The sequence below is a fragment of the Sinorhizobium chiapasense genome (genome assembly GCF_045277575.1).
Taxonomy (GTDB): Bacteria; Pseudomonadota; Alphaproteobacteria; order Rhizobiales; family Rhizobiaceae; genus Ensifer; species Ensifer chiapasense_A.
Window position 1 is genome coordinate 1,543,228 of the sequence record NZ_CP144206.1, and the last position, 113,846, is coordinate 1,657,073.

Annotated in this window: 104 protein-coding genes and 1 pseudogene (2 of these 105 only partly in view); 36 read left to right on the forward strand and 69 right to left on the reverse strand. The window is 61.5% G+C overall.

Annotated elements, in window-relative coordinates; translation table 11 throughout:
• From QM996_RS25915 to QM996_RS25940, 6 genes are all read right to left on the reverse strand, one after another.
• Window positions 1-377: the 5' portion of an aspartate/glutamate racemase family protein gene (locus tag QM996_RS25915; protein WP_334198676.1), read on the reverse strand. It extends 346 nt beyond the left edge of the window; only the first 377 of its 723 coding nucleotides appear in the window; it begins with the start codon at window positions 375-377; the stop codon falls past the left edge of the window.
• A complete protein-coding gene (locus QM996_RS25920; protein ID WP_334196779.1) occupies window positions 377-1,033 on the reverse strand; it encodes a flavin reductase family protein in 657 nt (218 codons plus the stop codon). The genes QM996_RS25915 and QM996_RS25920 overlap by 1 nt, the downstream gene beginning before the upstream one ends.
• Before the next feature lie 35 nt (window positions 1,034-1,068).
• Window positions 1,069-1,263 (reverse strand): hypothetical protein, encoded by a 195-nt coding sequence (locus QM996_RS25925; protein WP_334196780.1) that lies wholly within the window; start codon window positions 1,261-1,263, stop codon window positions 1,069-1,071.
• A 357-nt stretch (window positions 1,264-1,620) separates the two neighbouring features.
• Window positions 1,621-2,337, reverse strand: a complete 717-nt coding sequence (locus QM996_RS25930; RefSeq protein WP_500270394.1) for a GntR family transcriptional regulator — start codon at window positions 2,335-2,337, stop codon at window positions 1,621-1,623.
• Window positions 2,338-2,373: 36 nt separating this feature from the next.
• Window positions 2,374-3,570, reverse strand: a complete 1,197-nt coding sequence (locus QM996_RS25935; protein ID WP_334196782.1) for an amidohydrolase — start codon at window positions 3,568-3,570, stop codon at window positions 2,374-2,376.
• A gap of 27 nt (window positions 3,571-3,597) precedes the next feature.
• Window positions 3,598-5,100: an amidohydrolase family protein gene (locus tag QM996_RS25940; protein WP_500270395.1), complete on the reverse strand. Its 1,503-nt coding sequence runs from the start codon at window positions 5,098-5,100 to the stop codon at window positions 3,598-3,600.
• 39 nt (window positions 5,101-5,139) lie between these two features.
• On the opposite strand from QM996_RS25940, the gene QM996_RS25945 reads away from it, so the two are divergent.
• The 6 genes from QM996_RS25945 to QM996_RS25970 all read left to right on the forward strand — a co-directional run bounded on the left by QM996_RS25945 (window position 5,140) and on the right by QM996_RS25970 (window position 12,733).
• A complete protein-coding gene (locus QM996_RS25945) occupies window positions 5,140-6,714 on the forward strand; it encodes an ABC transporter substrate-binding protein (RefSeq protein ID WP_334196784.1) in 1,575 nt (524 codons plus the stop codon).
• Between the two features lie 162 nt (window positions 6,715-6,876).
• Window positions 6,877-7,842 (forward strand): ABC transporter permease, encoded by a 966-nt coding sequence (locus tag QM996_RS25950; RefSeq protein WP_334196785.1) that lies wholly within the window; start codon window positions 6,877-6,879, stop codon window positions 7,840-7,842.
• A complete protein-coding gene (locus QM996_RS25955) occupies window positions 7,842-8,738 on the forward strand; it encodes an ABC transporter permease (protein WP_334196786.1) in 897 nt (298 codons plus the stop codon). The genes QM996_RS25950 and QM996_RS25955 overlap by 1 nt, the downstream gene beginning before the upstream one ends.
• Window position 8,739: 1 nt before the next feature.
• Window positions 8,740-10,452: a dipeptide ABC transporter ATP-binding protein gene (locus tag QM996_RS25960; protein ID WP_334196787.1), complete on the forward strand. Its 1,713-nt coding sequence runs from the start codon at window positions 8,740-8,742 to the stop codon at window positions 10,450-10,452.
• 218 nt (window positions 10,453-10,670) lie between these two features.
• The gene (locus QM996_RS25965) at window positions 10,671-11,867 is read left to right on the forward strand and encodes a cyanate transporter (protein WP_334196788.1); all 1,197 of its coding nucleotides are present in this window, start codon (window positions 10,671-10,673) and stop codon (window positions 11,865-11,867) included.
• A gap of 161 nt (window positions 11,868-12,028) precedes the next feature.
• The gene (locus tag QM996_RS25970) at window positions 12,029-12,733 is read left to right on the forward strand and encodes a GntR family transcriptional regulator (RefSeq protein WP_334196789.1); all 705 of its coding nucleotides are present in this window, start codon (window positions 12,029-12,031) and stop codon (window positions 12,731-12,733) included.
• Window positions 12,734-12,918: 185 nt separating this feature from the next.
• Here QM996_RS25970 and QM996_RS25975 read toward each other — a convergent pair whose 3' ends face one another.
• From QM996_RS25975 to QM996_RS25985, 3 genes are all read right to left on the reverse strand, one after another.
• The gene (locus QM996_RS25975; RefSeq protein WP_500270510.1) at window positions 12,919-14,304 is read right to left on the reverse strand and encodes an amidohydrolase family protein; all 1,386 of its coding nucleotides are present in this window, start codon (window positions 14,302-14,304) and stop codon (window positions 12,919-12,921) included.
• A 168-nt stretch (window positions 14,305-14,472) separates the two neighbouring features.
• Window positions 14,473-15,333 (reverse strand): LysR family transcriptional regulator, encoded by an 861-nt coding sequence (locus QM996_RS25980; RefSeq protein ID WP_334196791.1) that lies wholly within the window; start codon window positions 15,331-15,333, stop codon window positions 14,473-14,475.
• 54 nt (window positions 15,334-15,387) lie between these two features.
• Window positions 15,388-15,786, reverse strand: a complete 399-nt coding sequence (locus QM996_RS25985; protein ID WP_334196792.1) for a hypothetical protein — start codon at window positions 15,784-15,786, stop codon at window positions 15,388-15,390.
• On the opposite strand from QM996_RS25985, the gene QM996_RS25990 reads away from it, so the two are divergent.
• Window positions 15,779-17,098, forward strand: a complete 1,320-nt coding sequence (locus QM996_RS25990; protein ID WP_334196793.1) for an MFS transporter — start codon at window positions 15,779-15,781, stop codon at window positions 17,096-17,098. The genes QM996_RS25985 and QM996_RS25990 overlap by 8 nt on opposite strands.
• A gap of 47 nt (window positions 17,099-17,145) precedes the next feature.
• On the opposite strand, the gene QM996_RS25995 is transcribed toward QM996_RS25990, so the two are convergent.
• The 7 genes from QM996_RS25995 to QM996_RS26025 form a co-directional block, all read right to left on the reverse strand.
• Window positions 17,146-17,850, reverse strand: coding sequence for a gamma-glutamyl-gamma-aminobutyrate hydrolase family protein (locus QM996_RS25995; RefSeq protein WP_500270396.1), 705 nt, complete (start codon window positions 17,848-17,850; stop codon window positions 17,146-17,148).
• 123 nt (window positions 17,851-17,973) lie between these two features.
• Window positions 17,974-18,936: an ABC transporter ATP-binding protein gene (locus QM996_RS26000; RefSeq protein WP_334196795.1), complete on the reverse strand. Its 963-nt coding sequence runs from the start codon at window positions 18,934-18,936 to the stop codon at window positions 17,974-17,976.
• Window positions 18,933-19,844 carry an ABC transporter ATP-binding protein gene (locus QM996_RS26005; protein WP_334196796.1) on the reverse strand — a complete coding sequence of 304 codons (912 nt, stop codon included), beginning with the start codon at window positions 19,842-19,844 and terminating at the stop codon, window positions 18,933-18,935. Before QM996_RS26005 ends, QM996_RS26000 begins: the two co-directional genes overlap by 4 nt.
• A complete protein-coding gene (locus QM996_RS26010; protein ID WP_334196797.1) occupies window positions 19,841-20,662 on the reverse strand; it encodes an ABC transporter permease in 822 nt (273 codons plus the stop codon). Before QM996_RS26010 ends, QM996_RS26005 begins: the two co-directional genes overlap by 4 nt.
• A 5-nt stretch (window positions 20,663-20,667) precedes the next feature.
• The gene (locus QM996_RS26015) at window positions 20,668-21,603 is read right to left on the reverse strand and encodes an ABC transporter permease (RefSeq protein WP_334196798.1); all 936 of its coding nucleotides are present in this window, start codon (window positions 21,601-21,603) and stop codon (window positions 20,668-20,670) included.
• Between the two features lie 84 nt (window positions 21,604-21,687).
• The gene (locus QM996_RS26020; protein ID WP_334196799.1) at window positions 21,688-23,280 is read right to left on the reverse strand and encodes an ABC transporter substrate-binding protein; all 1,593 of its coding nucleotides are present in this window, start codon (window positions 23,278-23,280) and stop codon (window positions 21,688-21,690) included.
• A gap of 55 nt (window positions 23,281-23,335) precedes the next feature.
• Window positions 23,336-24,961, reverse strand: a complete 1,626-nt coding sequence (locus QM996_RS26025; protein WP_334196800.1) for an amidohydrolase — start codon at window positions 24,959-24,961, stop codon at window positions 23,336-23,338.
• Window positions 24,962-25,163: 202 nt separating this feature from the next.
• Between QM996_RS26025 and QM996_RS26030 the strand changes: the two genes are divergently transcribed.
• Complete coding sequence (locus tag QM996_RS26030; protein ID WP_334196801.1) at window positions 25,164-26,105, forward strand: LysR family transcriptional regulator; 942 nt, start codon at window positions 25,164-25,166, stop codon at window positions 26,103-26,105.
• Here the strand turns inward: QM996_RS26030 and QM996_RS26035 are convergent, their stop codons facing one another.
• A complete protein-coding gene (locus tag QM996_RS26035) occupies window positions 26,106-26,906 on the reverse strand; it encodes a M55 family metallopeptidase (protein ID WP_334196802.1) in 801 nt (266 codons plus the stop codon). It lies immediately after the preceding gene.
• 694 nt (window positions 26,907-27,600) lie between these two features.
• On the opposite strand from QM996_RS26035, the gene QM996_RS26040 reads away from it, so the two are divergent.
• A complete protein-coding gene (locus QM996_RS26040; RefSeq protein ID WP_334196803.1) occupies window positions 27,601-27,870 on the forward strand; it encodes a hypothetical protein in 270 nt (89 codons plus the stop codon).
• 196 nt (window positions 27,871-28,066) lie between these two features.
• On the opposite strand, the gene QM996_RS26045 is transcribed toward QM996_RS26040, so the two are convergent.
• The 6 genes from QM996_RS26045 to QM996_RS26070 form a co-directional block, all read right to left on the reverse strand.
• Window positions 28,067-29,086, reverse strand: a complete 1,020-nt coding sequence (locus QM996_RS26045) for a sulfate/molybdate ABC transporter ATP-binding protein (RefSeq protein WP_334196804.1) — start codon at window positions 29,084-29,086, stop codon at window positions 28,067-28,069.
• Window positions 29,083-29,898 (reverse strand): sulfate ABC transporter permease subunit CysW, encoded by an 816-nt coding sequence (gene cysW, locus QM996_RS26050; RefSeq protein WP_334198677.1) that lies wholly within the window; start codon window positions 29,896-29,898, stop codon window positions 29,083-29,085. The genes QM996_RS26045 and cysW overlap by 4 nt, the downstream gene beginning before the upstream one ends.
• A gap of 62 nt (window positions 29,899-29,960) precedes the next feature.
• On the reverse strand, window positions 29,961-30,782 hold the full coding sequence (gene cysT / locus QM996_RS26055) for a sulfate ABC transporter permease subunit CysT (RefSeq protein WP_334196805.1): 822 nt from the start codon (window positions 30,780-30,782) through the stop codon (window positions 29,961-29,963).
• A gap of 78 nt (window positions 30,783-30,860) precedes the next feature.
• Window positions 30,861-31,847, reverse strand: a complete 987-nt coding sequence (cysP, locus tag QM996_RS26060; protein WP_334196806.1) for a thiosulfate ABC transporter substrate-binding protein CysP — start codon at window positions 31,845-31,847, stop codon at window positions 30,861-30,863.
• 86 nt (window positions 31,848-31,933) lie between these two features.
• Complete coding sequence (locus tag QM996_RS26065; RefSeq protein ID WP_334196807.1) at window positions 31,934-33,148, reverse strand: septal ring lytic transglycosylase RlpA family protein; 1,215 nt, start codon at window positions 33,146-33,148, stop codon at window positions 31,934-31,936.
• A gap of 556 nt (window positions 33,149-33,704) precedes the next feature.
• Window positions 33,705-35,822, reverse strand: a complete 2,118-nt coding sequence (locus QM996_RS26070) for a carboxy terminal-processing peptidase (protein WP_334196808.1) — start codon at window positions 35,820-35,822, stop codon at window positions 33,705-33,707.
• 434 nt (window positions 35,823-36,256) lie between these two features.
• On the opposite strand from QM996_RS26070, the gene QM996_RS26075 reads away from it, so the two are divergent.
• On the forward strand, window positions 36,257-38,362 hold the full coding sequence (locus QM996_RS26075; RefSeq protein WP_334196809.1) for an oxidoreductase: 2,106 nt from the start codon (window positions 36,257-36,259) through the stop codon (window positions 38,360-38,362).
• Window positions 38,363-38,618: 256 nt separating this feature from the next.
• Here QM996_RS26075 and QM996_RS26080 read toward each other — a convergent pair whose 3' ends face one another.
• Window positions 38,619-38,921, reverse strand: a complete 303-nt coding sequence (locus QM996_RS26080) for an alkylphosphonate utilization protein (RefSeq protein ID WP_173515036.1) — start codon at window positions 38,919-38,921, stop codon at window positions 38,619-38,621.
• Window positions 38,922-39,194: 273 nt separating this feature from the next.
• On the opposite strand from QM996_RS26080, the gene QM996_RS26085 reads away from it, so the two are divergent.
• The gene (locus tag QM996_RS26085; protein WP_334196810.1) at window positions 39,195-40,574 is read left to right on the forward strand and encodes an enoyl ACP reductase FabMG family protein; all 1,380 of its coding nucleotides are present in this window, start codon (window positions 39,195-39,197) and stop codon (window positions 40,572-40,574) included.
• Window positions 40,575-40,885: 311 nt separating this feature from the next.
• On the forward strand, window positions 40,886-41,116 hold the full coding sequence (locus tag QM996_RS26090; protein WP_334196811.1) for a hypothetical protein: 231 nt from the start codon (window positions 40,886-40,888) through the stop codon (window positions 41,114-41,116).
• Window positions 41,117-41,466: 350 nt separating this feature from the next.
• Here the strand turns inward: QM996_RS26090 and QM996_RS26095 are convergent, their stop codons facing one another.
• A complete protein-coding gene (locus QM996_RS26095) occupies window positions 41,467-42,027 on the reverse strand; it encodes a TetR/AcrR family transcriptional regulator (RefSeq protein ID WP_334196812.1) in 561 nt (186 codons plus the stop codon).
• Between the two features lie 3 nt (window positions 42,028-42,030).
• Window positions 42,031-42,375, reverse strand: a complete 345-nt coding sequence (locus tag QM996_RS26100) for a DMT family transporter (protein ID WP_334196813.1) — start codon at window positions 42,373-42,375, stop codon at window positions 42,031-42,033.
• Window positions 42,376-42,493: 118 nt separating this feature from the next.
• On the opposite strand from QM996_RS26100, the pseudogene QM996_RS26105 reads away from it, so the two are divergent.
• Window positions 42,494-42,698 (forward strand): annotated as a pseudogene (locus QM996_RS26105) (Lrp/AsnC ligand binding domain-containing protein); the annotation flags it as partial.
• 40 nt (window positions 42,699-42,738) lie between these two features.
• Here the strand turns inward: QM996_RS26105 and QM996_RS26110 are convergent.
• On the reverse strand, window positions 42,739-43,383 hold the full coding sequence (locus tag QM996_RS26110) for a glutathione S-transferase family protein (protein ID WP_334196814.1): 645 nt from the start codon (window positions 43,381-43,383) through the stop codon (window positions 42,739-42,741).
• 107 nt (window positions 43,384-43,490) lie between these two features.
• Here QM996_RS26110 and QM996_RS26115 point away from each other — a divergent pair, with 107 nt between their 5' ends.
• A complete protein-coding gene (locus QM996_RS26115) occupies window positions 43,491-43,841 on the forward strand; it encodes a DUF982 domain-containing protein (protein WP_500270397.1) in 351 nt (116 codons plus the stop codon).
• Window positions 43,842-44,029: 188 nt separating this feature from the next.
• On the opposite strand, the gene QM996_RS26120 is transcribed toward QM996_RS26115, so the two are convergent.
• From QM996_RS26120 to QM996_RS26145, 6 genes are all read right to left on the reverse strand, one after another.
• Window positions 44,030-45,076 carry an ABC transporter ATP-binding protein gene (locus QM996_RS26120; RefSeq protein ID WP_334196816.1) on the reverse strand — a complete coding sequence of 349 codons (1,047 nt, stop codon included), beginning with the start codon at window positions 45,074-45,076 and terminating at the stop codon, window positions 44,030-44,032.
• Between the two features lie 13 nt (window positions 45,077-45,089).
• Window positions 45,090-46,796, reverse strand: coding sequence for a GH32 C-terminal domain-containing protein (locus QM996_RS26125; RefSeq protein WP_334196817.1), 1,707 nt, complete (start codon window positions 46,794-46,796; stop codon window positions 45,090-45,092).
• 2 nt (window positions 46,797-46,798) lie between these two features.
• Window positions 46,799-47,692, reverse strand: a complete 894-nt coding sequence (locus tag QM996_RS26130; RefSeq protein WP_173515028.1) for a carbohydrate ABC transporter permease — start codon at window positions 47,690-47,692, stop codon at window positions 46,799-46,801.
• Window positions 47,685-48,617, reverse strand: coding sequence for a carbohydrate ABC transporter permease (locus QM996_RS26135; RefSeq protein ID WP_334196818.1), 933 nt, complete (start codon window positions 48,615-48,617; stop codon window positions 47,685-47,687). The genes QM996_RS26130 and QM996_RS26135 overlap by 8 nt, the downstream gene beginning before the upstream one ends.
• Before the next feature lie 73 nt (window positions 48,618-48,690).
• On the reverse strand, window positions 48,691-49,983 hold the full coding sequence (locus QM996_RS26140) for an ABC transporter substrate-binding protein (protein ID WP_334198678.1): 1,293 nt from the start codon (window positions 49,981-49,983) through the stop codon (window positions 48,691-48,693).
• 52 nt (window positions 49,984-50,035) lie between these two features.
• Window positions 50,036-51,034, reverse strand: coding sequence for a LacI family DNA-binding transcriptional regulator (locus QM996_RS26145; protein WP_334196819.1), 999 nt, complete (start codon window positions 51,032-51,034; stop codon window positions 50,036-50,038).
• Between the two features lie 564 nt (window positions 51,035-51,598).
• Here QM996_RS26145 and nuoH point away from each other — a divergent pair.
• From nuoH to QM996_RS26160, 3 genes are all read left to right on the forward strand, one after another.
• Window positions 51,599-52,585 carry an NADH-quinone oxidoreductase subunit NuoH gene (nuoH, locus tag QM996_RS26150; RefSeq protein WP_173515025.1) on the forward strand — a complete coding sequence of 329 codons (987 nt, stop codon included), beginning with the start codon at window positions 51,599-51,601 and terminating at the stop codon, window positions 52,583-52,585.
• Between the two features lie 132 nt (window positions 52,586-52,717).
• The gene (locus tag QM996_RS26155; protein WP_334196820.1) at window positions 52,718-53,284 is read left to right on the forward strand and encodes an NADH-quinone oxidoreductase subunit I; all 567 of its coding nucleotides are present in this window, start codon (window positions 52,718-52,720) and stop codon (window positions 53,282-53,284) included.
• Window positions 53,285-53,326: 42 nt separating this feature from the next.
• The gene (locus QM996_RS26160; protein WP_334196821.1) at window positions 53,327-53,767 is read left to right on the forward strand and encodes a CBS domain-containing protein; all 441 of its coding nucleotides are present in this window, start codon (window positions 53,327-53,329) and stop codon (window positions 53,765-53,767) included.
• A gap of 60 nt (window positions 53,768-53,827) precedes the next feature.
• On the opposite strand, the gene nuoG is transcribed toward QM996_RS26160, so the two are convergent.
• The 16 genes from nuoG to QM996_RS26240 all read right to left on the reverse strand — a co-directional run bounded on the left by nuoG (window position 53,828) and on the right by QM996_RS26240 (window position 70,350).
• Window positions 53,828-56,401: an NADH-quinone oxidoreductase subunit NuoG gene (nuoG, locus tag QM996_RS26165; protein WP_334196822.1), complete on the reverse strand. Its 2,574-nt coding sequence runs from the start codon at window positions 56,399-56,401 to the stop codon at window positions 53,828-53,830.
• Between the two features lie 31 nt (window positions 56,402-56,432).
• The gene (gene nuoF / locus QM996_RS26170) at window positions 56,433-57,698 is read right to left on the reverse strand and encodes an NADH-quinone oxidoreductase subunit NuoF (RefSeq protein ID WP_334196823.1); all 1,266 of its coding nucleotides are present in this window, start codon (window positions 57,696-57,698) and stop codon (window positions 56,433-56,435) included.
• Window positions 57,699-57,702: 4 nt separating this feature from the next.
• A complete protein-coding gene (gene nuoE / locus QM996_RS26175; RefSeq protein ID WP_334196824.1) occupies window positions 57,703-58,215 on the reverse strand; it encodes an NADH-quinone oxidoreductase subunit NuoE in 513 nt (170 codons plus the stop codon).
• Between the two features lie 16 nt (window positions 58,216-58,231).
• A complete protein-coding gene (gene nuoD, locus QM996_RS26180; protein ID WP_334196825.1) occupies window positions 58,232-59,446 on the reverse strand; it encodes an NADH dehydrogenase (quinone) subunit D in 1,215 nt (404 codons plus the stop codon).
• Between the two features lie 91 nt (window positions 59,447-59,537).
• The gene (locus tag QM996_RS26185) at window positions 59,538-60,074 is read right to left on the reverse strand and encodes an NADH-quinone oxidoreductase subunit C (protein WP_334196826.1); all 537 of its coding nucleotides are present in this window, start codon (window positions 60,072-60,074) and stop codon (window positions 59,538-59,540) included.
• Window positions 60,071-60,574 carry an NADH-quinone oxidoreductase subunit NuoB gene (nuoB, locus tag QM996_RS26190; RefSeq protein ID WP_173515017.1) on the reverse strand — a complete coding sequence of 168 codons (504 nt, stop codon included), beginning with the start codon at window positions 60,572-60,574 and terminating at the stop codon, window positions 60,071-60,073. Before nuoB ends, QM996_RS26185 begins: the two co-directional genes overlap by 4 nt.
• On the reverse strand, window positions 60,562-60,927 hold the full coding sequence (locus QM996_RS26195; protein WP_173515016.1) for an NADH-quinone oxidoreductase subunit A: 366 nt from the start codon (window positions 60,925-60,927) through the stop codon (window positions 60,562-60,564). The genes nuoB and QM996_RS26195 overlap by 13 nt, the downstream gene beginning before the upstream one ends.
• 155 nt (window positions 60,928-61,082) lie before the next feature.
• A complete protein-coding gene (locus QM996_RS26200; protein WP_334196827.1) occupies window positions 61,083-62,519 on the reverse strand; it encodes an NADH-quinone oxidoreductase subunit N in 1,437 nt (478 codons plus the stop codon).
• A complete protein-coding gene (locus tag QM996_RS26205) occupies window positions 62,516-63,991 on the reverse strand; it encodes a complex I subunit 4 family protein (protein WP_334196828.1) in 1,476 nt (491 codons plus the stop codon). The genes QM996_RS26200 and QM996_RS26205 overlap by 4 nt, the downstream gene beginning before the upstream one ends.
• A gap of 9 nt (window positions 63,992-64,000) precedes the next feature.
• Entirely contained in the window at window positions 64,001-65,761 is a 1,761-nt protein-coding gene (locus QM996_RS26210) for a Na(+)/H(+) antiporter subunit D (RefSeq protein ID WP_334196829.1), read from the reverse strand.
• Window positions 65,754-66,008 carry a hypothetical protein gene (locus QM996_RS26215; RefSeq protein ID WP_334196830.1) on the reverse strand — a complete coding sequence of 85 codons (255 nt, stop codon included), beginning with the start codon at window positions 66,006-66,008 and terminating at the stop codon, window positions 65,754-65,756. The genes QM996_RS26210 and QM996_RS26215 overlap by 8 nt, the downstream gene beginning before the upstream one ends.
• The gene (locus tag QM996_RS26220) at window positions 66,005-67,468 is read right to left on the reverse strand and encodes a monovalent cation/H+ antiporter subunit D family protein (RefSeq protein WP_334196831.1); all 1,464 of its coding nucleotides are present in this window, start codon (window positions 67,466-67,468) and stop codon (window positions 66,005-66,007) included. Before QM996_RS26220 ends, QM996_RS26215 begins: the two co-directional genes overlap by 4 nt.
• A 4-nt stretch (window positions 67,469-67,472) precedes the next feature.
• Window positions 67,473-67,775, reverse strand: coding sequence for an NADH-quinone oxidoreductase subunit NuoK (gene nuoK, locus QM996_RS26225; protein WP_077965613.1), 303 nt, complete (start codon window positions 67,773-67,775; stop codon window positions 67,473-67,475).
• A complete protein-coding gene (locus QM996_RS26230) occupies window positions 67,775-68,275 on the reverse strand; it encodes an NADH-quinone oxidoreductase subunit J (RefSeq protein ID WP_334196832.1) in 501 nt (166 codons plus the stop codon). Before QM996_RS26230 ends, nuoK begins: the two co-directional genes overlap by 1 nt.
• Before the next feature lie 262 nt (window positions 68,276-68,537).
• Entirely contained in the window at window positions 68,538-69,533 is a 996-nt protein-coding gene (locus tag QM996_RS26235; protein WP_334196833.1) for an ABC transporter permease, read from the reverse strand.
• Window positions 69,534-69,579: 46 nt separating this feature from the next.
• A complete protein-coding gene (locus QM996_RS26240; protein ID WP_173515008.1) occupies window positions 69,580-70,350 on the reverse strand; it encodes an ATP-binding cassette domain-containing protein in 771 nt (256 codons plus the stop codon).
• Between the two features lie 171 nt (window positions 70,351-70,521).
• Here QM996_RS26240 and QM996_RS26245 point away from each other — a divergent pair, with 171 nt between their 5' ends.
• The 5 genes from QM996_RS26245 (at window position 70,522) to QM996_RS26265 (ending at window position 74,813) form a co-directional block, all read left to right on the forward strand.
• Window positions 70,522-71,502 (forward strand): NAD-dependent epimerase/dehydratase family protein, encoded by a 981-nt coding sequence (locus QM996_RS26245; RefSeq protein ID WP_334196834.1) that lies wholly within the window; start codon window positions 70,522-70,524, stop codon window positions 71,500-71,502.
• 47 nt (window positions 71,503-71,549) lie between these two features.
• Window positions 71,550-72,542: a sugar-binding protein gene (locus tag QM996_RS26250; protein ID WP_334196835.1), complete on the forward strand. Its 993-nt coding sequence runs from the start codon at window positions 71,550-71,552 to the stop codon at window positions 72,540-72,542.
• 184 nt (window positions 72,543-72,726) lie between these two features.
• Complete coding sequence (locus QM996_RS26255) at window positions 72,727-73,623, forward strand: NAD-dependent epimerase/dehydratase family protein (protein ID WP_334196836.1); 897 nt, start codon at window positions 72,727-72,729, stop codon at window positions 73,621-73,623.
• A 51-nt stretch (window positions 73,624-73,674) separates the two neighbouring features.
• Window positions 73,675-74,457, forward strand: a complete 783-nt coding sequence (locus QM996_RS26260) for a FadR/GntR family transcriptional regulator (protein ID WP_334196837.1) — start codon at window positions 73,675-73,677, stop codon at window positions 74,455-74,457.
• 140 nt (window positions 74,458-74,597) lie between these two features.
• Entirely contained in the window at window positions 74,598-74,813 is a 216-nt protein-coding gene (locus QM996_RS26265) for a hypothetical protein (RefSeq protein ID WP_334196838.1), read from the forward strand.
• Between the two features lie 221 nt (window positions 74,814-75,034).
• Here the strand turns inward: QM996_RS26265 and QM996_RS26270 are convergent, their stop codons facing one another.
• From QM996_RS26270 to oiaX, 4 genes are all read right to left on the reverse strand, one after another.
• Window positions 75,035-75,460, reverse strand: a complete 426-nt coding sequence (locus QM996_RS26270; protein WP_334196839.1) for a DUF4168 domain-containing protein — start codon at window positions 75,458-75,460, stop codon at window positions 75,035-75,037.
• Window positions 75,461-75,849: 389 nt separating this feature from the next.
• The gene (locus tag QM996_RS26275) at window positions 75,850-78,228 is read right to left on the reverse strand and encodes an OmpA family protein (protein ID WP_334196840.1); all 2,379 of its coding nucleotides are present in this window, start codon (window positions 78,226-78,228) and stop codon (window positions 75,850-75,852) included.
• A gap of 442 nt (window positions 78,229-78,670) precedes the next feature.
• Complete coding sequence (locus QM996_RS26280; protein ID WP_334196841.1) at window positions 78,671-79,972, reverse strand: four-carbon acid sugar kinase family protein; 1,302 nt, start codon at window positions 79,970-79,972, stop codon at window positions 78,671-78,673.
• A gap of 3 nt (window positions 79,973-79,975) precedes the next feature.
• Window positions 79,976-81,232: a 3-oxo-isoapionate-4-phosphate decarboxylase OiaX gene (gene oiaX, locus QM996_RS26285; RefSeq protein WP_334196842.1), complete on the reverse strand. Its 1,257-nt coding sequence runs from the start codon at window positions 81,230-81,232 to the stop codon at window positions 79,976-79,978.
• A gap of 137 nt (window positions 81,233-81,369) precedes the next feature.
• Here oiaX and QM996_RS26290 point away from each other — a divergent pair, with 137 nt between their 5' ends.
• A complete protein-coding gene (locus tag QM996_RS26290; RefSeq protein WP_334196843.1) occupies window positions 81,370-82,086 on the forward strand; it encodes a transcriptional regulator NanR in 717 nt (238 codons plus the stop codon).
• 3 nt (window positions 82,087-82,089) lie between these two features.
• Here the strand turns inward: QM996_RS26290 and apnL are convergent, their stop codons facing one another.
• The 8 genes from apnL to QM996_RS26330 all read right to left on the reverse strand — a co-directional run bounded on the left by apnL (window position 82,090) and on the right by QM996_RS26330 (window position 91,485).
• The gene (gene apnL, locus QM996_RS26295) at window positions 82,090-83,955 is read right to left on the reverse strand and encodes a D-apionate lactonase (RefSeq protein ID WP_334196844.1); all 1,866 of its coding nucleotides are present in this window, start codon (window positions 83,953-83,955) and stop codon (window positions 82,090-82,092) included.
• Window positions 83,952-84,986 carry a Gfo/Idh/MocA family protein gene (locus QM996_RS26300; protein WP_334196845.1) on the reverse strand — a complete coding sequence of 345 codons (1,035 nt, stop codon included), beginning with the start codon at window positions 84,984-84,986 and terminating at the stop codon, window positions 83,952-83,954. Before QM996_RS26300 ends, apnL begins: the two co-directional genes overlap by 4 nt.
• Window positions 84,987-84,988: 2 nt before the next feature.
• Window positions 84,989-86,053, reverse strand: a complete 1,065-nt coding sequence (locus QM996_RS26305) for an ABC transporter permease (protein WP_334198679.1) — start codon at window positions 86,051-86,053, stop codon at window positions 84,989-84,991.
• The gene (locus QM996_RS26310) at window positions 86,053-87,594 is read right to left on the reverse strand and encodes a sugar ABC transporter ATP-binding protein (protein ID WP_334196846.1); all 1,542 of its coding nucleotides are present in this window, start codon (window positions 87,592-87,594) and stop codon (window positions 86,053-86,055) included. The genes QM996_RS26305 and QM996_RS26310 overlap by 1 nt, the downstream gene beginning before the upstream one ends.
• The gene (locus QM996_RS26315) at window positions 87,591-88,235 is read right to left on the reverse strand and encodes a DUF2291 family protein (protein ID WP_334196847.1); all 645 of its coding nucleotides are present in this window, start codon (window positions 88,233-88,235) and stop codon (window positions 87,591-87,593) included. Before QM996_RS26315 ends, QM996_RS26310 begins: the two co-directional genes overlap by 4 nt.
• A gap of 63 nt (window positions 88,236-88,298) precedes the next feature.
• Window positions 88,299-89,240, reverse strand: a complete 942-nt coding sequence (locus QM996_RS26320) for a D-ribose ABC transporter substrate-binding protein (protein WP_334196848.1) — start codon at window positions 89,238-89,240, stop codon at window positions 88,299-88,301.
• A gap of 122 nt (window positions 89,241-89,362) precedes the next feature.
• On the reverse strand, window positions 89,363-90,190 hold the full coding sequence (locus tag QM996_RS26325) for a phosphogluconate dehydrogenase C-terminal domain-containing protein (RefSeq protein WP_334196849.1): 828 nt from the start codon (window positions 90,188-90,190) through the stop codon (window positions 89,363-89,365).
• Window positions 90,191-90,573: 383 nt separating this feature from the next.
• Entirely contained in the window at window positions 90,574-91,485 is a 912-nt protein-coding gene (locus tag QM996_RS26330; RefSeq protein ID WP_334196850.1) for a LysR substrate-binding domain-containing protein, read from the reverse strand.
• Window positions 91,486-91,607: 122 nt separating this feature from the next.
• Between QM996_RS26330 and QM996_RS26335 the strand changes: the two genes are divergently transcribed.
• Together QM996_RS26335 and QM996_RS26340 are read left to right on the forward strand one after the other, a co-directional pair.
• A complete protein-coding gene (locus tag QM996_RS26335) occupies window positions 91,608-92,861 on the forward strand; it encodes an aromatic ring-hydroxylating oxygenase subunit alpha (protein WP_334196851.1) in 1,254 nt (417 codons plus the stop codon).
• Window positions 92,851-93,936, forward strand: coding sequence for an FAD-binding oxidoreductase (locus QM996_RS26340; protein WP_334196852.1), 1,086 nt, complete (start codon window positions 92,851-92,853; stop codon window positions 93,934-93,936). The genes QM996_RS26335 and QM996_RS26340 overlap by 11 nt, the downstream gene beginning before the upstream one ends.
• A 303-nt stretch (window positions 93,937-94,239) precedes the next feature.
• Here QM996_RS26340 and QM996_RS26345 read toward each other — a convergent pair whose 3' ends face one another.
• The 5 genes from QM996_RS26345 to QM996_RS26365 form a co-directional block, all read right to left on the reverse strand.
• Window positions 94,240-95,367, reverse strand: coding sequence for an S-(hydroxymethyl)glutathione dehydrogenase/class III alcohol dehydrogenase (locus QM996_RS26345; protein WP_334196853.1), 1,128 nt, complete (start codon window positions 95,365-95,367; stop codon window positions 94,240-94,242).
• A 91-nt stretch (window positions 95,368-95,458) separates the two neighbouring features.
• Window positions 95,459-96,388, reverse strand: coding sequence for an electron transfer flavoprotein subunit alpha/FixB family protein (locus tag QM996_RS26350; RefSeq protein WP_334196854.1), 930 nt, complete (start codon window positions 96,386-96,388; stop codon window positions 95,459-95,461).
• A gap of 24 nt (window positions 96,389-96,412) precedes the next feature.
• Window positions 96,413-97,162 carry an electron transfer flavoprotein subunit beta/FixA family protein gene (locus tag QM996_RS26355; RefSeq protein WP_334196855.1) on the reverse strand — a complete coding sequence of 250 codons (750 nt, stop codon included), beginning with the start codon at window positions 97,160-97,162 and terminating at the stop codon, window positions 96,413-96,415.
• 45 nt (window positions 97,163-97,207) lie between these two features.
• Window positions 97,208-97,813, reverse strand: coding sequence for a dimethylsulfonioproprionate lyase family protein (locus QM996_RS26360; protein ID WP_334196856.1), 606 nt, complete (start codon window positions 97,811-97,813; stop codon window positions 97,208-97,210).
• Between the two features lie 2 nt (window positions 97,814-97,815).
• A complete protein-coding gene (locus QM996_RS26365; RefSeq protein WP_334196857.1) occupies window positions 97,816-99,852 on the reverse strand; it encodes an oxidoreductase in 2,037 nt (678 codons plus the stop codon).
• Window positions 99,853-100,000: 148 nt separating this feature from the next.
• On the opposite strand from QM996_RS26365, the gene QM996_RS26370 reads away from it, so the two are divergent.
• From QM996_RS26370 to QM996_RS26400, 7 genes are all read left to right on the forward strand, one after another.
• Window positions 100,001-100,630 (forward strand): TetR/AcrR family transcriptional regulator, encoded by a 630-nt coding sequence (locus QM996_RS26370; protein ID WP_334196858.1) that lies wholly within the window; start codon window positions 100,001-100,003, stop codon window positions 100,628-100,630.
• Between the two features lie 7 nt (window positions 100,631-100,637).
• Complete coding sequence (locus tag QM996_RS26375) at window positions 100,638-101,438, forward strand: pyrroline-5-carboxylate reductase family protein (protein ID WP_334196859.1); 801 nt, start codon at window positions 100,638-100,640, stop codon at window positions 101,436-101,438.
• A 66-nt stretch (window positions 101,439-101,504) separates the two neighbouring features.
• Window positions 101,505-102,506 carry an ABC transporter substrate-binding protein gene (locus tag QM996_RS26380; RefSeq protein ID WP_104663742.1) on the forward strand — a complete coding sequence of 334 codons (1,002 nt, stop codon included), beginning with the start codon at window positions 101,505-101,507 and terminating at the stop codon, window positions 102,504-102,506.
• A 100-nt stretch (window positions 102,507-102,606) separates the two neighbouring features.
• Window positions 102,607-103,494: an ABC transporter permease gene (locus QM996_RS26385; RefSeq protein WP_334196860.1), complete on the forward strand. Its 888-nt coding sequence runs from the start codon at window positions 102,607-102,609 to the stop codon at window positions 103,492-103,494.
• Window positions 103,487-104,566: a quaternary amine ABC transporter ATP-binding protein gene (locus QM996_RS26390; RefSeq protein WP_334196861.1), complete on the forward strand. Its 1,080-nt coding sequence runs from the start codon at window positions 103,487-103,489 to the stop codon at window positions 104,564-104,566. Before QM996_RS26385 ends, QM996_RS26390 begins: the two co-directional genes overlap by 8 nt.
• A gap of 120 nt (window positions 104,567-104,686) precedes the next feature.
• A complete protein-coding gene (locus tag QM996_RS26395) occupies window positions 104,687-106,672 on the forward strand; it encodes an oxidoreductase (RefSeq protein ID WP_334196862.1) in 1,986 nt (661 codons plus the stop codon).
• Between the two features lies 1 nt (window position 106,673).
• Window positions 106,674-107,672, forward strand: coding sequence for an Ldh family oxidoreductase (locus QM996_RS26400; protein ID WP_334196863.1), 999 nt, complete (start codon window positions 106,674-106,676; stop codon window positions 107,670-107,672).
• A 266-nt stretch (window positions 107,673-107,938) separates the two neighbouring features.
• Here QM996_RS26400 and QM996_RS26405 read toward each other — a convergent pair whose 3' ends face one another.
• The gene (locus tag QM996_RS26405) at window positions 107,939-108,547 is read right to left on the reverse strand and encodes a TetR/AcrR family transcriptional regulator (protein WP_334196864.1); all 609 of its coding nucleotides are present in this window, start codon (window positions 108,545-108,547) and stop codon (window positions 107,939-107,941) included.
• A gap of 100 nt (window positions 108,548-108,647) precedes the next feature.
• Between QM996_RS26405 and QM996_RS26410 the strand changes: the two genes are divergently transcribed.
• Window positions 108,648-109,370: an NIPSNAP family protein gene (locus QM996_RS26410; RefSeq protein ID WP_500270398.1), complete on the forward strand. Its 723-nt coding sequence runs from the start codon at window positions 108,648-108,650 to the stop codon at window positions 109,368-109,370.
• Between the two features lie 126 nt (window positions 109,371-109,496).
• Here QM996_RS26410 and QM996_RS26415 read toward each other — a convergent pair whose 3' ends face one another.
• Window positions 109,497-110,402, reverse strand: a complete 906-nt coding sequence (locus QM996_RS26415) for a LysR family transcriptional regulator (RefSeq protein WP_334196866.1) — start codon at window positions 110,400-110,402, stop codon at window positions 109,497-109,499.
• Window positions 110,403-110,513: 111 nt separating this feature from the next.
• Between QM996_RS26415 and QM996_RS26420 the strand changes: the two genes are divergently transcribed.
• Genes QM996_RS26420 through QM996_RS26430 form a run of 3 tightly spaced genes read left to right on the forward strand, consistent with a single transcriptional unit; the run spans window position 110,514 to window position 112,890 of the window.
• Window positions 110,514-111,365: an SDR family oxidoreductase gene (locus QM996_RS26420; protein WP_334196867.1), complete on the forward strand. Its 852-nt coding sequence runs from the start codon at window positions 110,514-110,516 to the stop codon at window positions 111,363-111,365.
• A 37-nt stretch (window positions 111,366-111,402) separates the two neighbouring features.
• On the forward strand, window positions 111,403-112,419 hold the full coding sequence (locus tag QM996_RS26425) for a zinc-dependent alcohol dehydrogenase family protein (RefSeq protein ID WP_334196868.1): 1,017 nt from the start codon (window positions 111,403-111,405) through the stop codon (window positions 112,417-112,419).
• A gap of 18 nt (window positions 112,420-112,437) precedes the next feature.
• Complete coding sequence (locus tag QM996_RS26430) at window positions 112,438-112,890, forward strand: (R)-mandelonitrile lyase (protein WP_500270399.1); 453 nt, start codon at window positions 112,438-112,440, stop codon at window positions 112,888-112,890.
• Window positions 112,891-113,055: 165 nt separating this feature from the next.
• Here QM996_RS26430 and QM996_RS26435 read toward each other — a convergent pair whose 3' ends face one another.
• Window positions 113,056-113,846: the 3' portion of a LysR family transcriptional regulator gene (locus QM996_RS26435; protein ID WP_334196869.1), read on the reverse strand. Its footprint extends 97 nt past the window's final position; the window shows 791 of its 888 coding nt (coding positions 98-888); the start codon falls outside the window, past its right edge — the gene reads right to left on this strand; its stop codon occupies window positions 113,056-113,058.

A 113,846-nucleotide genomic window follows, 5' to 3' on the forward strand; every position in this document is an offset into this window, starting at 1 on the left:
TCTTCGATCACCGGCACCGACCTCGGCAATGTGGTGATCACCGCGAAGCGGGTTGCCACCGTCATGGCGACCTGCACCGCCGCCTGGCAGATGCCGATGACCGGGCCGGTGGCCACTTCGCGCGCGGCCGCAAGACCCGGATCATCGAAGCAGGCGATCACATGCGCCGACGCACCTCGCTTCTCCGCCGCGCGGATCGCCGCCAGCATCGCCGGGACGGCCCTTGCCTCATCCGAATAGCCTTCAATCGAAGCGGGTGTGCCCATTGCAGTTTCGGCATCGATGACGAAACCCTCCAATCGCACAGCCTCGGCCGCACGTACGATCTGATCGGTCATGGACGCTGTCGAGTTGGGATTGATGACGTGTATGCGGATCATCGAGTGGCCCTTTCCGGCCTGGGGTTCACTTGTGCATGCTCGAGGGGCAACAGCTCCTCCGGCTTTTTGAGCTCGAACTGTCGATCTGAGGTGATGTAGTTGTCGGCGTGCAGCCGAGCGATCGGCTGATAGGTCTCGGGATTCGCATACCGCCCCTGCGCATCAAGGCACCGGTCCTGGATATGCATGTGCACGACTTTGCCGATGACCAGCACGCGCTTGTGATAATCGAGGATCTGCTCGACCCTGCATTCGAAGCTGCAGGGACTTTCGGCGATGCGGGCGACATCAATCTGGTCGCACGCTATCGGCGTCAGGCGGGCGAAATCGAGCTCATCGACTTCTGAGGCGAAATTAACGCCACAGACGATCATCGCATCGGCGAGCGCCATATCGACCATGTTGACGACGAACTCGCCGGTTCGGCGGATGTTCGCGACGGTGTCCTTCTCATCGCCATTGCCACGGTTCTGGATCCCGAGCACGACCAATGGCGGTTCGTGGGAGAACACGTTGAAGAAGCTCATGGGCGCTGCGTTGTTGTGTCCGGCTGGCGATCGCGTGCCAACAAGCGCGATGGGGCGCGGGCCGATGAAGTTGGTCAGCAGCCGATAGCGATCGGGAGGCGGAAGCGTGGTGAAATCTATGTTCATGTCCGGATCTCCTGCTTGCTAGTTCAAAGAATTCTTCACGGCAGCGCGTCAACAGCACGCACCCCACCGTCGACCACATTGGGGAACGGCGTCGCACGGCAAAGCGCGACCAAGAGCATTGATCGCTCGAGCGCGCAGACACGGCCGGCATCGGCATGTATCTTTCGGCAGGAACGATCGATTTTCAGGAAAGCATCGCCGGCCCTCCGGCCGGCGGGTACGTTGTGCATGCTGCCCTCCCCGACAGTGCCAATCGCCGATACAAAGAGCTATATTGCATCCATTATTATGTCAATCTCGTATCCCATTATTGCATACAATTAGGTGCAAAGAAGGGAAAGAAATGGCCATCTTCTGCACGAAAAACAAACCGTCACCGGAAAGCGGCCAGAACTATATGCAAAAAAATCAGTCCGTTACGACAATCAAGTGACATCTGGAGACACATAGAGCGGGAAACCGCACCGGCTCTCCTTCCACCGAGACACGGGCTGCCTATTCCAATCTACCCACCTCAAAGAATTGCATACGATACGCGCGAGTATCGTACCCCCCTGACTCCAGCAGCGAGCCAGAGGCGTTAGGGCCTAAAGACCTTCTTCTTTTGCGTAAGCGGCAAGGAGGTGAGCCAGGTCGTCTTCACCTTTGCTTTTCAGCAGGGCTCGGACCGTTATGGCCTCGATGTGATGCCCCATCAACTCACGTGCTTTCTCGCGATCATTCCGCGCGAGGGCAGCAATCAGGGTGCGATGCTCGGATACGGCGCAATCGGAAGAATGCGGGCGTCCGTAGAGTGACAGTATCATAGACGAGCGCGAGACAAGTTCCGTGACGTATCGTGATAGAATCGCGTTCTCCGTCAGCCTTGCGAGCAGGACGTGAAACTCGCCGGCGAGTTGAATCGAGGTCGAAGGATCGCTGACCCTTGCCTTGTCCTCGGCATCGAGATGCGCCTCAAGCGCCTCGATCTTCGGCGGCGTCAGCCTGCCGATCAGGCTGTCAACAACCAACGTCTCCAGCGCTTGCCGCACTGCAAAAATGTTGTGTCCGTCCTCGACACTGGGATGGCTGACGCAGGCGCCCCTGTTCGGACGCAATTCGATCAACCCCTCACCGTTCAGGCGGGCGAGCGCCTGCCGGACAATCGTACGACTGACGCCGAGCCGTTCGCCGATCGAATCCTCCGGAAGCTTCGTTCCCGCAGCGAATGCCTGATCGAGGATGGCGCGCTTCAGGATGCGATAGACCACGTCCGACTTGGGGACCGAGGGGTTTTGATTGCCGGCGCTGGGTTTGGGCATCATGACGAACCTGAAAACGACGAGGCGCGGATCATGCGATCATTCGATGGTCGGCAAGTCACCAGCCAGTTCGCCGCCATTCACGACCACGCGGCCGCGCCGGATGACGGTGCGCCTTTGCGGCGTCAGGGCGACGGCTTCCGCCAGCGTGCGCGCCGGTACCAGCACCAGATCAGCGAAACAACCTTCGGAGAGCCCATAGCCGCCAAGCCCGATGCCTTCAGCGCCACCGAAAGTGCAGATACGGGCGACATCGTCGAGATCGGCATCGTTGGCCATGCCGTTGCGTTGCGCCAGGTACTTCGCCCGCTCCAGCATGTCGCCGTTCCCGTAGGGCTCCCAGGTTCCCTGAATGCCGTCGGAACCGGAGGCTACAATGAGACCGCTCCGGCGCATCAATCTTAGCGGCAATGCGGGCGTCGACGGACTCCCTACGGTCATCACTGCGATACGTTCCGCAGCCAGCCGGTCAATTAGCGCCGTTTGCCGGGACGTGTCGAGCGTGCCGAGACAATAGGCATGACTAACCATGACCCGCCCTTGCAACGACAAGGCGCGGGTACGCTCGACGATGAGTTCCAGGCAAAATGCTCCGAGGTCGCCAGGTTCGTGCAGGTGGATGTCGACCGGTTTTCCATGACGATCTGCAAGGGCGAAGATGGCATCGAGATGACGCACCGGATCGCGCTCGATGGAGGCAGGGTCGATACCGCCAACAATGTCGGCACCGGCCTTCAAGGCCGCATCCATCAACTCGAGCGTACCCGCGCGCGGCAGCATGCCACTCTGCGGAAAGGCTACGATCTGCACGTCGACCAGATCGCGCAGTGCCTCGCGCGTTTCGAGCACGCCTTCGATATTGGCAATGCCGATCTCGGTGTCGACGTCGACATGGCTGCGAATGCTCAATACGCCGAAGGCCAGCGTCTGCATGATCTGGCGGGCAGACTGCCGGCGGGCGTCGATGCCAAGTGCGCGCTTGGCGTTGCGATCGGCCAAGATCCGGTCATTGCGGTTCGGGCCAACCCGATTTTCGAACCAGTCCATGCCGATGAGCGTCTTGTCGAGATGCGTATGGGCCTCGACAAACCCCGGCAGCGCGATATGTCCGTCCGCGTCGATCTCGACCGCAGCATGGACGCGGTCTGCCGCGACGAAGCGGCCGTCACGGATGAAAAGGTCCTCTAACGGCCCGCCGAAGGGCCGGGCATTGCGGATGATTAGGTCTGCAGTCACCTTGATATCCTCCCTTGTCCCCAGTGCTTAGGTACGATCGCTTAGCCCGGCGCGAGCCATGGCGAGATGAAAGGCACGCAAGGCGCGATCCATTATTGCGCCTTCGTCCTGGGCCACGAGGCGCCGCCCGCGCATCAGAATGCGTCCACCGACAATGGTCGTATCCACGTCCGCCCCGTTCGCGAACCGCGCGAGGCGTTGCACCGGATCGTGCGGCGGCCAGAGATGCGGCTGACGCATGTTCATGAGCAGGATATCAGCGCGCTTGCCGGCCTCGAGCGAGCCGAGTTCATCCTCCATCATCAGGGCGCGTGCACCCTCGATCGTTGCCATCTCCAGCAGCCGCTGGGGCGGCAACACGGCGTCGTCTGCGAAATGACGCGCGTGGTAACGATGCGCCTGGAACAGGTTGCGAAACATGTCGAAGGGCCGATCGGGTGCCGCAGCATCGGTACCGAGCGACACCGTTATGCCATCCTCCATCAATTCCGGCGCCGGGCAGCGGCCATAGACCGACATCAATGCACTGGGATTGTGTGCAACCTTGGCACCCGTCCGCTTGAGGACGGCACGATCGGCCTCGGTGAGGTCTATGCAATGCGCAAGGAGCGATCGCTCGTCGAAGAGGCCGAGACGCGCATCATTGGCGGCAATGGATCCGTCGCGATGGCCGTCCTGGACCAGGAGGCCGCTTCTCTCACGTGCCCGATCACGGACCTTGCATGCGATCCTGTATACCGTTTCATCCCGCAGTTCCTGCTCGTCGAAAACGGGCAGTGAAAAGACGACCTGCAGGCGGTCGTCGCGCCCAGCCCAGGCGTCGACCAATTCCGTGGCCACGTCAATTTGCCGGTCTGGGGAGACGACGATGTCGTCGTGCGATGTCGACGTATAGTGGCGATACACATGCCTTTGCCCCGGCCGGTTCGGCCCCACCGCCAGAAACTCCCGCACGCCCATAGCAGCAACCGAGGCAAGGTGGGCCTCCGCCGCCTCCGGCGCCTCGCTGCGCATGATATCCGGGCCGCCGCCGAACAGCAGCGCCGCGGTCGTCGTGCCGCACTTGATCCTCTCGGCCGCCGACAGCGCCGCCTCCGCCGCCCAGAATTCAGGATCGGTCGCGGTTGCGTAGATGCGGCCGGTCACGGACATCCAATCCTCGGCCTCAGTGCCAAGCCCCTTGGTCAGCATATGTCCGGCATGGGCGTGCGTATCGATCAATCCGGGCATCGCGACCATGCCGGCGGCTTCGATGCGCTCGGCCTGCCGTTCTCCGGTGAAGTCTTCCTCACCTATGGCGGCGATGCGCCCATTGTCGACCAGAATATGGCCGCGCTCGATGATGCGCCGGTCCGGGTCCATCGTGATGATCGTGGCATTTTCAATCAGTAGTGCGTTCGTCATGGCAGGTTCCCTCTCCGGCTGCTGGGTTTGGCGTTCTTTTTTGACAAAGCGGCGCCAAAACGACCTTCCCCATCTTGATCTTGTTCGCAGCAGATGTACACTATTTATGGGAGCATTCGTATCCAATATCAAAGACAATATGTATACGTTAAACGGGAGAAACCAGTGAAGACCTCTATAAAGACCCTCTTGGCAGGGCTCGCCCTGCTGGCGCCGCTGTCTGCGCCCGCATTTGCCGAAACGCTGCGCTGGGCCTCATCCGGCGATGTCATTTCCTACGACCCGAACGCCCAGGTCGACAGCTTCACCCAGAGCGTTCATCACATGGTTTTCGATCCGCTGGTGCGTCGTAACAAGGATCTGAAGCTGGAGCCGGCGCTCGCTACGTCCTGGGAGGTCATCGAGCCCAAGCGCTGGCGCTTCAAACTGCGCCAGGGCGTGAAATTTCATGAAGGCCAGCCCTTCAACGCCGACGATGTCGTGGCGACGATCCAGCGCCAGATCGACCCCGGAGCGCGCAACCGCGAGAACCTTTCCACCGTCGTCGGTGTCGAGAAGGTGGACGACTATACCGTCGACCTTATCCTGCGTGGCCCTTACCCGCTGCTCCTCAACGATCTTGCCGCCATCTACATCATGAGCAAGCCCTGGATGGAGGAGCATGACGCACTGAAGCCGGGCAATGCGTCCACCGGCGTCGTCACCTATGCCAGCAACCATGCCAACGGCACGGGCGCATTCAAGCTGAAGAGCTACGAGCCGGACTCGCGCTCGGTCTTCGAAGTGAACAAGGAGTGGTGGGACAAGCCGCAGCATAATCTGGACGAGGTCGAATTCCGTCCGATCGCCTCCGATGCAACCCGCGTCGCGGCGTTGATGTCGGGCGAAGTCGACATGATTGCTCCGGTTCCGCTGCAGGACATCGACCGCATTGCGGCCACCGATGGTCTGAAGGTTGTCGAAAACCCGTCGCTTCGCACGATCTTCTTCGTATTCAGCTACCGGCCGGAACTGCATGCAACTCCAGGCCAACCCAACCCGCTGCGCGATGTGCGCGTGCGCCAGGCATTGTGGCAAGCGATCGACACCAACACGATCCAGAAGCGCCTGATGCGCGGCAAGTCCCGTACAGCCGGTATGCTGGTCGCACCGGCGGTGACCGGTTACGATGAGGACATCGATGTGCCTCTGCCTTACGATGTCGCCAAGGCCAAGGCGCTGCTCGCCGAGGCCGGCTATCCGGATGGCTTCAAGACCGGGCTCGCCTGCCCCAACGACCGCTATATCGCCGACGAACAGATCTGCCTTGCGGTCGCTTCCATGTGGGCGCAGATCGGTGTCCAGGCCAACGTGAGTGTCGAGAGCAAGACGACCTATTTCCCACGTACCGACAAGGGGGAGTTCGACATCTACCTTCTCGGCTGGGCCTCGCTGCCGCCGATGGATGGCTTTAGCCCACTGCAAGCGCTCCTGGCGACGAATGACGGCACCTTCGGCGGCAGCAATGCCGATGGGCTTTCCAATCCCGAGATCGACAAGCTGGCCTATGCCGCTTCGGTGGAACTCGACGAAACCAAGCGCATCGAGGATCTGAAGCAGGCCTTCCGCATCACGCATGATCAGGTCCTCTACCTGCCGCTGCACCAACAGCCGGTCGCCTGGGCGATGAGCAGCAAGGTCGACATGCCGCAGTTCCCAGACGAGTACGTGCGTCCGTGGTTCGCTCAGATAAAGAAGTAGTCGGGATTCTCCCAAGGCCAGTCCTGGCGGGCGAAAGCAAGCCGGGACTGGCCCACAAACCGGGTCAACCCCTCCACGACCGGCGACGGCACGGAGGATACGGGAGCGCACAACCCGGTGGCCGCCCCTTTGGGCAGGATCGCTCCCGGTAAGGACTATCCGATGATCAGACTCCTTTCAGTCAGGCTGCTTCAGGCCATCCTCGTGATGGTCGCGGTGACCGCCATCGCCTTCGTCATGTTTCGCTTCGTCGGCGATCCGGTCGCCTCTATGGTGCGCGAAGGCGCGACCCAGGCTGAGAAGGACGCAGTGCGCGTCGCCCTCGGCCTCGATAAGCCGGTCCTGGCTCAGTTCGCCAATTTCCTGGGCCAGGTGGTGACCGGCGATCTCGGCACGAGCTACCGCTACCAGCAGCCCGTGACGAGCCTATTGCTCAGCCGCCTTCCTGCCACCCTGGAACTGGTGATCGTTGCCACCGTGCTGGCACTGTCGCTCGGCATTCCGCTTGGGGTGCTCTGCGCGCTCAAGCCGCACGCATTTTTCTCGCGGCTGACCCAGTCTGCGACACTCGTCGGCATTTCCATGCCGACCTTCGTCACCGGCCTGCTGCTGATCCTGATTTTCGCGGTAAACCTGCGGTGGCTGCCATCCTCCGGACGCGGAGATCTCGTCGATATCGGGCTCTGGCAGACCGGCTTCCTCTCGCTTTCAGGCCTGAAGTCATTGATCCTGCCGTCGATCACGCTGGCCTTGTTCCAGCTCACGCTGATCATGCGGTTGGTGCGCTCGGAGATGATCGACGTTTTGTCGTCGGATTACATCCGCTTCGCCTTCGCGCGCGGCCTGCCGCGAACCTATATCTATGGCCGGCTTGCGCTGCGCAACGCATTGATGCCGGTCGTCACGGTCACAGGACTGCAGATCGGCCAGCTCATCGCCTTCGCGATCGTCACCGAGACGGTGTTCCAATGGCCGGGCATGGGCCTGCTGTTCACCAACGCCGTCGGCTATCCTGACGTGCCGGTGCTGGCTGCCTACCTTCTCTTCGTGGGCTTCCTCTTCGTCATGATCAACATGATCGTCGACATTCTCTACACCTTCATCGATCCGCGACTGAGGACACGATAATGGCTACGCAATCCCTGATGCGCCGGCTTCCGCCGGTTTCCGTTGTCATCGCCAGCCTGGTGCTCGCCATCATGCTGATCCTCGTCATCTTCGCGCCGCTGATTGCGCCGATGGACCCACGCGACGTCGCCTCCTACTCGCTGATGGACATGGAAATTCCGCCAGTGTTCATGGAGGGCGGCGATTCCCGCTTCCTGCTCGGCACGGACAACCAGGGACGCGACCTCGTCTCCGTCATCCTGTTCGGGCTGAGGATTTCCGTGGTCATCGGCCTCGGCGCCGTGGTCTTTGCCGCCATGCTTGGCGTCGTGCTCGGCCTCATTGCCGGCTTCTTCGGCGGCATGGTCGATGGCATCGTGATGCGCGTCGCCGATATCTTCGTCAGCTTCCCGACCATCCTCGTTGCACTGCTCATCAGCGGCATCGCCCGCGCACAGCTTAGCGCCGATGCCATGCTTGCCTGGGCGCCGCTGGTGCTGATCTTCTCCATCGCCATCAACGAATGGGTCCAATATGCGCGAACCGTGCGGGCCTCGACCATGGTGGAGATCGCGCGGGACTATGTACGCGCCGCCAAGGTCATCGGCCTGCCGTCGCCCCGCATCATGGCCCGCCACATCCTGCCGAACATCATGAGTTCGGTGATGGTCATCGCCACGATCAACCTCGCCGGCGCAATCCTGACGGAAGCGACACTCTCCTTCCTCGGTGCGGGCATGCCGCCGACCTATCCTTCGCTCGGCACGCTGATCCGCATCGGCAACCAGTTCCTGTTCTCCGGTCTCTGGTGGATCGCGGTGATGCCCGCGGCGGTGCTGGTCATCCTCGTGCTGGCCGTTAACGTGATCGGCGACTATCTGCGCGACCACTTCAACCCGAAACTGATGGCGAGATGAGATGACCGAAACAACGCGCCCCGTTCTCGACATTCGCAAGCTCCGTGTCGAGTATCCGTTGGCCAACGGCAACACGCTGACGGCCGTCAAAGATATCGATCTGACGATCCGTCCTGGAGAGATCCACGCCCTCGTCGGTGAATCCGGCGCCGGCAAGACCACTGTCGGTAACGCGCTGATGGGCCTGCTGCAGGCCCCCGGCAAGATCGCCGCCGGCTCGATCACCATCGCCGGCAAGGAGATCAACCTGCGTACCGGCCGTACCGAAGGCATTGTGCCCGGGCGCGATGTCGGCGCAATCTTCCAGGACCCGATGACGAGCCTCAACCCGCTCTTCACCGTGGAAAGCCAGCTTTGCGAAGGCATGCTTACCCATCTGAAGCTTTCCTCCCGGGAGGCGAAGGCCCGCGCGCTGGAATTGATGAAGGCCGTCGGCATCCCGGAACCCGAGCGCAGGCTCGGCAGCTATCCGCACCAGCTTTCCGGCGGTCAGCGCCAGCGCGTGGTCATCGCCACGGCACTCGCCTGCAATCCGCAGCTGATCGTTGCCGACGAGCCGACGACCGCGCTCGACGTCTCGGTGCAGGCGCAGATCCTCAAGCTCATTCGTGACCTTGCCGACGAGCGGGGCGTCGGCGTTCTGCTCGTCACGCACAACATGGGCGTTGTCGCCGAGATCGCCGACCGCGTCACCATCATGCAAAACGGTGCGGTCGTGGAAAGCGGCTCGACGCGCGAGGTGCTGACGGCACCGAAGGCACCTTACGCCCGCACGCTGATCGCCGCCGTGCCGCCAATCGATACGCGCCTCGATCGCCTGCCAGTGCCGAGCGAAGAAACGCAGGTGACCCTCGACGCGCGCGCCTCGGTGCGCCGCAAGAGTGCGAAGAGCGAGACAGGCAGCCGCGACGAAGTGGTGCTCTCCGTGCGCGACCTTGCCGTGGAATACGGCGGGCGCGGATTGCTTCGCAAGGCCTCGGTGTTCAAGGCCGTCAGGGGCGTTTCATTCGATGTTCGGCGCGGCGAGATTTTCGGACTCGTCGGTGAATCCGGCTGCGGCAAGACGACCGTTGCCAACACCATCGCGGGCCTTGTCACGCAGAGTGCAGGTTCCATCGATTTTCAGGGCACGGCGCTCGGCGGCCGCCGTGAGAAATCGGTTCGGCAGTCCCTGCAAATGGTCTTTCAGGATCCCTATTCGGCACTCAATCCGCGCCTGCGGATCAACGCCGCCATTGCAGAGCCAATCCTGTTCTACAAGCTGGCCGCCAACGCGCAGGAAGCCCGGCAGGATGCCAGGACCCTGCTTGAAGCGGTCGGCCTTCCTGCCGACGCGGGCGCGCGCTTTGCGCACGCCTTCTCCGGCGGCCAGCGCCAGCGCATCGCCATTGCCCGCGCGCTCGGACCGCGCCCGTCGCTACTCATTTGCGACGAGCCGACCTCGGCGCTTGACGTCTCGGTGCAGGCGCAGCTCCTCAACCTGCTGAAGGATCTGCGCGACCTTGCCGGCCTCTCCATGCTGTTCATCAGCCATGACCTCGCCGTGATCCGTCAGATGTGCGACCGCATTGCTGTGATGAAGGCCGGGCAGATCGTCGAGCTCTCGGATACCGAAACCCTCTTCACCGCGCCAAAACACGAGTATACGCGCGAGCTCCTCCGCCTTGCTCCGTCCGTCGAGCGCATCATGGGACGTGAGCTGGCTTCGGCCTAAGCCCGGAGGACAAAAGACCGATACTCCCTTCCTGCGCTTCGCCGCCCAAAACCGGCGCGGTCGGGGACCTGTCGCCAGCATTCTCATTCGCCCGCCGCTACCGCGGCTTGCGCCGGCCCGCTTTTGCGTATTGCGCATTCGCCAACGATTGACACGCCAGGGCGCAACTACCCCTTCGGGCCACAAAACAAGAAGAAGACGTAAGGAAATACCCAATCATGCCCAATTCATCAAAGCCCACGACGGGCCGTCAATGGATGCTGCTCATTCTCGTCGTGCTCGTCGCCGTCAACCTGCGGCCATTTCTCACCGCTCCGGGGCCCGTGCTGTCCGAGATCGTCGCCGATACCGGCATGGGATATGGCGGCCTGGCCCTGCTGACATTGTTGCCGATGATGTTGATGGGTGTGGGCGCCTTCGTGTCTCCTTCTGTGCAGGCCTTGATCGGCACGCGGCGCGGCATTCTCATCGCCCTGTTTGTGCTGGCGGCCGGCTCCCTGCTCCGCCTCGTCGCTCCGGGCGGCGCAGCATTGGTGATGACGGCTGCCCTTTGCGGCGCCGGCGTCGCTTTCATCCAGGCGGCTTTCCCCGGCATCATCAAGGCGGAGTTTCCCCGGAGCATACCGGTGGTCACCGGGCTCTATTCCGCGGTTCTGATGGGTGGCGGAGCGTTGGGCGCGCGGCTGACACCATTCCTCGTCAATCACGGTTCCGGCTGGCGTCCGGCCCTTGCCTGGCTCGCAGCGCCAGCGTTCGTTGCTCTCGGCGCCGCATGGCTGATCCTGTCGGACTCGCGAAGCGATCGCCCGGACAAGGCGCTCACCGGCCGGCTGCTCCGCCGGCCTCGAACCTGGACACTTATTCTCGCCTTCGGCCTGGTCAATGCCGGCTACTCTTCCGCCGTCGCCTGGCTCGCCTCCTATTACCAGTCCCTTGGCTGGAGCAGCGGAGATAGCGGCAATCTCGTGGCGCTGATGGCGATCTGTCAGGCGGCGGCGGCCCTCGCCCTACCGATTTTGGCTCGCCGCAGCATCGATCGCCGCGCGTTTCTGCGCTTGACGCTGGCGATGCAGGCGATCGGTTTTGCCGGCCTTGCGTTCCTGCCCCAGGCAGTACCCGCGATCTGGGTTGGCCTGTGCGGCGCCGGCCTTGGTAGCAGCTTCTCGTTGGCAATCGTCACCGCCCTCGATCACCTGCCGCGGCCGGAAGAGGCCGGCGTGCTGGTGGCATTGATGCAGGGCGGTGGTTTCCTGATCGCGTCTCTCGGCCCGTTTGCCACGGCATTTCTGCACGATGTCAGTGGCACCTTCGCCGCTGGCTGGACGCTGCACCTTGCCTGCGTCGTCGGCGTGTTCTTTCTCTACATGCGCCTCAACCCATCGCGCTACGCGCAGGCCATGCAGTCACCCATCTGAGCGACGTCTTGCTCTCCGCGCCCGGGCAGTCGACTAGACTTTCCGGGCGGCGACTCTTGCCGTTCCGCGGATACTGGTTGCGGATGAGACCAATTCACTAGACATCTCGCCGTTTTGTATGCAATTCGAAGAGATAATTGCGACGGCTCGGAGTGACCAGTATGGCAAAGAAAGAGAACGAAACGGGCGGTGGCCGCGCTCAGGCCGTTCATCGCGTCCTGAAACGGGCAATCCTTGATCAGGCGCTGTCTCCAGGATCGAAGCTGCCGGAAGACTCGATCGGCGAAAGGCTGGGGGTCAGCAGAACCCTGGTGCGCGAGGCGCTGGTTCGTCTAAGCGAGGAAGGGCTGGTGGAGCTCAGGCCGAACAGGGGAGCGGTGGTTGCGCGGCCAACGCTTGAGGAAGGGCGCAATCTGTTCCTTACCCGAATGGCGCTCGAACGCCTGGTGGTGGAGACGCTTTCCGGGAAGTTGACGCAAGAGCAAATCGACATTCTCTCGTCTCATATTGAAGCCGAGGAAGCCGCGAAGAAGGAGCGCGCTCAATCGATCCGCCTGGCGGGCGAATTCCACACGCTCCTTGCTCAGATGACGAACAACGCCAGCCTCATTCGCTACGTGAACGAACTGGTCGCCCGCAGTTCCCTGATCCTTGCACTCTATGGCCGGCCGCATTCTTCGGAATGCGCCGTATCGGAGCACCAGGAGCTTCTGGACAAATTGATCGCCGGCAAGACCGACGAGGCGGCGGCCCTCATGGCACATCACCTCGACTCGGTGACGACCCGTGCACTGCTTCCGACCGACGGGGACAGAAACATCAAGGAGGTGCTCTCCGCCTACGCTGTGGCGGAGGGCCTTGCCTAGACGAAACGCGGCGCTCCCGGAGGATATCCGGATCCGGGAGCCTTGTGCGGTAGTCGGCGCGCGAGCCTTTCCTTGGACATCCGCGCCATCGGTCCCTGGCCCACTTCGTCATTCGGCAAGAGGCAGACGCTGCCCGGTTTCATGATGACGGACGGCGAAGTGGTCACAGGGAAACCGGAGCTTTATCAGGCCTCGCCGACCCCGCCCGACACCAGGCGCCCCTTATGGAAGGTCGCGGTCCTGGCAGGCACGCGGGCCACCGCCTCTGCCGAGCAGCTTGCCCCGACAAGCGTGAAGGAGGCCTCCTCGCCGACATTTGGCCAGGCCCGCTTGCCCTCGTTGTCGAGGGGCAGGATGCCGCCAGTGGCGATCGACATGGACCGCGAGAGGCGGAATTCGTCCGACCCACGATAAAGCTGCGCGTAGAGATACGCCTTTTCCAACATGTCCCCGCTGCCGAATGGCGACCAGTGGTCGATGACGCTATCGGTTCCGGTCATGACGAAGACCCCCTTCTGGGACAGCTGCGGCAAAGGCATCATCAGCGCTCCGATCGGCACCGTCGAGGCAATCGAGATCTTCTGTTCCGCCAGGCGCGAGGCTGTCTCCTCCAGGGCCTCCGGAGCAAGTGTGGTCAATGCGAAGGCGTGGCTGATCGTGACTTTTCCGCGCAGAGCGGGATTCTTCTCAACGGTATCGATCATGTAATTGACCGCAGCAACACCAGCAGGGCTCGTTTCGTGCAGATGAATGTCCACCCCTTTGCCGTTGTCCAGCGCGATCTGGAACATCGCGTCGAGTGATTTTTCCATGGCCCCGTCGACATTCGTCGGGTCCAGGCCGCCGACATACTGAACGCCCATCTGCATCGCTTCGCGCATCAGGCCGTCGACCTTGGAGTGAAGCAGACCGTGCTGGGGGAAGGCGACGATCTCGCACACGAAATCGTCACGATGGTTCTCCAAGGCCTGCTGCAGGTGCTCAAGGCTCTTGAGGCCGCTAACCGGGTCGATGTTGCAATGGCTGCGCGCGACGGTTGTTCCCTTGGACTGCAAGAGGGCGATCAGCCCCTCGGCCCGCTCTCGCGATGTCGGCAGCAACTGAGGAAGCAGCTTTTCCTCGAGCGCGATCATATCCATGATGGTTTTGCCCTGACGCGGGCGCGGCGCCTGCCAAGGGCCGCCATAGAACGTCTTGTCCAGGTGGATGTGCATATCGCGCATCGCCGGCAACAGAAGCTGGCCGTGAGCCTGATACTGCGGCACACCTTCGGGCAAGGTCGCCTTTTCCGGATGCAAGGCGACGATCGCGCCGTCCTTGATCTCCAACGCGTAGAGCGCAGTCCGCGTGGCGACGACGATATCGCCGTCGCGCTCAAACCCCTCCTCCAACCGCACGCCGGTCAAAACGTAGTGGCGATCCGCGAGCGTCTTGGTATTCGTCTCGACGGCACCGTCACCGGCGCTGGCCGATGCCTCGCGAACCGCTCCGCCTGCAAAGCCAGCGACAGCGCAAGCGGTGGTGAGCGTCCCGGTCCGGCTGAGAAAGGTCCTGCGGCTTTGCGGTAGCATCTGTTCCAACATCATTGCCTCATCATGGATAGTGTTAGGGCCGGCAATTTACCGAACGGCGTCACGGCATGGCAGCGACATTTGCCAATGCTGGCTATTCGATTTGCCAATGCATGCGGCCAGCTTCGTAGTGATCGCAAATGACAAGAGGGGAGAGACGCCTTCCGTCTAAGACCGCCTCAGGCCACAATACTCGATAAGGCGCTCCGCCAGCGCGAGCGTGGCGGCACTGGCGTTGTCGCGATAAAAGAGAGCCAGCTCAAAGTCATCGACAGGCGGCATGCGCTCGGCAGCACCCAGCACGCGATGGGTAGGCAGCCTGCAGCTGGCAGGCAACAGGCTGACGCCAAGACCGGCAGCGGAAGCGGCGGCGAGGGCCGCGAGACTGGCGCTGCTGTAACTAATGCGCCAGCGTATACCGAGACTGTCGAGCGCCTGGCACAGTTCCTCGCGATAGAGGCCGTTGAGCGGAAACACTGCCAGCGGCACCGGCAATTGTTCGATTGCCGGACGCACGACGCTGTCCAACCACAGCAGGGGTTCGGGTCTGGCGGCGCGCGGCAATTGCTTGCGGCGCTGCTTGACGAGGATGAGATCGAGCTCTCCCTCCCGGTAGGCAAGTTGCAGATCCGCGCTCAGGCCGCTGGTGACATCCAATCGCAAGTGTGGGTGCTGGCTATTGAACGACGCCAGCAAGTCGACCGTCGGCACCGTGAAATCTTCAGGCATTCCCAACCGGAGCACGCCGTCACGCCAGGGACCAGCCAAGGCATCATGCGCCTCTTCGTTCAAGGCGATGATGCGCCGTGCATAGCTCAGCAACTTGACGCCCTCTTCCGTCAGTTGCACCAGATGCGATGAGCGCTCGAAAAGCGCTTTCCCGAGCATTTCCTCCAGCCGGCGAATTTGCTGGCTGACTGTCGACTGGGAAAGGTTTACTCGCTCGGCAGCGCGGGTGAAGCTGTTGCTTTCGCAAATGGCGACAAAGCTGAGCAACAGCTGGGGATTGAACATGGGATAACGGTTCATTCGTCCCCCGAAGGCGCTGGAGCCGGTTGCTGGGCGAGGATGAAGGCTCTTCAGTCAATCGCCGCGCCGTGCGATTCCCAGGCAATCCAGATCACGCGTAACACCAAGATTGAATGCATTGAATTTATTATCTTGTATACAATCTGCATGCAAAGGAAAAAGTTCAGCTTTCACCGCGAAACGATGGCCACGCTCCATCAGAGCCCACCCGAGAAGCTTCGAAACGGGTCCCGTTCCATTCGCTAACGCAATGGTTTCCATCGGTTTTCTTAATTTCCGAACAGTCAAGAACCTCCCTATAGACGAGGCAATATCGCGCTCTTCGGTCGCGAATTGCGCAATGCGGCAGCGGCGAACATCGCATTGGCACCCAGACGCCGCAACGAGCAACTGCCCCTCGACGAAGAGATTTGGCCCGAGGCGAACGGCTGCCTGGAAAGGTGCGATGGACATGCAAGAACTCGAACGCGCAGTGCGTTGCGACACTATCCCAAGCGAGCCCTCCTCCTCATGCGCATCTCACGCCGGTTTCCTGGCCAGGATCGCGTCGTCTCTTCTCCTTTATCCAGGATATCGACGGCTCTGGATATCCAATCTCTTCTTCTTCGCAGGCGTGTGGACGCAGACGCTCGTGCTCGGCTGGCTGGTGTTTGACACCACCCGTTCGGAGTTTTCCGTCGCCCTGTTCACGGCGGCAAGACTGGGACCGATGATGCTCGGCCCTCTCGCGGGCGTGGTCTCGGACCGCTTCGACCGGCCCAGGCTGCTATTGGCCGCATCCGGCTGGGCCTTTACGGTGCTCAGCGCGATTGCGCTTCTCGTCGCGCTGGACAAGATATCCTTCTGGGGCCTGGTCTTTGGTGGCTTCTGCATTGGCCTGGCGCAATCCCCTTCCCAGCCGGCACGTTTCGCGCTGGTCGCCGATCTCGTCGATCGCGAGAGGCTCAGCAACGCGAATGCTCTGAACTCGCTTGTCCTCAGCATGACGCAGATGATCGGGCCGGCGCTTGGGGGAACGATGATCGTCGCCTTCGGCGCTGCATCGGCACTCGCCATCTCGGCAGGCTGGTACCTCGTTTCGTTCATAGCGCTCTGGCCGATGCGGAACCTGAAGAGCAGGCGTCAACCCGTTCGAGAAGAAGACCTCGTGAGCCTTGTGAGCCTTGTGGCGGCAGGCTTTCGTACTATTTCCGAGAACGTTCTCCTCAGGTCTGTCTTGGGGGTCACGTTCCTGGCCAATATCCTGTTGTGGCCGATCTACCAGGGCTTCATGCCCGTTATCGCCAAGGAGCATCTGGGTCTGACGCCAACGGGGCTGGGCTGGCTCCTCGCATGCGCGGGCACCGGCAGTCTGGCCGGCGCTCTCGTTATCGCCAGTCTCGGAGACTTCCGCTACAAGGGCGGCCTCTTCCTGATTGGTACGGCGATCTGGGGCGGTCTCTGGGCGACCTTCGCCTTGTCGTCGTCGATGCCTCTTTCGTTTGTTCTCATGGGGCTCATCGGATTGTCGGCGTCGCCGTTCGGTGTCCTGCAGACCACGCTCATGCTGATGATGACAGAACCGCACGTGCAGGGGCGCGTGATGGGCATTCAGGAATTGACCATTGGCGTGATGCCGGTCTCGAGCCTGGTGCTTGGCGCAGCGGCAGAAATCGTCGGCATCGCCAATGTGGCACTGATCAGCGGCACGCTGTTGGCCGTATCACTCACGCTCTTGGCTCTGCGCGTCCCGGAACTGCTACGCTATAGCGGCCATAACAGCTGAACGTGCGAACGGGCGCTGCCTTCGCGATCGGATTTGGATTATCCCGCTCAACGGGATCGACGGCTTGCGGCTTCCACGAATGCGTCAAATGCGCGGGCGCCCGGATGGCTTTCGGCATCCAGCAATTCCGGGTGCCATTGAAGGCCCATGGCAAAAGACTGCGCGCCGATCTCGATCGCCTCGACGACTCCATCCGGTGCTCGAGCCGTCACCTTTACGTTGCTGGATACCTCCACAATGGCCTCTCGATGAAACGTGTTTACGGCGAACGTTTCGGCGCCGAAAATATCGGCCATTCTCGTGCCGGCGACGACGCGCACCTCATGTGACACATTTCCCTGGTCGTGAATGAGGGCTTCCGGCCACGAAGAATGGACATCCGAAACCATCCGGCAGCCGTTGAGGCATCCAAGCATTTGCATGCCATTGCAGATGCCCAGCACAGGCTTGTCACGCGCAAGAAACCCTTCCATCAATGCCATATCGACGGCAAGACGATCCGAGGGCGGGTACTGGGATTGGTCCCCTTCGACGTACCAATCCTTCGGAAAGTTGATACGGCCGCCGACGCTCAGGAACCCGTCGAACTCCTCGATGACCTGGCCGACCATGTCAGGGATGTACGGAACACCGAAGGCGAAGGCGCCCGCGCGGCGGAGCGCAGAGAAGTAATTCTTCGAAGTATCATAGCGTCCGCCCCCTGAGCTGGTGTTTTCGTCCATGATCACGGCGATCTTCGGCATGCGGTTCATTGGTTCATCCTGAATTCTGGAAGTTCTACGCATATTTATCCCATCCGGATCACGCGGATAATCGTTTTTAGACCGACGCCGCCTCTACCTTCGAACGGGAGTTTACCGACCGCACTCCACTGGCTAGGCCAAAGCCATCCGGACCCTATGGTTCCCGGCGATTTCGATCAATTCGGATCGTGCGGGGGCCGTAAAGACATCCGGCGCGGTGCTGCCGTCGGAAACGAAGCGGCGGCCGGCAAGCTGCGGCATGGCGGCAAAACGCTCCTGCTTTGCCGCTGGGCTCAGCGCCGCATCCGGATCGGGAATGGCGGCGATCAACCGCTGCGTATAGGGATGGGTGGGGGCTTCAAAAATCTCGCGCCAACCGCCCTCTTCCACGATTTCGCCGAAATACATGACCAGCACCCGGTCGCTCATATGCTCGACCACGCTGAGGTCGTGGCTGATCATCAGATAGGAGAGACCGAGCTTTTCCTGAAGGTCGAGCAGGAGGTTGATGATCTGCGCGCGGATCGACACATCGAGGGCAGAGACCGGCTCGTCGAGCACGACGATCTCAGGTTCGAGGATCAGCGCGCGGGCAATGCCGATGCGTTGGCGCTGGCCGCCGGAGAATTCGTGCGGATAGCGCCCCGCCTGTTCAGGCGTCAAACCAACATTCTTCAGCATCGCCTCGATGCGGCCCTCGATTTCCGAGGTGGCGGTAATGCCGTGCAGGCGCAGCGGCGCGGCCAGCGAACTGCGCACGGACTGGCGTGGGTTGAGCGAGGCATAGGGATCCTGGAACACCATCTGCACCGCCTTTGCCCTCTCCATCCGGCCCGGGGCGCCGGGGCCGGAGAGCGGCTGACCGCGATAGCGGATCATGCCTGCGGTCGGTTCCTGAAGGCCGAGGATGGATAGCGCTGTCGTCGATTTGCCGCAGCCCGATTCGCCGACGATCGACAGGCATTCGCCCTTGGCGAGTTCGAAGCTGATGCCGTTGACGGCGTGAAGCGTGCGCCACCCGGCGCCGAGCAGGCCGCCGCCGGAAATGGGGAACCGAACGTGCAGATCGTCCACCTGCAGCAGCGGGGCGGTCATGGCTGGCTCCCTTCGAGTTCGCGCGGCGCGATGAAGCGGCTCTCGGTCAGCTTCGAGCGATCGGCGATGATGCTGTCGATGTCGACGAGCCGCTGCCGCCCGTGTTCGCTGCGGCTACCAAGGCGCGGCAGGGCGCCGAGCAGGCCGCGGGTATATTCATGCCGCGGACTTTCGAAGAGCGCCCGCGTCTCGTTCTCTTCGACGAGGCAGCCCGAATACATCACACCGACGCGCTGGCAGATGCTGGCGATGACGCCGAGATCGTGGCTGATGAAGAGGACAGCCGTGCCACGCGCCGCGCAGAGCTCCTTGATGAGGCGCAGCACCTCGGCCTGGACGGTGACGTCGAGCGCCGTCGTCGGCTCGTCGGCGATGAGCAGATCCGGGCTGCAGGCGAGCGCCATGGCGATCATCACGCGCTGGCGCAAGCCGCCGGACATCTGATGCGGATAGTTCTTCGAGCGGCGATCGGGGTTCGGCACGCGAACATTCCCGAGCGCCTCGACGGCGAGCTTCTCAGCTTCCGCCCAGCTTTTCCCCTGGTGCAGCACGAACATTTCGGCGATCTGCCGGCCCACGGTCGAAAGCGGATTCAGCGCGGTCATCGGCTCCTGGAAGATCATGGCGATGCGGTTGCCGCGCAGGCGCCGCATCTCGCGCTTCGGCAGCGCCAGCAGGTTCTGCCCCTTGAACACTATCTCGCCGCCGGAAACAGCGAGCGGCCTTTTCAAGAGGCCCATGACGGCGAGCGATGTGACCGATTTTCCGGAGCCGGATTCGCCGACGAGACCATAGGCTTCGCCGGGCATGATCTGGAAGGAGACGCCCTTGAGCAGCGGGTGGTGGGCGGAGCGGCCGAGCGAAACGCCGAGGCGCAGATCCCTGATGTCGAGAAGCGGCGTGGTCATGGCTTGCGCGTCCTCATATGCGGGTCGAGGCTGTCGCGCAGGCCGTCGCCGAGTAGGTTGAAGCCGAGTACCGAGAGGAAGATGGCAAGGCCGGGGAAGAGTGCTGCCCAGGGTGCGAGCTGGATGAGTTGGCGTGCATCGGTCAGCATCGAGCCCCAGCTCGGAAACGGCGGCTGGATGCCCAGTCCGAGGAAGGAGAGTGCGGCTTCTGACAGCACCGCCGACCCCATGCCGAGCGTCGCCATGACGAGGATCGGTCCCATCATATTGGGTAGAATCTGCGTGAACATGATGCGCAAGTCGCCATAGCCGAGCGTCTGGGCCGCCTGCACGTAGCCCTGCGATTTCAATGACAGCGTCGAGGACCGGGCGATACGGCAGGTCCAGCTCCAGTTGGTGAGGCCGAGCGCGATCAGGAGAGACGGCAGGCCAGGACCAAGCACGGCCATCACGGCGAGCGCGAAGATCAACGAGGGGATGGCAAGCATGACGTTGGTCATCCCGTTCACAAGGTCGTCCCACCAGCCCCCCCAATAACCGGCTGTCATGCCGAGTGTGACGCCGATGATGGAATTGATTACCTGCGAAACGATGCCGACGGTCAGCGAGATCTGCGCGCCGTAGAGGATGCGAGTATAGACGTCGCGTCCCTGCCCGTCCGTACCGAACCAGAAGGTGGCGTCCGGCGGTAGTTCGGAATTCATCAGGTCCGCATCGAGCACCGGGTCGAAGGGTGCGATCCAATGGGCAAGGATACCGGCGAGGATGACCAGCGCTGTCAGCATCGCACCGAGCCAAAAATTGAAGCCGAGGCGCACGCCAGTCACTCCTGCTTGATGCGCGGATCGATCGCGGCATAGACCAGATCGACGGCGGTATTGATGATCAGGAACCAAAGCACGATGACGAGGATCGTGCCCTGCACCACGGGAATATCGCGGATCGCCACGCTATCGACCAGGAGCGAGCCGATGCCGGGCCAGGCGAAGAGCTTTTCGATGACGACGGCTTGCCCGATCAGCGAGCCGAACTGTAGGCCGACCGTCGTGACGATCAGCACCAGCGCATTGCGGGCCACGTGCCAGCGCACCACCTTCACCTCGCTCATGCCCTTGGAATGGGCGGTGCGGATGAAATCGGCGTTCAGTACGTCGAGCACGCCCGCCCGGGTGGTTCGTGCAAGCAGCGCCAGCGGCGTGACGCCGAGTGTCACGGCAGGCAGGATGAGGTTCTGCAACGAGCCGTCGCCATAGCCGAAACTGGGCAGCCAGTTCAGTTGCAGGGCGAAGAGATACATCATCAACAGGCCGAGCCAGAATTGCGGCATGGAGAGCCCCGAGACCGCGCCGACCATCGTCACCGTATCGAGGATCGAACCGGGCCTAAGCGCGGCGAGAAAGCCGAGCGGCACACCGACGACAATGGCAAAGACCATGGCGGCGACCGCAAGCTGCAGCGAGGCGCCCATGCGGTCGTTGATGAGGTCGCTGACGGGCTGGCGCGTGCGGAAACTGGTGCCGAGGTCGAACTGCGCCAGATCCGTGACATAGGTCACGAAGCGCTCCACGAGCGGCTTGTTCAGCCCGAATTCTTCGTTGAGGCGAGCAATCATTTGCGGATCGGCAGCGCGCTTGCCATCCGCAAAGAGGCTGGCCGCGAAGGTGCCGGGGACGACGGAGAAGATGACGAAGATAAGGAGCGCCACCACGACGATCGTCGGGACGACCTGCAGGATGCGGCGCAGGGTAAAACGAAGCATGAGCGGTTCCATTTTGGCCACCCGGACGGGTGCGACAACTGATGTGCGGGGCGGCCGAAGCCACCCCCCCGAACCTCTCAGGCCTTACTTGCGCCCATCCGGCGCCGTTTCGTCGATCCAAACCTCGTCGTAGGGCTGGACCGCCAGTTCGGTTGCGTTCGGAACAAGGCCGTGGATCCACGGCTGGTAGGCCATGACCGCCTTGTTGTAGTTGAAGAACCAGACCGGCGCGTCGTCCTGCACGATGTTGTTGGCCTGGCGCAGCAGGTCGTTCTGCTTGGCCGGGTCGCGTTCCTGCTGCGCCGCCTCATAGAGCTTGTCGAAGTCCGGGCTCGCATAGCTCGCGTAGTTGCAGGCCGACTGCGGCGTCTTGGAGTAGTAGCACCGCAGCGCGTTCAGCGGATCGGGACCGGAGAGGTTCGACCAGATAAAGGCCTGGAAGTTGTTCGACGTCACGGCGTCGCCGAGCGCGGAGCTTTCGACGGGTTTCGGCTTTACGGTGATGCCCACCTTTTTCAGCATCGGCAGGATAGCTTCAACGATCGGCACGCCCCAGCTTTCATTCGGGCTTGCCGTCACTTCGAACTCGAAGCCGTCGGCATAGCCGGCTTCTGTCAGGAGGGCCTTCGCCTTTTCCGGATCAAAAGCATAGGGCACCTTGTCCTTGTCGAATGCGGGCGAGGAAATCGGCAGCCAACCGGAGGCGGGGTATGCCTTGTTCTTCACGAGACGTTCGATGATCAGCGGCGCGTTGATCGCGTGGTTGATCGCCTGACGTACCCGCTTGTCCTTGAACGGTTCGAAGGCGGGGTTGAAGCCGATATTGCGCGTATAGACCTCGGCGACTTCGAGCAGGTGATTCTTCAAGGCATCGTCGCCCTGATAGGCCTGGTACTGGGTGGGCCCGAGGATGGAGACGTCGATTTCCTTGTTGCGGAATGCGACGTCGCGGGCGGCGTCTTCGGCCATCAACACGATATTGATGCGGTCGAGGTAGGGCTTGCCCTCTTCGTAATACTTGTCGAACTTCTCGACGACGACCTGCGAACCCGGCACATGCTCCTTGAAGACAAAGGCGCCGAGGCCGACGGGGGTCTTGGCGAAGCTCGATTCATCCTCGACATTCGACGGATAGATCACCGTCGTGTTCTGCATCAGCGGGAAGCCGGGATTGATCGGTCCGGTATAGGTGATTTCCAGCGTGTGGTCATCGATCTTCTTGAGGCCGGAGATATCCTCAGCCTTGCCGGCGATGTATTCTTCCGCTCCCTTGATGACGGCAATGTAGCTGGCGCCCGGGAAGGCATTCTTCGGATTGGCGATGCGCTTGTAGCTGTAGATGATGTCGTCGGCCGTCAGCGGCTTGCCGTTGTGGAAGACGGCATTGTCGCGCAGGTGATAGGTGTGCACCGTGCCGTCTGCAGAGACGTCTTCCGAGCTTGCCAATTCCAGCACCGGCTTGTTCTGGATCGAGTCCCAGCTGTAGAGCGCGCGGTGGATCGCCTGGGTGATGAATTCTTCCTGCGTGTTCGGGCTTGCCTGCACGTCGAGCGTGGCAAAGCTCGAGCCATAGGGTGCGGTGAAGACGAGCGTGCCGCCATGGCGCTCGCCGGCGGCCAGCGCCCCGGTAGCCACGCCCAGGCTGAGCATTGCGGCCAGTGTCAATCTTTTCAGCATGCTGTTCTCCCTCTCGTGCCGTTTTCGGCTTTGCGTCGATCAGTCCGGCAGGCCGTCAGCGCGCGTCATGCACGACGCGGCCTGCAAGCAGGGTCATCAGGCAGCGCGTGCCTGAGAGGATGGTGTCCGCCGGCGCCCCCAGCAGGTCGTTGTCGAAGACTGCGATGTCGGCCCATTGGCCCGGGACCAGCCGGCCCTTCACGCCTTCGGCCTTTTGCGAATAGGCGCCGTATTCCGTATAGGCCTGCAAGGCCTCCTCGCGGGTGAGCTTCTCCGCCTCCACCATCACGGTACCCTTGCCAGTTTCGCGCGTGATCATGGCGTGCAGGTTCGGGAAGGGATCGGGCGAGCAGACCGGGGAATCCGAGCCGGTTGAGGGCTTCAGGCCCATGCGCATCCAGGTGCCGATCTGGTAAGAAGCCTTGCCGCGCTCTTCGCCAAGCACGGAGACGTAGCTGTCGCCGAAGTCGTGGATGAAGGCCATTTGCGGAGCGGGAAGGATGCCGGCAGCCTTCATGCGCTGATCTTGCTCGGGCGTCGAGAAGCCGCAATGCTCGATGCGATGACGCCGGTCCGGATCGGGATTGGCGGCAAGCGCCCTTTCATAGGCGGTGACAAGCTGCTCGATGGCGCCGTCACCGATGGCGTGGCAGGCCATCTGATAGCCCCGGTCGTGGCAGGATTTGACGATCGCCTCGACGTCGGCGTCCGGCAGCATCTGTACGCCGATATTGTCGGGCTCACCCAGATAGGGTTTCGTCATCCAGGCGGTGCGCCCGCCGGCTGAACCATCGAGAAAGATCTTCACAGCACCAACGCGCAGCATGTCGTCGCCCGCGCCTGAAATGAGCCCTGCACGCCAACAGTCCTCTACGATCGAGACACCGGGATCGCCGAGCAGCGTCAACCAGACACGCACTGGCAGGCGGCCGGAAAGCTTGGCCATCTCATAGGCCTGAATTTCGGCAAAACCGGCGAGTTGGCCGACCGCCGCATCCATGCAGCTGGTGATGCCGAGCGAGAGAAGATAGCGGCCTGCCCGCTCGATGCCGTCGATCAACTCCTCCGTCGTCACCTCGGGCATGGCGGCCTTGATGAGGTTCTGCGCGTTTTCGGCGAGGAAGCCATTGAGACGTCCGTCAGTGGTGCCAATCACGCCGCCCTCCGGTACCGGCGTCGCCTCGGTAACATCGGCCAGCCTCAGTGCCAGCGAATTCGCAATGGCGACATGGCCGCAGGCGCGGGTCAGCAGCACGGGATGATCCGGCACTGCGCGGTCGAGCTCCTCGCGGGTCGGATGTCGGCCGACATCGAGCTTGACCTGATCATAGCCGCGCGCTCGTACCCAGCCGCCCTTCGGCGTGGCAGCAGCGCGTTCGGCAAGCTTCTCCAGCAAGACGGCAAGCGTCGGCGCGCAGGCGGGCGTCGCTTCGACCCAACCCATAGTGATGCCGGTGGAGATGAGGTGCAGGTGGTTGTCGATGAGGCCGGGGCTGGCGAAACGGCCTTCGAGGTCGATGACCTCGGTGTGCGGCCCCTTGAGGCTCAGCATATCAGCGTCGCTGCCGGTCGCCAGGACCTTGCCTTGCCAGATGGCAAGAGCCTCGCTGATCCCCTCCTCCCTGCCCCGCCAGATTCGGCCATTGCGCAGAATAAGATCAGCGTGAAGCTGGAAGGCCATTAACAATCTCCCTTTTGTTATCAGCCTGATTTCGTAGCCTCCGCCGCCGTGAAATCAGAGCTGTTTGCCTTGGGCACAAGGTGAAAGGTTTGATTGGGTTTGGCCAATTCGCTTTTAGCAAAAGCCGATGCAAGATCGGCATAGCGATTTCATTCCAACAACTTATGATGCGCTACAACTCTAACGCACGACGGAGACGGGCATGGAGATCAAGTGGCTGGAAGACTTCGTGACGCTCGCCGATACGTGGAGTTTTTCGCGCGCTGCGGAATTGCGCAACGTGACTCAGCCGGCCTTCAGCCGCCGCATCAAACAGCTCGAGGCTTGGCTCGGCGCAACGCTGATCAGCAGGGCCACCATGCCGGCGGAACTGACGCCGGCAGGTCGCAATTTCCTCCCTATCGCGCAGGAGGCAATCCGAACCTTTTACGCGGCGCGTGAGTCGCTACGGCCGTCTCACGAAGAAGGCCTCGTCCGCTTCGCCGCGCTCCATACGCTAACGGTAACGATCTTCCCGCGCTGGCTCAAACTCCTGGAAAGAGCCGGCGGCGCCTTCAGCACCTCGCTGATGCCGGACCGCGGCGGTATCGAAGCCAATCTCGACGCCCTTATCGGCGACGAGGCGGATTTCTTCCTGACCTACGCCCATTCGGAGGTGCCGTTCCATCTCGACCGCGGACAATTCTCGTCGCTGACGATCGCGCATGACCGGCTGATCCCGCTTGCCGCCGCAAACGTTTCCATGGCCGGGAGCACACAGCCAGGACTGCATATTCTCGACCGCGCCGTCGCGCAGCCGCGGCTCGCCATTCCTTATCTGAGCTACGGATTCAACTCGTTTTTCGGTGTCGCCCTGTCGCGCCTCATGCTCCGCCGCCCGCCCTTCCGGCGCCGCACGATGCACGAGAACACGATCAGCGCCGGGCTGATGAACATGGCGGTAACGGGTGCGGGCGTCTGCTGGCTACCGGAGAGCCTCGCGCGCGATGTGATCGAGACCGGGGGCCTTGTGCCTGCGTCTGCGGATACGGGTTGGAATCTCGACCTCGAAATACGTCTCTACCGTCACGCCGCGACACGCAGCCGCAGGGTCGAAGACCTCTGGCAAACGGCAAAGCTGCTGCTGGAACGCGAGCCCGTCTGATCAGGCTTTCAGGAAGACGAGTGCGCGCAGGATTTCCGTAAAATCCGCGTGCTTGAAGGCGACTGCGCGGGGGCCGTGTGCATAGGCACCGGGATACCATCCGGCACGATAGGCATCCGTCGGATTGTTGAACTCGATCACCACCTCGTAGCGCTCGGCCCTATTGGGCAGGACCTGCGCGAAATCACCGGAAAGCGCCTCCGCTGCGCCTTCGCGGATGAGTCGGCGCGACCAGGCCGGAGAGATCGAGGTCGCGGAACGACCTTTGCCCTCCAGCGTTTCCACCGCTTTCAGCCCCGGCACCATCGCCCGCGCCTCAGAACAAATGCCCGCATCGCCGGCAAGGAAGACCGACGGCACGCCGTAGCCGGCCGCACAGAGCGCGTTGACGGTGAACTCGGAGGCGACCTCGCCATTGAGGAGCAGGCGCGAGATGCGCATGGTGGAGGTATGGGCGAGCGGATTGTCCTCGCTGCCGGCCTTGGAGTGATAGCCCGTATAGATCGCCGCGGCGAAGCCGGCATCGAGGCCGAACATCATGGCATCGGGATGACCGGACCAGCCGCGCACGATGCGGACGTAGTCCGGCAGGCGGTCGAGAATGAGGTTGCGGCCGCTGTCATGGGCGTCTTTCACCACCACTTCGGTTACGCCGGCGGCGCGCGCACCTTCGCAGGCAGCAACCACCTCGGCGGTCATCAGGGCGCGGAATTCGGCCCAGTCGGCGTGGGTGCGCTCGGCCTCGTCCCAATGCGCGATGCCGGCAGTGCCTTCGATGTCGGCGGAAATGAAGACCTTCATGGGTGCGTTCTCCTTCAGTCAATCGGCAAGAGCAAGGTCGACGCGACCGTTTCGAGTCGGCGTCTCAGGGGCCACGCAGAGCGCGGTCAAAACCGGCGTGGTCTCGGGGGCCGCGCGGGAGGCCAAGTCGATTTGGGTCACCGGAGAGGCGCTTCTGGCTGGCCATCGTGTCGTTGGCACGGGACATTGGTACAACTTGCCTCCACTGACCAATTCAATTTGGGCAGAACTCCATGCAAAAATCGCCTAAGTCATTATATTTCAATTACTATCTGCGCACTCCGGAGATAGGCATCCATGCTCGGTCGACAGACGGTCGGACTCTCGCCGACACCGCCTTCGTCTGTCACCGGCGGCAGCAAGCCTCGCCCGCGGCATTCGCACCAGAAACATCGATCACAGAGCGCGTGATCTCCGAGGCCCGGAGGCCTGCGCCACAGGGGTTGCCCTCGCCCCATAGCGGCCCACTGGATCTAAGATCCGGATGCTGGGTGTCCCGGTCGTCCCTCGACAACGCGACCATCGACGGCCAACACTTCCCCTCGCGCTTGACTCGGCCCGCCCATCGTCGGGAACCCGTTCTCGTCTTGCAGCGTTTCCTGTTTCTCCGGTGCTTTCACGCGCCGGACGGCGGGAGAAGACCTGGATCAGGTACCAAAAGGACCACAGGTCAGAGCAAAGGACATGGGACGATATGGGTTTGGTACAACTCGGCCGGGCTCGCCTTGCGCTGGTGCTTCCACGGCATCGCGAACTTCTGCGCGTCACAAAGAACCGTGAACTCAACGATCTGTTCGAGGCCTATGCCCGCGAGTCGATGGCACTCGACAATCTTTTGCGGGAACTGCCACGCCGCGAGAAGCAAGTATCGCAGCATCAGCAAACCTGTCTGGATCTGCAGGCCGAAGTGGTAGCGCTGCTGACGCGGCTGACAGAGCAGCCGCTCAAGCCGGGAGCTCTGTAACTGCCTCGATAGTCCCGGACGTGCCGAAAAATACCGCTCGGCACAACGTCCCCCATCCGCGCCCGCCCTCTATCAGGGGTGCCGGTTACGTTGCCCAATCGCGATCAGCAGCCGGAACCGGATATCCATCACGCAGTTGCCGTCGCCAAAGTGCTGCATGCAGGCTCGAACCGTCAGAATCGTGCAATCTCAGCGTCTAGGCGGCAAAGACCTTGGCACGGCGCAGCGTAACGAAACCATTGTCGCCGGATGTCACGGCGCGTTCCGGTTCCAGGTCGAGTTCCAGATGCACGCCCTCCTGGGTGGTCGCAATCACCCGGCGACCGCCCGGCCGGTCCATGACCCGACTGATCGTGGCCGCGATGCCTGCCCCTTGCGGCGCCCAGTCAAGGTCACCCGGGCGGGCGTAGAGTTCAGCCTTGCCATCTGCCAGACCCGCCGCGTCGATCACCGCGCCGTCGGCATAGGCCTTGCCGTCGCGCACGTCGGCGGCGAGCATGTTGGCATCGCCCAGAAATTTCATGACAAATGCCGACTTGGGGTCGCGGCAGACCGCCTGCGGCGTTCCCTGTTGGACGATCTGGCCATCCTTCAAGATCACGACGCGATCGGCGAGGTCGAGAGCCTCTTCCTGGTCATGGGTGACGAAAAGCGTCGTGATGCCGAGCGTGGTGTGGATCTCGCGCAGCCAACGGCGAAGCTCGCGCCGGACGTTGGCGTCAAGCGCGCCAAAAGGTTCATCGAGGAGAAGAACTTTTGGATCGACCGCGAGCGCACGGGCAAGCGCCACACGTTGACGCTGTCCTCCGGAGATCTGCGCCGGAAACCGGTCACCCAGCCCTTCGAGGCGTACCAGCCGCAAGAGCTCCGTCACCCGCGCATGGATCGCGGCCTTCTCGCGTTTCACCTTCGACACGTCCATGCCGAAGGCAATGTTTTCCGCAACGGTCATATGTGGGAAAAGCGCATAATGCTGGAACACGAAGCCCACGCCGCGGTCGCGCACCGGGATGTCGGTCGCATCCTGATCGCCGAAATAGATGTGGCCGCTATCGGCGAATTCGAGGCCTGCAACCATGCGCAGGATGGTCGTCTTGCCGGAACCGGAGGGCCCGAGCAGCGCAACGAGTTCGCCGCTTTCGACCTCCAGGGAGACGTCCTTGACGGCGCGAAAGGTTTCGAAAATCTTGACGACGTGATCAAGGCGGATCTTCATGATGCTTTCTCCGCAGGATTGACTGCCGGACGGACACGGCCCGCCCCACGGCGCTCCAGCGCCACCTTGGCAATGATGGTGAAGACGGCGATCAGCGCCAGAATGGACGCGGACGCGAAGGCGCCGGCCGCCTGGTAGTCGTGGTAGAGCAGCTCGATATGAAGCGGCAGCGTGTTGGTTTGGCCGCGGATATTCCCCGAAACGACCGACACCGCGCCGAACTCGCCCATGACGCGAGCATTGCAAAGGACGACGCCATAAAGCAGCGCCCATTTGATGTTTGGCAAAGTAACGGAGAAGAAGGTGCGCCAGCCGGATGCCCCGAGCGAAGTCGCGGCCTCTTCGAGATCTCTGCCCTGGGCCTGCATGAGCGGAATGAGTTCGCGAGCGACGAACGGCGCTGTGACGAACATCGAGGCCAGGATGATGCCGGGAACGGCGAAAAGGATCTTGATGCCGTGCGCGTCGAGCGTCGGGCCAAATATGCCTTGCAGCCCGTAGACGAAGAGGTAGGCGACACCCGCAACAATCGGCGAGACCGAGAACGGGATTTCGATGACGACCAGTAGGAAGGCTTTGCCGCGGAAGTCGAATTTGGTGATGGCCCAGGCCGCGGCGATACCGAAGGCGGTATTGACCGGAACGGCAACGAGCGCGGCGAGCACGGTCAGCATGATCGCGTGCCGGGTGTCGGGATGAAGGATCGTGTCGCGATAAACCTGCCACCCCTTGGCAAAGGCTTCGACGCCAATGATCAAGAGGGGTGCGAGGATGAGGAAGGCACCGACGACAAGGACGATGCCGATCAGCATACGACGGAAGCATGGTCCGTCGCCGACGCGTGGCGGGGTGCGGCCGGTTCTTTTTCTCACGGTCAGGTCCTCAGCGTGTAGCGCAGCGCTCTTGCCTGCAGCCAATTCGTGACGCCGAGCATCAAGAAGGCTGCAAACAACAGGACGGAGGCGATCGCGGCAGCGGCCTGATAGTCGTATTCCTCCAGCCGAATGAAGATCAGCAGGGCGGTAATTTCGGTCGACATCGGCTGGTTGCCGGCGATGAAGATGATCGCACCGAATTCGCCGAGGCAACGGGCGAAGGAGAGCGACACGCCCGCCAGAAGCGCTGGCGTGAGGAGCGGTAGAATGACCTTGCGGAAGATCGCCCAATCCGAGCCGCCAAGCGACTGGGCCGCCTCTTCCAGCGACGGGTCGAGATCTTCTAGTACCGGCTGCACCGTGCGCACGATGAAGGGAAGCGATGTGAAGCACATTGCGATCATGATGCCGAGCGGAGTGTAGGCAACCTTGATGCCGAAGTTGCCGAGGATCGAGCCGAAAAAGCCGTTCGTCGTGAAAAGAGCCGTCAGCGAAATCCCGGCGACTGCGGTGGGCAACGCAAACGGCAGATCGACCATCGCGTCAACGATACGCCTTCCTGGAAAGCGATAACGCACCAGAGCCCAGGCGAGCGCCAGGCCAAAAAAGAGATTGAAGACGGTCGCGGCAAGCGCGGCGAGCACTGTGACGCGATAGCTCGCGAGAGCCCGCGACGACGAGACGATCTGCCAGTAGTCGGTAGGGCCGAGGCTCGCCGCCTTGAACACGAGTGCTGCCAGCGGCAGGACGACGATCAAGCTCACATAGAGCAGCGTCACACCCAGCGACAGGTGTAATCCGGGCAGGACATTGCGTCTCAAACGGTCATTTCCTTGTCACGGTGAAACCCGGCAAACGGTTCGTCTGCCGGGCTGGCTGAAGGCGAAATCGAGTGGCGCTTAGCGGCTGCCGTAGAGCTTGTCCAGAACGCCGCCGGAGGCGAAGTGTTCGGTCTGGATCTTGCTCCATCCGCCAAAGACGTCGTCGACGTTCACCAGGCGGATTGCCGGAAACTGATCCTTGAACGCGCCGGCCACCTTCTCGTTGCGGACGCGGTGGCCGAATTCAGCGGCAATGCGCTGGCCTTCTTCGGTGTAGAGGAAATCGAGATAGGTCTTGGACAGGGCTTCGGTGCCGTGCTTCTCAGCGACCTTTTCGACGACGGCGACGGGGAATTCGGCGAGCAGGCTAACCGATGGGATGACGCTCTCGACCTTGTCGGCACCGTACTGCTTGACGATGCTGCGGGTCTCGGCCTCAAACGTGATCAAGACATCGCCGGTCTCGCGTTCGACAAAGGTCGTCGTGGAGGCGCGGCCGCCTGTGTCGAAGACCGGGACGTTGTCGAAGATCTTGGTGATGTAGGCCTCGATCTTCTCTTCGTCGCCCTCGTAGGCCTCCTTGGCCCAGGCGTAAGCGGCGAGATAGGTGTAGCGGGCGTTGCCGGAAGTCTTCGGATTGGGGAAGACGGCATGAACATCGTCACGCGCCAGATCGCTCCAGTCCTTGATATTCTTCGGATTGCCGGTACGCACCAGGAATGACGGGAAAGAATAGAACGGCGAGGCATTGTTCGGGAAAGCCTTGACCCAGTCCTTGGCCACGAACCCGTTCTTGGCCAGGAACTCGATGTCGGTGGTCTGGTTGAAGGTAACGACGTCGGCCTCAAGACCTTCGAGGATCGAGCGGGCCTGCTTCGAGGTGCCCGCGTGCGACTGGTCGATTGTCACGCCCGGATGCTGCTTGATGAACGCCTCGTTCTCGGCAACGAAAAGCTCTCGCGAAACGTCGTAGGAGGCGTTGAGGAGCTTCGTGGGCTCCTCGGCCAGCGCAGGAGTCACGAAGTGCGCGGCAAGAGTAGCGCCGAGAATGAGGAGGCGTTTCATGCAATTCTCCGGTGTTGTTTTCTCTGAGAACCTATCGGCATGCGTGTTGCAGGGCGAGGGACCGAGCACCTTGGTTGTGCAACGCCTTAGAAATTCCGTCTAGTTTTCGCCACAATCCGCAGAGTTTTTTGCCTCCTGGCCTTGTACGGGTCTGCGCGGACACGTCGTTGGGCTGGCCGCATACGCCGAACCCGTCCACATGCACCGCGTCCTTTTGTGCGCCTGGAAAGACGCGCGGCGCTTCGTGAACATGATGGCTTCCCTCGCCAGCGGTAGCCGCTGAGCGGGTGCTTTCTGGAAATCACGCCGACCAGGCGCTCGTTGCGATTGCCCGCCGGCAGCGGGAGAACCCCGCACTTGTCGCGCACAGCGTGACTGCTCTCCTCCTTGTCCAGGCAATATTTGACATCAAACGTCACCACATCGCGAACCCTTGCGGCGCCGCTCGCCGGGCGCTCAAAGCTCACGTGGCCGATCTCGACGAACATCACGAATTGCGCGGATGTCTGGAACGCAGATACGACGTCGATTCCTGCCCCGTAGGAGGGGCTCAGCCTATTGCCGACGAGGTCTGTCTTTGCAGACCAGAGCGATCGGCTATACCTCTGCAAATGGTCGCCCGCAGACTTCATCGAGGCCACCATCACACCAGTTCCGTTCGGGAGGTTGCGATGAATGTCGGGGAAGTGATCGCGCTTTCTGACGTAGGAGGCCATGAGGTAGGGCGCATCATGTCCGTCCAAGCGGGCGCGGCCCATATACTGTACCCGAACCGGGGCGGTGCCACGGTGTTTCAGGTCCAGCATCTCCGCTGCCCTCCTGGAAACGTCGATGATACGGCCCTGATGAAACGGACCGCGATCGTTGACGCGCAGGATGAGCGAAGAACCGTTGTCGAGATTCGTCACCCGCACATAGCTGGGCAAGGGAAGGGTTGGGTGCGCCGCGGAAAGGTGACCCGGGTTATAAACCTCACCGTTTGCGGTCAAGCGCCCACGAAAGGCCGAGCCGTACCAGGAGGCGACTCCATTCTTATCGTAGGTTGGATCTTCCTTCGGAAAATAGCGAGTGCCTTTCATCCGATAGGGCTTGCCGATAGTGTAGCGACCACCGCCCTTGCGAAGGTGCTTGCTGCGGGTGGCTCGTGGGCTCACCTCCACGCTGTCAATCTTCTCGGAATATCCTTTGATGTGGTAGCCGTCCGGGGCTTGTGTGACGGTACAGGTGGCGCAGCAGGCGCAGACCATTACGATCGCCAGGCATCGCGCGCCTTTGACGGCCTTACCGACATCGATAACCATCTTTCCTACGCTGGCGACGGCCTTTCGCGCATCCGCGAGATTTCTCGACACGAAGGTTCATGCTGATTACACGCTCGAAGCTAGATCGAGCGACAGACTGAAAGGCAGCCGAAGCATGCGTCGACGCATTGCCGAATCCGGGAGCGCGCCATTGATTCGCTCCATCCGTGATACAGTCGCCAAATCGGGTCTGATGGCGAAGGTTCCATTGGGACGCACGAATTTTGCGCCGTCCTTTTGCCTGATGGCTGCCGGGAATGCCAGCCTCGGATTCGACTGCACCTTCACCCGACCGCAAAAGGCGGCTGCCAAGGCGTGAGACTGGTTCGCCGCTGACGGGATTGGTACGTTTCACCTGCAACCGCTTGTAAGAAACAGGCTTGGGCCTCTGACGGGGCGGCCGGTCCCCCCGCTTTTGACGATCGTTCGCGCAGAAGACACCCGCAGATTTCGCGAAGGCGGCGCACATCTCGCCGCCTTGAAATGCTCCAGGCTGTGACAAAGAGCGAAGACACGATCGCAAGCCGAGCATTGTTTCGGTGCAGGCCGGGTCTGACTATTTCCCGTCTGCATTTCCCGATTGTTTGGTGGCTGCCTTCAGCCTTCCTTCCTGCAAGTCCGCCTCATCGGCAAGAATGGCGGCAGCCTCGTCCAGCAAGACATCCTTTGCGTTCTTGCGGGCATTCTCGATGGCAAGCTCAGCACTCAGGCTGCGCTCGTTTGCATTCAGGCCATCGTCTTCGCCAGCATCGTCGCCATCGCTTGCTTGCGCGCGAGACTTGAACCGATTTTCTCGAGCGGTCATTTCTTTACGGCGTTCAGCTTCGTTGAGGGAAATAGTCCCTTTCTCGCGTTGCGCCTTCATGTCCGCAATGTCTTTCAACAGGCGTTGGAAGTCCGGATTGCTCTCAACCCGTGCGTCATGGCGGCTTTGCAGTTTCGGAAGCAGCGTCGCTACACTGTCTGCGGGCGCATATTTCGCGGGCTTGATCTGCGTCCACGGCAAAGCATTGTCGTAGCTAGTCTCGCCAAAGCGTGTCGGATCAGAAAGTCCCGGCAAATTGATGTCAGGCGTCACACCGCGCAACTGCGTCGTACCGCCATCGATCCGGAAAAACTGGGCAATCGTCACTTTCAGCTGGCCGAATTCGGGTTTGCTGTTGCGTACCAGCTGGTCGAGGTCCACGACGGTTTGAACGGTGCCCTTGCCGAAACTGGGTTCGCCTATGATCACGCCTCGGCCGTAATCCTGGATGGCCGCGGCAAAAATCTCCGAAGCCGACGCCGACCCGCGGTTGATCAGGATACCCACAGGACCTGTCCAGACGGGCGCCGGAAAGTCCGCACTTGTTACCGCGACCTTTCCGTCGCTGCCGCGCTGCTGAACGACCGGCCCCTTGCCGATGAACAGACCGGTCAATTCGATCGCCTCGTCCAGTGAGCCGCCGCCATTGTTGCGCACGTCGATAAGAACGCTGTCGACTTTTTCCTGCTTCAGTTCGTCGAGAAGCTTTCCGACATCGCGGCTTGCGCTTCTAAAGTTCTTGTCACCTTTGCGCCGGGCTTCAAAATCCTCGTAGAATGCCGGCAGAGTGATCACCCCGATCTTGCGCGTGGTTTCGCCCACTTTCACAGACAACACCCGCTTCTGGGCCGCCTGCTTTTCGAGGCTGATTTTGTCACGCACCAGGGTCACCACGCGATGGGTGGCATCTGCTCCGGCATCCGCCGGCAGGATGTCCAAGCGTACGACGGATCCTTTTTTCCCGCGTATCATTTGCACGACTTCATCAAGGCGCGTGCCCACCACTTCTTTTATCGGTCCATCCTTGCCCTGGCCAACGCCGGTAATGCGGTCTCCGACCGCAAGCTTGCCGGACAATTGCGCCGGCCCGCCGGGCACGAGCTCGCGGATGGTCGTGTAATCGTCGCGTTCCTGCAGAACTGCACCGATGCCGACCAGCGAAAGCTTCATGGCTATATTGAAATCGGCCGAAGCGGCGGCGCCGAAATAGTCCGTGTGCGGGTCGACCGACGTTGTGTAGGCGTTCATGAACGACTGGAAGACGTCATCGCTCTTATACTTGTAGGCACGCTCGAGCGCGTTTGTGTATCGTTTGGCGAGCGTCTCGCGAATAGCCGCATCGTTCTTGCCGCCCAGTTTCAACCGCAACCAGTCGCTTTTTACGCGTTTGCGCCAAAGCTCGTTGCTCTCGGCTTCCGATTGTGGCCAAGGCGCGTTGTCGCGCATCACGGAATAGCTCTCCTGCGCGCTGAAATCGAAGTCCTGCTTAAGCAAGTCACGCGCGTAGCTCATGCGGTCGACAACGCGCTTCCCATAGGCGTTGAAGATCTCAAACGGGATCGACAGATCTTTCTGCTTGATAGCGTCGTCGATCTCGCTGCGCTCAGACATGAACCTGTCGATGTCCGCTTGCAGGAAGAGCACGCGGTCCGGATCGAGTGATTTGATGAACCGGTCCATAATCGTGGCCGACAAGGCGTCGTCGAGCGCAACCGGCTTGTAGCTGAAACGCGTTAGAAATTTTGCACTCAGTTGGGCAGCTTGTGCCTGTTGCTTAACCGGCTCCAAAACGGGCGGAGGGGCAACTTCGGCATAGGCGGACTGCACGAGTGCAAGAAATGCACCAAGGAAGACGTGTGATATGCGCATTCAGCGTTGACCCAATTCTTAAATGCCGAGTGTCGATGCCAATCTAGGTGAAACAATTATGGTTTTTTGGCAACCGGGTGGATCATAAGCGGCAGCGAGCGTTCGACCCGCGCCCGCGCAAACGCGCCATTAAGCCCAACATCGCAACCGAAATTCGACATCAGAAAAGCGCGGTTTCCTGCTGTCGCACGCAGACCAGGACGATTGCGACAGTTCCTTCGCCCGCGAGACAGGCTGCATGCCGTCCCGGCCACGAAGCGCGCCGCCAGTGAGGGGATCATGACGAAGCGAAATGACATCAAAACAATTTGCCATTGAAGAAACTATACAATTGTATAGCAATGATCTTGCGAGGCGGCCGCGCCCGGTTAATCTGGGCTCGCCACGCTTTGCGGCTGGCCGCCGAAAACAAATTCTTATTCATGGTAGTGACGATGTCCCGAGACCCCCGCTTCGACATTCTCTTTGAATCCGTCAAGATCGGCCCCGTCACGGCGCGCAACCGCTTCTACCAGGTGCCGCACTGTTCCGGCATGGGCTACCGGTATCCGAACGCAGAGGCGCAACTGCGCGGTATGAAGGCCGAGGGTGGCTGGGCGGTCGTCTCTACCCAGGAGGCGGAAATCCATCCAACTTCGGACCTGACACCGGCCAACGAGGCGCGCCTTTGGGACGAGGGCGACCTGGCCGCACTCTCCGCAGTCACCGAGCGCATCCATCACCACGGAAGCTTAGCGGCCATCCAGCTCGTGCATAACGGTTTGCATGTCGCCAACCGTTTCAGCCGGATGATCCCGCTTGCCCCGTCGCATGCCATCACAGACAGCCTCGACCCCGTCCAGGCGCGCGCCATGGATAAGACCGATATTGCAGACATGCGCCGCTGGTATCGCAACGCCGCATTGCGTGCCAAGAGAGCCGGTTTCGACATCATCTATGTCTATGCCGGTCACGACATGAGCGTGCTGCAGCACTTTCTGTCGCGCCGCCATAACCAGCGCAGTGACGAGTATGGCGGCTCCTTCGAAAACCGGCTGCGGCTGTTCCGCGAGATTATGGAGGATACGCGCGAAGCGGTCGGCGATGCCTGTGCGCTCGCCGTGCGCCTCGCAGTCGACGAGCTGATGGGGCCTTCCGGCATCACCAGCGAAGGAGAAGGCAAGGACATCATCTCGGCGCTCGCCGATCTTCCCGACCTCTGGGACGTCAACCTTTCCGACTGGTCCAACGACAGCCAGACCGCCCGCTTCTCTGAGGAAGGTTATCAGGAACCCTATATCCGCTTCGTCAAATCCGTCACGACCAGGCCGGTGGTCGGCGTCGGGCGCTATACCTCGCCGGACAGCATGGTGCGGGTGATCCGCCAGGGCATTCTCGACTTCATCGGTGCGGCACGGCCGTCGATCGCCGATCCTTATCTGCCGAAGAAGATCGAGGAGGGACGCATCGACGATATCCGCGAATGCATCGGCTGCAATATCTGCGCATCCGGCGACAACACCAACGTGCCGATGCGCTGCACGCAGAATCCGACGATCGGCGAAGAGTGGCGCAAGGGCTGGCACCCGGAAATCATAGCACCATCAAAGGCGCCCGAGCCGGCGCTCATCATCGGTGGCGGCCCGGCCGGCCTCGAAGCGGCGCGTGCTCTTGCCCAGCGCGGCGTCGATGTCGTGCTCGCGGAAGGAAGCGGAGAATGGGGTGGTCGGGTCGCGCGAGAATGTCGCTTGCCAGGGCTTGCGACCTGCGGCCGTGTGCGCGACTGGCGCGTCGGTCAGCTAAGCACGCAGGTGAATGCCCAACTCTACCTGCACAGCCCGTTGAGCGCAGACGACGTTCTGCAATACGGCATGCCTCACGTCGCGATTGCGACCGGCGCGCGCTGGCGATGCGACGGTGTCGGCCGCACGCACCGGCAGCCCCTCGACTTCCTTTCGCAGGGCGCTCTCGTTTCGCCCGATGCCCTTCTTGTCGACGGCGCCGCGGCCGTGTCCGCCGACGGTCCGGTCGTAATCTTCGATGACGATAGCTTCTACATGGGCAGTGTGCTTGCTGAGCTGCTGGCCAGGGCTGGCCGAACCGTAACCTTCGTGACGCCCGAATCTCAGGTATCGCCGTGGAGCAAGAACACGCTCGAGCAGGGACGCGTGCAAAGGCGCCTCATCGAGCTCGGCGTGGACATCATCCCCGCCATGGCGCTTGCCGGCCGCACGAAGGATCGGCTCGAGCTCTCCTGCATCTATAGCGCAAAGACGCGACAGATCGACTGCGGCACACTCGTTCCGGTCACGGCACGGCTACCCGATGAAACCTTGTGGCATGAGCTGAAAGCGCGGGAAGCGGAATGGGCCGATGCCGGCATCAAGACCGTTGTCCGGCTAGGCGACTGCCTGGCACCCGGCCTCATCGCTGCCGCCGTCTATTCGGGCCACGAATATGCCCGAACCTATCAGGAGCACGTCGACAGGGACACGGTCCCCTTCCGGCGCGAAGACGTTGCGACCCTTCACGGCAGACCTGGCGAGATTGGGAGCCGCTAGGCCAAGATAGGGCTTCATTCCGTCCAAGGACAGAGGAACTGGGCGCTGGCGACGAGCCGCCCTGCGGTCCGCCCATCCAGTTCGAGAGTGAGAATTCCATCCTGCCGGTCGATGTCCAGATCGCCAATCCAAACGACCATGTCGCGGCGCTCGCACGACGAGCGCCGCCATTCGGCAGCCGACTGGAAGCAGCCGGCCGGTTATAGCAAAAGCGGCGGCGCCGTCACGGGACAGCAAAACGCCGAAAGGCCGTCACTCAGCGCTTGCGGACGAACTCGGTACGCAGCACCAGGCCCTTGATCGTATCGTGGCGGCAGTCGACCTCTTCCGGGTTGTCCGTGAGCCGGATCGACTTGATGACCGTTCCCTGCTTGAGCGTCTGGCCGGCGCCCTTGACCTTCAGGTCCTTGATCAGGACGACGGAGTCACCGTCTGCGAGAACGTTGCCCGATGCATCGCGTACCTCCGCGGCCTTTGCCTTTTCTGCAGCGATTTCGGAGGCGGGCCGCCACTCGCCTGTTGCCTCGTCATACACGTAGTCGTCGTTCTGATCGCTCATTTCTTCCCTGCATCATATCGAATTGCGCCGTGCCCCTTGGTCGAGCAAGCAGCTCCACTGGAGCGGCCGATGAGTGCCTCTACATCGAATGCAGCGCCGAGGCAAATTTCGGCTGAGTTGGCGTTCAGATACCGAGAAGCTCTTCCGCGACTTCACGTTTTGAAATGAACGGTCATTTAAAATGACTTCCTATTGCGGGCCATTGTGGTCATGTGACGATCAAAGTTCGTCTGAGCCACCGCTCGACGACCAACGGACCGAAGAGCTGACCGCATGGAAAACCCGATCGCATTGAACCGCCTTGCCGAAAACAACGTCTTTCGCAAAGGAGATGTTTTCGTCCTCTTCGGTGAACTGTTCGGTCGCGGATACGCGACTGGCTTGCTCGACCAAGCCCGGCGGGTTGGAATGGAGATCGTGGGGATCACGGTCGGACGGCGCGACGAGAACAATGCGCTGCGCCCTCTTAACGCCGAGGAACTCTCTGCCGCCGAAGGCCGACTGGGCGGCAAGATCATCAACATACCCCTGATGGCCGGCTTCGACCTCGACGCTCCGGCAGGCGGCCCTACTGCGACCGATCTCCTCGCGAACATGACGCTGGAGAGCTGGCAAGAAGACAGGCTCGATTGGGACTACATCGAACAGTGCCGCAATATCGCCACCGAGCGGTTCACGAATTCGCTCAAACAGGTCATGGCCGTCCTCGACGGCATGATTGCCGACGGCCGCAACGTCTTTTTCGCCCATACGATGGCCGGAGGCATCCCGAAAGCGAAGGTCTTCCTGGTCATTGCCAATCGAATCTACAAGGGTCGCGGTGCCCGCCACATGTCGTCGCGAGCCCTGCTCGACAGCGACATGGGCAAGCTCATCCTCCAGAATTTTGACGAAGTCTCCGCGATCACCTTCCGGCATCTCATCGACTTCAGTACGGCGATCCGGGAGCGCATCGAGGCATCAGGCGGCCAGGTCCGCTATACGGCCTATGGCTACCACGGAACGGCAGTCCTGATTGACGGGAGCTACCGTTGGCAGACCTATACCAACTACACGCAAGGCTATGCCAAGATGCGGCTCGAAGGCATCGCGCAGGAAGCCTGGGCGGCAGGCATCAAGGCAACCGTCTACAACTGCCCCGAGATCCGGACCAATTCGTCCGACGTCTTCACCGGCATTGAGCTTCCCCTGATACCGCTGCTGCTTGCGTTGAAGAAGGAGAACGGCGGCCAATGGGCAGAATACCAGTGGCAGGCCTGCCAGCAGCTTCTCGCAGACGGCTTCACGATGAAGGATGTGTTCCAGAAGATTACCGATATGCAGGCCAACGAGGTCATGCATCCGTTTTACGACTTCTCGGCATGGCCCATGGCGAACAGTCAGGCGCAGTCCGACCTGACCATCGGCACGTCCAACGAGATCACACAGATGCATCGCGACAGCAAGGTGATGATCAGCGACCACCTGAGTGCTCTCGTGGTGGAGGCGACGGGGCAGCTGATTTTCGGCGCGTCTTCAGAACCGTCCGGTCCCGTCCAGTGGCTCAATCACGATATCGTGGCGCGCCGGCTGAACGCTTCCCACCTGCAATGGGAGCCTTCGGCTCCGTCGAATGCGCAAGAGGCGAAGGATACTCAGGTCGAGATGGCCTAACACCTTCCCAGCCTAGATCGGACGCCGATATTTTTCAGCGGGCTTCAAAGGCCCGAGAGGATTGCGCTTATTCCGGCAGACTTCGCCTGAGCCCTGCGCTCAAGATCGGTATGATCCAGTTCGGTCAGGATGCTGAACACGATGGTTGTCCCTGAACGCCGGGGACGACTTCTCCATCGATTGCGGCGGACGTTACATGGATTGCACCGGCAAGGCGCATGATCCCTCCGCGCTACTTCAGAATGATTAAAGACCAGCCTCCTCTACCTGATGTAGAATCAGGGTCTTCTAAAATATTGGAGGAGTGCACTATGCCGAAGAGTACCCTGTGCGTCTTAACGGCGCTGACCCTCTCAACATGTGCCATTGCCCATGCGGAAACGAGTGCTGTGCAGATTACCGGCCACAAATTCAAAAGCGCGGAGAACTGCGAGCGCCAGGCGCCTGTCGGCAAGTTCGATCAAAAATGCGACATCCCGGCTGCCGGATGGCGTGGAGCCGAGGGCATTTGGCTCCCAAATGTTTCCCAAGGTGCCGGGTAAACAAGCGCCAAATCACAGCGTCATCAAGCGCGTATAGAAGGCTCGATAAACGCGGCTTTGCGATGAGCTTTGGCGGTTCACTCAGCCCTTCACTTTGGTACTCCGCGGTGTCCGAACTGGCGGCTGGCGGTTGGGATCGCTGAAGAGGCGGCGTTCACCAAGCCGCAGTTCCCGCCCAGGGCGCTTCAACGCAAATCGCTGGGGACCGTCGGCGGCTCCAGCAACTTTAACCCTACGCCGCCGGCGCGCACCTGCACGGTTTGGGAGCAGCCGAGGCATCGAGACAGACGCGGACTAACGCCGGAGCTGTGGATCTGCAGCTTCGATCTGATCCCGGAACTCCCGTGAGATCAGCGGGGCTTGACGGTCAGCGACAGCAAGTGCTCCCTCAGCGCATCGAGCTCGAGCCCGCCGGCTTTTGAATCGGCGGTCACGTAGGAGAGCCATGCCCCGTCGGCCGCCAGCCGGACCACGTGAAGTGTTAGGTCGTCATCCGTCGCTCTGTGCCGCTCCAATCTTTCGCCGAACCATTCGCCCCATCGGCGGCGCAGCACCGAATCGCCTATCACCGCCACGAACAGGGTCGACCATGGGGTTTCGAAGCCAAATGCCTTCCCGACAAACACAGATTTCACATAGGCGCGCGTAAAGCTTCCGTAAGGGACCGGATCCTCCGCGAGGGACGAATCTATTTCCGCGTCGAGTTTCTCAAGTAGCGCGTCGACCATGCCGTCCAGCAGCGCTTGTTTCGACGGGAAATGGTGGAACAGCCCTCCCTTAGTGACCCCGGCACTATCGGCGACGGCCTGCACCGTGACGCCGGAAATTCCCTGATCCGCGGCGATCTTCGCAGCGCATTCGAGCAAGGCACGCTGCACCTGTTCCGGCTGCTTCTTTCGACTGTAGCTCATCGCCTAGTGCACCGCCGTCTGCGAGAACAGGTTGATCACGAAAACGCCAGAGACGATCAAGGCGATACCGACGATCGCGGCGAAATCGAGAGCCTGCCTGAATATCACATAGCTGACTGTCGCCGTCAGGATGATGCCTGCCCCGCCCCAGATGGCGTAAGCAATGCTCAGCGGGATTGCCTTGATCGCGTGGGTCAGGGAATAGAACGACCCCGCGTAGAGCGCCACCATCGCAAGTGTCGGCCACAGGCGCGTGAACTGGACGGACTTCTGCAAGAATACAGATCCTGCGACTTCCAAGATGATTGCGAGCCCCAAAGCCGCATAGGCGAAGACGGCGGAGTTCATGGCTTGCCCCTTTTCTAACCCGACGACGACAAACATACCGCGCGGTCGGTATCTTTGCAAGAGGTGTTCTTTGCCGGCCATCCTTGAGACCTATCTCGGCAAACCGGAGATCGATCACAAGTTCGAGCGGGCGATCCAGGCTATTCCCCTGCCCGTCTGGTGTTGGTCGGTCGGCGGCGGCGTCGACGTTCTGAAGATGGTTACCGCCGACATCGACGCCCACTCAGCGCTTGATCGACACGCCTATTGACAGCGAAGTATCGCACGCCGACATCGTTACCGAGACCGCCTGGGAGCCGGTGGCGCCGCATCAATGTTGGTGACCGAAGGGCCTGGGGGCACCCTTTCAGCGCGATTGCTGACTTAAATCGTGTCGAAGTTGCGCGCCCATAGTTCGCGCAGGTCGGAATCCGCGTCGACACGCAGCGCTATACTGAGCAGCTTTGGGCAGTTTGCCGCCAGCCAGTCACGTCCCGGTCGCCAGCGCGTCATTGCCGCGATCCAGATGTCAAGCGCCGAGAACGGCTCTCCGAGCGCCCAAGGCGCAGCTGCAATCTCGTCCTCCCACTGCCGCCACAGGTCCATGCGACGTCCGAGCACTCGGCCGCGCAGCTCGTCAGGCATGCTCGGAGCCCAGCGTTCCGGGTAGTCAGCGTAGGTGAACGTCCCATACAGGGCAGTCACGAGCCAGATCAGACGACGGAGAAAGACAGGGCGAAGTGGGTCCCCTACCGCTGGTGCAAGTCCGGCTTCCGGATAGGTCTCCGCAAGATGAAGTAGTATGGCCGCGCTCTCCGTCATTACCGTGCCATCGGGAAGGACGAGCACCGGCACCTGTGCGAGCGGGTTGACGGCGAGAAGACGGTCCCGCGCTGGTCCGGGCTTATCGAACCCGGTGACGTCCTCGAGCGCATAGGGCAGCCGCGCGCGCACCAGCACCGCTTCGACAAGAACGGAGCCCCAGCCCGGAACGCCGTAGAGGCGGTAATGTGCTTGCGTATCGGCCATCGTCATTTTCCTCACGGCGCAAGGTGCCATTTTGATCGCCACCCCGCAAGGTTGTGCCAGAAAATGCTCGCGCTTCAGAAGGCCTCAAACATCGGCGCACGCCAGGGTTGAGATCAGAAGCGGTCGCGATCGAACTGCTGATCCTCTCCGCGTGGCCAAGGAACAAATTTCCAGGCCAGGCGTTCTGCGCCGAACCGGAGGTCACGCAAATGCAAGCTATGATTTGGGACCACCCCGTCAGGGTTGGCGAGAAAGGCGAGCGCTACATCAACGGGCCACAGGATGCGCTGCAATACCTCAGCGAAATGCCGCAGGGCGGATGGTTCTACGAGCGAGCAAGAAATCGCTGCCACGCTGCCCTGGAGCGCGGCGACGAGCTTCAACTCTCGCGGAGAGCCTTCATTGGCGCGGCCATTGAATCGTCATTCCCGATCTCGGATGACGACGTTCCATCCTAAGGCGCAACCCGGTCGCGAACGCCCCCGTCGTTGCCTTGAAGCCGGCCCCCTTCGATCATGCACGTGATCTGAGCCGGCAGCGACACCGGTAGCGGCAACTGCCGCAGACCCCACCGCACACGCTATTGAACGCTTTGGGCCAGAACCGCGCCTACGGACAAACGCGGCATGGCTGGAGGTCCCGGCGGTCAATTGATCCGCGTGCCATCGGCGGCGAACAGATGGATCTTGTCCGTCTTTGGAGCGATGTGGATGTGCTGATCGGGTTCGAGGTCCACCCGGCGATGCAGTACGATCCCAGCCATCTGTGTGCCGACCCGTACCGAAAGATGGGTTTCCGCCCCCGTCGGTTCGACGGTGAGCACCGTTGCCGGGACTCCCGTTTCGGCAAGATCGAGGTCTTCCGGACGGATGCCGTAGGTGTGGGCGGCGCTGTGGCCGATGGAAGCCGGCAGCGGCAAAAAGAGCCCGTCCTCGATGCGGAAGCCGCCGTCGCTCATGGCGCCCTCAAAGAGGTTCATCGCTGGTGATCCGATGAAGGTGGCAACGAAGGTATTGCCAGGGCGATCGTAAAGCTCGAGCGGCTTGCCGATCTGCTCGATGCGGCCGGCGCGCATGACGACGATCTTGTCGGCCATGGTCATCGCCTCGATCTGATCGTGCGTGACGTAGACGATGGTAGTCCCCAACCGTCGGTGCAGGTCCTTGATCTCGCTACGCATGGTTACACGCAGCTTCGCATCGAGGTTCGACAGTGGCTCATCGAATAGAAACACCTTCGGATGACGCACAATAGCGCGCCCCATGGCGACGCGCTGGCGCTGGCCACCGGAAAGCTGCTTCGGTAGACGGTCGAGCAACGGTTCGAGGGCAAGGATGCCGGCCGCCTCGTTCACGAGCTTGTCGATCGTCGCCTTGTCTCGGCCTTGGAGTTTCAAGGCGAAACCCATGTTCTCCGCGACCGTCATGTGTGGATAGAGCGCGTAGCTCTGGAACACCATGGCTATGTCCCGTTCCTTTGGCGCCACCTCGTTGACGACGCGCCCATCGATACGGATCTCACCGCCGCTGATATCCTCCAGGCCGGCCAGCATACGCAGAAGCGTGGACTTGCCGCAGCCCGACGGTCCAACGAGCGTGACGAACTCACCGTCCTCGATATCCACGGAGACGCCGTGGATGACGGAGGCTGCGCCAAATTGTTTCAGAACGCGATCGATCGCTACCGATGCCATTTTTCTTCCTCCCTCAAAGCTTGAGTTGCCAGATTTTTGCGCTCACCTCGGCAGCGGTCAGCGTTGCCGAACGCGCCGCGGAAAATCCGGGGATACGCTTAGTGCCCGTCCAGCGCCCATTGTCGGCGAAAACTTCGATGGAGCCGGCGTCAAGGAAGATGCGCAACTCCGAAGGCTTGGCGCCGGACGCGAGATAGCGCGGTGGCGCTTTCCCAGTACCGGCATCGAAGACGATCGCCAGTCCATCGCCATCAAGCTTCACGCCGAGCTCGAGGTCTGGATGATCGAAAGTGAGCGCAAACGCGGCACCGGGCTTGGGTAGCGAGAGCACGATCTCGACCGCGCCGTTGCCGAGCGGAACCGTCTCGCCGGCGCCAAGCGCCGTTTCATCGAGCAGCGTGTGGCGGAGGCTCTCGGCTGCTGCGACAGGCGGCGTCAGGACAGCGTCCCCATCGAGAAGCACACGACGCGGCAGGGTCATGGCCGTCGGAAAATCATCCTTCTTGGAAAAGTCCGTCCAGTTGGCGAGCCAGGCAATGCCGACCGGCTCGTCGCCATCGACGAAGGCCTGGAAGGCATAGGCGTCAGAGCCGAAATCCAGTTCCTGCTCGAACTGCGCCGTGAAAGCGCGGCCATCGAAGCGGCCGACGGTGACGGAGGTGAGGTTGCGGCGTCCGGTGGCGGGGTCGCGGCTCGTGAGCAACCCGAAGATCAGCGCCCAGCGGGTATCCGGGTCTTCGGCCCTGCCGCCGACCGGCACCATGCAGGGGCATTCCGCTGCGGTCATACCGAAACGGTCCTCGCGATGAATAATGCCAAGGAACGTCCAGCCGGCGGCACCGTCAGGGTCTGTCGTCTCATAGAGCAGGACGACGCCGCCCGCCCTGTCGCGGCTACCGAGCAGCATCTTCCAGCGGCCGTCCGGGCCCTTGAACACATAAGGGTCGCGGAAATCGGTGGTGAGGTTCAGGCCGTCCGGACGCATTGGCAGGACCACCTCTGATGGACCGGCGACGATACCGTCGCGGCTGAGGGCGGAAAGCTGGATCTGTTCTTCCGGCTCGCGGTCACGGACATGCTCGGTATAGAAGACGCGGATCTCCTCCCCCTTTGAGCCGGAAATGGGGATGGCCGATCCGGAGAAGGCGCCGCCGCGGCCATCGTCCGTCTCGGAAAGGTGGTCTGCCGGGAAAAGGAACATCGGCAGGTGTGTCCAGCGGATGAAATCCTTTGAGACGGCATGGCCCCAGTGCATGGTGTTCCAACGCAGGCCGTGCGGATAGTGCTGGTAGAAGAGATGACCGCGGCCGGCAAATCGACCAAAACCGTTCGGGTCGTTCATCCAACCGAAGGGCGGCCGGAAGTGATATCCGGCCGGCAGTTGCGGCGGTGCCGTGCGGGCATCACGGAAGAGCACATGGATCCCCTCCTCCAGTACCATCTGCGGATGAAAGGCATAGGCGACGGAAACCGCCGTTGTGGTCGCGTCATAGGCGAGCACCGTGCGCCCGCGTGCCTCCTGAGCGACCGCGAAGAATTCGAACTCCGCTGCGCGGTGGGTCGACGGAGTGGCAAGATCATTGCCGTCAACGGTGACGAAGAGCTTCGCTTCGCTGCCAGCCGCGCGTGCCTTCAACCAGAGATGCAACACCGTCCCGGCAGGGAGGTCGGCCTCTATGATTTCAAGTGCGGCGCTCACGGGTTTTGCTTGGAGAGTCATAGTCAACCTTTCACGGCAGAGCCGACGAACGAGCTTACAAACCAACGCTGGAAAGCGAGGTAGAGGATGAGGACGGGGATCATCATCAGGACAGACGCCGCCATGGCGCGGTCCCAGTAGATGCTGTCCTGTCCGAAGAAGGTTGCAATCGCGACGGCAATCGGCCTTGCATAATCGGTCTGGGTGACGAGCGTCGGCCAGAGATACTGGTTCCAGCTTTCGATCCCCATGAGGATCGAAACCGTCGCAAGCGCCGGCAGACTGAGCGGCATGTAGATCGATCGATAGATGCGAAAGATCGAGGCCCCATCCATTTCTGCGGCTTCGTAGAGTTCCTTCGGCAATTGCGCGAAGAACTGATAGAACAGGAAGACGTAGAGCGGGCTCGCCACCCAGGGCAGAATCTGTACGGCGAAGGTATCCGTCAAACCCGCCCGTGACATCATGACAACGAGGGGCATGATGATGCTCTCTTGCGGGATGACGTAGAGCGCGACGACGAGCGCAAGCAGGATGGCTTTGCCGCGCAGTGAGCCCCAAGCCAGCACGAAGCCTGCCATGGAATTGATGATCAGTCCGGAAACGACCGTGACGACGAGGATCACCAATGAATTGAAGAGATAGCGGCCATAGGCGAGCTCGCCGGAGAAATTGGCGATCTCCCTATAGTTCGAGAGCGTCGGATCATTCACCCAGAAGGCTCGGAAGCTGCCCATGTCGGCGAGGATGCGGAAGCGATCATCCTTGAGGCTGGCGATGAGCAGCATGAAGAGCGGCGAGATCATCACCAGCGCGATAATGAAGATGCAAACCGTCTGGACGATACGCAGGCCGGTCTTGCTGTTGCCCCGGGATATGGCCAGCGGGGCGGGCTGGCTGAGCACGAGATCAGACATCGAAGCGCCTCAGGAGTTTGCGCTGGAGAAGCGCGATCAGGAGAACGATGACGAACAGGATGACGGAGACGGCGGACGCGTAACCGAGCTTCTGTTCCTCGAAACCGGCGCGCACCATGTAGTGCACCACGGTCTCCGTGCTTTCCTTCGGTCCACCCTGGGTGAGGATCGCCACCTGGGTGTAGAGCTTGAAGGCCTGGATCGTGGTGATGACCAGCACGAAAACATGGGTGGGACGCAGCCCCGGCATGGTGACGTGCCAGAACCGGCGGAGCGCGCTTGCCCCGTCAATGCGGGCGGCGTCGTAAAGCTCTTCCGGAATGCCCTGCAGGCCGGCGAGGTAGATGATCATCTGGAAGCCATAGGCCTGCCAGGCAGAGAGCAACACGAGCGAGAACATCGCCCAATTCGGGTCACCAAGCCAATCGATCGGCTGGATCGCACCGCCGGAAAGGAAACCAACGATCTGGTTGAGGGGACCGCTCGGATACTGGAACAGCGTGCCCCAGATCACGCAGACCACCACCATGGAGGTGATCGCCGGTAGGAAGAACATGCCGCGCAAAAGATTGCGCATCGGCAGCTTCTGGTGCAGCAGCAGCGCCGTCAGGAAAGCAAGGCCGCATTGAACGGGCAGCACCCAGACCGTGAAACGCGTGACGTTCCAGAGCGACGTCCAGAACAGCGGGTCGGTGAAGACCCGCTGAAAGTTCAGGAGGCCGACGAAGCGCACCGGCGTCGGGCGCGGCACGAGCGGTTGGTTGGTCATCGCCGTCCAGAAGGACAGAAGGAACGGCGTGATCAGGAAGGTTGCGAGCAGCAGTACGGCGGGCGCGATCATGGCAACTTCCTGCCAGAACCGCTGCCGGTCGTGCCGCCTGCCCGTGCGCGGAATGGTCGGCGCGGACGCTTGTTGCAAAGTCATGGTCTCCTCCTCATCGCTCATCCTCCCGAGTGGCTGCGGGGCCGGCCAACGTCACCGGCCCCGCGAAAGCGCCTTAGTGCTGTTCGTCGAAGGGCGGATAGCCAGCGTTGTCCTCGATATCCTGGTCGATTTTCTTAGCTGCAGCCGTCAGGGCTTCCTGCGCGTCGCCACCGTTGAAGATCTTGTCGACCGCCTGCATGAAGGCCGAGGTAATCGTCGGGTAGGCCGGGTGTGGCGGACGCGCGACCGCCGTCTTCGAGGCCTGCTCGAAGGCCACTGCAAGCGGTCCGCCTTCTGCGTAGAGTGGCGATTCCGCCGCGAAGCTCTTGAGGCCCGGATAGGCCGACTGGGTCTTGGCGTAGTCGCGGTAATCCTTGTCCTTCAAGAGGAAACTCAGGAACTTGCCGGCGGCCTCAGGGTTCTCGGACGTCGCCGAAATGCCCCAGATCCAGGTACCATTGGGGCTGACGCCCTTCTTGCCGATCTTCGGCAGCGGCATGACGACGATATTGTCCTTCATCGCCGCGGCGGCCTCGGCGTAGAACCAGTGCCCGCCCATGGCGAGTGCGGCCGGCTGACCTTCGGCATAGAATTGGTTGGTGCCGGACGACGTGGGAACGACCCAGCCATTTTTCACCCAGGTTTGCATCATGGTGAGCGCCTTGACGCAGGCTTCGCTGTCGAGCGTGCCGCTCGCCGTCCAGGTCTTGCGATCGACCAGATCGCAGCCAGCGCTTTCTAGGAGCGGGCCGTAAGCATAGGTAATCCACTCTGTCTTGATGCCGTAACCGCGAAACGTGTCGATCGGCCACTTCACGCCTTCGAGCTTGGAGAGTTTTTCGAGATAACCTTCGAACTCTTCGCGCGTCCAAGCGTCATCGACGGATTTTGGAATGCGCGCGCCGATGGCCTCGAGGTATTTCTTGTTGCCGTAGAGGACGACCGAGGAATCGGTGAGGCCGATCGCATAAAGGTCCTTGTCGATCGGATAGGTGCCCTGCGAGATGTTCGAGCTCGTCATGTCATCGAGGAGATCCTGATCAACGAGCGGCTTGATCGGCTGCAGGTAGCCAGACCAGACGTAGTTCGCCAGGAACGGCGCGTCGAGTTCCATCACGTCCGGAAGCTGCTTGGCCATCACCGCGGCGCTGAACTTTTCGTTATAGGCGTCGTGCGGTGCGTAGATCATCTCGACGTCGATATCCGGATTGGCCGCCTCGAAACGTTTGGCGACGTCGCCGTAGGCTTTCACCCAGCCCGGATCGCCCTGGTGCATGACATGAATGACAGTCTTTGCCTCGGCCATACCGGCAGCCCCAAGCAGCGCCGCAGTGGCGAGAAGCGTGCTAAGTAAACGATTACCCAATTGCGCAGTCATGAACGTTCTCCTCCTTTGAATGCGATTGAAACAATGATTCCTAGACTGATGCCCGTTCGACCAGATGGAAGGGCAGTTTCCGCAGATGCGGCGGTTCAGGTTGCCCAGCCAGAAGGATCTCCATGGCGAGGCGCCCCATGGCGCGGTGCGGCAGGGCCATCGTGGTCAATGGCGGATCCAGCCGGGAGGCAAGTTCGACCTGGTTGTCAAAACTCGCCACTGCAATATCGTCAGGAATGCGACAGCCAGCGCGGGCAAGCGCCGCATAGACTTCCATTGCCACGCGATCGTTGCCGCACAGTATGGCGTCCGGCTTTTGACCGGAAGCGAGGAGCGCATCCACATGCGAAGCGACAAGACTTGGCGCGCGGTCGCTGTAGACGCTGCGGCGCACCGCCGGAAACACACCGAGTGGCTCGATGCTCACCTCGCACAGCGCATCGCGAAAGCCCTTCTCGCGCAACGTGCCAGCGAGAATGCCCGGCAGATTGATGAAGGCGATGCGGCGTCGGCCGGCGCCTAACAGGTAACGGACGATTTCGCGCGCCCCGCCCTCCTCGTCGGGCACCAGCGACGTCACCCGCCCGGCAGCCTCACGGCAATTGATCATCACGCCGACCGCGCCGGCCAGCGTCCCGGGTAAATCAACTTCCTTGTGGTACATGGCGGCATAGGCGACGGCACGCGGCCGGAATTGCTGCACTTCATCGAGCACCGAGCCGATCGACTGCCCGGTGCTGTGGTTGACCGCGAAGACGGCCATGCCGGCGCTGCGGGCCGCACCGTCCAGCCCCCGGACGATCTCGGTGGCAAACGGCGAGGTGATCAGCCCGTCGGAAACGACGCCGACGAGCGGCAGCCAGCCCTGCCGGACACCACGAGCGGCGAGGTTGGTCACATAGCCGAGTTCCTCGGCAATCGCCTTGACCTTCTGACGCGTTTCATCCGACATGCGGGCGGAACCGCCGTGCAATGCGCCGGAAACCGTCTTTACCGAGACGCCCGCACGCTCCGCGATGTCAGAAAGCGAGATTGTCACCTTGGCTCTCTCTGTTGGGTTATCGATTACCCAATATTCCAAACATATGGCCATTGTCAAGCACCACGCACGGAACCGACAGGCTTTGAACGTATCTGTCGCCGCTGGGCTCGATACCTAGGCGGCAGCGTGAAAGGAAGAAGCCGGCGGTCCACCAAGAGCATGATCGCGACGAGCAGCAATAGCTCGCTCTTCGGGCTCGGCTTTCACTGTCACGCACACTACCGGAAACGCCCGCTTGTCCACGGCCGCCGTTTCGTGAGAAAATCGAAAAAGCTGGAAGTGCCCGAAGCCCTCAACGGGGAAGTTGGGCCAACTCCAGTCGCGTATCAGCCTGTTGACTACAGCGCCGCGCGTCTTATCGGACGCGCAAAGGTCGCTGTAGCATTTTGAATTGCTGCATGTTTTTGTCCTTTATTCGGGTACACTTAAAGGAAACATGCAGTAGAGCGCGTCGCGATCCTTCAAGTTCGCTTCTTGCGCTTTAAGTTTTTGATATTTCACATGTCGTGGGCGCAAAACCGCTGCGCACGTTGCGCGACATGCTTTAGGTGGCCGCGGAACATGGAAGTTCTCTTCGCCCTTGGCCTGATCGCCATCAAGATCGCGTTGCTGATCGCAATGCTGCTTCTCCTACCTTTGCCTTTGACCTGGCTGGAACGCAAGATTGCCGGCCACATGCAACAGCGGATGGGTCCCATGCGCGTCGGGTGGCATGGGCTGCTGCAGCCCGTGGCGGACGGTATCAAGCTCCTGACTAAAGAAGACCACATTCCCGCAGAGGCCGACCGTTTCCTGTTCAAACTGGCGCCAATCCTGGCGCTCGCGCCACCCTTTGTCGTGTTCGTCGCCATTCCCTTCGGCGAGACGATCTCAGTGCTCAATGCCGAGATCACCCTCTACGTTTCCAACCTGAACGTGGCGCTGCTTTTCGTCTTCGCGGTGATCGGGCTGGAAGTCTATGGCGTCATCTTCGGAGGCTGGGCCGCTAACAGCAAATACGCGGTCCTGGGCAGTCTCAGGACCTGCGCCCAAATGATCAGCTACGAAATCCCCATGGGTTTCGCGGTCATCGGCGTCGTCATGCTGGCACAGTCGATGAGCCTCGTGGACATCGTGCGCGCCCAGAGCGACCTCTGGAACATCGTCTATCAGCCGATCGGGTTCTTCGTCTTCTTCGTCGCGGGATTGGCCGAAGCGCAGCGCATTCCCTTCGACCTGGCCGAGGCGGAGGGAGATCTCGGCGCCGGGTTCCACACCGAGTACAGCGGTATCCGTTTCGCGTTCTTCATGGTCAGCGAATACGTCATCGTGCTTTTGGTATCGGTCCTCTCCGTCATCCTGTTTTTCGGCGGCTGGAACGGCGTCTTGATCCCGCTGCCACCGCTTCTGTGGTTTGCGCTCAAGGTGGCATTCTTCATTTATGTGTTTATGTGGTTCCGCTTCACCTTGCCCCGCTATCGTTATGACCAACTGATGGCGATCGGATGGAAGGTCTTGCTTCCTCTGTCGATGGCGAACATAATTATCACTGGTATTGCTTTTACTTAGGAGCCGTGGCGGCTTCTCCACGTGCTTCCCTGGATCGGTGTCGATCCCAGGAAAAGAACGTGTAGCGATCGAAGGGACTACAGCGACCCTCCTGCGGTGGAATAACGCACGCCGCTGTAGAACGACGCGACGATGTCACGCGTAGTCGACAGAGCTGGAACATGGATCGGCTGGGCGCTTTTTGGCGATCTGGCAAAAGCCTTTATGCTGACCTTTGGCTATATGTTCTCCAAGCCCGTGACCATGCAGTATCCGGACAAGGAGAAATGGCTCCCCTACTCGCGCTATCGCGGCCATCACTTCCTGAAACGCGATGAAGAGGGCGAGATCAAATGCGTCGCGTGCGAACTCTGCGCTCGCATCTGCCCATGCGATTGCATTGAGGTCGTCCCCTATGAGGACGAAAACGGTAATCGCCACCCCGCAATATTCGAGATCGACACGGCTCGGTGCCTGTTCTGCGGCCTGTGCGAGGACGCCTGCCCGGCGGACGCCATCGCCCTCGGCCAGGAATATGAGTTCTCGAGTTTCTCGTCACACGACCTCGTGATCGGACGTGACGACCTGCTTGGCAAACCTGGAAAAGCAATGACCGGCGGTGGCGTCGTCGCTGCGCGTCTGAACACGGAACAGGACGTGCTGGTCGAGACGAGCGAGCCGCGTGGGTACAACTGGTGGCGCAACATCCGGCGAACGTGAAGGACAAGCGATCAAACCGGGGCGCGAAGATAGGAGGCTCAGATGTTTGTCGGTGAAATCGTGAAGGACAAGGGCTTCGGGGTGATCGCAGTCGCCCCCGACCAGACGATGGTGGAGGTCCTGCGGCTCTTTCGTGACAACAATATCGGCTTCGTGGTCGTCAGCCACGCGCCCGGAAGGTATCTCGGCACGCTGTCGGAGCGGGATTGCTGCAACGCGCTTGCGGAATACGGCCCCGAGGCAGCGCTGATGCCGGTTGCCGATATCATGAACCGCAATGTGGCGATCTGTTCGCCTCTCGATGGGCTGCCCCTGGTGATGTCGATCATGACCCAGCGGCGGACACGTCACGTGCTGGTCATTGAGGAAGAGGCCATTGTCGGCGTCGTCAGCATCGGCGACGTGGTCAAGCATCGGTTGGACGAAGCGCAGCGCACGGAGCGGCACCTGCACGAATACATTGCCGGGGCCGGTTATCATTGATGAAGCTTCTCGTCGGCTGGATGCGAACACGACGCCTTGCGGGCGTTTCGTGCTCAATCCTCACGCTCCGCGCCAGATCCGAGCCTTGCCGTCGATCTCGCGCTCAGTTTGCGCCTTTTGAACCTCGACTGGACACGGGTATTCGCCTCGTCGCATCAGGCTGTTGAGGCGCAGAGATCGATAGTTTTCGGGAACGAAGACAAGGCCCGTGGGAAACGCCCTCTCGACTTTGAGCTGCGCCGTCAGCGCACCGCGGGGAGAACGAACGACCACCTGATCGCCGTCCGCAAGGCCAAGCTGCGCAGCATTCTCAGCGCTCAACGCGACATAGGGGTCGTTGGCGACCGTGTTCAGGATTTCCGAGCGCTCCGAAAGATAGCCATTGTGGAACAGGCAGTTGCCGGTGATGAGCGTGAGCCCGTCGCGCTTCTGCGAGACGGGTGGCGGAGCGCAGAAAGTGCCCGCCGGCGGCGTCGGACCGGCCTTGGTAAAGGCACCGTCGGCGCCAAGCCCGGCCCAAGTCAACGCCTGATAGGCCGGGATCAGCCGGGCGATCTCTTCGAAAATCTCGACCTGCGTCGAATGCTGCAATGTTTGACCGCGCGAAGCTGCGACAAAATCGAAGATCGCGAGATTGCCTCGCGCCTCGAAGACCGGTTCCCGGAACTTGCGCACCTGCTGGACGCGCCCCTCGTTGTTGGTAAAGCTTCCGGGTTCTTCACCGTAGCCCGCTGCCGGCAAGACGACTTCGGCGAGGCCCGCCGTCTCCGTCAGGAAACCGTCCTGCACGATCAGCAGATCGACGGCACCAAGGGCCCGGGCGACGAACTCCCTGTCCGGATAGGCGATCATTGGGTCGGTTCCGACGAGGTAGAGCACGCCCATCTGCCCAGCGGCGCAGAGATCCAGCATCCCGTCGAGATCGACGCCCGGCTCATGGCGGAGTTCGGCCGCCCAGTCCCGGGCAAGGGCGGCGCGCCCCGTGTCGTCGGCGACCGCCCGCAGCCCCGGCAAGGCACCCGCTACGGCCCCCATGTCCCAGGCGCCCAATTGGTTGGCGCGATCGAAGAGGAGCTGCAACTCCGGGGTCTTGCCGAGGAGGCGGAGAAGTTGCAACAGGTTGCTGAGCTGCTGCAACGACGCGCGCGCTTCGGACGACCTCAGGAGATCGACACTGACAAGCACGGTGATGGTGCTGCCTTCGTTGAGCGCGGCGGCCAGACGATCCGGTCCGTCGCTGCCATTGCCCGCCGGTCGGCCTTTTGTCGCTCCGAGCTCGTCAAGAGCGTCGCCCGGCAGTTTTTCACCGGCTGCCACCGCAAGTCGAGCGACCAAGTCCGCAATGTTCGCCGCCTCTCCGCCTGGGGGCACGCGAACCACAACATCGGCATCGGCGTCGAGACGGGACGGCCGCGTCGTGAGCATGAGCAATCCGGTGTGCCGCCGCCGGGCGGCATCCCGCAGCAGGTATTCGGTAACCGGGTTTTCCTCCGTCACATTGCCACCGATGACAAGCACGCGGTCGACGCCGATCACCTCTTTCAGCGGCGCACGCGTGTAGTTCGCCATCAGCGGAGCGAGCGCATCGAAGGGAGTAGACCAGCGCGAAGAGCAGTCGATGTTGTTGGTTCCGAAGACCGTGCGCATCAGTTTCTGGAACTGATAGAGCACCTCGTTCGGCAGGCGCGGCGAGACAATTCCGCCAGCCGCCCTGCTTTCGACCGCTGCCAGCCGCCGACGCAGATAGGCTCCTGCTTCATCCCAGGAAACCGGTGCCAAGACGCCATCGCGGCGGATCATCGGTCGCTTGATCCGATCATGTCCCTCGATGAAGTCAAGGCCGAAGCGCCCGCGCACGCAGAGTGTTTCGCGGTTGACGCCGTGCTCCTCCTTGGAGCGGACCCGCATGAACTCGCCTTTGCGCGCCCCGACGGTCAACTGGCAACCGGTGCCGCAATGCGGGCAGACGGTGTCAGTCTCGGCGAGGTCCCAGGGTCGGGCCTTGTAGCGATAGGGGAAACTCATTAGCGCGCCGACCGGGCAGACCTCGATGCAGTTGCCGCACTGGTCGCAACTGGCGAGACTGCCCTCGAACCCGGTGACGGCGGTGTCCATGCCTTTCTCCACCGTACCAAGGGCGACCGCACCGACGACCTCCTCGCACATCCGCACGCAGCGCTGGCACTGGATGCAGCGGTTGACGTTCATGATGACGACTGGGCTCAGCCGAATGTCGCGGGAATGGAAGACCCGTTTGGGATCATGAAAGCGGCTTTTCCCCGGACCATAGGCCATCACCATGTCCTGAAGTTCGCATTCGCCGCCCTTGTCGCAGATCGGACAGTCGAGCGGGTGGTTGGCGAGCAGCATGTCGAGCATGGATGAACGCGTTTCATCAATCAACGGCGTGTCGGTTCGCACGACCATGCCGTCCGTGACCGCGGTTGCGCAGGACGGCTGCAGCCGCCGCAGCCCCTCGATCTCGACGAGACACATGCGGCAGGAGGCGAGCGGCGGCAGGCGCTTCAGGTAGCAGAAGGTCGGAATCTCGATGCCCAATCGCTGCGCCGCCTGCAGCACGGTCGTACCGGCATCAACGTCGAGTGTTTGTCCATTGATCGTAACGCTTACCATGACTTACTCGCGCCCTCGCCGAGGGCGTCCCTCAAACAAACGGGCAGCGCCGCTCCTCGATATGGGCGACGAACTCATCGCGGAAGTGCGTCAGCGCGGCCCGCAAGCCCATCGCCGCGCCGTCACCCAAGGCACAAAAGGTATTGCCGAAAATGCCCTTGCAGAGCATGTCCAGCTGCTCCATGTCGCCGGGCGCACCCTCGCCCGCTTCGATCCGGCGAAGCACTTTCACCACCCAGTTCAAGCCCTCGCGGCAGGGCGTGCACTTGCCGCAGGACTCGTGGTGAAAGAACTCGATGATCCGGGTGGCGACCTTGACCATGCAGGTCGTGTCGTCGACGACGATCACCCCGGCCGAGCCGAGCATAGAGCCAACGGCGGCAAGCGAGTCGAAATCCATCCCGACGTCCAGGCCCTGCTCCGGGATGACCGGCGCGGAAACCCCGCCTGGTATCACCGCCTTGATCTTGCGCCCGATCGGCGGCCCGCCGGCATGGTCCTCTACGAGTTCGCGAAGCGGAATTCCCATCGGCAGTTCGTAAAGTCCCGGTTTGCGCACATGCCCGCTGACGCAATAAAGCTTCGGGCCGGGGCTCTTCTCAGGCCCGATGCCGCGAAACCAATCGGCGCCGCGCGCCACGATATGCGGCACGCAGACCAGGGTCTCGACATTGTTGATGACCGTCGGGCTGGCATAGAGCCCCGCGACCGCCGGGAACGGCGGCTTTAGCCGCGGCTGCGCCCTCTTGCCCTCGAGCGAATCGAGCATCGCTGTCTCCTCGCCGCAGATATAGGCGCCCGCGCCGCAGTGGACGTGCACGACGAAATTGAAATCCGAGCCCAATATCCGCGCTCCGAGATACCCCTTGGCCTCGGCCTCGGCGATTGCCTGTTCCAGGCGTCGGATCGCCAGCACGTACTCCCCGCGGACATAGACATAGGCGACCTCGGCCCCGATCGCGTAGGCGCTGATGGCCATGCCTTCGATCAGTTGGTGCGGGTCCCGCTCCATGATAATCCGGTCCTTGAAGGTGCCGGGCTCTCCTTCGTCGGCATTGCAGCAGAGATATTTCGGCTTGTCGGCCCGCTTCGGCACGAAGCTCCATTTCATCCCCGTCGGAAACCCGGCTCCGCCGCGGCCGCGCAGGTTCGATCTCTTTATGAGCTCGATGATGTCGTCGGGCGTGTATTCCTTGAGCGCTTTCTCAAGCGCCCGATAGCCGCCGCCAGCCTCATAGGTGGCGAGGAGATGTCCATCCGGCACGTACACGTTCTTCAAAAGAACCGGCTCGAACATGGCGCTATTCCCCCGGTGCTTCCGCGCCGGCAAGATCGGCGCCGATCGTGTGGGGCACCGTCGCGCGCAGCCGGGCGAGGAGTGCATCGATCCGCGCAATGTCGAGATTGCCGTGATAGTCGTCGCCGACTTGCATCACCGGGGCCATCTCGCAGGCGCCCAGGCATTCGACGGTCGAGAGCGTGAACAGGCCATCCTCGGTCGTGCCGCCCTTCTCGATCCCGAGAACGTCCTCCAGATGCCTCAGCAGATCCTCCGATCGCCGTAGCATGCAGGAGACATTATCGCAGAGCTGCAGATGAAACTTCCCCACCGGCTCGGTGTGGAAAAGCGTGTAGAAGGTCGCAAGCTCGTAGACCCAGATCCGCTCGACGCCGAGGATTTCTGCCACCTGCTCGAGTACCGGCCCGGGTAGATGGCCATGTTCCCGCTGCGCGATCAGTAGCGCGGGCATGATCGCCGAGCGCCTGTCGGGATACCGCGCCGCCGCCTGTTCGATCTTTTCGCGCATCGTCATCACGTCCAAATCCCCGCTACTTGTCCACCTCAGCCATCACAGGATCGAGGCTGCCGAGCACGGCGATCATGTCCGCCAGATAGCGGGCATTCGTCACTCCGAAGACCCCTTGGAGGTTGACGAACGAGGGCGCCCTGACCTTCATGCGGAACGGCTTCGGCGACCCGTCGCTGATGATGTAGAAGCCCAGCTCGCCCTTGGGCGCCTCGATCGCCGAATAGACCTCGCCCTTCGGCACGTTGAAGCCATAGGCCGACAGATCGAAATGCTGGATCAGCGCCTCCATCGAGCAATGCACGCGCTCCTTGTCGACGGGGAAGGCGACGGTCGGCATGTCGATCTGGAACGGCCCCTCGGGCATCTGCTCGATGCATTGTTCGATGATCCGGATGCTTTCACGCATCTCATCGACCCGGCACCGCCAACGCGCATAACAATCGCCCTCCTCGCGGGTGACGACATTGAAATCAAGCCGGTCGTAAATCTCGTAAGGCTCGTCGCGGCGGATGTCCCAGTCGACGCCAGAAGCCCGCAGGTTCGGACCACTCAGGCCGAGATCAATGGCGTCCTCGGCAGCGATCACGCCGATCCCCTGAGTGCGCTTGAGAAACACCCGGTTGGTCTCGAGCAGCCGCTCGTAGTCGCGGATCCGGTTCGGGAAGATGTCGCAAAACTCCCTGATCTTCGCAAAGAACCCGTCAGGCAGGTCCTCGCGCACACCGCCGACCCGACAGAAGGAGGTGTGCATGCGCGCACCGGTGATCATTTCCAGGAGATCCATGATCATTTCGCGCTCGCGCATGACGTAAAGCAGCGCGGTCATGGCGCCGAGATCCATCGGCAGCGCACCGGTGATCAAAAGATGACCGGAGATGCGCGCGAGTTCCGCCATCATCACGCGGATATATTGCGCCCGGATCGGCGCCTCGATGCCGAGCAGTTTCTCGACCGCGAGCGCGAAGGCCAGGTTGTTCGACGGTGGGCAGAGATAGTCAAGCCGATCGGTCAGCGGAAAGATCTGGGTATAGGTAAAGCTCTCCGCCAGTTTTTCGGTGCCGCGATGCAGGTAGCCGATATGGGGATCGACGCGCTCGACATACTCGCCGTCCAATTGGAGGACGAGCCGGAGGACCCCATGGGTGCTGGGGTGCTGTGGTCCGAGGTTGAGAAGCACTTCCTTGCTATTGAGCGCTTCACCTTCCGGTCTCGTGAGCTCGGTGACTTCGGTCATCTCAACTCTCCGGCGTCGATCGGCCTGCGTAGTTCACGATGATTTCGGATCCGTCCAAACGGAAAACCGCGCACACCTTGCCTTCTCCTCCCTATGGTATGTCCCGGGTGGCGAGGTCGGGCTGTGTCGGCGGCGGACCTTCGGCGCCAAACGGGTTCAGCTTGTCCTTGTAACCCCTGAGCGGGAAATCCTTGCGCTGGGGAAAGCCCTCGAAGCCCTCCCACATGTAGATCCGGCGCAAATCGGGATGTCCCAGAAAGCGGATGCCATACATGTCCCAGGCCTCGCGCTCGTGCCAGTTGGCGGTGCGCCAGACCCCGGTGACAGAGGGGACTTCGGGCGGATCGCCAAGCCGACACTTGATGCGGACCCGCCAACGATTGGGCAGTGAATAGAGGTGGTACACCGCCTCGAAGCGCGGTGTTTCGGGATAATGGTCAACCCCGCAGATGTCGGAAAGGAAATTGAACCGGAGCTCCGGCTGGTCTTTCAGGAAACGGCAGAACTCGACGATCTTTTCAGGCGGAACGGCAAAGACATCGATGTCATGCGCGGTGCCGAGATCCTCGATCGCTTGCCCGAAGCGCTCCAAGATTGGAGCGCGATTGATAGACGGCTCCACACTCATGATGCCGCAGCCCGATCGAGAGGCGTTCCGGCCAGCGCGCGGGACCTCTTGATCTTCTCTTGCAGAAGCAGGAAACCGTGCATCAGCGCCTCGGGGCGCGGTGGGCAGCCAGGCACGTGCACATCGACCGGCACGAAGGTTTCAGAGCCTTGCACGACGGCATAGGTGTTGTAGACGCCGCCCGATATGGCACAGGTACCCATGGCGATCACCCAGCGCGGCTCCGGCATCTGGTCGTAGAGCCGGCGCACGACAGGAGCGAATTTCCGGGTGACGGTGCCGGCGATGATCATCACGTCGGACTGCCGCGGCGACGGGCGGAACACCACGCCGAAGCGATCGAGATCATAACGCGCGCAACCCGCCGAGATCATTTCGATGGCGCAGCAGGCGATTCCGAAGGTTTCGGGCCACAGCGCCGATCTTCGGCTCCAGCTGATGACGCTGTCGGCCGTAGTGAATAGGACGCTATCCTGGATCGTGTTTCCTATTCCTCCCATTCCAGCGCTCCCTTCAGCCAGGCATAGGCGAAACCCACGAGAAGCAGCACGATGAAGACGAACATCTCAAGATAGCCGACGATACCGATCTCTTTGAGGACAACGGCCCAAGGGAAGAGAAACATCGCCTCGACATCGAAGACGACCAAGAGGATCGCGAGGATGAAGAATTGCACCCTGAACCGCCCACCGGCTGCCTCGCCTGATGGGTCCATGCCGCATTCATAGGGCATGTTCTTTTCGGGGTAAGGATTGGACGGCCGCAACAGCGAGGACACAAAAAGCGTCACCCCCGCCACCAGAACAATTCCGGCGATCATGATAAGAACCGGCAGGAAATCCGCTGCAGACATGTCGCGCAGCCCTGTCACCTATCGGGGGGCGTTGCATAAGCCGCGATCGACTCATTCGGGCCGGTAACGCGGTCGCCCCAGGGAAGCGACGAAGGGCATTCCTTTCCTAAACCGCTAGTTTATTCCGTCGGATAGGCCAATGCAAATCCGATCGCTCAGCCGCCGAAAGCCGACTGCTGCGCCAGCCTTAGAAACCATGCAGGAAACAACCCGATGCCGACAGTACCGGCGGCGGTGACGGCGAGAGCGGCGCCGACTAGGGGCGTTAGCGCCGGCTCGAACTCCCGCGCCGGCTCGCGCATGAACATCACCATGACGATACGGATGTAGAAATAGGCGGCAACGGCGCTCAAGAGCACTGCGATCACGGCCAGCAAGACGAAACCACGTTCGACGAGCGCCACCAGCACATAGAACTTGGCGAAAAACCCGGCTGTCGGCGGGATGCCCGCGAGCGAGAACAGATAGAGCAACATCAACAATGCCAGCCCCGGATGCATCTTGGCGAAACCCGCATAGTCCTCGATAACCTCGCCCGAGAAATTGCCGTTTCGCATCATGATGACGGCACCGAAGATACCGAGATTCATGAAGGTGTAGATCAGCAGGTAGAGCATCACGCTGGCGATCCCGTCGGCACCGCCGGCCACGATGCCGAAGATGGCAAAGCCGGCATGGGCAATGCTGGAATAGGCGAGCAGGCGCTTGAAATTATCCTGCACCAGCGCCACGAAACTGCCGAGCGCCATCGTCACCACGGCGATCACAGCCAATATGATCCAGACGTTGGAGCCTGCAACGAGCGGGTTGAGGAACACTCTGAGGATCACCGCGAAGCCCGCCGCCTTGGGCCCGACGGACATGAAGGCGGTTATCGTCGTCGGTGCACCCTCGTAGACATCCGGCACCCACATGTGGAACGGCACCGCGCCAATCTTGAAGACCAGTCCGGCGACGATGAAGACCACCGCCAGCAGCAGGCCCGGATCGAGCGGATCGCCGGTGACGGCCGCCGCCATCCGGTCCAGTTGCGTCGTGCCGGTGAGGCCGTAGACCAGCGAGACGCCATAGAGAAAAATCCCGGTCGAGACCGCGCCGAGGATCACGTATTTCAGCGCCGCCTCGTTTGACCGTTGTTCACGCCGCAGGAAGCCGGTCAGCACGTAGGTGCAGAGCACCATCAATTCGAGGCCGACATAGATCGACAGGAGATCGATGGCAGAGACCATGATCATCATTCCAGAAAGTGCAAGGAGCAACAGGACGTAGTATTCGCTGCCGCCGATCCCTTCAATGTCGGCATAATTGCGCGAGAGCAGAAACGTCAGGATGATCGCCAGGTAGAACAGCGACTTGAAGAAGACGGAGAACGGGTCGGCGACGAACATGCCCGCATAGGCCGGCGGCCCACCCGACAGCGTGAATGTTGCCAGGGCGGCAAAGAGCACGACTGCGACCGAGGCCCAGACAAGGATGGCTTCCTGTCCCTTCGGCACCAGTTGTCCGACGATCAGCAGGATGCAGGCTCCCGCAACCGCGGTGATTTCGGGCAGGCTCGCGAGGATCGAGGGAAGGAGCGCTGCGGCGGTCATGGGGCGCTCCCCTTGTCTTGGACCTGCTGCAAGAGATGCATCGCCGAGCTATCGATGATGGCGAGAAAAGGCTTCGGGTAGAGCCCGACCCAAAGCACGAAGACGGCAAGCGGCAGGATCGCTGCCATCTCGCGGCCATTGACATCGCGGACCTTGAACCGTGCACCGACGCTGGCCGGGCCAAGCGCCACCCTCCGATACATGCCGAGCAGATAGGCCGCACCCAGCAATGCCCCCAAAACCGCGACCGCGCCAAGAGCAAGGTTGGCCGCAAACCCACCCGACAGCACCAGCAACTCGCCGACAAACGCGTTCGTCCCCGGCAGTGCCATCGAGGACAGCACGAACAGCGCCAGAAATCCCGTGTAGACAGGCGCCACCTTCATCAAGCCGCCATAGTCGGCGATGCTGCGGGTGTGGGTCCGCTCGTAGATCAGGCCAACGAACAGAAACAGCGCGCCGGTCGTCACGCCGTGATTGAACATCTGCAGGATGCTGCCCTGGAGCCCGAGCGGGTTGAGGGCAAAAATCCCAAGCGTCACGAAACCCATGTGGCTGATGCTGGAATAGGCCACCAGTTTCTTCAGATCGTCCTGCGCCAGCGCAAGCAGGCCGCCGTAGACGATCGCGAGTGCCGAGAGCGCCATCATCAGGGTCGAATAATATACCGAGGCCTGCGGCAGCATCGGCAGCGAGAACCTCAGGAATCCGTAGGCGCCCATCTTTAGAAGCACGCCGGCGAGGATGATGCTGCCCGCCGTTGGAGCCTGCACATGGGCGTCCGGCAGCCAGGTATGGAGGGGAACCATCGGCACCTTGACCGCAAATGCCACGAGGAAGGCGAAGAACAGCCAGGACTGAACATTGAACGGCAGGTCAAGCGCCATCAAGGCGAGGATGTCGAAGGTCCTGCCGCCCTCGAAATACAGCACGATGATGCCGACCAGGAACAGGAGGCTGCCCGCCAAGGTGTAGAGGAAGAACTTGAACGCCGCATAGACACGACCGTCGCCGCCCCAGACGCCGATGATCAGATACATCGGGATCAGCATCGCTTCCCAGCAGACGTAGAACAGAAAGAGGTCAAGCGCCGAAAACACACCCAGCATCAGGGCCTGCATCGCCAGCAGGCTGATCGTGAACTGCTTCACCTTGCGGTCGATGGCGATCCATGAGGCGAGCACCGAGATCCAGCCCAGCAGCGCCGTGAGAAACACGAAGAGCGCGCTGATTCCGTCGACGCCGAGCGCAAAGGTAATGCCGAGCGCCGGCACCCATGGGCGCCTCTCGACGAATTGCATCCCGGAGGTCCCGGTGTCGAAACCGGCAAGCATCGCGATGGTGAGCGCCAGGTCGAGTAAAGTGACGGCAAGTGCCGTCCATCGCACGAGATCGTCGCTGCGCAGGAACATCACGACCGCTGCCCCGGCGGCGGGTACGAAGACGATCAGGCTGAGCAGAGGGACCGCCATCACCCCCCCCTACTGCCACACGACGGCAAAAACGGCGACCGCCGCGATCACACCGGCGATCATGGCAAGCGCGTAGTGAGTGACGACGCCGGTCTGCAGACGCCGGAGCGCGCCACCGCCAACAAGGATCGCGCGGGCGAGGCCATTCACGGCGGCATCGACGCCATTGAGATCGACCCGCAGTCCGGCCCGCGCCGTCCCGTGCAGGAGCGGCAGCGCAACGGAGTCGGACACGTTGCTCACCGCCTTTTCATAGCGCGCCACCGGCTTCTCGGCGAACCACAGGAAAGCCCGCGCGCCCTTTCGGTAGAACCAGTCCGTGTCGATGCTAACAGTGTTTTCCGGGTCGAGCGCTTTCAGGAACAGGAAGAAGCCCAGAGCGGTAAACATCAGCAGAGCGAGGCTCTCGGTGACATGAGCGCCGGTATAGGGCTCGAAGGCGACAGGATAGGGAAGGAGCGCGTAGAGCGGCTCCGGGAACACGCCAATCACGATGCAAAACACCGCCGCAATAGCCATGGCAACAAGCATGTTGCGAGGCGGCTCGCGCCCTTCCAGCTTTCGATCGTGTCCGAAAAACATGTAATACGGCAGCTTGAGGCCGGTGTGCAGAAACGTCCCCGACGATGCCATCGTGAGCGCCAGAACCACGAGCGCCCGGTGGTCCTGCCCAGCGGCGGCTATGACCATCGACTTGGTGACGAATCCCGAAAAGAACGGAAAGGCCGAGATCGCGAAGGCGCCGACCATGTAGAGGGCAACCGTCAGCGGCATGGTCTTGTAGAGCCCGCCCAGCTCGGTGAGCTTGCGCCGCCCAGTGACCTCGATCACCGCCCCTGCCCCCATGAAGAGAAGCGCCTTGTAGAGGATATGGGCGAAGGCGTGGCTGGTGGCTCCGTTCACGGCCATCTCGGTACCGATACCGATGCCCGCCACCATGTAACCCACCTGGCTGACGATGTGATAGGCGAGCAGCCGCCGACAGTCGTTTTCCAGCACCGCGTAGATGACGCCATAGAGCGCCATCACCGTGCCGAGCCAGACGAGAAGCTCGATCCCCGGGAACGCGCGCGCCAGCACGTAGACGGCCGTCTTGGTGGTGAAGGCACTCATGAACACTGCCCCCGTGACGGTCGCTTCCGGATAGGCGTCGGTCAGCCAGGCGTTGAGCGGCGGCACCGCGGCGTTGAGGAGGAAGCCTGCAAGGATCAGATAGCCGCCGGTATCCATCGTTCCCGCAATCGGGCCGAAGAGGAGCGAGCCGGCGGCGAGCCCGTGAAGCACGATGCCGCCGAGCAGAACGACACCACCCGTGACATGTACCATCAGATAGCGGAAAGCGGCACGGATCGCCCGTTCGCCCCCTTGCGCGAAGACCAGATAGGCTGAGGCGAGCGCCATACCTTCCCAAAAGAGGTAGAGCGTCAGGTAATCGCCGGCGAAGACCACGCCGAGCGCGCCGCCAACATAGACGAAGGCTGCCACATGCTGGCCCGCCGTTGGCAGATGCAGCGCGTAGATCGTGCCGATCAGCGCCATGATGGTGAAAACGGTGGCAAAGACGATGCTGAGCTTGTCGACCTTTGCAAACAGGATTTCCTGCCCGATGAATTGCCCCGCGCCATGACTGCCCGGCTCCATCGTGAGGACCGCGACGATCGCCAAAGCGGGAACCAGCACCAGATAGGCCTTGCGGATCGATCCCTTCAGAAGCGGGATCGGCACGGCGCCGAGAATGAACAGAAGGGCGGGATGGACAAAGTCAATCATAGTAGTCCTCGCGCCGCATGAGCCCGCCCTGGTGGCCGAGGAACTTGGAAAAGAAAATGAGCAGCACGCAGGAGCCAAAGCCGTAGGCGGCAGACCAGCCAGGCAAACGGTCCCAGAGATATTCGGCGTGTTCGCGCGGAACCAGAAGATCGGCGACGACGACCAGCAGGAGCACGAGATAGAACAATCGGCGGCGCGACCGCGCATGGCCCTCGTCACCAAAGAAATCGACGACACGCTTGATCATCTGACCACTCCTTCCGCCAATGCGAGGAAGTAACCGGGGAAGATGCCCATCAGCACCGACAAGGCAGCAGTCGCGACCAGCGGGATCGTTACCAGCGGAATTTCACGGACCGGCTCCACCGCTCCCGGCGCCTCCGCTTTGAAAAAAGCGATATAGCTCACCGGCAGGAAGTAGGCGGCGTTGAGAACCGAGCTCGCCAAGAGGACGGCCAGGAAAGCCATCTCGCCTGCTTGAACCGAGCCCAGCGTCAGATACCACTTGCTGACGAAGCCGGCGGTCGGCGGCACGCCGATCATGCTGAGTGAAGCGACGAAGAATGCCCCCATTGTCCAGGGCAGCCGGCGGCCGATGCCGGCCATGTCGCTGATGTTTCTTTTTCCCGAGGCGCAAAAGATCGACCCGGCGCAGAAGAACAGCGTGATCTTGGAGAAGGCGTGCACGGCGATATGAATGATACCGCCGACCATCGCGACGGGGGACAAAAGCACCGCGCCCAGCACCACGTAGGAGAGCTGGCTGACGGTCGAATAGGCGAGCCGCGCCTTGAGGTCATCGCGGGTCAGTGCGTAGATCGACGCCATCAGGATGGTGAAGGAGACGAGATAGGCCGTTGCAATTCCGAGCCCCAGCCTGCCGACCAGATCCACGCCGAAGACATGGAACACGACGCGCAGCACGCAGAACACGCCCATCTTCACCACCGCCACGGCATGCAAGAGCGCACTGACCGGCGTCGGTGCAACCATTGCAGCAGGCAGCCAGGCATGCATCGGCATCACCGCGGCCTTGGCGAAGCCGAAGAGGTAGCAGAAATAGATAAGCGTCAGCAGCGGCGCCGAGGCATCGACCTTCGCCAGCAACCCTCCGGGTAGAAAGTCGAGTGACCCGGCGATTTGATAGGTCAGCGCCAGCGCGGCGAGAAGCACACTTTTCGATGCGCCCATCAGGTAGACGAGGTACTTGCGGCTGCCGGCCCAGGCCTCTTCGTCCTCGTGGTGGTAGACGAGTGGATAGGTCACGAGGCTCAGCACCTCGTAGAAGATCACCAGCGTGAACAGATTGGCGGCAAAAGCACCACCGACTGCCGCCGCGAGACTGGTGGCAAAGCAGGCGAAGAAGCGCGTCTGCGCGTGCTCGTTCAGGTGCCGCATGTAGCCGATGGAATAGACCGCGGCGACAATCCAAAGGAGCGACGAGACGGTGGCAAACACCATGCCGAGCGCATCGACGCGGAAAGCGAAGTCGATCCCGGGCAGGACCTCGAACAGGCGCAATTCGACGGTGCCGCCCGCCAGCACGGTGGGTGCCATGGAGATGACGATCGCGAACATGGCGACCGCGGCCGTAGGCGAGACGGCATCCCGGATCTTCTCCTGCTTGTTGAGAAGGAGAACTGCAAGTGCCGCCAGTCCGGCAATGGCGACGGCAAGTAGCGGCCGGATTGATAGCACCGGTTCCAAGCCGCTATCCTTTCATCGTCGTCACGTCGTCGATCTTGAGGGTGGACTTGTTCCTCACGAGGGCGACCAGAATGCCGAGGGCGACGGCAACCTCCGCCGCGGTGATGGCGATGACGAAGATCGCGAATATCTGCCCGCGAAAATCATCGTAGTAACGTCCGAAAGCGATGAAATTGATGTTGACCGAGTTGAGCAGCAGTTCGAGCGACATCAGCACGACCAGGATATTGCGCCTGAGCAGCACACCCGCGGCTCCGATCACGAACAGGACCACTGCGAGCGAAATGTACCACCAGAGCGGAACCATCACCCGGACTCCTTGCGTGCCAGTACGATCGCGCCGACAAGTGCCGCGAGAAGGATGACGGACGCGACTTCAAACGGCAGGAGATAGTCGGCGAAAAGTGTCGTGCTCAGTTGCCTGACTTGGTCGCCACCACGTGGCGCGATCGGCTCAACCGCCGAAAAGCGGCCACTCCAGAACACCAGCGCAAGCATCTCGACCCCAAGCAGGACGAGCAGAACCAATGCAGGCAGATTTCGCCCCGGCAGAAACCGCTGCAGCACCGCTTCGCGCACATCGATCATCATGATCACGAACAGGAAGAGGACCATGATGGCGCCGACATAAACGAAGATCTGCACAACCGCGAGCAGCGGCGCCTCGAGCAGGACGAAAATTGCCGAAATTTGCAGGAAACATGCCATCAGCGCCAATGCGCTGTGAACAGGGTTGCGCGCCAGGACGACTGTCAGGGCGGTGATCACGGCCCCCGCAGCAAACAGAAGGAAGAACCCCTGGCCCATTGACGCAGCCTCTCCCGCGCGAACTCTTCCGCGGCGCGTGACGGCCGGAATTCAGATAGCGCCGCACTTCAGTTGCGTTCATAAATTGTGCCTTAGGGAAGGGTTTTTCACAAGAATATTGTCGGCAACATAATTGAATGGGCCGCACCTTTGCCCCAACCGGCTTCGCCGCGGCGAACTGCCAGTGCGCGACCGTCAGGGCGACGTCCCTCTTGGCCAGTCTGCGCACACTCCGAGACAGGCAATTTCATGAGCCCACGCGTTACTCGCTCTGGCGGAAATTGCGGACACGATCGAAAAGGACCGCGAGAATCGTCGCACTGCCGATGAACGTACCCTGCCAAAAGGCGCTGATGCCGAGAAGCCCAAGACTGTTGCGGATCACCTCGATCAGTGCTGCACCGACGAGCGCACCGAAGGCAGTGCCGACGCCGCCGGCGAGATTCGCCCCGCCGATCACGGCGGCGGCGATGACCTGCAGTTCCATGCCGGCGCCGATATTGGTTGTCACCGCCCCGAGCCAGCCGGTTTGGATGATGCCGGCGATGCCGGCCGAGAGCGCCGAGACCATGTAGACACAGACCTTGATGGGCAGCACCGGGAGGCCCGTCGCAACGGCCGCCTGCTCGTTGCCGCCGATGGCGTAAATGTAGCGGCCAATCCGCGTCCAGCGCAGCACGAACCCGGTCAAAAGTGCCAGCACGATCATGTAGATCACCGGGTTGGCGATACCGAAGACGGATCCGCCGCCGAGCGCCAGCAGCTTGTCGTGGTCCGGGCCGAACTCGAAGACCACGGTATTGTTGGACGCGACCATCGCCAGGCTCCGGGCGACTGAGAGCATGCCGAGCGTCACGACAAAGGGCGGAAAGCCGAGATAGGCGATGAGGATGCCATTGAACGCGCCTATCACCAGCGCCGTTGCGACAGAGACGGCAATCCCCGTCTCGATGCCATATCCCGCATGCATCGTGACCGCGAGCACCATGCTGCACAGGCAGAGGACGGAGCCCACCGAGAGGTCAATCCCACCGGTGATGATGACGAGCGTCATGCCGAGTGCGATGATTGCGACGAAGGTGACATTGCGGGTGATGTTGTAGAGGTTCTTTGCCGTCGCGAAGCTGTCGGTGGCAAAGGATAGAAAAATGCAGGCAAGGATGACAGCGACCAGAACCCAGAAGGTCTGGTTGCCAAGGATCGTTCCTCCGAGCGTGCGCTGCCTGCGGGCGATCGTCTGGTCCAGCGTCGTTGCCATCGTTCCTCCCGTTCCTCCGGTGCAGACGATTGAGTTTGCTTGCCCCTCAGCCACCCTCAATGGCGCCAGTAATCAGCCCCGTCACCTCCTCCGGCGAGGTCTCTGCGATCGGCTTGTCCGCCACCTTGCGGCCCCGGCGCATGACGACGACGCGATCGGCGACCTCGAAGACATCGGGCATACGGTGGCTGATGAGCACCACCAGGATGCCGCGATCGCGCAGTTGTCGGATCAGATGCAGTACTTCGGCCACCTGGCGCACAGATATTGCCGCTGTCGGCTCGTCCATCAAGACGATCTTCGCCTGCGAGATCATCGTACGCGCAATCGCCACAGCCTGCCGCTGCCCACCCGACATCTGCCGCACGAGGTCGCGTGGCCTGGTCTCAGAGCGGAGTTCTTTGAAGATCTCCCCGGCGCGGCGGTACATTGCCTTGTAGTCTAGCACGCGCAAGGGCCCGATACCGCGCCTCAGTTCGCGGCCGAGGAAGACATTCGCGGCCGCGGAGAGGTTGTCACAAAGGGCCAGATCCTGGTGAACGATCTCGATGCCGAACTGCCTTGCCTCGATGGGGCGATGCAGGACGATATCGTTGCCGTTAAGACGCATGGTTCCATGGCTCGGACGGAAATTGCCTGCGATCATTTTGACAAGTGTCGATTTGCCGGCGCCATTATCGCCCATCAGGCCGACAACCTGACCGGCCTCCAACGACAGCGAAATGTCGTTCACGGCCTGTATGGCCCCGAAGTGCTTGGAAATATTGCTGAGCTCTAGCAGCACGACCAGCCTTCCAGACTCGCCAAGACGCGCCAATCCGCCAGGATGTCTCGCCGCATGTCCGCCTCCTCGCGAACAAGCGACTGCTTATTTACGCAAATCGTCATGAACGCGTCAATGATCTCTCACCGATAAACCTGTTTTGTATGACAAATAGACATTGACGGACGAAGCGATCGTATATTAGCTAATGCTTGGGAGATGAGCATGCTTATCCTTGTCACCGGGGCAACTGGCAAGGTCGGGCGGCACCTCATAGCAACGCTGCTTGATCGGCCACGTTTTTCGCAAGCGCGCATTCGCGCGCTCTGCCACAACCGCGTGCTCGATCCGACCGAACGGCTTGCCGTCATCCGCGGCTCCATCGCCGATCGCGCGGTCGCAGAAACTGCGATTGCCGGTGTCAGCCATGTCGTGCATCTCGCAACCTGCAAGGAAACACCCGCCGACGTCATGGATGTGACGGTCAAGGGCCTCTTCTGGCTGCTCGAAGCGTTCAGAATGAGCCCAACAGCCCGGCAGTTCATCCTGATCGGCGGCGACGCAGCGGTCGGCCATTTCTTCCATGCTCATGACGGACCGATAACCGAGGCGACACCGCACCGCGCCTATCCTGGCTGTTACGCGCTCTCGAAAGTGCTCGAGGAGGTGATCGTCGAGCAGTACGCAATCCAATACGGGATGAACGTGTGTTGCCTTCGGGCGCCGTGGATCATGGAGAAGGACGACTTCAAGCACTCGCTTTCCTTCGGCGACGACGTGTTCGGCGGACCCGACTGGAAGACCTATTTTGCGCCCGACGAAGCCAAGCGTCACGCAGAAGCCGGAACGGTGCCGCTGCTGCGCGATGCCGATGGAAGGCCGCTCAAGCGCAACTTCGTCCACGTCAGCGACCTCGTGTCGGCAGTGCTTAGCGCGATCGACAATCCGCGCGCAGAGCGCCAGCGTTTCAACATCGCCATGGACCGCCCGGTGGATTACGGCGAGGTCGCAAGCTACCTCAAGCGCTCGCGCGGCTTGCCGTCCGTCGACGTTCCAAGCCAATTCCACTCAAACTGGATGGACAACAGCAAGGCAAAATACCTGCTCGGCTGGCAGCCAGAATACGATCTCGAAAAGCTTATCGACCAGGCCTGGCAATACGAGCGTCCGCAGAACGATCCTCGCATCGTCTGGTATCCGGGTTGATTTGTGCCGCGGACGGATGGTGTCCGCTTGTTCAACGGGAGGATAGAATGAGGAAAGCATTGGTGCTTGCAGTTGCAGCACTCGCGCTGGCCACCGGCCCCGCCGGAGCCCAGTCGAAGAAGCAACTCGTCATCGTCGTCAAGGGCCTCGACAATCCGTTCTTCGAGGCAATCAATCAGGGATGCCAGAAGTGGAACAAGGAAAACACAAGCTCGGAATATGAGTGCTTCTATACCGGCCCGGCTTCGACCTCCGACGAAGCCGGCGAGGCGCAGATCGTCCAGGACATGCTCGGCAAGTCCAGCACGGCTGCGATCGCCATTTCGCCGTCCAACGCCAAGCTGATTGCCCAGACGTTGAAGACAGCCAACCCGACCATCCCTGTGATGACGCTCGATGCCGACCTCGCCAAGGAGGACGCGGGCCTGCGCAAGACATATCTCGGGACCGACAACTACATGATGGGGTCGCGGATCGCCGAATACATCAAGAAGGCCAAGCCGAACGGCGGCAAGATCTGCACGATCGAGGGCAATCCAGGCGCCGACAACATCCTGCGACGTGCCCAGGGCATGCGTGACGTACTCACCGGGAAAGAAGGCCTGACCGAACTGAAGGGCGAAGGCGGCTGGACGGAGGTCGCGGGTTGCCCGGTCTTTACCAATGACGACGGCGCCAAGGGCGTGCAGGCAATGACGGATATCCTCGCTGCCAATCCCGATCTCGACGCCTTCGGTATCATGGGCGGTTGGCCGCTCTTCGGCGCGCCGCAACCCTATCGCGACCTGTTCAAGCCGATGGCGGACAAGATCGCGAAGAATGAATTCGTCATCGGCGCGGCGGATACGATCGGCGATGAGGTGGCGATTGCCAAGGAAGGTCTCGTAACTGCGCTCGTTGGCCAGCGCCCGTTCGAAATGGGCTACAAGGCGCCGTCGGTCATGCTGGACCTGATTGCCGGCAAGCCGGTGGACGATCCGGTATTCACGGGCCTTGACGAATGCACCAAGGACACGGCGGACACGTGCATCCAGAAGTAAGAAAGGTGGCCGAGCGCTTTAACAGCCCCTCCGGTGCCTCCGCCCTCTCCGCTACCGCCATGGTCAGCCCGCAGTTTTGCCGGCTGACCGTGGCACCCTGCGACGACCTCGCTTGGAAGATCCCCCTGACGAACTATCATCGATCAAGGATCATCCCCCGATCTTGCGGAACATGGAGGACACAATGACCAAGCGGATCATCTTCACCGGAGGCAGCGGCAAGGCTGGCCGCCATGTCGTGCAATACCTCGTCAATGAGGGCCACCAGGTGCTCAACCTCGACACGAGACCCCTCGACAACCCGAAAGTACGCACGCTGATCACCGACATCACGGACAGCGGCCAAGTGTTCAACGCCCTGTCAAGTTACACGGGCCTGCACGAATTCGACCCGTCATTGGCACCGCAGCCCATTGATGCTGTTGTCCACTTTGCCGCGATCCCCCGCATCCTGATCGCCCCCGACAACGAGCTCTTCCGCGTCAATGCGATGGGCACCTACAATGTCATTGAGGCGGCGGTGAAGCTTGGCATCCGCAAGATCGTCATCGCATCGAGTGAGACGACTTACGGTCTCGTTTTTGCCAACGAGCCGCGAAACCCGCGCTATTTTCCGCTTGATGAGGACTATGATGTCGACCCGATGGACAGCTACGCGCTCTCCAAAGTGGTCAACGAAAAGACCGCGCGCGCCTTTGCACTCAGAAGCGGCGTCGACATCTATGCCTTGCGCATCGGCAATGTCATCGAGCCGCACGAATACCATCTCTTCCCAAGCTGGTTCGCGGATCCGGGCTTCCGCAAGCGCATTGCCTGGAGCTATGTCGATGCGCGCGACCTCGGTCAGATCACGCTCAGGGCCGTGGAGACCGATGGCCTCGGGTTCCAGGTCTTCAACGCGGCAAGCGACGATACGTCCTCCGACATTCCGACCCTGGAACTGATCGACCGCTTCTACCAAGGCGTGCCGGTCAAAGGGCAGCTCGGCGAATACGAGACGCTCTTATCAAACCGCAAAGCGCGCGCGGTGCTCGGCTTTCAGCCACAACACAGCTGGCGGAAATATGTTGACGTCAGGTGACGCAATGCGCGGCTGGGCGGTACAGCGGTACAGAAGCGAGAAAAGGACGAGATGGCTGAACGACGATCAGGAAAAGCCTCCACCGGATCGGCTACGGTGGAGGCGGCGCGTGCGAGCCGACGCCTCGACGCGCCGCGCATGTCGGGACCCAGCGTTCACATGTCGCTTGCCGACGACATCGGGCTCAAGATCGTGCGTGGCGACTATCCACCTGGATCGATCCTGCCGAACGAGGCGCAATGGGCGGAAATCTTCGACGTCAGCCGCACTGCGGTCAGAGAGGCGATCAAGATATTGATGGCCAAAGGGCTGCTTGCCTCGCGCCCGAAAATCGGAAGCTGGGTCGAGCCGAAGGAGCGTTGGAACCTGCTCGATCGCGATGTGCTGGGTTGGTACGCGGCCTCACCTGACCGGCTGCAGTTCCTCAAGACTGTGCAGGAATTTCGCCACATCCTGGAGCCGGAAGCGACGGCGCTTGCCGCCACCCGCCGAAGCAGCGAGCAGATGGCCGAAATCAACGCGGCATTGAGAGACATGCAACAGGCGTCAACGCTGCAGAGCCGCATCCAGGCTGACACGCGCTTCCATCTTGCAATCCTGCATGCCTCCGGAAACGATCTCCTGGTACCATTGGGGGCGCTCATCGAATCTGCGCTCAACCACCTTTTCCAACTGGTGACTCGGGAGGACAGCAGCTCCGTCCATGCCCTGAAACTCCATGAGAACATCGAGAAAAGCATTCGCCTTCGACGCCCGAACGCGGCCCGCAACGCCGTGCGGCGGCTTCTGGCCAATACCGATGAACTCATTGCGCAGCCGGAGCGCAAGGTGTGATCATGAGGTCCTGCGACAGGGCGGCGTGAAAGGCTGGCCTTGCCGCTTGCTCACGGTCGACATCAAGACGCGCCCAAAATCCCCTTCAGTTCGATCCTAAATATATTATAATCTACTTATATAACTTTGGAGAGAGAACCATGAAGGACCCTGGGATCACAATGAACGCCGAGTTCCATGGCAGCGCCGTCAGTGTATTGTCGAGTGACCCGCTTCTGGGCACCTTCGAACTCACCTGTTCGACAGGCGGAACAATCGAGGTATTGCTCGATCGCTACAGTGCGGAGGCATTGCTTTCGGCCCTGGCACAATTCCTCGCTCATGATGAGGATGCACGGGCATCCTGGTTGCAATGAAAGACTTGTTGGATTGGCTGAATAAGCAGGTTTAACTTTTACACTCTCCCGAACGATTTTACGCTCCGGAAGCCGTTCCCCCTTTCGGATCATAAGAAGGCAATCACCGATAGCGAAGCCGGTCATCGCGTTCGCATCCAGCACCTGGCGGCGGGAAGCCCGCAAGTTGATCCCGCGGGCCACACGCAGAAGTCCGGCAATCCGATTGCCGCCGAAGTCATCTATTGCTGGGCCGGAGCCGTCTTTTGAAGTTCTGCCTGAACCTTCTTGGCGACTGCCGGGTCGCTCTGCGCCGCGGTCAGGATCGCCGAATATTCTTCGACCGAAATGGACGGCGAGGCTTTGACGGCTTCGACCATTTTCTTGCTGCCTTCCGTCTCCAGCGCCTTCTTTGCGGCCGCGTCCGAGGTTGCTTCTATCTTTGCGGAATATTCCTGCCTGACCTTGTCGACCTGCAGATAGGCAACCGCAAAGGCTTCGATCTTTTGGTCGCTGATGGCGGCCCCCGTGCCGTTGGTGTCGGTCTGTCCCTGCGTCGGCTGGGTCGCTTGCGCCTGAGCAATTTCAAGGGCAGATGCCGGACTGAAGGCCATGACGCTGAAGATTGCAGCCGTCAGCGACGCAATGGATGTGTAACGAGTCATCATATTCGTTCCTCTGTGATGTGCATGACGTGATCGGCAGCGGTACTGCCTTCAATCGCCCCTCACGTCGGCCGGATACCGAACGCGGCAGGAACGATGAAGCCCTCGCAAGGGCTCGCTGCGGCGGTACCGGGGCAATTTGCTGACCATTGAACGGCAGCTTTGTGGCTCACGGGGAGAGCCAGATCCGTCGTGGCGGGGGGTGGACTGGCATTCACCACCGGGCTGCAAGTGATTTTGCAGAATTCGCTGGCGACCGGTAATCCGACCCGCCATGAGCGGCAGCTCTTGAGGCGATCACGCCACGGACAATGACCAGTAGGCAACCACCGAGGTTATCAGGTTTGCATCGCCATGCGTCGTCTTCAGACGCATGGCGATGCAGGTTTCCGTTACCGCTGCGCCACGGGGCGCACCAGCGGTGTCACGCGGCGGATGGTCACGCGGCGGTTTTCCTCCTCCGGCTCCTGCGTCCGGATCTTCAGGAAGCGCTCACCATAGCCTTGAGTGACCAGGTTTTCCGCCGGGATGCCATAAACCTCGGTCAGGAGGACTGCGACGGACTCGGCGCGCTCGTCGGAGAGCACCAGGTTCGAGCGGTCGGAACCGACAGCGTCCGTGTGCCCCTCTATGAAGAAGGTCTCACCGGGATCCTTGCCGAGGATCTTCTGCATTGCGTCGGCAACCGTACGCAGTGTCTTTGCCTGGGACATCGACACTTCGGCACTACCCGTCGCGAAGTGGATCGTGTCGAGATCGATGCGCCGGACCTTGTCACGGAGGCGGGCCGAATTGCGGACCTCATCGATCGTATAGACTCGCTCGACCTGCTCGACCGGCGGCTCGGACAGGAATTCGTAGTAGTCGCGATCCGGTTCTTCCGAGTAATCGACGATGTAGTCGTCGACCGGAATCGTCAGGCGCATCGGCGGCAGCTCGTAACCGACGTCGATGATCGCCGGACGTTCCTCCTGATAGTCCGGTGCGTACATCAGCACATATTCGTTGCCATCGCGATCGACGCGCGAGCGCTGCAGGATGTTACCGTACCGGTCGTAGACCGTGACGATCTGGTAGCCGCCCGGACGAACGATCGTTTCACGAACGCGGCCGCGCGACAACTGATCGTAGTAGCTCTCCTCGGAATCGCGGCGGAGCCTCGGCCGATCGTCGCCCCGCACGAAGATCTGGTCACCGACGCCGAGGACGACGCGATCGTCGACCCTCTCGACCACCTGCACCTGGGTCACATCGTTGTTCGCCGTGTTGTTGACCGTCGTGTTGTTGATCACCGTGTTATTGATGACCGTGTTGTTGACGATGTTCGTCGTCTCCGGGACGGCGAAGGCAGGCGCCGCTTCGACGCGTTGGCCTTCTTCCTTGATCGCGGCCTCGATCCTCTTTGGAACCGCCTGCCGCACCTCGGCCGGAATTTCCGCCTGGGCCGCCGCGTCGTCGGTCGGCGGCGCTATGTTCTTCTCCTGGGCACGCAGTTCTTCGCGCTGCTTGCGCCGGGCCTCGCGCGCCCGCTCGCCACCGATATTGTCGGCGTCTTTGTCGCTGTCGAGCACAGCCGCGCCATTATCGACGGGAAGCACCACGGTTTCGTCGGTCGCCGCCGGATCCTGGGCGATCTTGCGCTTTTCTTCCTTCGTGCGCTTGTCGACGACGATCGGAGCGGGCTTGGCCTGAGGTTCCTCACCCTGGCGCTGCTCAGCCGTTGCGGGTTGTTCGGTCCCCGGAACCGGCTGCTGCTCACCCTCGCCGGTCTGCGGCGTCGGCTGCTCGGCGGAGGGTTGACCGGTTGCGCCTTTCGGTGAGGCACGCTGTTCGAGGGCCTTCTGCTCCTCGGGCTGCTGCCCTTCAGCCTGCTGCTTGCGCTTCTTGGGCACTGGTACCTGCTGTTCCTCGGCCTGCTGAGGGGTGCCTTCCTCTGCGCCGGGCTGCTGTTCCTCGGCCTGCTGCTTGCGCTTCTTAGGCACAGGAGCTTGTTGCTCCTCGGCCTGCCGCGGAGCCCCTTCCTCTACACCAGGCTGCTGTTCCTCGGCCTGCTGCTTGCGCTTCTTCGGCACAGGAGCTTGTTGTTCCTCGGCCTGCCGCGGGGCGCCTTCCTCGACGCCGGGCTGCTGCTCTTCGGCCTGCTGCTTGCGCTTCTTGCGCACGGGTGCTTGCAGTTCTTCAGCTTGCCGTGGAGCGCCTTCCTCGACGCCAGGCTGCTGTTCTTCGGCTTGCTGCTTGCGTTTCTTGCGCACGGGTGCTTGCAGTTCTTCAGCTTGCCGTGGAGCGCCTTCCTCGACGCCAGGCTGCTGTTCTTCGGCTTGCTGCTTGCGTTTCTTGCGCACGGGTGCTTGCAGTTCTTCAGCCTGCCGCGGTGCGCTTTCCTCTACGCCGGGCTGCTGCTCTTCTGCTTGCTGCTTGCGCTTCTTGCGCACGGGTGCTTGCAGTTCTTCAGCTTGCCGTGGAGCGCCTTCGTCGACGCCAGGCTGCTGTTCTTCGGCTTGCTGTTTACGCTTCTTGCGCACGGGCTCTTCTACCTGGCGCTGCGGCTCCTCGGCCTGTGGTTGCTGTTGTTCTGTCTGCCCTTCCTCAGCGGCACGCTGCTTCTTGCGCTTCTTGAGCAGCAGCAAGTCCTCGGGCGACTGCTGGTCGGCCCCTTCCTGCGCTACCTGAAACGGCGCCTTCAAGCTCTCGGCCAACGCCGGCTGCATAGCGAATGATACGGCGAATACAGGCCAGGCCACCGTTGCGAAAAGTTTGGATCGTATCGACATGATCTTTCTTCCTGTTATTCTGAGGTCCCCGCGTCAGTTGCGCCAATCGCCCGCATCAAAGCCGGTCGGGCGCCGGACCTGTTCGCGCGTCCCAAGGGGGCCATGACCCGCGGCTCCGACTTTTTTGTGTCAGCCACCGGCTAATCCCAACGCCGCAGCAACCGATCGGTTCCGCTTGCGGGCCGATCGGGTACCTGCTGAAGCAGATCGCTTTGTCCGTTTGTATTGATCCAAAAGGCGAAAATGCGGAGGCTGCCGGTCGGGGCGCGCGAGCGGCTCGGCCCCGTCGATGTTTTCGGAAATACACCCATGACGAACCCGGCACGGGTGGCGAAGCGAACTGGAACGGAGAAGACGACCTTCAGGCCCAGGATCTGCCGTCCAGGCGACGCGCCAAGCACCCCTTTTTCCCGTGCCCTGGCGGCAACGTGTGAAGGGTGATTTAGCAGCTGCCGGAACGGATCATCGAGAAGTAGTCGTCGCCGCCCACCTGGCCGCCCTTGAGCGCTATTTCCAGGCCGTCCGAGGGACCGCCATGAGCGATACAGAGTGGCGAGCCGGGCGTCTGTGGAAGGGGCATCTTCAGGGTCAAGGCCGAAATGCCCATCTCGCCAAGTGCATGGCTTGACGTGTCTCCGCCGGCAACCACGGCCCGGGTCAATCCGGCACGCGAAACAAGGGCCGCCTGGATGCGGCCAAGCGCCCGACCGAGACGATGGCGCGCACCGCTCGACAGATCGAGTTCGCGTCCCCTGTCCGCCGCCGGCCCGAGTGCCGTGTACAAGATGACGCTGCGGCCGTCCTTCAACAGCTTGAGTGCAGCCTCCACGGCGATCGCAATCTCCGGCCCGTCTGTTTCGCCCGACAATGCAAGTGGATCGAGCATGATGCCCTCAAAGCCGTTTGCGATCGCGTGCCGGATCTGCCGCTCGGTCGTCGGTGAAACGCTACCGGAAACGACAGCAAGGCGATCGACCGGGCCGGCCGCTGAAAAGACGGGCTTGGCGCCAATGATGCCCTCGCTATGCCAGGCCGGAAGCAGAGCATATTCGACGCCCGAGGAGCCGCAGACGAAACGACCCTGTTGCCGCAGTTCGTTCCAGAGCAGAGAACCGGCGACAGTTTGAGTTGCCTGGTCGAGCACGTCGAGAAGCATGATATCGGCCTTCTCCGGCTTGGCGCCCGCGAGAAGGGAAACAATGTCGAGGAGTGCCGACGACAGGTTCGTCTGCCGGGAGAGGTGCCGCAGCAGATTGGCCTCATCCATCGGCGTGACCGGATGGCGTGACATCACCGGATGGCGATCGATGCGATAGTTCACGCCCTGGTAGGCAGCAAACAGTTCGCCGAACGCCGTATAACGACGAATCTGTGGAGCCCCCACGACGAGCGGCACAGTCCCCGCGCCGAAGACGCTGCGGCCGATCTCGATCGCCCGGCCGATATTGCCAACATGCGGAGCGGAATCAAAGGTCGAGCAAACCTTGTAATGGCAAAGTTCCGCGTCGAGCGTTCTCAGCCACTCGAAGGCTTCGCGCAGATGTACGTCCATCCATTCCGGCGTCTCGCTACGGCTCGTCCCGGCGAGACCGAACGCGCGCGCGCCAGGAAAACGCGACGTTAGCGCCTTGTCCGGAACTTCCAGAAACAGCACCGCCTCCACGCCGTTGGACGACAGCGCCTCCATGACGTCGGTCGAGCCGGTGAAATCATCGCCGTAATAACTGATCAGCGGTCGTGTCATGTCTCAGGCCGCCTTGCCATCGGCAAATTTTTCGATGGATTGCGCAAGCTCGGGATGTTCCTTCGCATAGGCTTCGAGTGGAACGCCGGCGACGGCTGCTTCCCAGGCCTGCTTGACCGCTTTCACACCAGCGCCCGGGCCACCGGGATGGCTGACTATCCCACCGCCACAAAGATAGAGAAGATCGGTGGAGCCCCCTGTGGCCACGATCGTATCCGGTGCCTGCCCCCCCCACTGGCCCGAGCCGACAACAGGCAGCACCACATCGCTTTCGGAAAACAACGGCGTGCTGACGGCCTCGTAGGAGCGTACGAAGCTCTCGTCCGGCTCCCAATATTTCACGCGGATGCCGTTGATCTGGAACTGGTCCACACCGAGGAGGCGCCAGAACTGCTGCCAGACGGAAAACTCGAAACCAAGGCCGGCATGGCGCGTGAGGATATCCCAACCGTTGCGATGGGCATGCAACACCAGGCCTGAGCGTTTGCGCAGGAAGGCGAGACCGCCGAAACCGATCGAGTTGATATTGACCACGGCGCAATTGCCGCCGGCTTTAAGCACCATGTCATGATTGCGCATCATCTCGTCGGGATCGGCATGGCTGATGCCGAAGGCATACATGACTTTCTTGCCGGTCTTCTGCTCGTGATTAAGAATGCGCGGCATGATTTCCGCCACGCGCTCCTTTAGAGGTGAATAGGCCGGGCTCATCAGCTTTTCGTCGTCCTTGATAAAATCGACGCCCGCATCGATCAGTTCACCGACCATCTCGGCAGTCGCGCTCGGTCGCAAGCCCAGCGCCGGCTTGACGATGGTGCCGATGATCGGGCGGTCTCTCACCCCTGTCAGCGCAAAACTGCCGCGAACGCCGAACTGTGGGCCAGGATGCGCCGCGGCGAATTCCTCCGGCAATTGCATGCCGACCACCCGAATGCCCGTCATGCCCTTGATCGAGTAAACGCCGCCAATCGCAATCGTCATCAACGCGGAAAGATCGGTACCGATGGCATCCAATGGGAAATCAATGTCGACATCCGCGCGGTTGAAATGCGTGGCTCCGCGGGCCTCATCGGGGAAGGAGGCTCTGTCGGACGAAGGAAGGGGGCGGATCTCAACGACGCGGGCAGCCACCCTCGCCTTCAGTTCCTCCGTCTCGCCTGGCAATGCAACGAACGTTCCTGTCGATTGATCACTGGCAATCTTCGCTGCCAGCGCCTCCACCGAGCCGGGCGTCTCTATCCGATAGGTCAGGCGGATCATGCTTCTCTCTCCACGGCCAAGTTAAAGCTTGCCAACTGGTATAATGAGTATTTATGTTATTGCAAGCCATCCCGCTGACAGGCTGTTGCGGCGGCGAAACTTGATGCATATTCAAACCTGTCGAAATCAGGTGAACCATGAACGTCGTTTCCGAACCGATTGTGCGAAAGAAACTGTCCGATGAGGTCTTCGCGCGGCTGAAGCAGATGATCGAAGCCGGCGAACTCAAGGCGGGCGACGAAATGCCATCCGAGCGCGAACTCATGGAACGCTACGGCGTCGGTCGTCCGGCCATCCGCGAAGCAATGCAGGCGCTTGCCGGAAAGGGACTCGTCGAAATCTCGCAGGGCGAGCGCGCCAAGGTGCTGCGCATTACCGCCGAATCCATCATCAAGCAGGTCGACCTGCCGGCAAAACTCATGCTCTCCGGTTCCTCGGATACGCTGGAGCACCTGAAGAACGCGCGCATCTTCTTCGAGCGCGGCATGATCCGCGAGGCGGCGGCCAAGGCGACCCCATCGCATATAGCCGAACTTCGGGCCCTTCTGGACAAGCAAAAACAGAGCCTTGGCGATGCGGATGCTTTCATCGATGCAGACATGGAGTTTCATCAATGCATCGCCAGGATTTCCGGCAATCCGATCTTTGACGCGGTCAGCGGCGCGATGCTGGGCTGGCTGAAATCCTACCATACCGAAATGCTCATCTGGACGGGTCGCGAGAATTTCACGCTTTCCGAACACGAGGAAATCATCCGCGCCATCGAGAGCCGCGATGCCGATCTTGCCGAGCAGGCGATGGTCAAGCACCTCGAACGCTCGCGCGCGCTCTATGCCCTCAAGAACCCGGCGTAGCGCTCAAAGATCGACATCAATGCAGGCGTAAGGCTTCAGCGCGACTTCCCGTTGCGTGGCAAGCTCGCGCCCATCCGCGATCATTGAAACCTTCCGCGGCTTTGCCGGCAAGACGAGCGTCTGCTCGGCGCCGGTGATATTCGCCAGCAGAAGCCGCTTCTGCGAAGCAAGTCCCAACACGGCATCGGGCCGGGAGGTCTCGACAGCATATAGGGGCTGGTGTGACAAGGAAGCAAGGCGAGCGAGGACGCGTGCGAGCGGTCGCAACTCGCCCATGGCCGAGGCTTCCCCCTCACCAGCCACAAGCCCGAAGGGACCGGCAAGGGTCGAAAGGGTCAAAACGTCCAGCGCCGCCGGCGCCACCGTTGCCGCATAGGCCAGCGTCCAGGCCGCCCCGAACTGACCATTATGCCGCGGGTCGACATTCGCCATGGGGATGCGCGAGCCCGCCGGATTGTCCTTCGTGGCGCTGCCGTAGGGATTTTGGCGCATGGCAATCGTCGAAGGCCCAATGCGGTACGGCTTGTTGCCGTAGATCGCCCGGGTGGAGTTGACGACATGACGCAATGCCTCGAACGTCTGCATGACCGAAAGATCATCGGCTGCATGCACGATCGGGTTCGTCGAGTGGCTGACATAGTTGAGCTGATCCGGCGGCACGCGCTTACGATTGAGCTCGGTGAAATAGCTCATCATACCGCCACCGAGCCGAAGACCGGGAAACGCCACGCGCGCTGCAGCATAGACGTCGCTGAGCGCCGGGCACTCCGGCCACTTGCTGCCCGGCGGTGTCGACTGTCGATCCGCGGACGGGCAGACGAATAGCGTGTCGAGATCAAGCCCGGCTTGACCGACCATCGCTGCGAACTGCGCCATCTCTTCCTCGAGGGGTCTTAGGCAAGGCACCGCAAGCTCCAGCGTCACCTTGAGGCCGGACTTCGTCGCTATCGCCGCATAGCCCTTCAATGCCTCGATGCCATGTCCTGCGGCGGGATCGAAATGGGCAATCAGATGTTCCGCGCCGATGGCCTTCAAGACATCGAGCGCACCCAATTCTTCCCGAAGGCACTCGGGTCGGAGCCCCACGCCAACGGCAGGACATCTGACATTCGTCGGGATGACCCTGACAGAGATCGCATCCGAGCGATCGGCTGCAGGCGCTGCATTCTTCTCGGCAAGAACCTCCACGCAGATCCGCTGACCGAAGCGCTGACCCTGCGGCACGAGATAGGGCCAAGGCAAAGCCAGGGGCCGCACGTAGGTCTTGTAGGAAGCATCGGTCCAGTTGCGTTGGTCCTCCATCTCGAAGACATCGCCAACAAACTTCGTCGTCGCCATGATACCGGGCACCACACGGTGCGTGATCTGAGCGATATCCTTGAAAGGTTGCCAGGGCTCTATCGTATCTGGCCAGCGCGCCTCTTCCACCGAGCCATCACCATGCGTGATTGCGACCGGTTCTCCTGCAACACCGATGACCGGATGCAAGACCACGAAGCCGGCACGGGCGGTTTCGAAATCCGCATCGCTCACACAATCGGCGGAGAAGCGCACGCTCGTCGCCGTGCCGGAGATCGCGATGTCGCAATCGAGATTGGCGCCGGAAGGAGCCGTGAAGCGCGCGGCATAGGCGAGCGAAAACCCTTGTTCGTCCTCCTCCAAGCTCAGGTTACTCAGCCGAGCGCGGCAAGTGCCCCAATCCTTGTCGCGCACGAGAAAGGAAATCGCCCGCAACACCTCATGACCGCCGAACCGCAAGCTGCGCAGATTGCCGTCCTGAAAGTCCATGCTCAAACTGCCGACGGCCAGCGTGCGGCTTTCCGGCTCGCGCTCGGCTGTGCCGAAGAGCCGGAACAGGTCGTCCCTCATCGCAACAGGTCTCCGACTGCAACCGTCTCTTCGCGTTCGGCGCTGAGATAGGCGGCCTCGACCAATGCGAAGGTCTTGAGATTGTCGCGCCCGGAGGTATCCGGCTCCCGGCCGGAACCCAGTCGCTCGATCCAGTGTCTCTGAATAAGCGCGACGCTTTCCTGGATGTTGTGCCATGGTTTCGACGCCCACGGCAGCAGGTTCGGTGAGACGTCGCGTTCGAGTGCACCGGCCGAACCGTGAACGGCCAGCTTGTAGTTGAGGCCGAGGCGCAGCGTACCCTTGGTTCCGTCGACCTCGATCAAGGTTTGCGGGAACGGCTCCTCCGGAAGTCTCGTCGCATAGCTGACGTCGACGATCGAGGTAACGCCGTTGTCGTGATCGAGCATCATGGTCGCCACGTCCTCACCGGCAATGTCCGGATTGATCCGGCGCGTGCGGGCAGACATGCTGCGGGCGTCACCGAACAGGAAGCGGGCGATGTCGAGCGAATGGATGCCAAGATCCTCGATGATGAAGCGCTTGCCCTTCGCAAGATAAGGCTGGCCGGAAAACACGTCGAAGCCGGAGCGGAACGATACCCGCCCCCAAAAAGGGGTACCGATCTCGCCAGCGTCGATGACCTCCTTGACCGCAAGGATGGGCGTCTGCCAGCGGAAGTTTTCGTGGATCATCAGCGCGATCCCCGCCCCTTCAGCCGCTGCCACCATGGCCTTGGCATCATCGAGCGTCGGCGCGAACGGCTTCTGGCAAATCGCCGGTACTCTGTGGCGCGCGGCAAGTTCGACGAGGGCCCGATGGCTGCCAACGGTGGTGGCGATGTCGACGAAATCGAAACCGCCCTCGGCGAACATCGCCTCCGCCGACGAGTAGCGCCGCGCCACGTCGAACTGCTCGCCGACGATGTTGAGCCGCTCCGGATCGCGATCGCAGATCGCAACAATCTCGACTTCCGGCAGCTCTCGCCAGCCATGCATCTGGTTGAGGGCGAAGAAGCCGCAACCAACCAGCGCACCCTTGATCTTCGCCATTATCAGCCTGCCTTTGCCATTTGCATCAGCGTGACACGCTGCTGCAGGCGGCGTTGAGCCTGGTCCACCACAACGGCCACGATGATCACCAGCCCCTTGATCACCATCTGCCAGAACGAGCTCACACCCATCATTACCAAACCGTCAGAGAGAATGCCGATCACGAAAGCGCCGATGATCGTGCCCCCAATCGTTCCGCGCCCGCCGGACATCGATGTACCACCGAGAACGGCCGCCGCAATGGCATTGAGTTCCAGATTGGTGCCGGTCGCCGGATGCGAGGCCATGAGTTCCGACGAAATGACCAGCCCGACGATCGCCGCGCAGAAGCCGGAGAACATATAGACGAACATCTTGACCCGGTTGACCCGGATGCCGGACATGCGCGAGGCGCGTTCGTTTCCGCCAACGGCAAAGATATGCCGGCCGAGAGGTACGAAGCGGGCGAAATAGGCTGCGCCGCCGGCGACAGCGATCAGGATCCAGACGGAGACGGGCAAGCCCAGGATCGTACCAGAGCCGAGATAGCTGAAGCCCTGGTTGCCGAGATCCGCGCGTCCGGTGAGATTGGGCAGGGTCTGGCCATCGGAATAGAGCAACGCCATGCCGCGCGCGACATACAGGGTGCCAAGCGTCGCGATGAAAGGAGCCACGTTCAGCCTCGTGATCAGCAGGCCATTGATCGCGCCGATCAAGATGCCGACGACGGCGACGATGATGGCAACCTCGACGACGTTGAAATACACGGTATAGCCGAGAGGCAGCGCCACCCCATACATGATCAAACCACCGGCGATCATGCCGCACAGACCGACGATCGAACCGACGGACAGGTCGATGCCGCCGGTGATGATGACGAACGTCATGCCGATCGCGAGAAACGCGTTTTGCGTCGCATGCTTCGTCATCAGGATCATGTTTGCGGTCGACAGGAAGTTCGGCGCGGCGATCGAGAAGAAGATAATCACCGCGAAGAGCGCGATGAATGTCCTCAGCTTCATCAGCGTGAGGAGCGCCGAGCCGCTGGAGAAGCTGTCGGCGGCGGCAGTTTGCGTTGCTGTCGTCATCACGCATGCATCCTTTTGGTTTTATGTCCCTCTGCGGAGGCCGAAACGATCATTTCTTCGGTCGCGTCCTTGCGGTCGACGACCATCACTAGGCGGCCGTTGCTCATCACCGCAATACGATCGGAAAGCGCCATGACTTCTTCGAGATCGGACGTGGAAAAGAGGATCGCCAGCCCCTCCCCCGCCAGGCGACGCATGGTGAGGAAGACATCGGCCTTGGCGCCGACATCGATGCCGCGGCTCGGCTCATCCATGAGAAGGACTTTTGGCCCGGTCATGAGCGCCTTGCCGATCACGACCTTCTGCTGATTTCCGCCCGACATGGACGTCACGTCGAATTCCGGGTTCTTCGCCTTGATCGAGAGGTTACGGATTGCCTCGGCGATCGCTTTTGCTTCGCGCCCGAGGTCGATGTGAAATCCCGCTTTCAAGAACTGGCCCAGGCTCGCCATCGTCAGGTTGTCGGCAATCGACATCGACTGTACCAGCCCTTCACGTTGGCGGTCCTCGGGGATGAGAGCCAACCCTTCACGAATGCGCCGGGTGGTGTCGCCTCCCTTGAGCTCCTTGTCTTCGACAAAGATCTTGCCGGTGCAATGTTCGTGACGCCCCATGATGCATTCGAAGAGTTCCGAGCGACCGGCGCCCATCAACCCGTAGATGCCGAGGATCTCGCCTTTGCGCACACCGATCGAGACGTGATCGACGGCAAACCCACCATGAGCCCGCGGCAGGCAGATGTTTTCCGTACGGAAGATCTCTTCGCCTGGATTGTGGTCGACCTTCTTTGCGAAATCCTTGGCATCTGAGCCGATCATCGAGCGGACGATCCAGCGCGTATCGATATCCTTGACCATGGCGTGGCCGGTGATCTGGCCATCTTTCAGCACCGTGATGTAGTCGCCGATGCGCATCAGCTCTTCCAGCCGATGCGAAATGTAGACGATCGCCACGCCACGCGCCTTCAAATCAGCGATCACGCGGAACAGCACATCGACCTCTGCCGCGCTGAGCGCCGATGTGGGCTCGTCCATGATCAGGATTCGCGTGTCGAGCGAGACCGCACGGGCGATCTCAACGAGTTGCTGCTGGCCGATGGGCAGATCCTCGGCCAGCGTCTCGGCGGAGATCCCGGCCTCCAAACGATCGAGGAACGCGTTGGCTTTCTTGACCTGGCCGCGGTGATCGATGCCACGGATACCGCGGGTGATCTCGCGGGTCGCAAAGATATTTTCGGCGACGGAGAGATTTCCGAACAGGTTCAATTCCTGAAAGACGATACCGATTCCGTGCCTGACCGCGTCGGCCGGGCTATTGAGATGGATGAGTTCGCCATCCAGCCGGATTTCGCCGAGCGTCGGCCGTTCGACGCCGGCGATGATGCGCATCATCGTCGATTTACCGGCACCATTTTCACCGACAAGGACGTTCACGGCCCCGCGACGGAGTTTCAAGTTGGCCTTCTTCAGGGCCACGATGCCGGCATAGGCCTTGGTGACATCCTTGAGTTCGAGAATGACATCCTCGTCCGCATCGCTCATGACGCACCCCCGACGGTGATCGTGGCCGGAACGAATTGCGGCAACTGGCCCTTGGCGGGCAGCGGATAGGCACCGGTTGCCTTGACCGTCTTGCCTGTCAGGCCGTCGCGCGGCAGCTTTTCGAGCAGCGTGCCGTTCACATGGGTGTTGAACGATTTGCCGTATTGCGCCCACTCGATCTGGTTCTTGAACTCGTTGAAGTTCACGAACGTGAGGCTGTCGCGTAGCGCCGTGCCGCGAATGGCCGGACCGATCGAAACACGGACATCCGCCTTGCCGTCACCATCGACATCCACGTCGACATAGGCCGCCCGCGATTTCGTTTCCTGCCCGACGATCACGCCGTCGATTTTGGCGGCAAAAGTCCAGGGCGCGTTACCCTGTTTCTCCTTGTGCCCATACTTCTCCGCCGCAGCGTCGAGGTCGCTGGCGACAAGCGTCGAGACCTCCCGGAAGGCGCCGGCCCGCAGCTCGAGATAGGGCACGACCTTCGTATCCCATATATCGGCAACCAGCTTGTCGGGATTGAACGCGCCTGCCGCCGCCTGCCTTTGTTCTTCCTCCGTTTTGACGAGCTTGCAGCCGCCAAGCGCGAGCGCGCCGGCAAACATGAGTGCGCATGCAGACTGAAACCTGGGCATTCCCATTCTCCGTCATGAACAGTGAACGCAAGGCGGGGATCGGCCCGCCTTGCGCAGTCGCGATTACTGGGAGAGCGCGAAGGTCTCGAGCTTGTCGGCATTGTCAGCGGTGATGAGCACGCAATCCATGAGCTGCTTCTCTTCCGCCGGAGCCTTGCCGGTCGTGATGTAATCATGCGCCTGTTGCACCGCGAGCTGGGCCTGCGCATAAGCCGGCTGCATGACGGTCGCCTTGACGCCACCGGCGTTGATCGAGTCGCGCACGTCGTTCGAGCCGTCGAAGCCGACGACGATGACATCCTTGCGACCGGCTGCCTGAAGCGCTGCGATTGCCCCCATGGCCATCGTGTCATTGCCGGCGATCACGCCCTGGATGTCGGGATTGGCCTGAAGGATCGTCTCCATCTTGGAGTAGCCCTCCGTCTGGCTCCAGTTCGCCGACTGTTGGGCGACCATCTTCATCTCAGGGAACTCGTCGATGACGTCGTGGTAGCCTTTGGAACGAATACCGGCATTGAGATCGGCCTCGCGGCCGAGCAACTCGACGTAGTTCCCCTTCTCGCCCATCAAGCGGACGAACTCTTCCGCACCGAGTTGGGCGCCCTGGTAGTTGTTCGAGACAATCTGCGAGACGGCGATGCCGGTCGCGTTGATCTCACGGTCGATCAGGAAGGAGGGAACGCCTGCATCCTTCGCCTTCTTCACCGCAGCAATCGACGCCTCGGAGCCGGCGTTGTCGAGAATGATCGCCTTCGCGCCGCGGCCGATGGCGGTGTCGATAAGCTGCGACTGTTTGTTGGCGTCGTCGTCATGCACGAGCACGAGCGTCTCATAGCCGAGTTCTTTCGCCTTGGCCTCGGCGCCGACCGCCTCCGCCTTGAAGAAGGGGTTGTCGTGGCTCGGGGTCACGATCGCGATGAGATCGGCTGCGAAAACCGGCATCGCGGCGCTTGCCGCCATGACGGCAGCGAAGCCGACGGTGATCAGTCTGCGGGTAACTTTCATATTCTCCTCCCAGTTAGGCACAAGATTTCCTCGACCACTCCTCCATTGAAAGTGGCCCTCCCGTGCGATTGCGTGTTTCGGGCGATCTTGCGCCCTCGAACGGCAAGCGACCTCGCCGCTCGTCAGGTGATGCGGTGGATGCTCGCGGCTATTTCCTCCGGCTCGAAGACGCGCCTCCAGTCGTCTTTCATGAGCACCGGCTTGCCGAATTCGATTGCCTTGTTGCAGGCGTCGGAAAAGACACCCGGCGTTTCCTCGAAGATGACCGCGCCAAGCACGTTCATGTGCCCAAGCAGAAAGTCGCGGGCCGCCTCCTTCGGAACACCGCGGCGGACACATTCGTCCATGGCTTCACGCATGACGACGAGCAATGAAGCGCAGACCGTTTCGGAAAGGCCCGGTTCCAGGAGCGCCATCTGTTCGACCGTCACACGATGCGACCGCATGACCGGCGCCCAAATGACCTTGGCGATCTCTTCTCCAAGGGCATAGGCGCTTTCCGGCCCCTGCATCAACGCTGACACGATATGCTGCTTTGCAGCGATGCCGCCGAAGAAGTCGCGCTTGGCAGCCGGATCCGTCTCGTCGTTGAAGATTGGCGGGTGACAGGGATGCGTGACGAAGTAGGTCAGGTCGGCGCGATCAGGCAGGTGGCCTGCAAAGGGTGCCGCAGCATCGAGCGCGACGACCATTGTGCCCGGCTCCAGCTTGTCGACGACCGCAGACGCGACCTTGCCGATGGCCGTATCGGGAACGGCAAGAATGACGACATCAGCCCCCTCGAGACCCGCCTCAGCCGAAACGCACGCGATACCGAGTTCATTCGCGAGCCGTGCTTTTCCGGCCCCACTTACTTCGACATGCCGGACATCGAAGCGCGAACCTTTAAGGTTCTTGGCGAGCCGATAGCCCATTTTACCACCGGCACCAAACAGCGCGATCGATGTCATCGAGACCTCCCTAAAATGCCGCAGACCACGTCAGTCAGGCGCAATTTCGCTGCGCCATTCAATCGGCGCCCGGAGATATATTTCTCAACTGGTATAACATGTCAATAACTACCCTTGCGAATATGTGATATGAGGTGGGAATTGATGTGTCGCGACATTTAAGAGTCCGCGGTCGTTGCGGGTCCCGGCTATGAGCCCGGGGTACGGAAACCCTTTGCTCCCCGACCGCCTTCTCCTCGACGCGGCAAAAGTGCGTCGCGGCCCTTCGGAGTCGCTCCTTGTGCTTCAGGTTTTTGATATTTCGCATGTCGCGCAAAATCGCTTGCGCACCTTTGTGCGACGGCCTTCAGGGGCGCGGCGAGCTACGGGGAGGCTTTGAATTCTCAGTCGGCCAGAGCGGAGACCTGACGCAGCCACTCGATGAACAGCCGCCCGCTTTCCTTTCGTGGCCTCCTCGTCGGTACAACCACGAAGTAGGCCGCCCTGGTGCGAATAGACGCTTCCGTAACACGGACAAGGCGCGTTTGCTTTATAAGGTCACCGACGAGGCGATTCCAACCGAGCGCGATGCCTTGGCCGTTCAACGCGGCATAGATGGCCTCCGTGTAGAAGCTGCATCGCAGGCCGCGGGCCTTTTTCGGCGCCTTCACGAAAAAAGCCGCGAGCCACTCATCCCAGCCTGTCCATGTCGGGTCATCCGTGTCGCTCGAGATGAGCGGATGACCCACGAGATCATCCACTGTGCAGATTGGGCCGGCCGTTACCAGATAGTCGGCGCTGCAAATCGGGAAAACTTCGTCCTCGAACAAAAGCTCCGCCTGACCGTCCGGCCATGTACCGGTCCCATAGCGGATCGCCAGGTCCACATCGCTTGCTTCGATACTCGTCCGGGCATCCTGCGTAATGATGCGAAGTTTGATTTCGGGATGGGCGCGAGAAAATGCGGCGATCCTTGGCAGCAGCCAGAAATGCGAAAAGGAGATAGTCGCCGAAATCGCCAGTTCGTCATCGGCGCCCTCCGACCGAAGATCGGCGACGGTGTCGGCAATGAGGTTGAATGCGTCGCCCGCCGCCGCGGAAAGCAGCCTGCCCTTCTCGGTCAGTTCGATCTTGCGGTGGAGCCGCCGAAACAGGGGGAAGCCGAAATCCTCTTCAAGCAAATGGATCTGCCGGCTTACGGCAGCCTGGGTCACACCGAGTTCCGTCGCAGCGCGCGTGAAGCTGGACAGGCGGGCCGCCGCTTCGAAGGCCGTCAAGGCGGTGAGTGGCGGAAGTTTCTTCCTCAGGTTCGCCATCTTGATCCCATTACATTTGGTAATGTCACACGCGCATATTTATGCCGTTGAGTGACTAGAATAGCTGAGCGATCCTGCCCTTGGAACCCGTCGACCTTTCGATCGGAACATAAGGTGGAATTATGCTGCAGACATTTGCTTCTCCCATATCGTCGCTCCTTGATGCAAGAGCCGAGGGACATTCCCTTCCCGCCGGTCTTTATACGCGGGAGGATGTCTTCGAGGCGGATCTCGAGGTCTTTTTCCGCCAGCACTGGATCTGCATCGGCCTTGAATGCGATGTGCCTGAGCCGGGTGACGCTACGGTCGTCGATATCGGCAAGACGAGTCTCATCCTCCTTCGCGACGATGACGGCGAGATCCGCGTTATGCACAATGTCTGCCGCCACCGCGGCGCGCGCCTGCTCGATGCCGGCAAGACGATCGTTTCGAAGCTCGTCTGTCCCTACCATACCTGGACCTATGAGCTGACCGGCGAGTTGAGCTATGCCCCCCACATGGGCAAGGGCTTCGACAAGGAATGCCGCAGCCTCAAACCCGTGACGTTCAAGTCGGTCGGTGGCCTCATCTACGCCTGCCTTTCCGACAATCCCCCCGAAGACATCGACCGCCTTGTCGACGTCATGGCCGAACGCCTTGCGCCCTACGACATCCGCAACGCCAAGGTCGCCTACGAATCCGATGTCATCGAACAGGGCAACTGGAAACTCACGATCGAGAACAACCGTGAATGCTACCATTGCTCCGCCAACCACCCCGAGCTCTGCGTCTCCTTCGTCGATCTCGATTTCGGCTTCGACCCGGACGCCTTGAGCCCGGAAGATCGAGCCCAGGCCGAGGAGCATTTTTCGCTTTATGAGGAACGAACCAAGCTGTGGGAGGCCGACGGCTACCCGTCCGCGGCGGTCGAGCAGTTGGTGGACTGCAGCACAAATTTTCGCACACAGCGCCTGATCATTTCGGGTGCCGGCGAATCCCAGACGCCCGATGCGACCGCCGCATCGGCAAAGCTGCTCGGCACGATGTCGCGCAAGGACCTCGGCGACATGCATCTTTGGGGCCACAACAGCTGGAACCACTTCATGGGCGATCACGCCATCGTTGCGATCGTCATACCGCTTTCCGCGAATAGAACGCTCGTGCGGACGAAGTGGCTCGTGCACAAGGATGCCGTCGAAGGCGTCGACTACGACCTCGAGAAGCTGACCAACGTCTGGCTTGCCACGACCGATCAGGACGCCGAGCTCGTCGCCCGCTCGCACGCCGGCGTCGAGGATCCGGCTTACGTGCCGGGCCCCTATTCACCTTTCTCCGAAACCAACCTCGACAAGTTTGCGTCGTGGTACATCGACCGGATGCGCGCCCATGGATACTAAGAGCACCTTTTCTCCGGCTGAGCGTCCTGACCTTGGCGATTTGTGGAACCGCAATTCGGACGAGGACCTGGTCTGCGTCGATGTCCACCAGGAAACGCACGATGTGAAGACATTCACCTTTGCGTGCCCAAAGGGCAAGCGCTTCGCGTTCGAAGCCGGTCAATACTTCCTGTTCGACCTTGATGTCGAGGGCGAGCCGGAAAGCCGGTGTTATAGCATCTCGTCCTCCCCGAAGCGCAGCAATGCGTTTTCGGTCACGGTCAAACGCGTAGCCGGCGGCAAGATCTCAAACTGGCTTCACGACAACCTGACCGCCAACGCCAAGGTCAAGGCAAACGGTCCCCTCGGCCACTTCATTCGGCCGAACGCGAGGAAATATCTGTTTCTTTCCGGAGGTTCGGGGATCACCCCGGTTATGGCGATGGTCCGCGAGATCGCCGATACATGCGAACCGGCCGACGTCGTCTTCATGCACGCGGCGCGAACCCCGAAGGACCTCATCTTCCGCGACGAACTTGCCAACCTGGCCAATCGGGTGAAGGGGCTCCGGCTTCAGTTTCTTCCGGAAGTCGTTTCCGGTGAAGCCAACTGGCCCGGACTGACAGGGCGCATATCGGTAGCCTATCTGAAGCTTGCAGTTCCCGACATCGCCGAACGCGTCGTCATGTGTTGCGGCCCGGCGCCGTTCATGGCGGCAGCGCGCACGATCTCTGCCGAACTGGGCGTTCCCCCGTCAAACTACATCGAGGAGAGCTTTGACGCGGCCGTGACCGATGACGTCGATACCCCTGCCGTCGAGCAACCGGCCACCCGAATGTTCCAGGTGGAGTTCTCCAAACAGGCCCGCAAGATCGAGGTCGCAGAGGAGCAGACCGTGCTCTCTTGCGCAAAGAAGGCAGGGGTGAAGCTCCCCTCGTCCTGCTCGAACGGCGTCTGCGGCACCTGCAAGTCGAAGCTCGTCTCCGGCTCGGTCGAGATGAACCACAATGGCGGCATCCGGCAGCGAGAGATCGATGCTGGTCTCTTTCTGCCCTGCTGTTCGAAGCCGCTGAGCGATCTCGTCATCGATCGCTAGTCCCGGAAAATGATCCCGGCCCGACCGTCAAGTCGGGCCGGACGATCTCAGGCCGTCTTGATCGCGCCGCTCTTCTTCGCCATCCACGTGGCGACAACATCCGTCAGGCTGTGGTTGAGGCAGTCATAAGACTCGATGCCCAGTTCGCGGACCCGGGCGCGCACATCGCCGCCGGAAGGCTGGGCATGGGCTTCTCCTCCTTTTGGCCGGCGCTGAATGCCCGGCGGTTCACTGGTATCGCCGGCCGCCGGCGCGGCGGCGCGAGACAGGCATTTTCCGTCTGCAGCCGGGGTTGCTCCCGGTTCAGTAGAGCACCACGCCGCGGATGCTTTCGCCGGAATGCATCAGGTCGAAGCCGTTGTTGATGTCTTCGAGCGCCATGGTATGGGTGATCATCGGGTCGATCTGGATCTTGCCCTGCATGTACCAGTCGACAATCTTCGGCACGTCGGTGCGGCCGCGCGCGCCACCGAAGGCGGTGCCCATCCACTGACGACCGGTGACGAGCTGGAACGGCCGGGTGGAGATCTCCTGGCCGGCGCCGGCGACGCCGATCACCACCGACTTGCCCCAGCCGCGGTGGGCCGATTCCAGCGCCTGGCGCATCACCTTGGTGTTGCCGGTGCAGTCGAAGGTGTAGTCGGCGCCACCGATCAGGTCGCCATTGCGTTTCGTCATGTTGACGAGATAGGGCACGATGTCGGCGCCAACCTCCTTGGCGTTGACGAAGTGGGTCATGCCAAACTTCTCGCCCCATTGCTTGCGGTCCGGATTGATGTCGACGCCGATGATCATGTCGGCGCCGGCGAGCCTGAGGCCCTGCAATACGTTGAGGCCAATGCCGCCGAGACCGAAGACGATCGCGGTCGCGCCGATCTCCACCTTGGCGGTGTTGATGACCGCACCAATGCCGGTGGTGACGCCGCAGCCGATGTAGCAGATCTTGTCGAACGGCGCCTCCGGGTTGACCTTGGCGACCGCGATCTCCGGCAGCACCGTGTAGTTGGCGAAGGTCGAGCAGCCCATATAGTGGTGGATCTTGTCCTTGCCGATCGAGAAGCGCGAGGTGCCGTCCGGCATCAGGCCCTGGCCCTGCGTCGCGCGGATCGCGGTGCAGAGGTTGGTCTTCTGGCTCAGGCAGGAATAGCATTCACGGCATTCGGGCGTGTAGAGCGGGATGACGTGATCGCCCTTCTTCACGCTCGTGACGCCCGGGCCGACGTCGACGACGATGCCGGCACCCTCATGGCCGAGGATCGCCGGAAACAGGCCTTCCGGATCGGCGCCGGACAGGGTGAAGTCGTCGGTGTGGCAGATGCCGGTGGCCTTGACCTCGATCAGCACCTCGCCGGCCCGCGGGCCGTCGAGCTGAACCGTCATGACCTCGAGCGGCTTGCCGGCCTGAACGGCAACGGCGGCGCGTACATCCATCGTCGGATCCCTTTACATTGTTGGCTTAATCAACTGAGAGGCCGGCCGCATTTCGACCAGCCGGCTGTCAAATCGGATGGCTTGGAACGCTTCAGAAAGCTTTCTGCAATTCCGGCAGGGCGTCGAAGAGATCGGCGACGAGGCCGTAGTCGGCGACCTGGAAGATCGGCGCCTCCTCGTCCTTGTTGATCGCAACGATGACCTTGGAGTCCTTCATGCCGGCGAGATGCTGGATCGCACCGGAGATGCCGCAGGCGATGTAGAGATCGGGCGCGACCACCTTGCCGGTCTGGCCGACCTGCCAGTCGTTCGGGGCGTAACCGGCATCGACCGCGGCGCGCGAAGCACCGACGGCGGCACCGAGCTTGTCGGCGACCGGCAGGATGACTTCCTGGAACTTCTCCGAGGAGCCGAGGGCGCGGCCGCCGGAGATGATGATCTTCGCGGAGGTCAGTTCCGGACGATCGGAGGACGACAGCGCGTCGGCGACGAAGGCGGAAACACCTGGGTTGGCGGCCGCCGCAACGCTTTCGATCGCAGCCGAACCGCCTTCGGCAGCGGAGGCGAAGGCGGCGGTGCGCACGGTGATGACGCGCTTGGCCTCGGTCGTCTGCACCGTCTGGATGGCGTTGCCGGCATAGATCGGCCGCAGATAAGTGTCGGAAGAGACGACCTCGATGATCTCCGAAACCTGAGAAACGTCGAGCAGGGCGGCAACGCGCGGCATGACGTTCTTGCCGACCGAGGTCGCGGCGGCGACGATCGTGTCGTAGCTGCCGGCAAGCGAGACGATCAGCGCCGCCAGCGGCTCGGCGAGGTTGTTGGCAAGCGAAGCATCGTCGGCGACGAGCACCTTCGAGACGCCGGCAAGCTTGGACGCCTGTTCGGCCGCCGTCTTGGCGCCGGCACCGGCGACCAGCACATGCACATCGCCGCCGATCTTCGCGGCGGCGGTCAGCGCCTTGGCGGTCTGGTCGGAAAGGTGGTTGCTGTCGTGGTCAGCCAGAAGAAGAATGGCCATCGTTTTGTACTCCCTTTCCTGAACTTAGAGGACGCCGGCTTCGGTCTTGAGCTTCTCGACGAGCTCGGCGACCGACTTGACCTTGATGCCGGCCTTGCGGCCCGACGGCTCCTCGGTCTTCAGCACCTTGAGGCGGGCTGAAGTGTCGACGCCGAAGTCGGCCGGCGACTTCTTGTCGAGCGGCTTCTTCTTCGCCTTCATGATGTTCGGCAGCGAGGCGTAGCGCGGCTCGTTCAGGCGCAGGTCGGTGGTCATGACCGCCGGCAGCTTGATGTCGATCGTCTGCAGACCGCCGTCGACTTCGCGGGTGACGGTCGCCTTCCCATCGCCGATCTCGACCTTGGAGGCAAAGGTCCCCTGCGCCCAGCCGAGCAGGGCGGAGACCATCTGGCCGGTCTGGTTCGAATCGTCGTCGATTGCCTGCTTGCCGACGATGATCAGGCCCGGCTGTTCGGCCTCGGCGACACCCTTGACGATCTTGGCGACGGCGAGCGGCTCGACCTGGTCTTCGGTCTCGACGAGGATGGCGCGGTCGGCGCCCATGGCGAGCGCGGTCCTGAGCGTCTCTTCGGCCTTGGCCGGACCGACGGAAACGACGACGACTTCACTCGCCTTGCCGGCTTCCTTCAGTCGCAGCGCCTCTTCGACCGAGATTTCGTCGAACGGGTTCATCGACATCTTCACGTTCGCAAGCTCGACGCCCGAACCGTCTGCCTTCACGCGGATCTTGACGTTGTAGTCAACCACCCGCTTCACCGTCACAAGTATTTTCATCGCAAACCTTCCTCCCGCGCCCGGTCGTGCCCGAACGCCTTTTCGTCAATGTCTCGGTCGATCCGGCAACAACGCCCAGAAGGCGAACAACGGCTTTTCACCCGAACGCATAGCGTGTCGAATGCCGGGCGGATTGTAGAAAGAACCGCCAACCCCTGGCGAAAACCATTCGGAATCGCCGTGCTGAAACTCCCCCTCCGACAGGACGAGGTATGTTTCCTCCGGGGCGTGGTCGTGATCAGGATAGCGCACGCTTGGCGCCATCAGCGTCGCTCCAAGCCAAAGGTCCCTTCTATCCTCCAAGCCGCCGGGCCCAACAATCATCGTATTGGCATGGCTCATCAGGAAATTCTCGCTGGCTGTAGCGTCGTAGACCGAGCGCCACTTCCATTCGAGCATCGGTTCAAGCGACGCAAAGCGTTCGATCAGCGCGTCCAACGACGGCCGCCCGGTCTTCGTCACGAGAACGCCATCGAGATAGCGGCCGCAGACAGGGAGGCGCTTTGCAATGTCCGAACGCAGCGGCTGCGGTGCTTCGAGCTGGGCGAAGATCTTCATGATCGACTGACGTGCTCTGAGGTCCTGCGCGAACTGGTCGAAAGCCACAAAAGCCGCGTCCAGAAAAGCCTGCAGGGCGTCGATCCGCGCCATCGTCACAGATCCTTGGCAAGACGCAGCGCATCGTAAATGGCCGCGTGCGTGTTGCGGGCCGCGACCGCGTCGCCGATCCGGAAGAGTTGGTAGGCACCTTCCAGATTGCGTTCAACGGATTGCGGCGCGCCAGAAACGAGCGCGTCATAGGAGACTTCGCCGAGGTTCCTCGAGCCAGGTTTCAGTTCGAAATAGAGGTCGTCGAGCGGAATGGTGCCGTGGTTGACGACGATCTGATCGAAGCTCTGTTGCTTGGCCACACCGCCATAGTCACTGCCGATGTGGGCGATGATCTGATTGCCGCTCTTCTCGGCCGCCTCCAACCTGTAGGTTACGGTGAAGGTCACGTCGAGTTTCTGCAGCGAGCGCATGTAGGGAACGAGGTTCATCGCCATGACTTCCGGCGCGAACGAGCGATCCGGCGTCATGATCTCGACCTTTGCTCCCGCCTTGGCGAGGAACTCCGCAGCCTGGAGCCCGGCATGGTCGCCGGCGTCATCGAAGACGAGCACGTTGGTTCCAGGCTTCACATCACCCGAGATGATGTCCCAGGAGGAAACGACAAGCTCGTTGCCCTTCGACAGCACCTCTGTATGTGGCAGCCCACCCGTCGCGATGATGATGACATCCGGCTTTTCCGCCAGCACGGTGTCAGCTTCGGCCCAGCTATTGAAATGGAAGGTAACGCCGAGCTTTTCGCACTGGCTCATGCGCCAATCGATGATGCTGATCATTTCGCGGCGACGCTCGCTCTGGGCCGTAAGCCGGATCTGTCCGCCCGGATTGTTCGCGGCCTCGAAAACGACGACCTCATGACCTCGCTCCGCGGAGACGCGGGCCGCTTCAAGGCCAGCCGGGCCGGCACCAACGATCACGATCTTCTTGCGGACGGCAGCCTTCGGGATCCGATGCGGCATCGTTTCTTCGCGGCCGGTCGCAGCATTGTGGATGCAGAAGGCCATGCCACCCTGATAGATGCGGTCAAGACAGTAGTTGGCGCCGACGCAGGGGCGAATATCATCCTCGCGCTTTTCCATGATCTTTCGCACGATATGCGGATCGGTCATGTGCGCACGCGTCATACCAACCATATCGACCTTGCCCGACGCGATTGCGTGACGCGCGGTTGCGACGTCTGGGATCTTGGCCGCGTGGAACGTCGGAAAGTTGGTTGCGGCGCGGATCTCTCCGGCGAAATCGAGGTGCGGAGAGTTCGCCATGCCCTGGATCGGGATCACATCGGTCAGCCCCGCATCCGTATCGATATGGCCGCGAATGACGTTCAGGTAGTCGATGAGACCGCTGTCGCGGAGGCGCTTCGAGATCTCGATGCCTTCGCTCGCTCCCGTCCCGCCGGGAAGACATTCGTCGGCCGTGTAGCGAACACCGAGAATGAAGTCGTCCCCCACCCTTGCGCGCATGGCCTTGAAGACGTCGAGACAGAAGCGCAGGCGATTGTCGAGTGAACCACCGTAGGGGCCATCGAGTTCGTTGGTGAGCGGCGAGGTGAACTGGTCGATGAGATGGCCATAGGCTTCCAGTTCCACGCCATCCATGCCGCCGGCCTTCATGCGTTCGGCGGCGTCGGCGAAGTCCTTGATGATGCGTTCGATATCCCAGTCTTCGATCTTCTTCGGAAATGCGCGATGAGACGCTTCGCGATGGTGAGAGGGTGCAACGACCGGCAACCAGTCGCCCTTGTCCCAGCGGGTGCGCCTGCCAAGGTGCGTGAGCTGGATCATGATCGCCGCGCCCTCTTCATGCACGGCGTCGGTCATCTGCCTGATCCACGGCACGATCTCGTCCTTGTAGGCGAGCAGGTTGTTGAAGACTGGAGGGCTGTCTTTCGAGACTGCCGCAGAGCCGGCGGTCATCGTCAGCGCCACGCCCCCCTTCGCCCGTTCAACCGTATAGGCGCGATAGCGTCCCTTCGGCATACCGTCTTCCGGATAGGCAGGCTCGTGCGACGTGACGATGATGCGGTTACGCAGGGTCAAGTGCTTCAACTGAAACGGCTGAAGCAGGGGATCGTTCGACATGCCACGGGCTCCGGTTTATGGGACTTCGATCGCGACGGTAAGCGGAAATGTACATATGTGTCAACAATCAAAAACACTAGAGTTTGGTAATTCGACATATATGTACATTTTGCTTGAACCAGCCCTTTGGATTTGTTAGGAGGCAATCATGGAACAGTCGATGAGTGACACTGGTTGGCGCGGTTCACAGGAGGGGTGGCTCGAAGCCGCTTACGACTCCCTGCTCGAGTCGGGCGTGGATTCGGTGAAGATCCTGCCGTTGGCCAAACGGCTCAATCTTTCCCGGACCAGCTTCTATTGGTTCTTCAAGGACCGCGAGGAACTGTTGAACGCTCTTATCGCGCGCTGGAGGGAGAAGAATACGGGCAATCTCATCAAGCAGTCCGAAGCCTATGCGGAGTCGCTGGCCGAGGCGATGCTGAACGTTTTCGACTGCTGGGTGAACAAGGATCTGTTCGACTCCCAGTTCGAGTTCGCCGTTCGCAGCTGGGCACTGCAATCGCCCGAGATACTGGCCGAAGTGCAGCAGGCCGATCAGGCGAGAATGGAGGCGCTGGGCCGCATGTTCATGCGGTTCGGCTATGAGGCGGGACCGGCGGACGTTCGCGCCCGAACGACCTATCTCGTTCAGATCGGATACATCTCGATGCAGTCCAAGGAAGACCTCGCGCTCCGTATGAAGCGCATTCCGGAATACATCGCGATCTACACCGGACAAACGCCGCAGCAAAGGGAGCTCGACCGCTTCTTTGCCCGGCACGGCTACAAACCAGAGTGAGAGAAGCATGGAAGCGGGCGGACCTTTGAGGGTTGGCATAATTGGAGGTGCCGGCTGGCTGGGCGGGGCAATCGCCGAAGCCATTCTCGATGCCGGCATTGCCGAGCCTCAAAATCTGTCGCTCTCCTATCGCAGTGAGCGGCCGAACCGTTTCGACCGCTCGTTCTGGACATCCGACAACCAGGCCCTTGCCGACCGCTCAGATGTTATCGTTCTCTCCGTCCGCCCGGCCGACTGGCCCAGCCTGAACGTCGATGCCGAAGGCAAGCTGCTCATCTCCGTCATGGCAGGCATCCGCCTGAGTGCTCTTGGTGCGCGACACCGGACGGGCCGCGTGGTCCGTGCCTTGCCGAATGCGGCGACCGAAGTCCGCAAATCCTTTACGCCATGGATCGCCGCGGCCGATGTGCGGGAGGATGATCGGTCGATCATACGGGCGATCTTCGACGCCTGCGGCTCTCAGGATGAAGTGCGTTCAGAGGCGGAGATCGACTATCTGACCGGCCTCACCGGCTCGGGTCCCGCCTTTCCGGCGCTTCTTGCCGAAGCGATGATGGCAGACGCCATCTCGCATGGCCTGGCGCCCGAGATCGCCAAGCGTGCCGTCAACACCCTTATCGTGGGTGCGGGCAGGTTACTGGAACAACGGGACGAATGTCCCGCCGAAACGGTCCAGACCTTCCTCGACTATCGCGGCACCACCGCGGCAGCGATCGAGGAAATGCGCGCGGCCGGATTTGGCGCCGCCGTTTCGCGCGGATTGTCGGTGGCATTCAGGAAATCGGTTCGCATGGGAGACGCCTCCTAGCGCCGTAGGAGCGGGCTCCGCGGCATCCCGCTCCAACAGAAGAAGCCGCCAAAAGAGGGAACGATAATGAAAAGCTTGCTTGCATCGACATGCCTGTTCCTTGGAACCGTCGCCGGTTCGTCGCTCGCCAATGCTGCGGACTGTGGCAGCGTCACCATCGCCAGCATGAATTGGCAAAGTGCCGAGGTGATTTCCAACCTCGACAAGATCATTCTCAATGAAGGTTATGGCTGCAGCGCCGAAATCACCATCGGCGACACCGTCCCGACCATCACATCGATGGCAGAGAAAGGCGAACCCGATATCGCGCCCGAGGCCTGGATCGACCTGCTTCCCGACGTGGTCAAGAAGGGAACCGAGGAGGGCCGTATCGTAAAGGTCGGCTCGCCGCTTCCCGACGGCGGCGTCCAGGGCTGGTGGATCCCGAAATACTTCGCCGACGCCCATCCCGACATCAAGAGCATTCCCGACCTCTTGAAGCATCCCGACCTCATCAAGGACCCTGAAGACCCGAGCAAGGGCGCGATCTTCAACGGCCCGCAAGGCTGGGGCGGCACGGTCGTGACCGCGCAGCTCTACAAGGCGTTTGAAGCGGAAAAGGCCGGCTGGACGCTGGTCGACACCGGATCTGCGGCAGGTCTCGATGGTTCGATCGCAAAGGCCTACGAACGCAAGGAAGGCTGGGTCGGCTACTACTGGGCACCGACTGCTCTGCTCGGCAAATACGAGATGGTACAGCTCGAAGCCGGCGTCCCCTATGATGCGGCTGAGTGGAAGCGTTGCATCACGGTTGCCGAATGCACCGACCCCAAACCCAGCGCCTGGCCGGTCGATACGATCGTGACGCTCGTCGCCAAGCCCTTCTCGGAAAAGGCCGGACCGGAGGTCATGGAGTATCTCAACAAGCGCTCCTGGAGCAACGAGACCATTGCCAAGCTCATGGCCTGGATGACCGACAACCAGGCAAGCGGCGAAGAAGGTGCCAAGCACTTCCTCGAAGAAAACCCGGATATCTGGAAGAAGTGGGTTTCGCCTGAGGCCGCCACCAAGATCGAGGCTGCGCTGTAACCAGCACTGCCGAACCCGATGCGGCGTGCTTCTGCACGCCGCATCGTTCATGCCGACATAACGACAAGAACGCATCGGCTCTTTCGAGAAGGGGAACCGAATGGACTGGTTTTATCAATTTCCTAGCATGGACGACAACGCGCTTCGAGACCTGAAGAAGGCCATCGACGAGACGTTTCGCGGCTTTACGCGCAGCTACGGAGACCTGATCGAGGGTTTCTTTGCGCCACTGCAGCATTTTCTGATCGCCGCCGAGCGGTTCATGACCAAGACACCTTGGCCGATCATCACCCTCCTGATCCTGGCCATCGCCTGGGCAGCGACCAGAAGCCTGCGGATCGTCGTCGGCTGTCTCGTGACGCTGCTGTTGATCGGTTACTTCGACATGTGGGACGATACGATGCGGACGATCTCGATGATCTTCGTCTGCACCGTGCTGTCGATCGCGATCGGACTGCCGATCGGCATTCTGATGTCGCGCTCCGACAGGGTCCAGCGGGTCGTCAATCCCGTGCTCGACGTGATGCAGACTATGCCGAGCTTCGTCTATCTGATCCCCGTCGTCATGCTGCTCGGCATCGGCAAGGTTCCCGGCCTGATCGCCGTCGTCATCTACGCCATCCCGCCGATGATCCGGCTCACCAATCTCGGCATTCGCCTGGTCGACAAGGACGTGCTGGAGGCGGCCGATGCCTTCGGCGCCGACAACAGGCAGAAGCTCTTCAAGGTGCAGCTCCCTCTTGCGCTTCCGACCATCATGGCCGGCATCAACCAGACCATCATGATGGCGCTGGCCATGGTCGTCATCGCGTCGATGATCGGCGTCCAGGGTCTTGGCCAGCCGGTGCTGAAGGCGATCGCCAACCAGTACTTCACGCTCGGCATCTTCAACGGCCTTGCCATCGTCGGTATCGCCATCATGTTCGACCGGGTCAGCCAGGCCTATGGCGAACGGCTCCAGAAGCACCGGGAGGTGGTCCATGGCTGACCATGCTTTCGGCGGCATCGCGATCCGCCATCTCTACAAGATCTTCGGGCCGAACGCTGAGGCTCATGTCGAAGCGGTCCAGAACGGCCTGAGCAAGGCCGAACTCAACGAGCGCCACGGACATGTGCTCGGCCTTCGCGACATCAATATCGAAATGCCGTCGGGCTCCATCCAGGTCATCATGGGGCTTTCCGGCTCGGGCAAGTCGACGCTCATCCGCCATATCAACCGGCTGATCGACCCGACGGCCGGCGAAGTCCTGGTCGACGGCGTCGATGTGGTGAAGATGCCTGAAATGGAGTTGCGGGAATTCCGCCGCCACCAGACGGCAATGGTATTCCAGAAGTTTGCGCTGCTTCCGCATCGCAGCGTGCTCGACAACACGATCTTCGGCCTCGAAATCCAGGGCGTGTCGCGTGCGCAGAGCACCGACACCGCCATGCGGTGGCTGGAACGAGTCGGTCTCAAAGGCTTCGAGCAGAAATATCCCAATCAGCTCTCCGGCGGTATGCAGCAGCGCGTCGGCCTTGCCCGGGCGCTTGCCAACGACGCACCGGTTCTGCTGATGGACGAGGCCTATTCGGCGCTCGATCCGCTGATCCGCACGGACATGCAGACGGTGCTCCTGGACCTGCAGAAGGAGATCAAGAAGACGATCGTCTTCATCACCCACGATCTCGACGAGGCGCTCAGGCTCGGCGACCAGATCGCCATTCTGCGAGACGGCGAGGTCATCCAGCAGGGGTCAAGCCAGGACATCGTGCTGAGACCCGCCGACGATTATGTCGCCAACTTCGTGAAGGAGGTAAACCGCGGGCGTGTCGTGCATGTCGAGGCAATCATGACGCCATTCGGCGCGACCACCGTCGACAGCGGACCGCGGATTGCCGCCGATCTCACGATCGAAGAGGCGGTGCGCACGCTCGCGTCGGCGCCCGAAGGCGACATCACCGTCGTCGATCCTTTGGGCAAGCCTCTCGGCGTCGTCACGTTCCGTCAGTTGGCGGGTGCGATGGTCAATGCGCATCAAGCGAACGATCGTACAATGGCGATCGCAGCCACTGCAGCGTGACACAGGCGACCGCCGCAATATGTCTCCCCTCCGGGCGGACGGTTCTCCGCCCGGAAAAGCGTAAGGGTGGCCGAAGCGCACCCATTCCAGTCCCGATCCCCTTCCGTCCGGAGTTGCGCCATGTCCAAGAAGTTTCCCCGGCTGTTCTCCCCTCTCAAATTACGCGTCCATACCCTGAAGAACAGGATCGTCTTCGGCGCCCACACGGCGAACATGGCGGTCGAGGGCCTGCCGACCGAACGCCATGCCGCCTATTACCGTGAACGGGCAATCGGCGGGGCGGCGATGATCGTCGTCGAGCCCATGCCGGTGCATGCCGCAGCCGTTTTGACCCGCGGCAATTTCCGCCACTCCGACGATAGCGTTATCCCCCACTTCAGGAAGGTGGTCGAGGCGATCAAGGAACATGGGGCGGTTGCGATCCAGCAGCTCTACCACGTCGGCGCCCATGGAGATTCCGACAACTCCTTTCATCCGCATTGGTCGCCGTCGGGCGGGCCGAGCTATCACGACAGCGACGGCTCGCATCCGATGACCGAAGCGGAAATCCTGGAGACGATCGACGGCTTCGTCGAGGCGGCACGGCGCTGTCGGGATGCCGGCTTCGACGGCGTCGAGGTCTGGGCGGCCTATCTCGGCATGGTCGACCAATTCTGGACACCCTGGTGTAATCGTCGCGGCGACCAATGGGGCGGCTCGCTCGAAAATCGCACGCGCATGTCGCGGGAAATCCTGACGCGGATCAGGGAAGTCTGCGGCTCGGACTTCATCGTCGGCCTTGCCGTCAGCGACGAGCCGGACGTCAAAGTTGCACTTCAACGCGACGAACTTGCCGAGATCATCCGCCTGCACGACGAACTGGGCCTCATCGACTATGTCACCTGCGGTTCGGGCGGTTACCTTGATTTCTACAAGTTGATGCCCACGTTCCTTTACCCGGAGAAACTTGGCGCCGATCTCGCTTCGGTGCTGAAAGGCGTCGTCAAGAATGCCCTTGTGATCGCCGAAAGCCACATCCGCACCCCGGAAAACGCAGAAACGGTGCTTGGCGAAGGAGCAGCCGATCTCGTTTCGATCGTGCGCGGCCAGATCGCCGATCCCCATCTGGCGACGAAGGCGGGCGAGGATCGCCCTGATGATATTCGTGGCTGTATCTCGTGCAATCAGATGTGCTGGGGACGTCGATCGCGGGACTATTGGATCAGTTGTCTGATCAACCCATCCGTCGGCCGCGAGGCCGAATGGAACGGTGACCGTTTTCTGAAAACGAATGCTCCGAGGCGCGTTCTGGTGGTCGGCGGTGGTCCCGCCGGACTGGAAGCCGCTCGGGTGGCCGCGGAGCGTGGCCACAAGGTCGTGCTCGCCGAAGCATCGAGCCGTCTCGGCGGAAACTTCCTCTTGGCTGGGATGCAGCCGCGAAGGGCACAGATCCTCGATCTCGTCGCCTGGTATGAGCGCCAGCTCGAGAAACTCGGTGTAGAGGTTCGCGTGAACACCTATCTCGAGGCCGAGGACATCGAACCTTCCGAGTACGAACGGGTCATCGTCGCCACAGGCTCCTATTCGCCGGAGACCGGATTCCAGAAAGCGCTGCCGACGGTCGAGACAATGCCGGGCCTGGCGAAAGGAAACGTCTTCACGGTCGAAGCCATCATGGCGCGCCAGGCAAGGCCGGGCAAACGCGTCTTGCTTCTCGACGAAGGCGGAGGCTGGCGCGGCTGCGGCACCGCCTGGAAGCTTGCCGAGGAAGGCCACCTGGTGACGATCCTGACGCCCGATCCCTTCGTCGGCAAGGAGCTACAGAGAACCGCCGCCGACGTTCCCATGCGGCAGGCGCTAAGCAAGCTCGGCGTCGAATGGATCGTCGAAGCCAGCATCAGCGAATGGCACGGCAATGGCGCGACAATCGTCGATCACAACACGGGAGAACGCCGCTTCGTCGAAGCCGATGCGCTGGTCACGGCCACCACCAATTCGCCGGCCGACTGGCTGATGCCAGGCCTGGCAGCACGGGGTATTTCGCCCCATCAGATCGGCGATTGCGCGGCACCGCGCCAGGCGCCCTATGCGTTTTACGAGGGCCGGAAGGCGGGATTGGAGATCTGACATGGCGGATGAAGTGGGAATCGCCGCTGCGGAAGCGGAGGACCTTGCGCTCAGAGCATGCCTTGGCGCCGGCGCCAATCCGCAAAGTGCCCGCTCACTCGTCGACGCGACCCTTTCGGCCGCTCGCTTCGGCCCCGTCGCGGTCGGGTTTCCACATCTGGTGGACTATCTCAACAGTTTCCGTGACGGCCGTATCAATTGCGATCCGGCGCCGGTCGTCACGCGCCCCTTTCCCGCCTTTCTGGCATCCGACGCGGACCAAGGCATCGCACAACTCGGCTTTGATCTTGCTTTTCGAGACTTCGTCGACGCAGTACGCACTTTCGGGATCGCCCTGTTCAGCCAGAAGAACAGTTACACCACGGGCGAACTTGGCTACTACGTGCGCCGGCTTGCGCTGGAAGGATTGAGCAGTCTTGCCGCGACAAACGCGAATGCCATGGTTGTTGCAAAGGCAGGCGGGCCTGCCGTCTACAGCACGAACCCGATCGCCTTCGGGTTCCCACTCGGCGATGGCACCCCGCCACTGATCATCGATCAATCCTCCAGCGCCACCGCCTATGTCAACATCGCCGCCGCTGCCGCCGAGGGACGATCCATTCCCAGAGGTTGGGCGGTCGACGCAGAGGGCGCCGATACCGAGGACGCCGAAGAGGCGCTCGTCGGCGCCCTCCTACCCTTTGGTGGCCGCAAGGGCGCGAACGTCGCCCTTCTGGTCGAAATGCTGTCGGCCGGCCTCTCCGGCGGCTCATGGTCGCTGGACACGCCAAGCTTCAGAACAGGCGATGCCTCTCCCGCCGTCGGCCTGACGGTGATCGCGATGATACCGGGTCCGGCCGGGAGCGGCTACATCGCCCGCGCGCACGACCAGATCCGGCGGCTGGAAGAGCTCGGCGTTTACGTTCCAGGCGTCAGCGGCAGGCCGCCTCGCCCGACTGAACAACCTTTGCGAATGCCCCGCGCCGTCTTCGACGCGATTTGTCGTTTCGCGTCGACTTGAGGTGGTCCGGCGATTTGAAAGAGGGCGGAAATCTCTTCACGCCTCTACGAATAGCTGGCAAGCGGCTCGAACATCGAGCCGCGGCGTTATGCCGAGACCCGGCTGAGAGGGCGCACGACCCGCGCGGTTCCCACCGCCATCCCCGTTGGCGTCATCTATAGGTGCATGCGCCTCGAGCGGGCAAAGTAGGTGATTCTCCACCCCTCGCTTTCAGAGTCCAAGCGTGCATCACCATCAGTTCCATGTGTCAGCCGGTCGAAACCAAGTCAGGCGTATTTCGACGCGAGAAGGGCCGCAAGCTCTGCCTGACAGTTCTGGAGTGGGCGCGTGTCTTGATGGGCTTTTGCCATCGCCATGGCCCCCGAATAGGCGGCGATTATCAGGGTGGCGAGACGATCAGGTTGAATGCCGTCGACACGTTTTAGGCGAACATCCTCCTGAAATCGTGCCGAAAGCGCATCCTGCCAAGCAGTAAAGATGGCGCTGAGCGCCTCGCGCATCTCATGATCCTGCTTGGAAACTTCCATAGCCATGTTGTTGAGAGGGCAACCTGAGACGCAGCCATTGCGTGACAGTTCGCTGATGATGTTCGTGAAGACCTGATCAATCCCTGAAGGCGTATCGCTACAGGCGCGCAGCGGTTCGATCCACGTGCACTGTACCGCGCCGGCGACACGATCGCGGATTACCGCCAATCCGAGCTCGCGTTTCGCAGGAAAGTGGTGCGCCATCGCACCTCCCGACACCGAAGCCTTCTCGCGCAACTCCGACATTCCCGTCGCGAGGTAACCTTGCGTGACAAAGGCATCGTACGCCGCATCGACGATCCTTCGTCGCACGGCCTGAGGATCATTGGTTCTTCTATGTTCGATCATGGTCGTCTTCTGCAAAATACTCGATCAACATATCGCCTTGACAAAACAGGTCAATCATCCTGTTATCAAAACAGGACAATCGACCTGTTCTGGAGGCACTATGGAATCCCATGCCGTTTTCGAGCTCCGCCGCTACCGACTTCATCCTGGCGGAAGGGAACCTTTAATTGGACTGTTTGACAGGGAATTCGTCGAACCGCAGGAAGCGCTCGGAATGCGCATCGAAGGAGAATTCCGCGACCTTGACGATCCCGACGCCTTTGTCTGGGTTCGCTCCTTCGCGAACATGGAAACCCGAACGGAAGCGCTGGCAGGCTTTTATTCGAGCACGGTTTGGAAGGAACATGGGCCGTCCGCCAACGAGACGATGCTCAACTCGGACAACGTACTGCTGCTCAAGCCCGTTGCCGGCACACGGCCTTTCTCCGGCAACCAGCCTAGGGAACGGGAGCCCAAGCCAAGCAAAGGTCTCGTCACCGTAAACATCTGCTCGTTGGCCCCCAACGCGGAAGACGCGTTCGCCGCACACTTCATCGAGGAGGCACTGCCGACCCTGGAAGGCGCCGGAGCACGCGTCGTTGCGATTTTCATCACCGAACGCAGCGTGAACGGCTTTCCGAGACTTCCGGTCCGTGAGGGCGAGACGGTGCTTGTCTGGTTCGAACTGCATGAGGACGATGACAGTTTTTCTCGCCATAGAGCGCGATTGAGCAACGACGTGAAGTGGACCAATGAAGTCTATCCGCGAATGGACAGCCAGTGCTGGCGAAGAATCGAGGTTTCTCGCCTGACGCCAACGCCGCGGTCGCTTTGCGCCTGGTAGCGGCTGCCTGCGCTCTCTCCGGAACGGGGAGTGGCAAAACGCAGAAAACGCTTTCCGGCAGAAGAAGGCGCTCGTGAAGGAAATGCGAGCGCTCGACACGCAAGGCAAGGTCCGGTTTCGTGGATTTCAAACCGCGAGCTCCTCGCGGTAGCGCAAAGCCTCCACGAGAAGCGCGAAGGCAGGCGATGGCAGCCGGCGAGTTGGATAATAGAGATGGTAACCCGGAAAAGGTGGCGTCCATTCCTCGAGCACCCTGACCAGTTTCCCCTCCCGCACCAGCGGCTCCAGATGGTCGTCCGGCAGGCAGGTCAGCCCATGGCCGCTCAATGCCGCGTCGATGATCATCGGGACATCGTTCGAGATGAACTGCCCATCGACCCGAACGTTCAAAGGTCGCCCATCCTTCTCGAACTCCCAGGCATAAAGACCGCCGAGCGTGGGCAGGCGCAAGTTCAGGCAAACGTGTCGCGTCAGGTCATGCGGCGTCTCGGGCTTCGGATGGCGCTTGAAGTACGCCGGCGAGCCGGCGACGACCATGCGAAGGTCAGGCCCGATCCGAACGGCAATCATGTCCTTCTCCACCCGTTCACCGAGCCGAACCCCCGCATCGAAACGCTCAGCGACCAGGTCGACCAGCCTCTGCTCGATCGAGAGTTCGACCTTGATCTCGGGATAATCCGACATCAGGCGTTTCAAAGCCGGCAGGACGATGGTTTCGGCCGCATGCCGACTGGATGTGATGCGGATCGTGCCGCCCGGCCGCTGGCGCATGGCGCTCAAAGCATCGATCCGGCTGCGGATGTCGCTGAACGCCGGACGCAATGTTTCCAGGAGCTGCTCGCCGGCGTCCGTTGGTGAGACGTTGCGGGTCGTGCGCCTCAGGAGACGCACACCCATCCGCTCCTCCAGGCGGCGCACCGTGTGGCTGAGCGAGGATTGCGAGGTGCCGAGCTTTGCGGCGGCGCGTGTGAAGCTTCGCTCCTCCGCAACCGCCAGGAAGGCCATGAGGTCGCCGAGCTCGTCCCGTTTCATTTATGAATCCAGAATATAGGTTCATGCCGAACTTAGCATCTAATGGATTTCTGTATCCAGCGTTAACTTGTCAATGACCGGAACGAGCCGGAGGCATCACAAGGAAACGCCATGAAAGAGGTCGTCGTCGTCATCGGCGCCGGATTGATCGGGCAGGCCATTGCCCGCCGCGTCAGTGCCGGCAAACACGCGCTCCTCTCGGATCTTCGACAGGAGAATGCCGATCGCGCCGCCACGGTTCTGAGCGATGCCGGCTTCGACGTGAGTACGGACGTCGTCGATGTGTCGTCTCGAGCGTCCGTGCGGGCACTCGTCGAGGCTGCCACGCAAATCGGCAATCTCACCGGTGTCATCCATGCAGCCGGCGTTTCTCCCTCGCAGGCATCACCCGCGACCATCCTGAAGGTCGATCTCTACGGGACGGCGGTGGTGCTCGAAGAATTCGGCAACCGGATCGCGCCTGGCGGCTCCGGCGTCGTCATCGCCTCCATGTCCGGCCATCGCTTGCCCGCATTGACCAGTGACCAGGACAAGGTGTTGGCGACGACGCCTGCCGACGCGCTGCTCGACCTGCCGATGCTTGCGGCGGAACAGATCACCGACCCTTTGACCGCTTACCAGATCTCGAAACGCGGTAATGCCCTGCGTGTAGAGGCTGAGGCAGTCCGCTGGGGAAAGCGCGGCGCGCGGATCAATACGATCAGCCCCGGCATTGTCATCACGCCGCTTGCCAAGGACGAGCTAAAAGGTCCGCGTGGCGAAGGCTATCGCCGCATGATTGCTCTGTCGCCGGCAGGTCGCGCCGGGACGCCGGACGAGATTGCCAACCTGGCTGCGTTGCTGATGGGGCCCGACGGCGCCTTCATCACCGGCAGCGACTTCCTGATCGATGGCGGTGTCACCGCTTCCTACCGGTACGGCGAACTGGCGCCCCGAACCATCGATCCCGATCCACCCGCCTAGACACGATCCACCCGCTTAGACACAGGGATTATCACCAATGCGCGCAACCATTCTTTACGGTCCCGGCGACGTCCGGTGCGAAGAAGTGGCAGAACCTAAGATCCTGAAACCGACCGATGCCATCATCCGTCTATCCGCCACCTGTATCTGCGGCTCCGATCTTTGGCCGTACCGAGGCGCAAACGAGGTCAGCGCGCCGATGGCCATGGGCCATGAGTATTGCGGGATCGTCGAAGAGGTCGGCAGTGCGGTAAGGACCGTGCGGCCCGGCCAGTTCGTTGTCGGCTCCTTCTGCCTTTCGGACAACACCTGCCCGCATTGCCGCTTCGGCTTTCAGTCCTCCTGCGAGCAGCGCGAGTTCATGACGGGGGCACAGGCGCCGCTGGCGCGGGTCCCCTTGGCCGACGGAACGCTCGTCGCAACAACCGAGCTTCCTGCCGACGATCTGATCCCAAGCCTGCTTGCAACCTCGGATGTTCTCGGCACCGGTTGGTACGCAGCATTTGCCGCCGGCGTGCAGGAAGGCTCGACGGCCATCGTCGTCGGCGACGGCGCAGTTGGCCTCATGGGCGTTCTCGCCGCCAAGCACATGGGTGCGGCCCGGATCATCGCGATGAGCCGCCACAAGACCCGACAGGATCTCGCCCTCGAGTTTGGCGCAACGGACATCGTCTCGGAGCGAGGCGACGATGGCGTAGCCCGCGTCAAGGAACTGACCAACGGTGTCGGCGCGGAAGCGGTGCTCGAATGCGTCGGCACTCAGGAAGCGATGACGCAGGCGATGAACTGCGCCCGCCCCGGCGGCAGGATCGGTTTCGTCGGCGTGCCGCATGGGGTGCAATTCGACGGGCAGAACCTCTTCTTCGCCCAGAAAAGCCTTCTCGGAGGTCCCGCCCCTGTCCGCCGCTTCCTGCCTGACCTGATGGACCTCGTCCTCGACCGGAGCATTAACCCGGGCAAGGTCTTCGACCTGGAACTACCTCTTGCCGACGTTGCCGAAGGCTATCGCGCCATGGACGAACGCCGTGCCATCAAGACCCTTTTGCGAGTCTGACAGAACAAGGACATTTTCATGCAAAAAGCTGCTGCGAACGCCGGTCCCCCAAAAGCAATCGAGACGGAACTCAAGATCGTCAGGGCAAACTCCGCTCCGGCAAAGGGACCTGCGGACTATTTTACCGGAGAGGTGCAGATATCGGGTCATTACCAGGGCCAAACCCCTGCCCGGATCGGGGGCGCAACCGTCTCCTTCATGGCGGGCGCACGAACCGCATGGCATACGCATCCGCTAGGCCAGACCCTTTACATCGTTTCCGGCCGGGGCTGGGTGCAAAAGGAGGGTCAGCCGGCCGAGGCGGTCGGTCCGGGCGATGTCGTCTGGATCCCGCCGCTGGTCAAGCACTGGCATGGCGCATCCGCCAAGGAGGCGATGACCCACTTTGCCGTGGCCGAATCGCTCGACGGCAGCGTCGTCACCTGGATGGAAAAGGTCACTGACGAACAGTATCTTGCCGGACAGGAGTGACGTCGAAGACCCGAGATCGCGTCGGCATCTGACGGAGAAAAAGAACCTACTTAGGCTCTGGCCTCAGAACGCGGCCAGAGCCTGTTTGCGCGCGGCTTGACCTAAAAATGGACACCTGCCAAGCGGATTCATCTTCGTCCTTCCGAACCAATCAGACATCGGCGCTCAATGGCGCAGCGCGTCGACCACGATCTTGAACGCAGGCGAATTCTGCCGCCGGCTCGGGTAATAAAGATAATAGCCTGCAAAGGTCGGCGACCATTCGTCCAGCACCTGTACCAGGCTCCCCGAACCGATCTGTTCCGTAACGAGATCCTCGGGTATGTAGGCAATGCCGTAGCCGGAGACGGCAGCATCAACCATGGCATAGGACGTGTTGAAGGTGAGCTGACCATCGACACGAACCCGAAGCTCCCGGTCGTCTTTGGCGAACTCCCAAGCGTAAAGTCCGCCGGAACCGGCCTGGCGATGATTGATGCAATTGTGCCTGACCAGGTCCTGGGGCGCCTGCGGGGCCGGATGCCCGGCGAAATACTCAGGCGACCCCACAGCCACGAGCCGCCAGTCCGGCCCGATCCTGACCGCGATCATATCATTGTCCAGGCTTTCACCCAGCCGTACCCCCGCGTCGAAACGTTCTTCGACAATGTTGCGGAAGCCGTTGTCTCGGTTCAACTCCACCTTGATATCGGGATAGTTCAAAAGCAGCGGCCGCAGCTTTGGCCAGACGACGCTCTCCAAGGCGTGATCGGAGAGATTTATCCTGACCGTGCCCGACGGCTTGTCGCGGATCTCCATCAGCTCGTCGATTTCGGTTTCGAGTTCTTCGATGCGCGGAGCCAGAGAGCGTAGAAGCCGCTCGCCCGCCTCCGTCGGGGCGACGCTCCGCGTCGTGCGTGTCAGAAGCCGAAGGCCCATGCGGGCTTCGAGCTTTTTGATCGTATGGCTCAAAGTGG

Bases quoted from the DNA above. Each gene is read 5' to 3' on its own strand.
- QM996_RS25920 (WP_334196779.1), bottom strand. From the start codon at position 1,033: ATGAACATAGATTTCACCACGCTTCCGCCTCCCGATCGCTATCGGCTG.
- QM996_RS25925 (WP_334196780.1), bottom strand. From the start codon at position 1,263: ATGCACAACGTACCCGCCGGCCGGAGGGCCGGCGATGCTTTCCTGAAA.
- QM996_RS25930 (WP_500270394.1), bottom strand. From the start codon at position 2,337: ATGATGCCCAAACCCAGCGCCGGCAATCAAAACCCCTCGGTCCCCAAG.
- QM996_RS25950 (WP_334196785.1), top strand. From the start codon at position 6,877: ATGATCAGACTCCTTTCAGTCAGGCTGCTTCAGGCCATCCTCGTGATG.
- QM996_RS25955 (WP_334196786.1), top strand. From the start codon at position 7,842: ATGGCTACGCAATCCCTGATGCGCCGGCTTCCGCCGGTTTCCGTTGTC.
- QM996_RS25960 (WP_334196787.1), top strand. From the start codon at position 8,740: ATGACCGAAACAACGCGCCCCGTTCTCGACATTCGCAAGCTCCGTGTC.
- QM996_RS25965 (WP_334196788.1), top strand. From the start codon at position 10,671: ATGCCCAATTCATCAAAGCCCACGACGGGCCGTCAATGGATGCTGCTC.
- QM996_RS25970 (WP_334196789.1), top strand. From the start codon at position 12,029: ATGGCAAAGAAAGAGAACGAAACGGGCGGTGGCCGCGCTCAGGCCGTT.
- QM996_RS25975 (WP_500270510.1), bottom strand. From the start codon at position 14,304: ATGCTACCGCAAAGCCGCAGGACCTTTCTCAGCCGGACCGGGACGCTC.
- QM996_RS25980 (WP_334196791.1), bottom strand. From the start codon at position 15,333: ATGAACCGTTATCCCATGTTCAATCCCCAGCTGTTGCTCAGCTTTGTC.
- QM996_RS25990 (WP_334196793.1), top strand. From the start codon at position 15,779: ATGGACATGCAAGAACTCGAACGCGCAGTGCGTTGCGACACTATCCCA.
- QM996_RS25985 (WP_334196792.1), bottom strand. From the start codon at position 15,786: ATGTCCATCGCACCTTTCCAGGCAGCCGTTCGCCTCGGGCCAAATCTC.
- QM996_RS25995 (WP_500270396.1), bottom strand. From the start codon at position 17,850: ATGAACCGCATGCCGAAGATCGCCGTGATCATGGACGAAAACACCAGC.
- QM996_RS26000 (WP_334196795.1), bottom strand. From the start codon at position 18,936: ATGACCGCCCCGCTGCTGCAGGTGGACGATCTGCACGTTCGGTTCCCC.
- QM996_RS26005 (WP_334196796.1), bottom strand. From the start codon at position 19,844: ATGACCACGCCGCTTCTCGACATCAGGGATCTGCGCCTCGGCGTTTCG.
- QM996_RS26015 (WP_334196798.1), bottom strand. From the start codon at position 21,603: ATGCTTCGTTTTACCCTGCGCCGCATCCTGCAGGTCGTCCCGACGATC.
- QM996_RS26020 (WP_334196799.1), bottom strand. From the start codon at position 23,280: ATGCTGAAAAGATTGACACTGGCCGCAATGCTCAGCCTGGGCGTGGCT.
- QM996_RS26025 (WP_334196800.1), bottom strand. From the start codon at position 24,961: ATGGCCTTCCAGCTTCACGCTGATCTTATTCTGCGCAATGGCCGAATC.
- QM996_RS26030 (WP_334196801.1), top strand. From the start codon at position 25,164: ATGGAGATCAAGTGGCTGGAAGACTTCGTGACGCTCGCCGATACGTGG.
- QM996_RS26035 (WP_334196802.1), bottom strand. From the start codon at position 26,906: ATGAAGGTCTTCATTTCCGCCGACATCGAAGGCACTGCCGGCATCGCG.
- QM996_RS26040 (WP_334196803.1), top strand. From the start codon at position 27,601: ATGGGTTTGGTACAACTCGGCCGGGCTCGCCTTGCGCTGGTGCTTCCA.
- QM996_RS26045 (WP_334196804.1), bottom strand. From the start codon at position 29,086: ATGAAGATCCGCCTTGATCACGTCGTCAAGATTTTCGAAACCTTTCGC.
- cysW (WP_334198677.1), bottom strand. From the start codon at position 29,898: ATGCTGATCGGCATCGTCCTTGTCGTCGGTGCCTTCCTCATCCTCGCA.
- cysP (WP_334196806.1), bottom strand. From the start codon at position 31,847: ATGAAACGCCTCCTCATTCTCGGCGCTACTCTTGCCGCGCACTTCGTG.
- QM996_RS26065 (WP_334196807.1), bottom strand. From the start codon at position 33,148: ATGGTTATCGATGTCGGTAAGGCCGTCAAAGGCGCGCGATGCCTGGCG.
- QM996_RS26070 (WP_334196808.1), bottom strand. From the start codon at position 35,822: ATGCGCATATCACACGTCTTCCTTGGTGCATTTCTTGCACTCGTGCAG.
- QM996_RS26075 (WP_334196809.1), top strand. From the start codon at position 36,257: ATGTCCCGAGACCCCCGCTTCGACATTCTCTTTGAATCCGTCAAGATC.
- QM996_RS26080 (WP_173515036.1), bottom strand. From the start codon at position 38,921: ATGAGCGATCAGAACGACGACTACGTGTATGACGAGGCAACAGGCGAG.
- QM996_RS26085 (WP_334196810.1), top strand. From the start codon at position 39,195: ATGGAAAACCCGATCGCATTGAACCGCCTTGCCGAAAACAACGTCTTT.
- QM996_RS26090 (WP_334196811.1), top strand. From the start codon at position 40,886: ATGCCGAAGAGTACCCTGTGCGTCTTAACGGCGCTGACCCTCTCAACA.
- QM996_RS26095 (WP_334196812.1), bottom strand. From the start codon at position 42,027: ATGAGCTACAGTCGAAAGAAGCAGCCGGAACAGGTGCAGCGTGCCTTG.
- QM996_RS26100 (WP_334196813.1), bottom strand. From the start codon at position 42,375: ATGAACTCCGCCGTCTTCGCCTATGCGGCTTTGGGGCTCGCAATCATC.
- QM996_RS26110 (WP_334196814.1), bottom strand. From the start codon at position 43,383: ATGGCCGATACGCAAGCACATTACCGCCTCTACGGCGTTCCGGGCTGG.
- QM996_RS26120 (WP_334196816.1), bottom strand. From the start codon at position 45,076: ATGGCATCGGTAGCGATCGATCGCGTTCTGAAACAATTTGGCGCAGCC.
- QM996_RS26125 (WP_334196817.1), bottom strand. From the start codon at position 46,796: ATGACTCTCCAAGCAAAACCCGTGAGCGCCGCACTTGAAATCATAGAG.
- QM996_RS26130 (WP_173515028.1), bottom strand. From the start codon at position 47,692: ATGTCTGATCTCGTGCTCAGCCAGCCCGCCCCGCTGGCCATATCCCGG.
- QM996_RS26135 (WP_334196818.1), bottom strand. From the start codon at position 48,617: ATGACTTTGCAACAAGCGTCCGCGCCGACCATTCCGCGCACGGGCAGG.
- nuoH (WP_173515025.1), top strand. From the start codon at position 51,599: ATGGAAGTTCTCTTCGCCCTTGGCCTGATCGCCATCAAGATCGCGTTG.
- QM996_RS26155 (WP_334196820.1), top strand. From the start codon at position 52,718: ATGTCACGCGTAGTCGACAGAGCTGGAACATGGATCGGCTGGGCGCTT.
- QM996_RS26160 (WP_334196821.1), top strand. From the start codon at position 53,327: ATGTTTGTCGGTGAAATCGTGAAGGACAAGGGCTTCGGGGTGATCGCA.
- nuoG (WP_334196822.1), bottom strand. From the start codon at position 56,401: ATGGTAAGCGTTACGATCAATGGACAAACACTCGACGTTGATGCCGGT.
- nuoF (WP_334196823.1), bottom strand. From the start codon at position 57,698: ATGTTCGAGCCGGTTCTTTTGAAGAACGTGTACGTGCCGGATGGACAT.
- nuoE (WP_334196824.1), bottom strand. From the start codon at position 58,215: ATGACGATGCGCGAAAAGATCGAACAGGCGGCGGCGCGGTATCCCGAC.
- nuoD (WP_334196825.1), bottom strand. From the start codon at position 59,446: ATGACCGAAGTCACCGAGCTCACGAGACCGGAAGGTGAAGCGCTCAAT.
- QM996_RS26185 (WP_334196826.1), bottom strand. From the start codon at position 60,074: ATGAGTGTGGAGCCGTCTATCAATCGCGCTCCAATCTTGGAGCGCTTC.
- nuoB (WP_173515017.1), bottom strand. From the start codon at position 60,574: ATGGGAGGAATAGGAAACACGATCCAGGATAGCGTCCTATTCACTACG.
- QM996_RS26195 (WP_173515016.1), bottom strand. From the start codon at position 60,927: ATGTCTGCAGCGGATTTCCTGCCGGTTCTTATCATGATCGCCGGAATT.
- QM996_RS26200 (WP_334196827.1), bottom strand. From the start codon at position 62,519: ATGACCGCCGCAGCGCTCCTTCCCTCGATCCTCGCGAGCCTGCCCGAA.
- QM996_RS26205 (WP_334196828.1), bottom strand. From the start codon at position 63,991: ATGGCGGTCCCTCTGCTCAGCCTGATCGTCTTCGTACCCGCCGCCGGG.
- QM996_RS26210 (WP_334196829.1), bottom strand. From the start codon at position 65,761: ATGATTGACTTTGTCCATCCCGCCCTTCTGTTCATTCTCGGCGCCGTG.
- QM996_RS26215 (WP_334196830.1), bottom strand. From the start codon at position 66,008: ATGATCAAGCGTGTCGTCGATTTCTTTGGTGACGAGGGCCATGCGCGG.
- nuoK (WP_077965613.1), bottom strand. From the start codon at position 67,775: ATGGTTCCGCTCTGGTGGTACATTTCGCTCGCAGTGGTCCTGTTCGTG.
- QM996_RS26230 (WP_334196832.1), bottom strand. From the start codon at position 68,275: ATGGGCCAGGGGTTCTTCCTTCTGTTTGCTGCGGGGGCCGTGATCACC.
- QM996_RS26235 (WP_334196833.1), bottom strand. From the start codon at position 69,533: ATGGCAACGACGCTGGACCAGACGATCGCCCGCAGGCAGCGCACGCTC.
- QM996_RS26245 (WP_334196834.1), top strand. From the start codon at position 70,522: ATGCTTATCCTTGTCACCGGGGCAACTGGCAAGGTCGGGCGGCACCTC.
- QM996_RS26250 (WP_334196835.1), top strand. From the start codon at position 71,550: ATGAGGAAAGCATTGGTGCTTGCAGTTGCAGCACTCGCGCTGGCCACC.
- QM996_RS26255 (WP_334196836.1), top strand. From the start codon at position 72,727: ATGACCAAGCGGATCATCTTCACCGGAGGCAGCGGCAAGGCTGGCCGC.
- QM996_RS26260 (WP_334196837.1), top strand. From the start codon at position 73,675: ATGGCTGAACGACGATCAGGAAAAGCCTCCACCGGATCGGCTACGGTG.
- QM996_RS26265 (WP_334196838.1), top strand. From the start codon at position 74,598: ATGAAGGACCCTGGGATCACAATGAACGCCGAGTTCCATGGCAGCGCC.
- QM996_RS26270 (WP_334196839.1), bottom strand. From the start codon at position 75,460: ATGATGACTCGTTACACATCCATTGCGTCGCTGACGGCTGCAATCTTC.
- QM996_RS26275 (WP_334196840.1), bottom strand. From the start codon at position 78,228: ATGTCGATACGATCCAAACTTTTCGCAACGGTGGCCTGGCCTGTATTC.
- QM996_RS26280 (WP_334196841.1), bottom strand. From the start codon at position 79,972: ATGACACGACCGCTGATCAGTTATTACGGCGATGATTTCACCGGCTCG.
- oiaX (WP_334196842.1), bottom strand. From the start codon at position 81,232: ATGATCCGCCTGACCTATCGGATAGAGACGCCCGGCTCGGTGGAGGCG.
- QM996_RS26290 (WP_334196843.1), top strand. From the start codon at position 81,370: ATGAACGTCGTTTCCGAACCGATTGTGCGAAAGAAACTGTCCGATGAG.
- apnL (WP_334196844.1), bottom strand. From the start codon at position 83,955: ATGAGGGACGACCTGTTCCGGCTCTTCGGCACAGCCGAGCGCGAGCCG.
- QM996_RS26300 (WP_334196845.1), bottom strand. From the start codon at position 84,986: ATGGCGAAGATCAAGGGTGCGCTGGTTGGTTGCGGCTTCTTCGCCCTC.
- QM996_RS26305 (WP_334198679.1), bottom strand. From the start codon at position 86,053: ATGACGACAGCAACGCAAACTGCCGCCGCCGACAGCTTCTCCAGCGGC.
- QM996_RS26310 (WP_334196846.1), bottom strand. From the start codon at position 87,594: ATGAGCGATGCGGACGAGGATGTCATTCTCGAACTCAAGGATGTCACC.
- QM996_RS26315 (WP_334196847.1), bottom strand. From the start codon at position 88,235: ATGCCCAGGTTTCAGTCTGCATGCGCACTCATGTTTGCCGGCGCGCTC.
- QM996_RS26320 (WP_334196848.1), bottom strand. From the start codon at position 89,240: ATGAAAGTTACCCGCAGACTGATCACCGTCGGCTTCGCTGCCGTCATG.
- QM996_RS26325 (WP_334196849.1), bottom strand. From the start codon at position 90,190: ATGACATCGATCGCGCTGTTTGGTGCCGGTGGTAAAATGGGCTATCGG.
- QM996_RS26330 (WP_334196850.1), bottom strand. From the start codon at position 91,485: ATGGCGAACCTGAGGAAGAAACTTCCGCCACTCACCGCCTTGACGGCC.
- QM996_RS26335 (WP_334196851.1), top strand. From the start codon at position 91,608: ATGCTGCAGACATTTGCTTCTCCCATATCGTCGCTCCTTGATGCAAGA.
- QM996_RS26340 (WP_334196852.1), top strand. From the start codon at position 92,851: ATGGATACTAAGAGCACCTTTTCTCCGGCTGAGCGTCCTGACCTTGGC.
- QM996_RS26345 (WP_334196853.1), bottom strand. From the start codon at position 95,367: ATGGATGTACGCGCCGCCGTTGCCGTTCAGGCCGGCAAGCCGCTCGAG.
- QM996_RS26350 (WP_334196854.1), bottom strand. From the start codon at position 96,388: ATGGCCATTCTTCTTCTGGCTGACCACGACAGCAACCACCTTTCCGAC.
- QM996_RS26355 (WP_334196855.1), bottom strand. From the start codon at position 97,162: ATGAAAATACTTGTGACGGTGAAGCGGGTGGTTGACTACAACGTCAAG.
- QM996_RS26360 (WP_334196856.1), bottom strand. From the start codon at position 97,813: ATGGCGCGGATCGACGCCCTGCAGGCTTTTCTGGACGCGGCTTTTGTG.
- QM996_RS26365 (WP_334196857.1), bottom strand. From the start codon at position 99,852: ATGTCGAACGATCCCCTGCTTCAGCCGTTTCAGTTGAAGCACTTGACC.
- QM996_RS26370 (WP_334196858.1), top strand. From the start codon at position 100,001: ATGGAACAGTCGATGAGTGACACTGGTTGGCGCGGTTCACAGGAGGGG.
- QM996_RS26375 (WP_334196859.1), top strand. From the start codon at position 100,638: ATGGAAGCGGGCGGACCTTTGAGGGTTGGCATAATTGGAGGTGCCGGC.
- QM996_RS26380 (WP_104663742.1), top strand. From the start codon at position 101,505: ATGAAAAGCTTGCTTGCATCGACATGCCTGTTCCTTGGAACCGTCGCC.
- QM996_RS26385 (WP_334196860.1), top strand. From the start codon at position 102,607: ATGGACTGGTTTTATCAATTTCCTAGCATGGACGACAACGCGCTTCGA.
- QM996_RS26390 (WP_334196861.1), top strand. From the start codon at position 103,487: ATGGCTGACCATGCTTTCGGCGGCATCGCGATCCGCCATCTCTACAAG.
- QM996_RS26395 (WP_334196862.1), top strand. From the start codon at position 104,687: ATGTCCAAGAAGTTTCCCCGGCTGTTCTCCCCTCTCAAATTACGCGTC.
- QM996_RS26400 (WP_334196863.1), top strand. From the start codon at position 106,674: ATGGCGGATGAAGTGGGAATCGCCGCTGCGGAAGCGGAGGACCTTGCG.
- QM996_RS26405 (WP_334196864.1), bottom strand. From the start codon at position 108,547: ATGATCGAACATAGAAGAACCAATGATCCTCAGGCCGTGCGACGAAGG.
- QM996_RS26410 (WP_500270398.1), top strand. From the start codon at position 108,648: ATGGAATCCCATGCCGTTTTCGAGCTCCGCCGCTACCGACTTCATCCT.
- QM996_RS26415 (WP_334196866.1), bottom strand. From the start codon at position 110,402: ATGAAACGGGACGAGCTCGGCGACCTCATGGCCTTCCTGGCGGTTGCG.
- QM996_RS26420 (WP_334196867.1), top strand. From the start codon at position 110,514: ATGAAAGAGGTCGTCGTCGTCATCGGCGCCGGATTGATCGGGCAGGCC.
- QM996_RS26425 (WP_334196868.1), top strand. From the start codon at position 111,403: ATGCGCGCAACCATTCTTTACGGTCCCGGCGACGTCCGGTGCGAAGAA.
- QM996_RS26430 (WP_500270399.1), top strand. From the start codon at position 112,438: ATGCAAAAAGCTGCTGCGAACGCCGGTCCCCCAAAAGCAATCGAGACG.